Here is a 110,255-nt window from a genome sequence, read left to right on the forward strand (position 1 = left end):
GTCGTCGCGCGACAGGGGCTTGGCAAAGGCGTAGCCTTGCAGGAGGTCGCAGCCGAGCAGGCCGAGCATTTCGGCGTGGTCCATGGTCTCGACGCCTTCGGCGACGATCTCGATATTCAACGAGCGGCCGATCTCGATGATCGAGCGTACCAGCGCCTGTTCGTTGTGCGAATTGAGGATGGGGGCCACCAGCTGACGGTCGATCTTCAGGCGCTTGGGCTTCAGCTTCAGGAGGCTGACAATCGAGGTGTGGCCGGTGCCGAAATCGTCGATTTCGATATCGATGCCGAGCGCCTTGATGCGTTCGAGATTAGAGAGAACGATGTCGTCGCTCTCGTCGAGGAAGATCGATTCCACCAGTTCGAAGGAAATCTGGCCGGGCTGGATGGCAAGGCCGGTCAGGCTGTCGATCAGGCTTTCGTCGCGCAGGCGGCGCGCCGAGACGTTGACCGAGATTTTCGGCATGATCAGGCCGCGGGCGGCCCAGCGGGCGCAATCGACGAGCGCCTTTTCCAGAACGATCCGGTCGAGCGTCGCCATGACGTTGAGGTCTTCGGCGATCTTGAGGAAACGGTCGGGCGTCAGGAGACCGTCGCGCGGGTGGTTCCAGCGGATCAGCGCCTCGGCGCCGGCGAGCTTCAGCGTGCCAGCGTCGATCTGCGGCTGGTAATAGGGCACGAATTCGTTGTTCTCGATGCCGGCGAGGATATCGTCGGCGATGCGCTTGTTCGCGATGATCTCGGCCTGCAGCACCTCGGTGAAGAATTCGTGGCGGTTGCGGCCCATGGCCTTCGCCCGGTAGAGCGCGATATCGGCGTTGACGAGCAGCTTCGCCGTATTGATCGAATAGCCCTCGGCGAGCGCTACCCCGATGCTAACGCCGAAGCGGCAGAGATGGCCCTCATACTCGACCGGTTGCTGCATCAGCGTGATGATGCGGCGCGCCAGTGTGCTAAGATAGGTCTGGTCGGTGGTGTTGGTGACGACCACCACGAATTCGTCGCCGCCGATGCGCGCGACGATATCGCCTTTGCGGGTGGAGGCGCGCAGCACTTCCGAGGCGTGCACCAGCAGCGCGTCGCCGGCAGCATGGCCGAGCGTGTCGTTGATCTGCTTGAAGCGATCGAGGTCGATATGGAGGATGGCGACGCGCACCTCCATGGTCTCGCTGAGATCGGCAATGCCGGTCAGTTCGTCGTCCAGCATGCGCCGGTTGCCGAGGCCCGTCAGCGGGTCGTGCAACGCATTGTGCTCGATGCGGTCCTTCGCCTGTTCCAGTTCGACATTCTTGGCGTCCGCCTGTTCCTTCGCAGCCTTGAGATTCTGCTTGAGGATGACGTCCTCGGTGACGTCGAAGGCGAGGCCGACGAGCTTGCGCGTGCCGCCGTGACCGTAGTGGATCTTGCCAACGGAGCGCACATAGCGGATTTCTCCGCCCGGCAGCGCGACGCGCGCCTCGTGCACATAGGGCAGATCCTGTTCGATGCAGCGCGCGACATTCTCGACGATCGCCTCGCGGTCGTCGGCATGAATGGCCGCCAGCCACGCCTCTTGCGAAACGATGCCGTTGGTGAAGGTCAGCCCGTAGAGCTGGTGCATGCGCGGATCCCAGAAGGTGCGGCCGAGATCGAGATCGGCTTCCCAAAGGCCGCACTGATAGGAATCGAGCGCGAGGTCGAGGCGGCGGGTGGTCTGCTCCAGCTCGGCGTTCTGAAGTTCGGAGCGCTCCTTCGCCTCCTTGAGGCGCGCGGTGATCAGCACGTCCTCGGTCACGTCGAAGGCGAGGCCCACCAGCTTGCGTCGGCCGTCCTGCTCGACATGGAGCTTGCCGACGGACTGGACGTGGCGGATCGTGCCGTCCGGGTGGACGACCCGCGAGGTCCGCATATAGGGCACGCCTTCCTCGATGGTCGTGTCGGCCTTGCGTTGGGCTTCCTCGCGGTCGTCCGGGTGGATGGCGTTGACCCAAGTCTCGTGGGTGATGCGCTTGCCTGTGTTCTTCACGCCGTAGAGCTGGTGCATGCGGTCGTCCCACAGCGTCAGCCCATCTTCGATATCGGCCTCCCAGAGGCCGCACTGGTAGGCGTCGAGCGCCAGATCGAGACGCTGAGTGAGCTTGGCCAGCTCGGCGTTCTGGACTTCGGCGTGCTCCTTGGCGGTCTTCAGTGCCTCATTCAGCAGCACGTCCTCGGTGACATCCCAGCTGATGCCCGTCAGCTTTTCCTCGCCGTTCGGGCCGATCAGGCGCGAGCCGACATTGCGGATATGGTGCCAGCCGCCGTCGGGCATGCGAATTCGATATTGTGACCTGTAGTCGTTGCCGCCGGCGCGGATGAGGTCCATTTCGGCTTTGGCGCTGGCGATGTCGTCGGGGTGCAGTGAGGTGCGCCAGAGATCGTCGGTGGGCGTCTCGTTTTCCGGGAAGCCGTGCAACCGGTGCATCTGGGCATCCCAGTTGCGCCCGCCGGTCGAAAGCTCGACCTCCCAGATGCCGATTTTGGAGGCGTCGAGCGCAATATCCAACCGCTGTGAGAGCGACTGAACCTGTCGCTCGCGCGCCCGCAGCCGCGCGATATTGCGCTGGCGTTCGCTGACGAGGCTGCCGGTCAGCAGGATCGGAACGATGATGACCAGCGCGGCTGCGAGTATGAACATCCGCACCTGCGTCAGGTTCTCCGGCGGATGGTGCCAGCCCTTCTTGGGAACGGCGGCAAGCTCCCAGCGTCCGCCCGGAAAATCGAGCGTCTGCACGACGGGGTCGTTTTCGAAGATCTCCGCATCTCCGAAGAACGGATCGATGACATTGTCCGCGACGCTGATGTCTCGGATCGCAAGGTCGATATCGGTCTCGTGCTGGCCCATCGCCATCTGGGCATGGGTGTCAGGGCCGAGACCCGCATCGCTGAGCAACCTGCGCTCGTCGACCAGCCCGTCGATATAACCCCAGAAGTAATGCCGTGCGTCGACGGTTCCGAACACCGGCATGAAAAGATGGAAGCCGCGCCCGCCTTTGGCGAATTCGACTGGGCCGAGCATCAACGGGCGGCCGCGCGATCGGCCCGCTTGGGCGGCGTGGCGGAAGGAGGGGAAGCGATTGAAATCTGTGCCCAGATAATGCTGGTTGCCGTCGAGCGGAAAGGCCTGGGTGACCTTGCCGCCCGGCGCGATGCCGATACGGCGGAAATGGTTGTTCTGCAACAGCAGCTTGCGGGCGAAGACGTTGAACTGCAAAGACGCCTGCTGCGGCGCGACGGCGAACATGTTGGCGACGCTGCGCAACGCCGCGACATCGCTGTTAACCTCGCTTTGCAGCCGCGCGCCGACCAGTGCGAGATCGCCGGAGACATGGGCTTTAAGCTCGTTGCGGTAGATCCGCTCGTTCTGCTGTTCGTAGAACACGCCTGCCGTCAGGATCACGACACCGGCAATCGCCGCCGGCAGGAGCGAAGGCCGCGCCCATTCTGCGATGGACGCCAGATGGTGGCGAAAGGCGGCAGGCAAAGACAAGAAAGCGGTCCCCGATGACGGTAAAACGGTACGGGGGGCTTCCTTAAGATTGCATTTATAAGCAACTGAAATACTTGTATTTCTGCCTCGAAAGCCGGTGGCATTTCCCGATTTTAGACAGCCCTGCAGACGGTTCTGTCGGACAATCCGGGGGATGACTTGGCGGTGTGCCTTGATTCATATGATCTTTCCGGCCATCCATTTCGACATTGTCGGCGACGGTGGCGAATTTCGCCATATTTGGGGGGCATCTGACGTGACCAGCAAAAAGACTGATTCATTTCCAGGGGTTCGTACGATGCGGTTGTTGATCGCAGCTTTGATGGCCACGGCCTTCTTCCTTTCTCCACTCGTCGCCTCGGCCGAAAGCGCCGACGTGGAAGCGACGATCACCAATGTGGACACGGGCAATCTCTCGCTGTCGCTTGACGACGGCAAAAAGTATCAGGCGCCGGAAGAGTTCAACTTCGACGGCCTGGAGCCGGGCGTGAAGGTGCTGGTGTTCTACACCGAGGTCGATGGCAAGCGCGTCATCAACGACCTCGAAATCATCCAGTAACCAGGTCTTCGACCGTCAGAGCCAGCGCATGCCCGTCTCATCCAGCCTGAGCACACGGTCCTGGAAGATGGGGGTGTTGGCCGCTTCCTCCTCGGCCATGCCGTTCAGCCGGAAGGCCGCGCGAAAAACGCCGCCATGGCTGACGCAGACGGTCGGCCGGTCGATCTCGGCGAGAAACGAGCCGATGCGCCAGCAGAGGATTTCATAGCTTTCGGCTGCCTCGCCCGGCGGAATGAAGTTCCATTTCGAGCGCCGGCGCTCATCCACGCGGCCGGGTGTCGAGGCCTCCAGCTCTTCCAGCGTATGGCCCTCCCAGTCGCCGAAGGAGACTTCGACGAGGCGCTTGTCGGTGCGGTAGGCGAGGGGATCGAGGCCCATGGCGCGGCGCAGGATTTCCATCGTCTCGCGCGTGCGCCCGAGCGGGCTTGCCACAAAATCGAAATCCGAAACAGCCGTGCCGAGAAGTGCCTTAAGAGTGCGGCCGTTGCCGGCCGCCTGCGCGCGGCCGGTATCGTTGAGCGGAATGTCCTTTTGTCCCTGCAGCCTGCCCTCAGCATTCCACGCGGTCTGGCCGTGTCGGATCATGTAGATAAGCAAGATGCGGGGCTCCGGGTCAGTCCTTGATGACGGAGATGTCGGGCGCGTCGACGGCCTTCATGCCGACGACATGGTAGCCGCTGTCGGCGTGATGCGTCTCGCCGGTCACCGAGCGCGACAGGTCGGAGAGCATGTAGAGGCCGACATCGCCCACTTCCTCGATGGTGACGGTACGGCGCAGCGGCGCATTGTACTCGTTCCACTTGAGGATGTAGCGGAAGTCGCCGATGCCGGAGGCGGCCAGCGTCTTGATCGGGCCCGCCGAGATGGCGTTGACGCGGATATTCTTCGGGCCGAGATCGACGGCGAGATATTTTACGCTGGCTTCAAGAGCGGCCTTGGCAACGCCCATCACGTTGTAGTTCGGCATGACCTTTTCCGCGCCGTAGTAGGTCAGCGTCAGCATGGAGCCGCCATCGGTCATAAGCTTTTCCGCACGGCGCGCGACCGAGGTGAAGGAATAGACCGAGATCTGCATCGTCTTGGCGAAGTTGCCCGGCGTCGTGTCGACGTAGCGGCCGGTCAGTTCGTCCTTGTCGGAGAAGCCGATGGCGTGCACGAGGAAGTCGATCTTGCCCCAGATCTTCTCGATATTCTCGAAAACGGCGTCGATGGAGGCTTCGTCGGAGACGTCGCAGTCACCGGCCAGCACGGCGCCGATTTCAGCGGCCAGCGGCTCGACGCGCTTCTTCAGCGCATCACCCTGATAGGTCAGCGCGATTTCGCCGCCCTGTGCATGGATGGCCTTGGCGATGCCCCAGGCGATGGAACGGTTGTTGGCGACGCCCATGATGACGCCGCGCTTGCCCTTCATCAGACCAGATGCCTGAACCATGGTTTGCCCCTTTGAAATCTAGAGCAACCCCCGCAAATACGTGAAAAAGCTTTGCGTTCTTGGAGTTGCGTGAATAAGCCAAAATTGCCTATGGCATAGGCGGCAGTGCGGTTCAAGCGCGCGCCAGTTCAGGAACTGTTAGCATCCGTAACAATGGGTGCATCTTTCACTGAAAGTTCATAAATCGATTAAAGGTAGAGGCCTTCGCGCAGCGACCGCATGAGGTCGATCATCTTTGCGTCGGGTTTTTCCCAAAGCAGCAGGCGGACTTCAGCGATGAGATCGCCGCGTTCGCCGTTGTCCTTGACGAGGCCTTCGTCGGGAATGCGGATCGTCTGATCGGAACCGGACCAGGCGGGGACCGTGACGGAAAGCGGACCGGTCGGGCCGTCGATGGTCATTTCGCAGCCGAGAACGGCGTTCTCGATCGTCACCGGCAGATCGACCCTGAGGTCGAAGCCATCGACGCGGAAGCGGCCGGGCGCCACACGCACGGTGATAACGGCATCGCCGCGCTTGAGGTTTTCGATGCGGTGGCCGGCCTCCTTGAGGCGGATCACCTGTCCATCGGTCGTGCCGGCGCCGACGGGCACGCGGATGGTCTGCCCCTCCGGCGTCTCGATGGTCGGACGCACGCGGTTGAGGATGTCTTCCACGCTGACGGTGACGTCGGCAACGAGATCCGGCGCCTTTTCCACGGTGGCCCGCGCGCCGCGGATGCGGCGGATGATGGCGGAAATGATGGCGGCACCTGGTGCTGTGCCGCGGGCAGGCATCGGCGGTTGTTCGGTGGCCGGCTCCTCGGCAGCCTTGCGGCCCTCCTGGGCGGGCGCGGCCGCACTGGCTTGCGCCTGCGCCTGGGGTTGTGCCTGCGGCTGCGGGCGCGATTTCGGCTCGGCCGGCTGGCCGCGGGAATCGACGCCGAAGATGCGGGCGATCATGTCTTCGGCCGCCTCGCCGGAGACGCGCGGACCGTCCTGCGCACGGGGGCTTTCGGCCTTCGCCTTGCGGTCGGCCTGCTGCTGGCGCATCTGTTCCATACGGCGAAGCTCGGCCTCGCGCTGTTGGCGGTCGTAACGGCTGCGCTTGTCGGGATCGCGCAGAAGATCATAGGCGCGGCCGGCCTCGGTGAAGCGCACGGTCGCGTTGGGGTCGTCGTGATTCTGGTCGGGATGCACGGCTTTCGCCACCGAACGCCACGCCGCCTTGATTTCGTCCTGGCCGGCATTCCGCTTCACGCCAAGAACCGAATAGGGATCACGCATACCTACCACCCGTTTCGTTTTGCTGCTCATGGTAGCGGGCGACGTTCTAACCGGCGGTTACGCGTTAGGGTTTACGGATTGCTAAGACGAGAGTGGTCGGGTTCAACCCTGGCGGTCGAAGGCGAGCAGCAGCCATTCGCCCGATGTGCCCATGCAGGTGCGGCCGGAATAATTGGCGATGCCTTGATAGGAGTGTTTCGTCGTCACGAAATCGCGGCAGGTGCGGCCGGCACCGTCGCGGTTTTCCGCAATCGTGCTGATGACGCCCGCACTTCCCGAAGCGGAATTCGCCCAGGGAATGGGCTGGCCGGCGCCCTGCGCGAGATCGGCGGAGGAGACGGCATTGCGCACGGTCGTCTCGTCGGACAGCCGCTCGCCATTGGCAACCGTGCTGGTGCGAATGGTGCTGTCGACCTTGCTGTCTTCGAAGAGGTCGAGGCCGCTCATGCAGCCCGACAGGAACGCGGCCGAGGTCGTGACTGCTGCGAGGACGATGCAGCGCGTCCAGTATGGCTTTGTCTCCGGTCGCGACTTTGCTATGACGTTCACCCCAGCTGCCTCATGCAGTCGAAAAGCGTGGCCAAAATCGGCCCAAAAAGATCGGCATTGAATCGAATATGAGCGAAAATGCGTTAACAAGCGGTGACTTCACCGAGGAAAACGAACCCTATGCCCTGTTCGGACGCTGGCTGGCGGATGCTGGCAAGAGCGAGCCGAACGACGCCAACGCGCTGGCGCTCGCCACGGTCGATGAGACGGGCCTTCCCAATGTTCGCATGGTCCTCCTGAAGGGGTTCGACGAGCGGGGCTTCGTGTTCTACACGAATTTCGAGAGCCGCAAGGGCCAGGAAATCCTCTCGGCAGGCAAGGCCGCGATGTGTTTCCACTGGAAATCGCTGCGCCGCCAGATCCGCATCCGCGGCGAGATTGAGGTCGTCAGCGAGGCCGAGGCCGACGAATATTACGCCTCGCGCCCGCGCGGCAGCCGCATCGGCGCCTGGGCCTCGAAACAGTCGCGTCCGCTCGAAAGCCGCTTCGCGCTGGAGAAGGCCGTCGCCGAATACACCGCCCGCTACGCGATCGGCGACATTCCCCGCCCGCCGCACTGGTCCGGCTTCCGCCTGAAACCCGTCTCGATCGAATTCTGGCACGACCGCCCCTTCCGCCTGCACGACCGCGTGGAATTCCGCCGCGTGGACGACGGTAAGGGTTGGACGAAGGTCAGGATGTATCCTTGAGGATACGGGTCTAGCGCCGCATCAGCCGGAAGGGGATACCGGAGGCGAGTGCGCCGACATATTTCGGCTTCTGGTACAGCCCGTTCAGCGAAATGCGGGGTAGCGCCGTCGGCGTGTCGAAGGAGCGGGCTGAGAGCGTGCCGGGATCCGTGAGGACGGCCACGCGGAAGCCGAGATCCTTGGCGAGTTGGAGTTCGCGCGGCGAGACGGCGGCGCGGTCACCATAGGGATAGGCGAAGGTATCCGGACGGCGGCCGGTGATCGCGGCGATGCGCTCGGCGGATTCGTCCATCTCGCGGCGGGCTTCCGCATCCGAAAGCCGGGCCAGCGCCCGGTGGCTCACCGTATGCGCGCCGATCGTCGCGAGCGGGTTGAGCACGAGGCTTTTCAATTCCGGCTCGCGCATGACCAGCCGTTCGGTGATCATCAGCGGATCGATGCCATGGGCGCGGGCGGCTGCATCGAGCATCTCGATGGCGACGCTCTCCTCGGCATGTGCGTGAATGAACTGGGCGAAGCGCTCATAGGCCGCCTGTTTCTGGAAAGGTGTGGCGAGCGGCAGGGTGACGGAGCCGGAGCCGAAATCGAAGCCGAGATGCGGCGCGGCGCGCAACAGCTCCGTCAGCGTCTCCCACCAGATGCCATGGGTCTTGCAGGCGAAGCCGGGGGCGACGAACACCGTGAACGGCACCTTGTGGCGCGTGAAGACCGGCTGGGCATGCACCGCATTGTTGCGATAGCCGTCGTCGAGCGTGAAGGCGGCGAAGCGTTCGCCCGCGCGGGCAATGGCAAGACGCGCCGGCATGTCGGCAAGCGCCACGAACTGGTAACCTTCCTCCGTCAGATGGCTGATGGCGGCCTCGAGGAATTCGGGCGTGATCTCCAGATGGGCATTCGGATCGAAGACTTGCGACGTCTTCGGCCGCACATGATGGAGGGTGAAGATCGCGCCCATGCCGCGCGCCGAGGCCATCAGGCCGGCGCGTTCCGCCAGATGCGCGACTTCGAGCCCGCCGGTGATGACGGCGCGTTTGAGCCCCTGTCGCATGACGCTGCGGATCGGCATTCCCGCCTCCTGATCGTTGAACCAGCCGCCTTTATGGGGCTTGCATGGTATCCGAGGCGTTAACGTGGTCTATCCGCAATGCATTGTCGCTTGAACGGCGTTGTTTCCCAGCGTTTCAGCACCGTTCCGCCTGTGGAAGAAGCGGCGATCTCGCCGCCGTTTCGTCTCGGAAATCGGGCAGCCGCGCCGCAGCGGGGGCACAGCGTTCGACAGGTGGAAGGTCGTGTTCCACTTCGGGGCAGGGGTAAACGAATGGCATGCTTCCCTCGACCCTTGGCGGCTGGAAGGTTAACAGGCGGACGACGTCTGAGAAAACGGTGATGATCGGGATGAACATGTCATCTCCTCCGGGCAAACTTGAATTGCCGTTATTGTCCGCCCGCTTGCCTCTGTCGCTCAAACAAGTTTATCGTCGATTTCGAATGACTTGAGGTTATGCGATGAAGCGCGGACGGTTGCCCCTGACGGCATTGCGGAGTTTCGAGGCGGCGGGCCGGCTCGGCAGCTTCACGCTCGCGGCCGATGAGCTTGCGGTCTCGCAGGCGGCCGTCAGCCGGCAGGTGAAGGAACTGGAGGCCGAGCTCGGCAAGCCGCTCTTCGAACGCCGCCACCGGGCGGTGCGTCTCACGCCGTCGGGCCATGTGCTGCTCGGCGTGCTCTCGCGCAGCTTTGACGCGATGGATGCCAGCCTGTCGGAAATCCGAGGCCGGCGCGGCGGCGGGCTTCTCGAAATCAGCGCCGAGCCGTCCTTTGCCGCCGGCTGGCTCGTCTCGCATCTCGACGATTTCCGCACCGGACATCCTGAGGTGGACGTGGCCGTCGATTCCGACATGCGGCTTATCGAATTCCGCACGCACGAGGCCGAGATCGCCATTCGCCACGGCATGGACGCCAAGGCCTGGCCGCGCACGGAGGTCGATCACCTGGTGGACGTGGACATGGTGCCGGTCATCGCGCCCGGCCTGCTCTCAATTAACCCGCCGCTCGAAACGCCCGCCGATCTTCTGATGCATACGCTACTGCACGAGGAAACCCGCAGCGTCTGGGAGCGCTGGTTCGCTGCCGCCGGCCTGCCGGATGCGCCCCTCGGCCGCGCGCAGATTTTCGCCGAGGGCAATCTGGTGCTGCAGGCGGTGCTGCGCGGCCATGGCGTGGCGCTGGTCGATCGTTTCCTGGCCGCCGAGGACATCGCCGCCGGCCGCCTCGTCCAGCCATTCGATCTCTCGATCCGCCACGGCGCCTATTGGCTGGTGGCGCGCAGCTTCAAGCGCCTTTCGCCGGAAGCGCAGGCGTTCCGGCTGTGGCTGTTGCAGCGTCTCGATGTAGGGGCAGGGGGCGGCGCTTAGGTCTTCGTCCCGCCAACCGTGATCTGGTCCATGCGCAGATGCGGCTGGCCGACGCCGACGGGCACCCATTGGCCGGCCTTGCCGCAATTGCCGATGCCGGTGTCGAGCTTGGTGTCGTTGCCGACCATCGAGACGCGGCGCATGGCATCCGGGCCGTTGCCGATCAGCATGGCGCCCTTGACGGGGGCCGTCACCTTGCCGTTCTCGATGAGATAGGCTTCCGTGCAGCCGAAGACGAATTTGCCGGAGGTGATATCCACCTGCCCGCCGCCAAAGGAGACGGCGTAGATGCCGTTCTTCACCGAGGCGATGATCTCGTTCGGCGTCTTGTCGCCCGAGAGCATGTAGGTGTTGGTCATGCGCGGCATGGGGCGGTAGGCATAGCCCTGGCGGCGGCCGTTGCCGGTCGCCTTCATGCCCATCAGCCGGGCATTCTGCCGGTCCTGCATATAGCCGACCAGCTTGCCGTCCTCGATCAGCACATTGTAGGCCGAAGGCGTGCCCTCGTCATCGACGGTGATCGAGCCGCGGCGGTTGTCGATCGTGCCGTCGTCGACAACGGTGACGCCCTTGGCCGCCACCTGCTCGCCCATCAGGCCGGCAAAGGCCGAGGTCTTCTTGCGGTTGAAATCGCCTTCCAACCCGTGACCGACGGCCTCGTGCAGCATCACGCCCGGCCAGCCGTTGGAGAGCACGACATCCATCGTGCCTGCCGGGGCCTCGATCGCCTCGAGATTGACGAGTGCCTGACGCAGCGCCTCGTCGGCGCCGGCATGCCAGCTCTCTTCGGTCAGGAACGCATCGAAGGTCGTGCGCCCGCCGACGCCGTAGCTGCCGGTCTCCTGCCTGTCGCCCTGGCCGACGACGACGGAAATGTTGATGCGGGTCATCGGCCTGATATCGGTGACGCGGTGGCCATCGGCACGCAGGATGTTGACGACCTGCCAGCTGGCGGCAACCGAGGCCGTGACCTGCCGCACCTTCGGGTTCTTGCCGCGCAGATAGGCGTCGATCTCGGTCAAGAGCGCCACCTTCGCTTCGAATGTCGGGGAGCCGATCGGATTGTCGGGGCTGTAGAGCTGGCGGTTTGTGCCCTGCGGGGCGGCGGCATAGGTGCCGGAATAACCGCGCGTCACGGCGCCGGCCGAATCGGCCGCGCGCTTCAGCGCCGACAGCGTCATCTCGCCGGAATGCGCATAGCCGACAGCCTCACCGGCCACGGCGCGCAGGCCAAACCCCTGGTCGGTGTTGAAACTGCCGCCCTTGAGGCGGCCATTGTCGAAGGACAACGATTCCGCCTGCGCATGTTCAAGAAACAGTTCGCCGTCGTCGGCGCTTTTCAAGGTTTCCCGAAGCACCGCCTGCACGGATGCCTCGTCGGCATCGAAAAGGGAGAGGAGGTCGGTGTTCATGGCAGGCTCCGCAGCATTTAAATCACCGGGTTCATGTAAGTCCCCCGATGGCGGGCGGCAAGCCCGCCGGACGCCAGGTTTACGGCAGCGCGTCGTAGCCTTCGCCGAAGCCCTTGAGGTCGACGGGGATGCCGATGCCCTCTTCCGGCGACTGGAAGACGATGAAGGTGGCGGTCGCGCCGGAGCGGAAGGTCTTCAGGAGTTCGTCCTCGAGCACGACTTCCGCATAGCAGCCATCGGCAAAGCAGCGCACGAAATAGGCGCGGCCGATATCCTTGCCGTCGACATTGAGGCCGAGCCCGTTGGGCAGCAGCACGCCGAGCGGCGCGAGCACGCGGAGAATCTTTGCCTTGCGGTCGGCGGTCTTCAGCACGACGACGGAGAGGCCGAGTTCCGGGCGGTCTTCGGCCAGCACGTTCTGCATCAGCGCGCATTGTTCACCCGAGGCCCCGGCCGGCTGGTCGCAGACGATGGACCAGGCGCCATGGTTCGATTTCACGGTGCCGGGCTGCTGGGCCGCTGCGAGCGACGGAAGCGCCATGGCGCCGAGCGAGAAGACGGCAAGGCCGAATGCCGCCCGGGACAGCCGGGAAAGGGAAGAAAAACCCATGAAAACCTCGGAATCTCGAATCAGTCGGGGTATCTTTGAAGGGACGGCATGGAAATGAAAAGCCCCGAGCGCTCCTTTCCGATTGATTGAAGGCGGAAATTGGACGCTCGGGGCTGCACTTTATAATAGGGGGTGGGTAACGCCTCTCAGGCGGTGGGCCGGTAAAGCCGCACGGGACTGTTCGGCGCGCGCCGGATGACGCCCTTGGCTTCGAGGTCGAGCTGCACGGCCTTCAACCACCAGCCGGCCTTGTCGCCGCCGGGAAACAGCGCTTCCGAAAGGTACGGCAGAAGCGCATCGCGCGCGGCGGGCACGGTGAGGCCGGGAGCCTCCTCGGGCAGGATGGTCAGAAGGGCCGACCGCATCGCCTCGTATTTCGTACGATCGGCGCGATAGGTCTTGCCGGGCCGAAGCACGTTTTCGATGGATATCTTTTCGCTAGGCATCGATTGCTCCTCTCACATCGATCTTGGGGGCTCGGAAACCCATCGCGATCCAGGCTTTCAGAAGCTTGGCATAGAATGTCAGGTGATGGGTCTTCAGGTTGCGGATGTCGGCGGGAAGGTCGGAGGCGTCCTTCAGGTCGCCGACCATGGTGCGCAGCTCCGGCTTCGGCCGGGTCGCGGCGGGCCAGAGGTGCAGGTAGACGCTCAGCCAGTGTGCGCTTTTCATTTCCAGGAAAACCGGCGTGTTGCAGCAGGTCGCGACGATGCGCCGCGAGCCGGCGTCGGGCGGTGAGGCGAAATTCCCGGAGGTTTTCCGCGCCGGACAGGATTTTGATGCGATCCTTGCGGTATTCCGCGCTCGGCGTCGCCTGATAGGACGTCAGCATGGGTTTTGCGCCGGGCAGGCGTTCGAGACGGGCGGCAGCCGCCCGGCAGCTGTTGCACAGGCATTCCGAAACGAGGATCGGTTCGCCCGTCACCTCGAAATGCGTCTTGCCGCATTCGCATCCGATGATCGTGGTCTTCGTCATGCTGCATGCTCCCTCGTTAAATGAAACAAGTGCCGGATGTATCGATCGAGATGGTCGAGGCTTTCGCGGGCCAGCGCCGGGTCGTTGGCGGCCTTGGCGAGCACGAAGGCGCCCTGGATGACGGTCTGGGTGTGGCGGGCGAGGCTTTCGGCCGTCCAGTCCGCCTTGATGCCGCGTGCCTGCCGGGCAGCCTCGATATCGGCCTCCAGCGTTGCGGTATGGCCGAACATGCTGCGCGCGCAGGCATCGCGAATGCCGGGCGCGCTGGCATAGACCTCCTGCGCCAGCGTGCCGACGAGGCAGGTGAATTCGGCGATCTCGCCTTCAATGATCGCCTTGCGGAACGCGACATAGGCGAGCACGCGGTCGAGCGGGTCGGCCGGGCCGTGATAGGGCGCGGCCTCGAAGAAGGCGCTCGTCGTCTCCGCCCAGAAATCGGCTGCCGCGACGCCGAGCGCCTCCTTGCTGGCGAAATGGTGGAAGAAGGCGCCCTTCGTCACATCCGCCGCCTTGCAGAGATCATCCACGCTGGTGCCGGCGAAGCCCTTGGCGCGGATGAGGTCGCGGGCGGCTTCGAGAAGCCGAGTGCGGGCATTGCCCCGTTCGGGCGCATGTTTGGTCGGTCTGGACATAATCGCAACATACCAAACGGTCGGTATGTGTCAAGCTTCGCGGATCTCAATACCATCGACCGATGTCGCCGGCCTTTTCAGGCCTGTCTCGGAGGGCGGTTGCGGGATCTTCGGGCAGGGTGAGGGAAGGGGGCTGCGCACGATTGGGGCGACTGTGCGCCAAAATGTGTTCGGTCGGCGCAAAATGAGTCGCGTTTAGTGGGTCCCCTTGGCGCGCCGACCCGAGGGTCGCGGTGGGCAAACCTTTCATGCTATAGGGAATTGTGTGGAAACTGTGGGGATACGCGGGAGGCTTTTGCTTTTGCGCAAAAATGCCGCACAGACGCAGCCCCATGGCTGTTGCGGCGAGCATGAAACTGTGGTTTTAAGCACTCAGTATAGCAGGGATTCTGCGCGTCTGTTTGATCCCAATCAAACGCCTTGGGGAGATACGTTGTGAAAAACAAAGCTTTTGCAGTTCTGGCCGCCATCGGCTGTCTGCTCTTTGCTTCGACCGCTTTCGCTGATCAGCCGTTTCCGTGGCAGAAGGGCCTCCAGCCCGCTGCGACCTCGATCATGGAAGAGATCAGCTGGTTCGAGCATTACACACTCTGGTTCATCGTCCCGGTCACGCTGTTCGTCCTCCTCCTGCTCATCATCGTCGTCGTGAAGTTCCGCGAAAGCGCGAACCCGGTTCCGTCGAAGACCAGCCACAACACGCTGATCGAAGTCGTCTGGACGCTCGGTCCGGTCGTCATCTTGCTGTTCTTGGCCGTTCCCTCCTTCCAGCTTCTCACCAAGCAGCTCGCACCGACGGAAGAGCCGGAGCTGACGATCAAGGCCACCGGCTACCAGTGGTATTGGGGTTACGAATACCAGGTCGGCGATAAGCCGGTCTCTTTCGACAGTCTTCTGCTGGCTGATGCCGACCGCGCTGCTGCCGGCAAGGAAGACAAGTCCGTCTATCCGCGCCTGCTCGCCGTCGACAACGAAATCGTCATCCCGGTCGGCAAGCACGTCCGTCTGCTCGTCACGGGTGCGGACGTGATCCACGCCTTCGCGATGCCCTCCTTCGGCGTGAAGATCGACGCGGTGCCGGGCCGTCTCAACGAAACCTGGTTCAAGGCAGACCGCGAAGGCCTGTTCTATGGTCAGTGTTCCGAGCTCTGCGGCAAGGACCATGCGTTCATGCCGATCGCCATCCGCGTCGTCTCGCAAGAGAAATACGATACCTGGCTTGCTGCCGCCGCGACGAATGTCGGCGAGGCAAACAAGGCCCTGATGGCGTCTGTCGACGGTGCGGCGAAGGCCGTAGACGTCGCCCAGAACGCCGCGCAGTAATACTAGGGAGTCTGATCCATGGCCGGAACATCCGCTGCCCACGGCGATCACCACGATCACCACGAACACAAGCCGCTTACCTTCTTCCAGCGTTGGTTTCTTTCGACCAACCACAAGGATATCGGCACGCTTTACCTGATCTTCGCGATCTGTGCGGGCATCATCGGGGGTACGCTCTCGGTGGTGATGCGCATGGAGCTGCAGGAGCCTGGCATCCAGATCTTCCACGGCCTGGCCTCCATGGTCTACGGCTTCGAAGGTGATGCTGCCATCGACGGCGGCAAGCACATGTTCAACGTCTTCACGACGGCGCATGCGCTCATCATGATCTTCTTCATGGTCATGCCGGCCCTCATCGGCGGCTTCGCCAACTGGATGGTTCCGATCATGATCGGCGCGCCTGATATGGCGTTCCCGCGCATGAACAACATCTCGTTCTGGCTGATCATCCCCGCCTTCATCCTCGTCCTGCTTTCGATGTTCGTCGAAGGTCCGGCAGGTGCCTATGGCGCGGGTGGTGGCTGGACGATCTATCCGCCGTTCTCCACCTCGGGCCAGCCTGGTCCCGCGATGGACTTCGTGATCCTCGGTCTCCACATTGCCGGTGCATCGTCGATCCTCGGCGCGATCAACTTCATCACCACGATCCTGAACATGCGCGCTCCGGGCATGACGCTGCACAAGATGCCGCTGTTTGCCTGGTCGGTTCTGATCACTGCCTTCCTGCTCCTGCTCTCGCTGCCGGTTCTGGCAGGCGGCATCACCATGCTGCTGACGGACCGCAACTTCGGCACGGCCTTCTTCGCGCCGGAAAACGGCGGTGACCCGATCCTCTTCCAGCACCTGTTCTGGTTCTTCGGTCACCCGGAAGTGTACATCCTGATCCTGCCCGGCTTCGGCATCATCAGCCACATCGTGTCGACCTTCTCGCGCAAGCCGATCTTCGGCTATCTCGGCATGGCCTATGCCATGGTCGCCATCGGCGCCGTCGGCTTCATCGTGTGGGCGCACCACATGTACACGGTCGGCATGTCGCTCGACACGCAGCGCTACTTCGTCTTCGCCACGATGGTCATCGCGGTTCCGACGGGCGTGAAGATCTTCTCCTGGATCGCGACGATGTGGGGCGGTTCCATCCGCTTCACGACCCCGATGGTCTGGGCGATCGGCTTCATCTTCCTGTTCACCGTCGGCGGCGTCACGGGCGTCCAGCTCGCCAATGCCGGCCTCGACCGCGCCCTGCACGACACCTACTACGTGGTTGCCCACTTCCACTACGTTCTGTCGCTCGGCGCCGTCTTCGCGATCTTCGCAGCCTGGTACTACTGGTTCCCGAAGATGAGCGGCTACATGTATTCCGAGTTCCTCGGCAAGCTGCACTTCTGGGTCATGTTCATCGGCGTGAACCTGATCTTCTTCCCGCAGCACTTCCTCGGCCTCGCCGGCATGCCGCGCCGCTACATCGACTATCCGGATGCCTTCGCAGGCTGGAACGCGGTGTCGTCCTACGGCTCGTACATCTCGGCCTTCGCAGTGCTGATCTTCCTCTTCGGCGTCTTCGAAGCCTTCGCCAAGAAGCGCGTCGCCGGCGACAACCCGTGGGGTGAAGGTGCAAACACGCTGGAATGGCAGCTGTCTTCGCCGCCGCCGTTCCACCAGTGGGAACAGCTCCCGAAGATCAAGTAAGATCTCTGTAAACACGAGGCCGCCGGTTACGGCGGCCTCATAAATCAAAGACCGGATGAACCGGTCGAACGCGACGGAATGAACATGGCGGTCATCGAGCATCACGAAACGGTTCCGGGCGGCGGCGAGGTCTACCTCTCCGAAGCGTCTCCGCGTGATTTCTTCGAGCTGCTGAAGCCGCGCGTCATGTCGCTCGTCGTCTTCACGGCCTTTGCCGGCCTGGTCGTCGCCCCCGGCACGATCAACCCGTTCATCGGCGCCATCGCCATTCTCTGTATCGCCGTGGGCGCCGGAGCCTCCGGTGCCCTGAACATGTGGTACGATGCGGATATCGATGCGGTCATGACCCGCACCGCCAAGCGTCCGATCCCCTCGGGCCGCATCCGTCCGGAAGAAGCGCTCGCCTTCGGCCTGACGCTCTCGGCCTTCTCAGTCTGCATCCTTGGTCTTGTGGTCAACTGGCTGTCGGCCGGCCTGCTCGCCTTCACCATCTTCTTCTATGCCGTCATCTACACGATGTGGCTCAAGCGCTCGACGCCGCAGAACATCGTCATCGGCGGTGCGGCCGGCGCCTTTCCGCCGATGATCGGCTGGGCCTGCGTGACGGGCGGCGTCTCCATCGAGAGCGTCGTGCTCTTCCTCATCACCTTCCTGTGGACGCCGGCGCATTTCTGGGCGCTCGCGCTGTTCAAGATGCGCGACTATGAGGCCGTCGGCGTGCCGATGCTGCCGAACGTTTCGGGCGAAGCTACCACGAAGGTGCAGATCGTCATCTATGCGGTGCTGACCGCCGTCATCGCCGTCGTGCCCACCTGGCTCGGCCTTGCCAGCATCGGGTATGGTCTCTTTGCCGCAGCGCTCGGCCTGGGCTTCGTGTGGTATTCCATCGGCGTGTTGCGCATGCCGGAAGGCGACCGCGCGATGGTGCCGGCCAAGAAACTCTTCGCCTTCTCCATCGTCTATCTGTTCGCGGTCTTCTCCGGCCTGATGTTCGACCGACTGATCGCGTCATTCGGATGGGTGCTGTAATGGAAACCGTAAACCTCACTGAAAGCCAGAAGAAGGCCCGCCGCGGCCGCAACATCGCGCTCGGCGCGGTGCTTCTGGGTCTCGTCGTCGTGTTCTATGTCGTGACGCTGATCAAGTTCGGCGGCGGAATGGCAGGTTGATGGTGAGCGACATGAACAAGACCGAACCGAAGAAGAAGGGCAACGGCGCCGTCGTCGCCATGTGCTGTTCCTTCGTCATCGGCATGGGCGCGATGGCTTATGCCGCCGTGCCGCTCTACGAGATGTTCTGCAAGGCGACCGGCTATGGCGGCACGACGCAACGCGTCGAGCAGGCCTCCGACGTCATTCTCGACCAGACGATCAAGGTGCGCTTCGATGCCAATACCGGCCCTGGCCTGCCCTGGACCTTCGAGCCGGTTCAGCGCGAGGTCGAGCTGAAGATCGGCGAGACAGTGCAGATCCTCTACAAGGCGCGCAACAATTCGTCCAAGGCGACGACCGGCCAGGCGACGTTCAACGTCACCCCGGAACAGACCGGTGCCTATTTCAACAAGGTCCAGTGCTTCTGCTTCACCGAAACGACGCTGCAGCCTGGCGAAGAAATGGAAATGCCCGTCGTCTTCTTCGTCGACCCGGAGATCGTCAAGGCGGTCGAGACGAAGGGCATCCACACGATCACGCTGTCCTACACCTTCTATCCGCATGAGGCGTCGAAGCCGGTGGCTTCGGCTGCGGATAACAAGACGGACGACGTAAACAAGCTTTGAAAGACATGCGTTTCCGGCTATGCCGGGGACAGAACGCGATACATTCGGGGACAATCACATGGCCGATGCGCATCAGAAGAAACACGACTACCACATCATCGACCCCAGCCCATGGCCGCTTCTCGCCTCCATCGGCGCGTTCGTCATGGCGCTCGGCGGCATCGGCTACATGCGTTACGTCTCGGGTGGCGCCTTCCACCTGTTCGGCGTCAACCTCGCCACGCCGTGGATTTTCTTCATCGGCCTGCTGATTGTACTCTACACCATGTATGCCTGGTGGGCAGACACGGTGAAGGAAGCCCATGAGGGTCACCACACCCGCGTAGTTTCGCTGCACCTGCGCTACGGCATGATCATGTTCATCGCTTCGGAAGTGATGTTCTTCGTCGCTTGGTTCTGGGCCTTCTTCGACGCCAGCCTGTTTGCCGCCGAGCCCATCCAGGCCGCACGTGCCGCCTATACCGGCGGTGTCTGGCCGCCGAAGGGCATCGAGGTTCTCGATCCCTGGCACCTGCCGCTCTACAACACTGTCATCCTGCTGCTTTCCGGCACCTGCGTGACCTGGGCACACCACGCCCTCCTGCACAACGACCGCAAGGGCCTGATCAACGGCCTGACGCTGACCGTTCTGCTCGGCCTGCTGTTCTCCTTCGTGCAGGGCTACGAATACGCGCACGCTCCGTTCGCCTTCAAGGATTCGATCTACGGCGCGACCTTCTTCATGGCGACCGGCTTCCACGGCTTCCACGTTCTGGTCGGCACGATCTTCCTGATCGTCTGCCTCATCCGCGCACTGCGTGGCGATTTCACCCCCAAGCAGCACTTCGGTTTCGAAGCCGCCGCCTGGTACTGGCACTTCGTCGACGTCGTCTGGCTCTTCCTCTTCTTCTCCATCTACATCTGGGGTGGCTGGGGCGCGCCGATCGCGCACATGTAAGCCGATACGGAAAAACTGTTTCGAACGGCCGCAGCGATGCGGCCGTTTGTTTTTGGGGTATGGCCCGGCGCTTTGTCGCAGCTTTAATATTGGACGCGCGGGCAGGGCGGCGTTACCTATCGACATCAGGCCTGAGGGCCGACCACCTCTTTGACTGGAATGGCATCATGGACGAGGACAAGGCACTCTATCCCCCGGTCGATCCCATCAGCGCGGGCCTGCGCGGCTGCTGCCCGCGCTGCGGCCAGGGCAAGCTGTTCGACGGCCTTCTGACGGTAAAGCCGGCCTGCGCCAATTGCGGCCTCGACTATTCCTTCGCCGATTCCGGTGATGGTCCCGTCGTCTTCGTGATCCTGATCGTCGGCTTTATCGTCGTCGGCTCGGCGCTGTGGATGGAGGTGAACTACAACCCACCGCTCTGGGTGCATTTCATGCTGTGGATACCCCTCGTCATCGTGCTCGGCCTCGCGCTGACGCGTATCCTCAAGGGCCTGCTCATCACCCTGCAATACCGCAACAATGCCCGCCCCGGCGAGATCGACCGTGGCTGAGGTTCCGGCAAGCCATCGTCCGCGTACGCCCGCGGGCAAAGGAAAGCTGGTCCTGACGGGCATCGCCTGCTTCATCGCGCTCGCCGTCCTGCTGTCGCTCGGCACCTGGCAGGTCCAGCGCCTGCACTGGAAGGAAAAGCTGCTTGCCGACATCGCCGAGCGCCGGGTCGCGGCACCCGTAGGCCTTGCCGATATCGAGGCGATGGCCGCCAAGGGCGAGGATATCGAATATCGCCCGGTCACCGTCACGGGCGTCTTCGCCAACAACCGCGAGCGCCACTTCTTCGCCACCTGGAACGGTCAGACCGGCTACTACGTCTATACGCCGCTCCAGCTCGCCGATGGCCGCTTCGTCTTCATCAACCGCGGTTTCGTGCCCTTCGAGGCAAAGGAGCCGGAGATGCGCAAGCAGGGCCAGCTCACCGGTGAGCAGACCGTGACCGGCCTTGCCCGCGCCCGCCTCGCCGGAAAGCCGTCTTCCATCGTGCCGGACAACGACGTCGCCAAGAACATCTTCTACTGGAAGGACCTTGACGTGATGGCCACGAGCACCGGCATATCCGCCGACAGGCTGGTGCCGTTCTTCGTCGATGCCGGCGATGCCCCGAACCCGAAGGGCCTGCCGATCGGCGGCGTCACCCAGTTCGACCTGCCGAACAACCACCTGCAATATGCCGTCACCTGGTATGGCCTGGCGGCCGCGCTTGTCGGTGTCGGCCTCTATGCGCTGTTGCGCCGAAAAGGTGATCGCCCGACACCCTGAAATGCCCTAGGAAGAACGGAGGCAAACGGGAGACGGACATGCAGACGCTGGCAACCATCCTCGTGGCGCTCATCGCGCTCGAGCACGTCTATATCCTCATCCTCGAAGTGTTTCTCTGGGCAACACCGCGCGGCCAAAAAACCTTCGGCATGACACAGGCGCAGGCGGAGGCCACGAAGGTGCTCGCCGCCAACCAGGGACTCTATAACGGCTTCCTCGCCGCCGGTCTGTTCTGGTCGCTCGTCCACCCCGATCCGGCCTTCGCCTATCAGATCAAATTGTTTTTCCTTGGCTGTGTGCTGGTCGCCGGCCTATATGGGGGCGCAACGGCCGCGCGGAAAATTTTCGTCATTCAGGCGGTTCCCGCGGCCATCGCCCTTGTTGCCGTCCTCATTGCCGGATAACCGAGACGCATGAACGAGAACCGACCAGATTTGACCATCAGGCTGTGCGGCCCGCGCGGCTTCTGCGCCGGCGTCGACCGCGCCATCCAGATCGTCGTGCTGGCGTTGAAGGCCTATGGCGCGCCCGTCTATGTGCGCCACGAGATCGTGCACAACCGCTATGTCGTGGAAGGACTGGAGGCCAAGGGCGCGATCTTCGTCGAGGAGCTCGACGAGATCCCCGAGGAGCACCGCAAGCAGCCCGTCGTCTTCTCCGCCCATGGCGTGCCGAAGTCGGTTCCGGCCGATGCGGAAAGCCGCAACCTTTTTTATCTCGACGCGACCTGCCCGCTGGTCTCCAAGGTGCACAAGCAGGCGATGCGCCACCAGCGCCTCGGCCGCCATGTCGTGCTGATCGGCCATGCCGGCCATCCCGAAGTCATCGGCACGATGGGCCAGCTGCCGGAAGGCTCCGTCTCGCTGATCGAGACCGTCGAGGATGCCGACAACTATACGCCGCCGGACCCGGACAATCTCGGCTTCGTGACGCAGACGACGCTGTCGGTGGACGACACGGCCGGCGTCATCAAGCGCCTGCACGAGCGGTTCCCGAACCTCACCGCCCCCGCCGCCGATTCCATCTGCTACGCCACGACCAACCGCCAGGAAGCGGTCAAGCAGGCAGCACCCGGCTGCGATCTCTTCCTCATCGTCGGCGCGCCCAACTCGTCGAATTCCAAGCGCCTCGTCGAAGTGGCGCTGCGCGCCGGCGCCACCAAGTCGGTGCTCGTTCAGCGCGCGTCGGAAATCGACTGGGAGACGATCGGCGATATCAGGACTGTCGGCCTGTCGGCCGGCGCATCGGCGCCCGAGGTGATCGTCAACGAGATCATCGAGGCTTTCCGCATGCGCTATAACGCCGTCGTGGAACTGGCTGATACGGTCGAGGAAAACGAACACTTCCTCGTCAATCGCGAGCTGCGCTCCATCGAACTCACCTCCGCCGACATGGCCTTTGTCAATGGAGAGTAAGGCGCTCCAGCGCGCCCGTTCTCCCTTCTTCACCCTGCAAGCCTGAGACCCGCCGTGGCCGTCTATACCGATATCACCGAAGACGATCTTTCCCGCTTCCTGACCGCCTATGACGCGGGCACGCTTCTGTCCTACAAGGGCATTGCCGAAGGCGTGGAGAATTCTAACTTCCTGCTGCATACCACCAAGGGCGCCTTCATCCTGACGCTCTATGAGAAGCGCGTGGATCGGGGCGACCTGCCGTTCTTCCTCGGCCTGATGCACCACCTGGCGGAAAATGGCCTGTCCTGCCCGCTGCCGCTGCCGCGCAACGACGGCGCGCTTTTGGGCGAACTCTCCGGCCGTCCCGCCGCCATGATCTCTTTCCTCGAAGGCATGTGGCTGAGGAAGCCGGCGGCGAAACATTGCCGCGAGGTCGGTCGGGCGCTCGCCCAGATGCATGTGGCCGGCGAAGGCTTTGCCATCACCCGCAAGAACGCGCTCTCCGTCGGCGGTTGGCGGCCGCTTTGGGAGAAGTCGGTGGATCGCGTCGACGAGGTCGAGACGGGCCTGCGCGACGAGATTACCAAGGAGCTTGCGACCCTTGAGGCCAACTGGCCAGAAGGGCTGCCGTCCGGCGTGATCCACGCCGATCTCTTCCCCGACAACGTCTTCTTCCTCGGTGACGATCTTTCGGGCCTCATCGATTTCTACTTCGCCTGCAATGACCTGCTCGCCTATGACGTCGCCATCTGCCTCAATGCCTGGTGCTTCGAGAAGGACGGTTCGTTCAATCTCACCAAGGGCATGGCGCTACTGGAGGGTTACGAGAGCGTGCGCCCGCTTTCCGACGAGGAGGCGGCCGCCCTGCCGTTGCTTGCACGTGGCTCGGCCTTGCGCTTCTTCCTGACGCGCCTCTACGATTGGCTGATGACCCCGCCCGGCGCGCTGGTCGTCAAGAAGGATCCGCTGGAATATCTGCGTAAGCTGCGCTTCCACCGGCAGGTCCGGAGCCCCGCGGAATACGGTCTCTCGCGATGAAGCATGTCGATATCTTCACGGACGGCGCCTGTTCGGGCAACCCGGGTCCCGGCGGCTGGGGCGCGGTGCTGCGCTATGGCGAGGTCGAGAAGGAACTTTCCGGCGGCGAGGCTGAGACCACCAACAACCGTATGGAACTGACGGCGGCGATGAGCGCGCTGACGGCGCTGAAGACGCCCTGCGAGGTCGATCTCTACACGGACTCGAAATACGTCATGGACGGCATTTCGAAATGGATTTTCGGCTGGAAGAAGAACGGCTGGAAGACTGCCGACAAGAAGCCGGTGAAAAACGGCGATCTCTGGCAGGCGCTCGATGCCGCACGCCTGAAGCACAAGGTCGAATGGCACTGGGTCAAGGGCCATGCCGGCCATCCCGAAAACGAACGGGCAGACGAACTCGCCCGCAAGGGCATGGCGCCGTTCAAGAAGGGCGGTTGACGCCACCGCTCACGGATCGAGGAACACGTCCTTCAACCCCTCGGCCGCCATGGCGACCTGAAGCGGAATGATCTCCACCGTCGCAAGTCCGTGCTCTTGGAACGGATCGGTCTTCAGCAGCGCTTCGACCGCCTCGAGGCTCTCGCCGCGTGTCAGGATGACGCCGCCGGTGCGCGGCACGCGCCGGCCGGAAAGCAGCAACGTGCCCTCGGCATAGTGCTTGCGCAGCCACGCGATATGGGCGTCGACATGCTTGTCGATCTCCTCCAGCGGCCTGACATAGGTGAGGATGGCGACATAGATCGGCGGCACGGGGCAAGTTCTCCAGACGCGAAAACGGGCCACGGCGAGGCCGTGACCCGCAGGGATCAGTTCAGAGCTGCTCGATCATCGCAGCGGCACCCGAGACGGTCGCCTGACCGGGGCTTTCCTCGACATTCAGCGTCTTCACCACGCCGTCCTCGACGAGCATGGAGTAGCGCTTCGAGCGTACACCGAGTGTGCCGGCGGAGAGATCGACATCCATGCCGAGCGCCTTGGTGAAGGCGGCGTCCCAGTCGGCGAGGAAGCGCAGCTTGCCAGCACCACCGGTGGAATTGGCCCAGGCGCCCATGACGTGATGGTCGTTGACGGCGACGACGGCGATGTCGTCCACGCCCTTGCCGAGAATGGCATCGCGGTTTTCCAGATAGCCCGGCAGGTGGTTCAGCGAGCAGGTGGGCGTAAACGCGCCGGGCACGGCGAAGAGCACGACGCGCTTGCCCTTGAAGAGGTCCGCGGTCGAAACCTCGGCGGGACCATCCGGCGTGCGTTCCTTGATCTTGAGGTCGGGCAGCTTGTCTCCAACGGCAATGGTCACGGCGTCTCTCCTGTCAGGTCAATATCATTGAGGGCGGGCGGCCGAAAAAGGCCGGGGAGGGGACTATAGGCGACGATCACTCGATGGCAAGCGGGCTTTCCATCGTCTTGTCGCCGGCTCTGACGGTAAGCTTGATCGGGTTTTTGGCAAGGTCGAAGACCTTCGGCTTGTGCAGCACCGGCACCTCGGCGATGAAGACACCGCCATCGCGGCGCACGGGACCGGCCGCGCCGAATTCGAAGGTCGAGGTGCCCGACAGGAAAACATCCGGCATCGCGCCTTCCGCAGGCGCCTCGAAGCGCACGGAAATGCTCTTGCCGTCGGCTGCCCATCGCCCCGACAACGGCTTGAAGCCGTCGCCCGCGCCATGCGGCAGCGTCGCATCGGCGTCCGAGATCGCCATCGCCTCCAGCGGATTGGCAAAGCTCTCGGCGCTCGCATCTGCCGTCAGTTCCGCCTGTACGGGGATGCAGATGTCCTTGCAGACGCCGAGAAAGACGGTTGCGGTGATCGCGCCACCCGCGGGTTTGGCGAGCGTCAGCGGCAGGCGCACGGGCGCGTCATAGCCGATATAGTGGTTGGTCTGGTCGCCGAGGCGTTTTGGCGCAGGAAAGCCGACAGAGGTCAGCTCCGCCCCGCTGACGGCGACCGACGGCGGGATACCGCTGCCGCCGGGATCGCGCCAATAAGTCTTCCAGCCGTCATGCAGCCGGATGTCGAGCATGGCGCGCACCGTGCCGTCGGCATTGGCCGGCAGCGCGATGAGACGCACATCACCGCCCGGCGTCTCGACCCAGGGCGAAGTCGCGGCGACAGCGGGGGAACAGGCGAAAAGCAGCGCGAAAGCAGCGGTTTCCAAGCGTCTCATGCACAGATATCTAGCGCCGGCGGTCTTGGCTTTCCAGCGGCAAACACGGATGACGTCATCATAAATGCTTGATCAGGCGTGAACGAGCCATAGCTCTTCTGAGAGGGCTGGCATGCCGCGCCGACCAAAAAGAATGCTTTTCATTTGGCGGCGAATTGGTAGGCTGTTTCCCATCATGGCTATCTCGGTTCTGAAAAACAAACGAGAACGTGGCTTCCTTGACGGTCAGTTCCTGATCGCCATGCCGGGGATGGCCGATGCCAATTTTGCCCGCACCGTCGTCTATATCTGCGCGCATTCCGAAGACGGCGCCATGGGCTTCGTCATCAACCGGCCGCAGCAATTGAGCTTTTCCGACGTGCTTCTGCATCTCGATCTCGTCGGTGAGGACGAGGTGATCCGTCTGCCGGGCTCGACGCTGAATTTCCCCATCCGCTGCGGCGGCCCGGTCGAAAGCGGCCGCGGCTTCGTACTGCATTCGGATGACTATATGTCGGAATCGTCCATTCCCGTCAGTGACGATATTTCGCTCACGGCCACACTCGATATCGTGCGTGCCATTTCGCGTGGGCACGGGCCGCAGCGCGGCCTGATGATGCTCGGTTATGCTGGCTGGGGCGCGGGGCAGATCGAAAACGAGATTGGCGCCAATGGCTGGCTGACCTGCCCGGCGCAGGAAGAGTTGATCTTCGACACCAATCTCGACAACAAATACGAGCGGGCGCTTGGCCTGATGGGCATCACACCCGCCATGCTGTCGACGGAAGCCGGCCACGCCTGAGAGCGGCGGTATTCATTTTTCGTTGGAACTTGTGCGGCGCTTCGCCGTTGTCTTGCCGCGTGAAGGAACACGCCGCAACAACAGGAGTATGACGGTGGGTAGCACGAGCGACAAAATCAAGGGCACGGCAAACGAACTGGCTGGCAAGGCCAAGCAGGCAGCCGGCAAAGCGACGGACAATCAGAAGCTGCACGCCGAAGGCGCCGGCCAGGAAGCCAAGGGCAAGACCCAGAAGGCCGTTGGCAAGGCCAAGGATGCCGTCAAGGGCGCGGTCGATCGCCTGTGACAGGGCGCGGGGTTATCGCGACCCCAGACCTGATTTTCGATACCCGCATCGGCCCGGCCGGTGCGGGTATCGTGCTGAGAGCAGCTCCTCATCCGGATAGACCATGAAGCTCTTCACCTGCGAAACCTGCGGCCAGACCACCCATTTCGACAATCGCCTCTGCGTGCGCTGCGGCTCCTCGCTCGGCTTTCTCTCTGAGGATATGACCCTGCATGCGCTCGTTCCGGAAGGCGAGGGGTTGTGGCGGATATCTCCGCGGGAGGGGCTTTACCGTTTCTGCGACAACGCCGTGCAGGACGTCTGCAACTGGATCCTTCCGGCGGATAGCGCGCACGCCTTCTGCCCGGCCTGCCGGCACAACCGCATCGTGCCGACGACCGACCCCAAGGGCTTGGAGCGCTGGCGGCGCATCGGCGCTGCGCAACGCCATCTCTTCTACTCCATCCTGCGCTGGAACCTGCCGCATCCGACGCGCGAGGAGGATCCTGCCGGCGGCCTCGTCTTCGATTTCCTCGCCGACGAACTGGATGCAGGTGGCAATGTCGTGGCCGCCGCCATGACCGGCCACGAGGACGGCCTGATCAGCCTGCGCGCGGCCGAAGCCGATGACGAGGTGCGCGAAAGCGTTCGCGTCTCCATGCACGAGCCCTACCGCACATTGCTCGGCCATTTCCGCCACGAGATCGGTCATTTCTATTGGACGCAGCTCATCCGTGACGACGCGACCTTGGAGGAGGCGCGCCGCCTGTTCGGCGACGAGCGCGAGGACTATGCCGCCGCCCTGCAGCGTAATTACGAGCAGGGGCCGCCAGCTGACTGGCCGCTGCATTTCATAAGTACCTATGCGAGCTGCCACCCGTCAGAGGATTTCGCCGAGTGCTGGGCGCATTTCTTCCACATCGTCGATACATTGGAAACCGCGCGCGCCTTCGGTCTCAACACGGATCCGAAGGGTCACGAGGAGCTCGAAGCCGAAATCACCTTCGACCCCTACCGTGCGCCGAGTGCCGGACGTCTCGTCGAAAGCTGGATCCCGCTTTCCGTCGCCATGAACGCCATCCAGCGCTCCATGGGCCAGCCCGACAGCTACCCCTTCGTGCTGCCGCCGACAGTCGTCGAAAAACTCGATTTCATCAACCGGCTGGTGCGTCAATCGGCGGGGTAGCCGAGCGGGCGTCCTTACGCCCGCTTCATCAGCGGAAACCGTTCCTTGAGCAGCCGCTGCACCGAATCGTAGCCGATCGGCGGGCCGAAGAGGTAGCTCTGGCCGAATTCGCAGCCCATGTTGTCAAGCTCGATCGCGTCCTCCTCGGACTCGATGCCCTCAGCCACCACCTGCATTTCCAGTTCCCGCGCCATCGATATGACGGAGCGTAGCAGGACGCCGCGCTTGTCAGACCCGTCGCGCACCAGCGCCTTGTCGATCTTGATCGTATCGAAGGGGAAGCGGGTGAGGTAAGCGAGCGAGGAATGGCCCGTGCCGAAATCATCGAGCGCGAGGCCAAGCCCGATATCCTTCAGCTTGGCGAGGATGAGGCGGGCCTGCTCCGGGTTCTCCATGACGATGGATTCGGTAAGTTCCAGCTTGAGCTTCTGCGGCTCGCAACGGGTCTTGGCGAGGGCCGCGCGCACGTCGTTGTAGAGCTCGTTGTTGAGCAACTGGGCGCTCGACAGGTTGACCGAGACGAAGACGGGCAGGTCACCGGTCTGGAGCTGCCAGTCCATCAGGTCGCTCGCCGCCTTGTCGAAGGCGAAGAGGCCGAGCTGGTTGATGAGGTCGGAGGCTTCGGCGATCGGGATGAATTCTGCCGGCGAGATATTGCCGCGCTTGGGATGATCCCAGCGCATCAGGGCCTCGAAGCCGGCGATCTCGGCGTCCTTCAGCCGCACGATCGGCTGGTAGACCAGCGACAGTTCCTTGCGCTCGATGGCGCGGCGCAGGTCCGTCTCGATCTGCAGGCGGTCGGCGCCGAAGGTGCGGAAGGCGGGGCGGAACGGCTCGACGCGGTTGCCGCCGGCCTTTTTTGCCCGGTACATGGCAAGCTCGGCGTCGTTCAGCAGACCCGGGGCATCCTCCTGCTGGTCGACCCAGGAGACGAGGCCGATGGAGGCCGTCAGGATGATCTCACGGCCGCCGAAATTGATCGGCACCATGATCGCCTTGCTGACCGCATCGGCAAAATCGGCGACCTTAGCCGGATCGCGCTCCGACATCAGGATCAGGCCAAACTGGTCGCCCGAAAGGCGCGCCAGCGTATCCTGCGGCTTCAAGAGGCGGCGCAGGCGGCGGGTCAGCGCGATCAGGATATTGTCACCGGCGGCGATGCCGAGCGCATCGTTGACCTGCTTGTAACGGTCGATGTCGATGGTCAGCACGGTCGGGCGCACATTGTCGGAGCTGCCGGTCAAGGACAGGATCGACTGAAGACGGTCGAGGAAGACCTGGCGGTTCGGCAGGCCGGTCAGGTTGTCGTGCAGCGCATCCTGCAAGAGGCGGTCGACGGAATTGCGCTGCTCGGTGATGTCGATGATCGTGCCGACACAGCGGATGATTTCGCCATTGGCGCCGAGCACGGGCCGCGCGCGGATGGAGAGCCAGTGATAGTGGCCATCCTCGGCGCGCACGCGGAATTGATGGTTGAGCCGGCCCTTGCGGTGTTCCAAGAGCACGTCGAGCGTGGCGCGGAAACGGTCGCGGTCGTCGGGATGCAGGCGCGGCAGCCAGTTGCGCGCCGGGCCGTGCATGACGCCGGGGGCAAGGCCGAGCTGGATGGAGATGTCGGGAATGGTGACGACGCGGTCGCGCGCCACGTCCCAGTCCCAGACGGTATCGCCCGAGCCGGTCAGCGCCAGCGACTGGCGCTCCAGGTCGGAGAACAGGCCCTGGCTATAGGCGCCGCCGGCAAAGGCGTGCTGCATCACGGTGAAGCCTATGAGCAGCACGATGAGAACGAGGCCGCCGCCGAGCGCCGGCTGGATGATGTCGTTGTTGAGCTGGCCCGTCACCGTCAGCCAGGCGCCGAACAGCCAGACGAGGATCAGCGCCCAGGCAGGCACCAGCAGGATGGCGCGGTCGTAGCGGTTGAAGCCGAGATAGGCGATCAAGATGATGCCGACGGTTCCGGTCAGCGCGAAGGAGAGACGCGCGATGCCCGAGGCGATCGGCGGGTCGTAGATCGCGACGCCGAAGAGCAGGCCGAGGCCGAGGATCCAGGCGAGCGTCGCATAGGACAGATGCGCGTGCCAGCGGTTAAGGTTGAGATAGGTGAACAGGAAGACCACGAGGCCGGCCGCGAGGAACACCTCGGTTCCCGCGCGCCATATTCGCTCGTCGCCGGCCGTGATGCTGATGAGCTTCGACAGGAAGCCGAAATCCACGCAGATATAGCCCAACACCGCCCAGGCGAGTGCGGCCGTCGCCGGCAGCATGGAGGTGCCCTTCACCACGAAGAGGATGGTCAGGAACACCGCAAGCAGGCCGGCAATGCCGAGCACGATGCCGCGGTAGAGCGTGAAGGCGTTGACCGTGTCCTTGTAGGCGTCCGGTTCCCAGAGATAGATTTGCGGCAGGTCCGGGGTCGCAAGCTCGGCGACGAAAGTGACGACCGTGCCGGGGTTGAGCGTGATGCGGAAGACGTCCGCCTCCTCGCTCTGCTGGCGGTCGAGCGCGAAACCTTCGCTCGGGGTGATCGAGATGATGCGCTTGGCGCCGAGATCCGGCCAGAACAGCTTTGATTGCACGAGGCGGAAATGCGGCGCGACGATCAGACGGTCGATCTGCTCTTCCGAGACATTGGCGAGCGCGAAGACGGCCCAGTCGCCCTGGTGCTCGTCGGAGGTGGCGCGCACCTCGATGCGGCGCACGATGCCGTCGGTGCCCGGCGCGGTGGAGACCTGGAAGGCCTCGCCGCGGCCGGTATAGATCTCGGTGGTGGCCGTCAGATCGAGTGCTGTGTCGTCACGAGAAATCTTGACCGGTTCGACGGCGAAGGCGCGGCCGGTCAGCATGCCGGCGAAGAGCATCGTCGTCAGAAGGATGAGGGCGAGCAACCGGCTGGCACGCAGCGTTTGCGGCACGGATGAAGAACTCATTGAAAGCGCATTGTCCTTAGGTAACTGCCCAGTCCTGTCGCGCCCTTCATGTCGCTCACGACGGCCTGTCGGCTGCCAGAAGCGAAAACATCACGTGGTCGCGCCACTCCCCGTTTATCTTCAGATACTCCCGAAGGTAGCCTTCCTGCCGAAAGCCGGCCTTTTCAAGGAGACGGATGCTTCTTGTATTGTCTGGAATACAGGCTGCCTCGATACGGTGCAACTGAAGGCTCGAAAAGATATAGGGAATGACCAGCTTAAGGGCGCCGAACATGTGCCCCTGACCGGCATGGCGCTCGCCCATCCAGTAGCCGATCATGCAGCATTGCGCCGCACCACGCCTGATATAGCCGACGGTGAGGCCGCCGAGCAGCGTTTTCTCCGCCTGTTCGAAAACGAAGAGCGGCACGGCCTGGCCGGATGAAAATTCCTGTTCATTTCGGATGACGCGGGCCCGAAACGAACTTTCCGTCAGCTCGTCTCCCCGCCAGGTCGGTTCCCACGGCTCGAGAAAGCGCCGGCTTTCGGAGCGAAGCTGATACCATTGCCGGTAGTCATGGAAGCGCGGGAGGCGAAGCAGATGCCGGTCGTCGGCCAGTTCCACGGTGTCGGACTGCCGGGACAGAAACCGAAAAACCGATCGTGTCATGCAGCCCACTCCGCGCGCCGCCCCAGTGGCAAGCCTTTCAGAGATAAGATTATGCCGAGAGGCTTGCTGCCGTCAAATGGCCGGCATGGCTTGCGCGGCAAAGCCTGCCGCCTATGCTGCGCGCCGCGCCAGATATCGAAAGGAACCGCCATGCAGAAAACCGTCACCGTCCTCGATCGGGCGCAATGGGAAAAACGGCCCGACGTCTGGCATGGCGAATTCGAGGGTAAGCTCTTCGGCACTAGCGCCTCCGTGATGTTTTACACCACGGACGAGATCGGCCGCGGGCCACCGCTGCACCGCCATCCCTATGACGAGGTCTTCATCGTCAGAGAGGGGCGTGCGCTCTTCACGGTGGGCGATACGCAACTGGAGGCCGCGGCGGGGCAGATCGTCTTCGGGCCGGCCAATGTGCCGCACAAATTCGTCAATCTCGGCCCCGGCCGGCTGGAGACGACGGACATCCATCTGACCGATGTCTTCGTGCAGGAGGATTTGGAATAGGGGCGCGCCGGCCACCATCGCGGGAAAATGGTCTTGTTTTGGTGCTATGCAAAAGCCGCATGCCTGCGGTGTAAGCATATGCATTTTCTCTGAGCAGGGGATCGACTATCTATTGATCAACGCAAGAGACAAACACGAAACAAACCCAAAGGACCTGACAAATGAACATCTTCGCAAAGCTCAAGAAGAATGCCGCCGAACGCCGCGCCGTCCGTGAACTCGGTGCCCTCGATGACCGCGCCCTGCAGGACCTCGGCATCTCCCGCGCCAACATCCAGGCTGCCGTCAAGGGCATGGTCGTTTTCGGCTGATACGGCTTCGGGGCTGATGCCCCGCGCTACGAGGGATGACATCGGCGCGCCCGACACGGCAGCGCCAGCCCGGTCATCCCTGATACCCGATCGGGATTTTCCTCCCAAGTCCCGACCAAGCAACCCGCCGCAAGGCGGGTTTTGTTTTTTGAGCTGTTTTCGATCCGTCAGGATGGCGTGCGCCTAAGGCGCACGCATTGATTGATCAACTCGCCGCGCGGTCGATCGTTCCGCGCGACAGCGAGCGGGTGATGTCGCCGGTCGGGACGAGGTGTTCGAGCGGGCCGATGGCCGAGATCGTCGGGACGGTGTCGAAGAACAGGCGGCCGGCGAGGTCGGTCAGGCGCTCGACGGTGATGCCCTGCAGGCGTTCCATCAGCTCTTCATTCGGGATCGGGCGGCCGTAGAGCATCATCTGGCGGGCGATCTGGCCGGCGCGGGCGGCCGGGCTTTCCTGGCCCATCAGAAGCTGGGCGCGGATTTGCGCACGCGCGCGCTCGATTTCCTGCTGGTGGATGGTTTCCGACGACTTCTTCAGCTCGTCGAAGATGACGGGCATCAGTTCCGGCAGGTTCTCGCCGCCGGTCGCGGCATGGATGCCGAAGATGCCGGTATCGGAAAAGCCCCAGTGGAAGGCGTAGATCGAATAACACAGGCCGCGATGCTCACGCACTTCTTGGAAGAGGCGGGAGGACATGCCGCCGCCGAGGATGTTGGCGAGAATCTGCGAACAGTAGAAATCGCGGGCATGATAGGCCTTGCCCTCGAAGCCGAGCAGCACCTGCGCATCCATCAGGTCGCGCGTCTCGCGCACGTCGCCGCCGGTATAGCGGGCGGGTTCGAAGACCGGCGAGACTTTTGGCGCGGTGGGCAGGCTGGCGAAGCGCGTCTCGACCTGGCGGACGAAATCGTCATGATCGACGGCGCCGGCCGCGACGACGAACATGCGGTCCGTCGTGTAGTTGCGGTCGAGATAGCTGCGGATTTCGCCGGGCGAGAAGGAGAGCACGGTTTCCGGCGTGCCGAGAATGGCGCGGCCGATGATCTGGTCGCGATAGGCGACCTCGGAGAACTTGTCGAAGACCACGTCGTCGGGCGTGTCGTTCGCAGCACCGATCTCCTGCAGGATGACGTGTTTCTCGCGGCGCAGTTCCTCGTCGTCGAAGACGGATTCCGTCAGGATGTCGGCGAGGATATCGACCGCGAGCGGGACGTGGTCCTTCAGCACGCGGGCATAGTAGGAGGTGGTTTCCGTCGAGGTGGCGGCGTTGACTTCGCCGCCGACATTTTCGATTTCCTCGGCGATCTGGCGGGCGGAGCGGCGCTCGGTGCCCTTGAAGGCCATGTGTTCCAGGAGGTGGGCGATGCCGTGCTCGTCCGCGGTTTCGTTTCGCGACCCCGACTTGATCCATACGCCGAGAGCCACACTCTCGAGATGGGGCATGTTTTCGGTCACCACGGTCAACCCGGAAGCAAGCCGGGTGCACTCAACTTTCATCATGCGCACTTTCTGCGTTTTTAGCCTTTCCGCCGCCCGCGGGAAACCGGAAAGGCCCTCCCTGTAAACACGCAATGCCGGGTGCAGCCGCTCCCGGCCTCGCCCTAGCCCCGGATTCGCGAATGGTTGCCGATGAAGGCTTCCACGACGTCGAGCTCAGCGCTCAGCACGTCAAAACGCTCCTCCCTTTGCATCAGGTCAGCAAGCCACGATGGAAGCGCCGGGTCAATACCGCACGCCGATTTTACTGCGGCGGGGAATTTTGCCGGATGCGCGGTGGCGAGCGTCACCATCGGAGCGCCCGGTTTCTCGTGCCTTGCGGCGACGAAGACGCCGATCGCCGAATGCGGATCGAGCAGGTAGCCGGTGTCGGCGAGCGTCGTCTTGATGGTTTTCGCGACCTCCTTCTCCGAGGCACGGCCGGCGCGGAACTCCTTGCGGATCGCCTTCAGCGCCTTTTCCTCGATCTCGAAGGCACCGGATTGCTTGAGGCTGTCCATCGCGCGGCGCACCGCACCGGCATCGCGGCCATGGGCCTCGAACAGCAGGCGTTCGAAATTGGAGGAGATCTGGATGTCCATCGACGGCGAGGTGGTCGCCTTGACGCCCTTCATCTCGTAGCGGCCCGTCTTCATCGTGCGGGCGAGAATGTCGTTCTCGTTGGTGGCGATGACCAGCTTGTCGATCGGCAGGCCCATGCGCTTGGCGCCGTAGCCGGCGAAGATATCGCCGAAATTGCCGGTGGGAACGGTGAAGGAGACCTTCCGGTCCGGTGCGCCGAGGGCAACGGCCGTCGTGAAGTAATAGACGATCTGGGCCATGATGCGCGCCCAGTTGATCGAGTTGACGCCCGAAAGCTTCATGCCGTCGCGGAATTTCGTGTCGTTGAACATCGCCTTCACGAGATTCTGGCAGTCGTCGAAATTGCCCTTTATGGCGAGCGCGTGGACGTTCTTTTCTTTGGAGGTGGTCATCTGGCGCTGCTGCACCGGCGAGACCTTGCCCTCGGGGAAGAGGATGAAGATATCGGTGCGCTCGCGGCCGGCAAAGGCGTCGATGGCGGCACCACCGGTATCGCCCGAGGTCGCGCCGACGATGGTGGCGCGCTCGCCGCGCACGGAAAGCGCATGGTCCATCAGGCGGGCGAGCAGCTGCATCGCCACGTCCTTGAAGGCGAGCGTCGTGCCGTGGAACAGTTCCATGACGAAGGAATTCGGGCCGATCTGCACGAGCGGCGCGATCGCCGGATGGCGGAAGGTGGCATAGGCCTCGTCGATCATCGCCCGGAATTTTTCCGCCGGGATGTCACCCTCGACGAAGGGCGAGAGAACCGTAAACGCGATCTCCTGGTAGGACTTGCCGCGCAGCGCCCGGATCTCCTTCTTGGAGAAGGTCGGCCATTCGCGCGGCACATAGAGGCCGCCGTCGCGGGCAAGCCCGGCGAGAAGCGCATCGGAGAAGCCGAGGGAAGGGGCCTCGCCCCGCGTCGAAACATAATCCACGTTCACAGGTCCTTGGAATGGTTGGGGGGTGCGGACGGGATCGTCCACCGGTCGTTCGGTCGCTGTGCTGCCATCGTCCTTCCGACCTTACCCGAAAGGCCACGCCTGCTGCAGGTCTCTTTGCGGCAGATCGTGGCAATGCCGTTGCATGCGGCCCGTCGAAACGGGCCCTCCGAAATTCTGCGGGCGGTTTCATTCGAGCAATCGATTTTTCGCCGCGTCGCTGCTATAGACCATCGCCTAGGGTCGTGAAAAGGCCCGTAAAACGAGTTCCGAAAGGCTTGGTCGCCGGGGGCGGGGCCTGATCGCAGGGGTAAAAGTAACGTGTTTGCAATGACGATCCGCCGCTTTCTCGGCATCTCCCTTCTCGCCATCGTGGCCGGCTGCAACCAGACCGACAAGCCCGCTGATCTCGGCGTTTCCAGCGATACGGCAGGCGCCGGCACGCAGGCCACCGCCAATGCGCAGCAGACGCAGGGCGCCGCCGTGATCCAGGGTGCCTGCCCGCAGGTCTATCTGCGCGACGGCACCTCTGTGCTGCGCCGTTATGCCAAGGGCGCCAAGGACGATCCGTCCAAGCTGCTCTACCAGGTGACGCTCGCCGAAACGACGCGCCGCTGCGTGATCAATGAAAGCCAGCTCGTCATGACGGTCATGGTTCAGGGCCGCATCGTCACCGGCCCGGCCGGCAGCGCCGGCACCTCGGTAAACGTGCCGATCCGCGTCGCCGCCGCCGATGGCGACAACACGCTCTATTCCGATCTCGTGCAGTTCCCGGTCAACATTCCGGCCGAAGGCACGGCGCAGTTCGTCTTCACGAAGGACAATGTCACCATTCCCGGCGGCTCGGGCGGCTTCGTGCGCGCCTTCGTCGGCTTCGACGAAGGTCCGTACAACACGAAATAACGGCCTGAAGGCCATCCAGCAAAAAGGCCGCGGAAGATGCTTCCGCGGCCTTTTCGTTTTCAGCGTTTGAAAAAAGATCAGATCGCTTCCTGCCATTCGGCAAGGGCGGCGATCACTTCGGGCAGGTCGGTCATGCGCGAGATCACGGTCTCGGCGCCGGCCTCCGTCAGCCGGTCGGCATGCGAGGGATAGGTGTGCGAAGCGCCGGTGAAGCCGACGACACGCATGCCGGCCGCACGCGCACCGGCAATGCCATGCACCGAGTCCTCGACGACCAGCGTGCGGGCCGGATTGGCATTGAACTGCTTGGCGCCGTGCAGGAAGATATCCGGCTTCGGCTTGACGCGGTCCGGCCCGAGATCCTTGGCGGAATAGACATAGGGGCCGAAAACCTGCTTCAGGCCGACCTTCGTCAGCATCATGTCGAGGCGGTGCGAAGCCGAGTTCGAGCAGATGCAATAGGGCTTGCGGATGCGCGACAGCATCGACTTGACGCCCTCGATGACCTTCACCTCGGCGGCAAGACGCGCATCGAGCAGCTTTTCCGACTTGTCGAGCAGCGAGGCCGAGAGCGGAATGGCGGCCTCCCGCTCGATCGTCAGCAGGATGTTCTGCCAGGTCATGCCGGCGAAGCGCTCGCCCATTTCCTCTACGCCGATCGGATAGCCGGCCTCCGTCAGAAGCCGGGATTCGACCTCCGCCGCGATAATTTCCGAATCGACCAGAACACCGTCGCAGTCGAAAATGATGAGGTCGAAACCGTCCATGTCGTCGTCTTTCCTTTGGGAGCACCGATACGCCCGGCAAGCGCGGCTTCCCTACACCAAAGGGCCGAAGGCGACAATTGCCAGATTGGCAGGGCTGTCGTGCTGCGACCCTGTGTTGAGGTTCTGCCAGGGTGAGTTGTGTTTTTCCCCTGCCCGCTGTTACCGTGGGAACACGGATGGCGTGGACGCGCCCTATAGTGCAGCCATTGACAGCACCAGTTTTACCAGGAGATCGAAATGGCAAGAGATCCGAATGGCAAGATAACAGGCACCAGCGGCAATGACGTCCTGTGGGGCACCGCGCTCGTTCTGGGTGATGGAACATACGACAATGCCAGCGACATGGACAGCGCAAACCACAAGGGCGCGATCCGCGGCTACGGCGGCAACGACACCATCTTCGGCGATATCTACAAGACTGGAAATGACTATACCGAAGGCGACGTGGCCTATGGTGGTGATGGCGATGACCGCATCTTCGGCGATTGTGGAACCGACGAGCCGAACTGGCAGACCAGCGTTAACGGCGCGTCCGACACGCTTTACGGCGGCAACGGCAATGACAAGATCTACGGGCAGGCCGGCGCCGATCAGCTCTATGGAGACGCCGGCAACGACCTGCTCGTCGGCGGCATCGGTGGCGACACGCTGTATGGCGGTGCCGGCGACGATATTCTCTGGGCCGATATCGAGGGCAAGACCTACACTGCGCAATCGATGAATCGCCTTTTCGGCGGCACGGGCAACGATACGCTGCACGGCGGTGCCGGTGTCGATGAACTCTATGGCGAGGCCGGAACCGACAAGCTCTATGGCGGTGCCGGCAACGACGACATGGAAGGCGGCGACGGCAGCGATTTTCTGTACGGTGGCGCTGGCAACGACATCATGAACGGTGGTGATCTCTACGGTAAGGCCGACGGTGCCGACCGCCTTTACGGTGAGGCCGGCAACGACGACATGAAGGGCGGAGCCGGCAACGACTATCTCTTTGGCGGGGCTGGCAACGACTACTTGGACGGCGGTGTCGGCAACGACTACCTTGATGGCGGCACCGGTGCCGATACGTTCGTCTGCGGTTCCGGCAACGACACCTATGTCATCGACAGCAGGAGCGATGTCTTGCGTTTCGAATATGCCGATTCCGGCATCGATACGGTGAGGTCTTCGGTCAGCTGGACACTGGGCCAGTATCAGGAAAACCTGACGCTGACCGGCACCGCGGCGATTTCCGGTTCAGGCAATGACGTCCGCAACATCATGCGTGGCAACGATGCCGCGAATTCGCTGAGTGGCAAGGGCGGCAACGATAGCATTTACGGCGGGGCGGGCCAGGACAAGATTTATGGCGGATTGGGGGCGGACAGCCTGGCCGGTGGCTCGGGCAACGATACCTTCATTTTCAAGTCGATCAAGGAAACGACCGTTGCCGCCAGCGGCCGGGACACGATCTACGATTTCACGAAGGGCGATCGCATCGATCTCTCGGCCATCGACGCCAACACGAAGGTCGCGGACAACCAGGCCTTCACCTTCGTCGCGAACGAGGGCGGTTTCACCGGTAAGGCCGGGCAGCTGATCTACGACAAGCAGGCATCGGATACCTACATCTACGGCGATGTGAACGGCGACAGGACGGCAGATTTCGCGATCCGCCTCGACGATCCCGTGACTCTGCTGAAGGGCGATTTCATCCTGTAATCGGTCTCGCCTTGCAGGCAGATTTGAGGGGCGGCTTTCCGGCCGCCCTTTTCATTTACGGAAACAGCGCCGTGAACCGCTTTTCGCCCTCGGGCGTGAAGCGGATGGCGCGGCTGTCCTTCTCGCGCCTGGCCCAGCCGTCGGCGATGAAACGGGCAAGCAGCGCCTCGCCGAGCGAGCCGGCAAGATGCGAGCGCCGCTCGCTCCAGTCGAGGCAGGTGCGGCAGACCGGGCGGCGCTGGGTTTTCAGCGCGGGCACGTCGATACCGAGCGCCGCGATGCGGGCCTCGCCGTTCTGTGTCAGCCCCGCCTCGTCGCCATCGAGCGTCACGTCGCCATCGGCCACCAGCCGGTCCAGCATGCGCACGCCGAAATCGCCGGCGAGATGGTTGTAGCAGACGCGCGCCTTGCGCAGCGCCGGGTCCTTCGGGCCGGGACGGGTGCGCATGAGGCCGCGATTGGCGGCAAAGCCCATGATGTTTTCGAGAAGCTGGCCGACCTCGTCGTCGGCGAGCGCGAAATAGCGGTGCCGCCCCTGTTTGCGCTGGGCGACGAGACCGCCGGTCTCGAGCTTCGACAGGTGGGAACTGGCCGTCTGCAGCGTGATGCCGGCCGCGCCCGCAAGCTCGGTCGCCGTCAGCGCCTGGCCACCCATCAGGGCTGTCAGCATGTTGGCGCGGGCGGGGTCGCCGATCAGTGCGCCGATCTGGGAAATGTCCGGTCCTTCTTTCATACTTCGATGGTAACCGAAGCATTTGCGCATGACAATGTGGAAGAAGGCGGCATCGTGAAAACAAGGAGACGACGATGATCACCTGCTTCATCCGCTACGAAATCGACCCCTTCCGGAAGGACGCTTTCGCCGCCTATGCGCAGACCTGGGGCCAGGCGATCCCACACTGCGGCGCCGATCTCATAGGCTATTTCGGCCCACATGAGGGCTCGTCCACCACGGCCTACGGCGTCTACAACATCGAAAGCCTTGCCGCATATGAGGCCTATCGCGCCCGGCTCGCCGCCGATCCGTTCGGGCGGGAGAACTACGACTTCGCCCGCAGGGAGCGCTTCATCCTGAAGGAGGACCGTATCTTCCTGAAGAACGTCTCGCTGCCGCACGCGCCGAGGATTGCGCCATGATCGCCGTGATCTTCGAAGTGGTGCCCGCACCCGGCCGCATGGATCTCTATCTCGATACGGCCCGCGACCTGCGCCCGCTGCTCGACGGCATCGACGGTTTCCTGTCCATCGAGCGCTTCCGCAGCCTCACCGATCCCACCCGTCTTCTCTCGCTCTCCTTCTGGCGCGACGAGACGGCGGTGAAGGCCTGGCGCGCCACCGAAGAACACCGCGCCGCCCAGTCCCTCGGCCGCAACGGCGTATTCGACGCCTACCGACTGCGCATTGCGAGCGTGGTGAGGGATTACGGGCTGAACGACAGGGACGGGGCGCCGGAGGATAGCCGGAGCTTTCATGCGGCGTAGCTGTCCCGCCCCGACGGTATGATCCCGTTGGTTTCGGGAGAGGACGGCGCACTCTCTGCTTCAGGGAATGTGCCTCCTCCTCTCCACGTCATCCTCGGCTCAAGGCCGAGAATGACGGCAGAGGGGAGGAGGCTTTCCGCCTTCTATCGCATTACTGCACCGTGATCTCGGCCCGCTCCCCGGCCTTGACCGTCGCTTTGCCCTCCTTCGGCGCCGTGTCGCCCTCATACTTCACGCGCACCACATAGTCGCCGGGTGGCAGCGTGTCCTGCCATTCGGTGCCGTAATTGTAGGACATCGATTTCTGGTTGCCCTGGATGTCCTTGGTGGCGCTGAGGATTTCGATGAAGTTGCCGCCGGGCGCCGATATTGCCAGCACGCCGGCATTGAGATTGACGACGACCTCCTTCATCTCGCCAGCCTTGAGGCTGATCGGCACCTCGCCGGTTGCCGAGCCGAGCTTTGCCGTCAGCACGAGGTCGCCGGTCGGTACATCGATCTTGGTGCCGGTACCGTAATTGTAGGCGACGCTCTTGCGGGTCCCGTCGATAGCCTTCTTGGCCTCTACGACCTCGAAGAAGACTTCGCCGGAATCGACCGCCGGCCCGCCCTCGGCATAGACGGCCTTGTTGAGCACGGTGCCGGAGCCGATCACGAGGTCGTGCTGGAGCGTCTCGCCTGCCTTGACGGCAATGGTTTCGGAGACCTTGGTCGGGCCGATCGTGCCATTCAACGTCACTTCGCCGGCGGGAACGTACTGTTTCGTCGTGCCGTAGCCGGTCGTGGAATCGCTGCCGAAGACGATCTGGACCGCCGCTTCGCCGTCGCCTTCCGTGTCCTGCGGCGTGCGCTTCGGCGTGACGACGAGGAGGCCGGCGTCGAAATTGACGAAGGGTTTTGCGATCTCGCCATCCTTCACCTCGAAGGCCACCTCGCGCGTGATCGCGCTCTGTAAGGCGACCACGGCGATATATTTGCCCGGCGGATAGGTGCCCGAGTAGGCGCCCTTGTACATCGTGTCGATGCTGTCGCCCTCCGGCTTGCCGTCGGCCCCGGCCTTGTAGATCAGCCAGTGCACGTCGTTGTTGTCGCCGAGCGAGGGGCCGCCTTCGGAAAGCACGCTGTCCGTCTGCGTGTTGAATTCAGGCTGCGGCTCCGGCTCGGCGACCGCCACCTCTTCCTGCTTGGGTTTGGCCATCGGCGCCTCCGCCACCGTTTCCGTCAGGGCGGCGACGAGCTGGGCGGCGTCGGAGGCTTGGAAATATTTGCCGCCAGTGTTTTCGGCAAGGCAAGCCACCTGCTTGCCTTCCTCCTCCGTCAGGCCGAAGCCGACGACATGGGTGGTGAAATCGACTCCCTTCTTCTCCAGCGCGGAGGCGAGCGCGCAAGGGTCGGCCTCGCAGGTCTCCAGCCCGTCCGTCACCAGCACGACGGTCGCCTTTTCCTCGGTATATTTGAGGATGTCCGCCGCCTGCTCGACGGACTGGCTGAGCGGTGTCTTGCCCTTCGGGTTGATGCCGTTGACGAAGCTGGTGATCGCGCCTTCCGTGCCCGCACCCGGCGGCACCGCAAGCTCGATATCGCTGCACGAGCCTTTTTCCCGATGGCCATAGACCATCAAGCCAAGCTCGGTGCCCACGGGCACCGATTTCAGCACCGTGCCCAAAGTCTCGCGGGCGATGTCGATCTTCGTTCGCCCGTCAATCTGGCCCCACATGGAGCCTGAGGCGTCGAGCACGATCATCGTCTTGTCGGCGGCAATGGTCTCGGTGGCGGCAAGAAGCCCGGCCAGAAGCAGGAAGGCGGCTTTCAGTCGCAAGGCAAGTCCTCCCCGTTTTCCCGCAAACCGGCGGCACCCCGGCATGCTCGGCGCTGTCCTTTCAGAAACGTGCGGGCCGGGGCGGATATTCGCAACGGCTTGAATTCATCGGGAAAGTGCCGGGGCGAAACGGTTTTCGCTTTTTCTCCAAAGCCTTCAGCCTTTGGTAACCATCTTCGGTAACCATAAGCACCACCAAGTTCTGTTCCGAGTCAGCGTATCAGCGAGTATCACATGCCATCTGTTCTTTCGCTTGCAGACGTCTCCCGTTCGCCCCGCAAGAGCGGTTGGCTCGATACGATCATCAAGGGCGATTGCGTTGCGGCGCTCGACGCGCTGCCCGACCAGTCCGTCGACGTCATCTTCGCCGATCCGCCGTACAATCTTCAGCTCGGCGGTGCGCTGCACCGTCCCGACCAGAGCCTCGTCGATGCCTGCGACGACGAGTGGGACCAGTTCGCCTCCTTCCAGGCCTATGATGCCTTCACCCGCGCCTGGCTGCTCGCCTGCCGCCGCGTGCTGAAGCCGTCCGGCACCATCTGGGTCATCGGCTCCTACCACAACATTTTCCGCGTCGGCGCGACCTTGCAGGATCTCAATTTCTGGATCCTCAACGACATCGTCTGGCGCAAGACCAATCCGATGCCGAACTTCAAGGGCCGCCGGTTCCAGAACGCGCACGAGACGATGATCTGGGCGACGCGCGATCCCAAGGCCAAGGGCTACACGTTCAACTACGATGCCATGAAGGCGGCCAATGACGACGTGCAGATGCGCTCGGACTGGCTGTTCCCGATCTGCAGCGGCGGCGAGCGGCTGAAGGGCGACGACGGCAAGAAGGTGCATCCGACGCAGAAGCCCGAAGCGCTGCTCGCCCGCATCCTGATGGCCTCCTCCAAGCCGGGCGATGTGGTGCTTGACCCGTTCTTCGGTTCCGGCACGACGGGAGCGGTGGCCAAGCGCCTCGGCCGCCACTTCGTCGGCATCGAGCGCGAACAGGCCTATATCGATGCCGCCCGCGAGCGCATCGACGCGGTCGAACCGCTCGGCAGCGGCACGCTTTCGGTGATGAGCGGCAAGAAGGCCGAACCGCGCGTCGCCTTCAACACGCTGATCGAAAGCGGCCTGATCGCACCCGGCACGGTGCTGACGGACGCCCGCCGCCGCCACAGCGCCATCGTGCGCGCAGACGGCACGCTCGCTTCGGGCAATGATGCCGGCTCGATCCACCGTATCGGCGCCAAGGTGCAAGGGTTGGACGCCTGCAACGGCTGGACCTTCTGGCACTATGCCGACGGGGCACAGCTGAAGCCGATCGACGACCTGCGCGCCGTCGTGCGCGCCGGAATGGCCGGCATCGAATAGGCCGTCCGAACCTGAAATACCTGTTTCTCCAGCTGCGGCCTCCGGTGTTCCCTGCATCGGGGGCTGTGGCTGTTTTAGCGGCAGGCTGCTTTGTCTTTCGACAAGGTCCCAAACTTCCACGCAGCCGATTCAGGTGATGTTAACCATCAAGCGCTTACTGTGATCCAGCAAATACATCAGGCCAAGCAACGGAAATCGTTGTGAAAAGCCACAGCCGATCAACCGGCTCGGCAGGCAGGATATCGCTTTTCCGGTTTTTGTACCTTCAGTCCCGGAAATGCGAAAACGCCCGGAGCTCCAAAAGCTCCGGGCGTTTCGGTTTTAAGGCGTCCTGTTGAGGATCAGAGCGCGATGCCGTGCGCGGCGAGATCGCTCTTCAGCTTTTCCGGATCGGTGAACAGCACGGCATTCCAGCCGGCCAGCCGCGCGCCCTCGACATTGGCCGGCGCGTCGTCGATGAACAGCGTGTGGGCCGGCGAGAGGCCAAAATCGCGGCTGTGCTTCTCGTAGATCGCGAGATCCGGTTTGATCAGGCCGATCTCGCCCGAGACCGTCACACCGCGCGGCATGTCGAGGAAGGGAAACAGCTTGCGCGCTTCCTTGAACGTATCGGCGGCGAAATTCGTCAGCATGGTGACATCGCGGCCTTCCGCAATCAGCGCTTCCATGATCGCGACGCTCTCGACATAGGCGTGCGAGACCATTTCGTGCCAATATTTGCGGAAGGCGCGGATGTGCTCGACCCGGTCGGGATGCGCCTCGATCAACAGCGCCTCGGCATCCTCCCATTTGCGGCCGCGATCCTGCTCCAGGTTCCAATCGTGCGTGCAGACATTGGTGAAGAACCAGTTGCGCTGGGCATCGTCGGGAATGAGGCGGGTGAACGGGATATGCGGATCGTAATGGATCAGCACCTTGCCGATGTCGAAAACGATGTGGCGAATTTCGATGCTGGTCATGCGGTCCTCGTCTTTTCGAATGCGTCGGGTATGGCCTGTTTTATTGCCTTCTTCATGACGGTCGGCAGCGCCTCGCCGTCGAGCGTCGCCTTCGGCTGCCACCATCCGCCGTCCTTTGCCGTGCCGCGCGGCACGCGCGTGCGATAGACGGTGAGGCGCAGTTCGAAATGCGTGAAGACATGGGTGACGGTGCCGGTGGGGTGCCAGTCGGCCGGGAAGGGGGCGGCGTCGCTGCCGGTCGCGCCATCCACGCGCGCCGTCCAGGCGCTGCCGGGCACTTCCGTCATGCCGCCGAGCAGGCCGCTCTCGATGCGCTTGCGCAGAAACACCGCGCCGTCCTCATCTTGAGCCACGAAGGCAGCCCCCAGCCGCACCGGCTTTTCCTTCTTCGCCGCCTTGCGCGGAAAAAGCTCGGGATCGTCGCGGCCGAGCACGCGACAGTCCGCATTGAGCGGACAGAGCGCGCAGGCGGGCCGGCGCGGCGTGCAGATCGTGGCACCGAGATCCATCATCGCCTGGGCGAAATCGCCCGGCCGGTCCTCCGGCGTCATGGCGGCGACCAGTGCCCGCATTTCCGGCTTTGCCGCAGGAAGCGGCGTCTCGATGGCATGGAGGCGCGAGATGACGCGCTCGACATTGCCGTCGAGCACCGCGCTTTTGCGGTTGAAGGCGATGGAGGCGATGGCGGCGGCGGTATAGTCACCGATGCCGGGCAGGGCCTTCAGCCCATCTTCCGTATCGGGAAAGACGCCGCCATGCTCGAAGGCGACTGCCTCGGCGCATTTCTTGAGATTGCGCGCGCGGGCATAGTAGCCGAGTCCCGCCCAGGACTTCATCACATCCTCGTTGTCGGCCTCGGCAAGGTCCGTAACCGTTGGCCAGCGCGACGTGAACAGCGCGAAATAGGATTTGACCGCCTGTACCGTCGTCTGCTGCAGCATGACCTCCGACAGCCAGATACGATAGGGATCAGGTCTCACCCCGGCCGCCGCCATCGGCGGGCTGACGCGCCAGGGCAGGTCGCGATGGTGCTTGTCGTACCAGGCGAGGATAAGGTCGGCGGGCGCCATGGTCCGGTGAGCCTGAATCCGATGAACTTGGGTCATGATTTGCCTGAACGGGATCGAAGCGCCTATAACTGGCGGACTGATCCGCGATCTTCAAGTGCTTCGCGGACAAAACAGGAATATTTTCCCTGAGCAGTTTCGCAAAAGTGTGAAGCGGTTTTGCGATCGGAACTGCGTCTGAGAAGACAGGTAAGTCGTGAACAATAACGCCCAGCAAAAGCCGCGCCGCGGCATCGTGCAGATCAGCGAAGTGGCCAATGGCCTCATCGATCCGGTGCTCGCCAAGCGCGCCGGCATCAACACGATGCTGCTCGGCTCGTGGGACGAGATTGCCGGTGCGGAATTTGCCGAATGCACAAGGCCGGAGCGCATCGCCTGGCCGCGCCGCGCCTCCGAAATGGCGGGCGAGGGCGGCGGCTACCAGCCCGGCGTGCTGACCATCGCCTGCGAGGGCGCGCGGGCGCTCTTCCTCAGCCACCAGCAGGGCGAGATCATCCAGCGCATCAACGGCTTCTTCGGCTTTCCGGCGGTCAACCAGATCAAGATCGTGCAGAAACCGGTCAGCATCCAGAGCAACCGCCGCCCGAAGCCGCGCCCGCTGACGGGGGCGGCCGCCCAGCATCTCGATCATCTCGTCGAAGGCATCGAGGGGGACGCGCTGAAGGCGGCGCTGAAGCGGCTCGGCACGGCGGTGCTCGGCCGGCGCAAATGAAGCGTCAAAGCCCGCGCCCGCAACCATCGAACGGTCACAATTCTTTGAAGTTACTAGCCTTAACTCCGCTTGTTCCCGCCCCAAAGCAGGTATAACGGGAGAGCCGAGAGCAAATCCGGGCACGTGTCGGCATTTTCGCCCGGATTGCGTCAAGATATCTGAATTCCTATCCCTTCCCACAGGAGAGACCATGTCCCTTTCCGAAATGAGCCTGATGAAGCGCCTCTTCTCCGGCGTCGCCGTCGCCGCGCTTGCCGTGACGCTTGCTGCATGCAGCGACGAGAAGAAGGAGACCGCCAAGGCTCCCGAGACCAGCCAGACGACGACGGAAAGCGCAAGCTCGACGCCGGCCACGTCGACGGAAACGAAGACCGAGACCGCCACGACGCCGGCGACCACGACGACGGGCACGAGCACGGCAACCGGTACGGCTGCAACGACCACCACGACGACGACCGAAACCGCCCAGAAGCCCGCCGCCGAAGCCAAGGCTGCCGAAGTTCCGACGTCCGAAGGCGATGTCGACATGGCGGAAGTGCTGAAGCCCGGCGCGCTTCCGGACATGGCGCTCGGCGAGGCGAATGCCCCGGTGACGATCGTCGAATACATGTCGACGACCTGCCCGCACTGCGCGGCCTTCCACAACAACACCTTCGACGCCATCAAGGCGAAGTATGTCGATAGCGGCAAGGTTCGCTTCATCGTGCGCGAATTCCCCTTCGATCCGCGCGCTGCCGCCGCCTTCATGCTGGCGCGCTGCAACCCGCAGGACACGACGAAGCTGACGGAAGCCGCACAGTATTTCCCGATGCTGTCCATGCTGATGAAGCAGCAGGAAACCTGGGCTGCCGCGCAGGATGGCCGCGAAGCGCTGCTGCAGATGTCCAAACTCGCCGGTTTTACACAGGAGAGCTTCCAGGCCTGCTTGACGAACCAGAAGCTTCTGGATGATGTGAACGCGGTACGTGAACGCGGTGCCAAGGATTTCGGCGTCGCGGCGACCCCGACCTTCCTGATCAACGGCAAGCGCTACGCAGGGGACATGTCGGTTGACACCATGTCGGCCCTCATCGACAGCATGCTTTGATCCTTCGACCGGTTTTGAAGCGGGCGACGGCGGAAGCCGTGCGCCCGCTTTTTACTTTGAGGGGCAGGTGAACGCATGAAGTTCACCAAGCTCCGCCTTCTCGGCTTCAAGTCCTTCGTCGAACCCTCAGAATTCGTTATCGAGCGCGGCCTGACCGGCGTCGTCGGGCCGAACGGCTGCGGCAAGTCGAACCTCGTCGAGGCGCTGCGCTGGGTGATGGGGGAGAACTCCTACAAGAACATGCGCGCGTCCGGCATGGACGACGTCATCTTCTCCGGCTCCGGCAATCGCCCCGCCCGCAACACCGCCGAAGTCGGCCTCTATCTCGACAATTCCGACCGCACCGCGCCCGCCGCCTTCAACGATCAGGACGAGATCCAGGTCACGCGCCGCATCGAGCGCGAAAACGGCTCGGTCTATCGCATCAACGGCAAGGAGGCGCGCGCCAAGGATGTGCAGCTGCTCTTCGCCGATGCCTCCACCGGTGCGCGCTCGCCCTCCATGGTCGGGCAGGGCCGTATCGGCGAACTCATTCAGGCGAAACCCCAGGCGCGCCGCCAGCTGCTCGAAGAGGCGGCCGGCATTTCCGGCCTGCATTCGCGCCGCCACGAGGCGGAGCTGCGCCTGCGCGCCGCCGAAACCAATCTGGAGCGGCTGGAAGACGTCACCTCGCAGCTTGAAAGCCAGATCGAGAGCCTGAAGCGACAGTCGCGCCAGGCCAACCGCTTCAAGATGCTCTCGGCCGATATCCGCCGCCACGAGGCGATGCTTTTGCATATCCGCTGGGTGCAGGCCAAGGAGGCCGAGGGCGAGGCGGAAAGCCAGCTCAACCAGGCGACCTCCATTGTCGCCGAGCGGGCGAATGCCCAGATGCAAGCCGCCAAGGAACAGGCCGTCGCCAGCCTGAAACTGCCGGAACTGCGCGAGAACGAGGCGAAACTCGCCGCCGTGCTGCAACGCCTGCAGATCGCCCGCACGCAGCTGGAGGAGGACGCCGCCCGGCTGTTGCGCCGCCGCGATGAGCTCGGCCGCCGTTTGGCGCAGCTTGCCGAGGATATCGTCCGCGAAGAGCGCATGGTGGCGGATAATGCCGCCGTGCTGGATCGTCTGACGGCGGAAGAGGAGGAGATCGGCGAAATCCTCGCCGAGGCCGACGAACGCGCCGAAGCCGCCCGCGAGACGATGGACGAGGCCGCCGCAAAGCTCGCGGAAAGCGAAGCGGCTCTTGCCGCCGTCACCGCAGAACGGGCGGAAGCTGCAGCCGTGCGCAACCAGCTGGAAAAGGCGATCCGCGATCTCTCGGAGCGCCATTTCCGTCTCGGCCAGCAACTGGATGCGCAGACGCGCGACCTCGACGAGATGGATGCGCGCATCCATGCGCTGCCCGATCCAGAAGAGCGCCGCGCCGCCGTACAGCTTGCTGAAGAGGCCCTGGAGGCGGCCGGTGAGATGCTGGTCGCCGTGGAGGAGGCGCTGGAGGAGGCGCGCTTTGCCGAGAGCGCGCTCCGCGGCCCCGTCGATACCGCCCGCGCTCGCTTTGCCGGCATCGAGACGGAAGCCCGTACGATCCGGCGCATGCTGGAGGCCGGCGCTGCCGGCGGGGCTTTCGCGCCTGTCGTCGAGCATGTCGATGTCGACCGCGGCTATGAAACCGCACTCGGCGCCGCGCTTGGTGACGATCTCGATTCCCCCGCTGACAGCGATGCGCCCGTGCACTGGCGCCTTTCCGGCGACGCGTCCGGTGATCCCGCTTTGCCATCCGGCGTCACCGCCCTGATCACACGCGTCCGGGCACCAGAAGTCCTGCATCGCCGTTTGGCGCAGATCGGCATTGCCGGCAGTGTCGATGCGGCACTGGCTTTGCTGCCGCAGCTGAAGCCCGGCCAACGGCTCGTCACACGCGACGGCGCGGTCTTCCGCTGGGATGGCCATGTCACCGGTGCCGATGCGCCCAGTGCCGCCGCGCTGCGCCTCGAACAGAAGAACCGCCTCGCCGAACTCGAAACAGAGCTGGAAAACGCCCGCGCGGCTCTCTCCGACGCCGAAGCCGATCTCGCCCGCGCCGGCGAGACGATCCGTGCCGAGACGCAGCGCCAGCAGGCCGCCCGCGAAACGCAGCGTGCCGCCACCCGCACGCTTGCCGAGGCCCGCGACGCGCTGGAAGCCGCCGAGCGCGCCGCCGGCGATCTCATCCGCCGCCGCGCCGTGCTTGCGGAAACGCGCGCGCAGATCGAGGCGCAGGTGGACGAGGCTGCGACCTCGCTCGAGGATGCGCGCGGCGCGTTGGAGGACGCCCCCGATCTCGCCGATCTGGATCTTCGCCTGCGCACCCATACGATGGATGTCGCCACCGACCGCGCGACGCTTGCCGAGGCCCGCGCCGCCCATGACGGCCTCGCCCGCGAAATGGCCGACCGCAAGCGCCGCCTGATGGCGATTGCCGCCGAGCGCGAGACGTGGAAGACCCGCGCCATGAGCGCCGAAAACCACATCGCGACCCTGCGCGACCGCGAGGTGGAAGCGCGCGAGGAAATGGAGGAGCTGGCCGAAGCCCCCGACGAAATCGAGGACAAGCGCCGCGAGCTCCTGACCGGCCTTACCAACGCCGAGGCCGCGCGCCGCGAAGCCGCGGATGCCTTGCAGGAGGCCGAAAACCGCCAGCGCGAGGCCGACCGCATCGCCGCCACCGCGCTTTCGCAACTCGCCGAGTCCCGCGAGATCCGGGGCCGTGCGGAAGAGCGCCTTGTGTCCGCCCGCGAGCGCCGCGTCGAGGGCGAGGCGCGCATCCGCGAGGCCCTGTCCTGCGCGCCGCACGAGGCATTGCGCCTCACCGGCCATCCCGCCGATGCGCCGCTGCCCGATCCGCGCGAGCGCGAACGCGAACTCGACCGGCTGAAGATCGAGCGCGAGCGGCTGGGCGCGGTGAACCTGCGCGCCGAGGAGGAGCAGAAGGAACTGACGGAAAAGCTCGATGCCCTCGTCGCCGAACGCGAGGATATCATCGAGGCGATCCGCAAGCTGCGCTCGGCCATCCAGAGCCTCAATCGCGAGGGCCGCGAGCGGCTGCTCGCCGCCTTCGACGTGGTCAACGTGCAGTTCCAGCGCCTGTTCACCCACCTGTTCGGCGGCGGCACGGCGGAATTGCAGTTGATCGAGAGCGACGATCCGCTCGATGCCGGTCTCGAAATCCTCGCCCGCCCGCCCGGCAAGAAGCCGCAGACCATGACGCTGCTCTCGGGCGGCGAGCAGGCGCTGACCGCCATGGCGCTGATTTTCGCCGTCTTCCTCACCAACCCGGCGCCGATCTGCGTGCTGGACGAGGTGGACGCGCCGCTCGACGACCACAATGTCGAGCGCTACTGCAATCTGATGGACGAGATGGCCGCCTCCACCGAGACCCGCTTCGTCATCATCACCCATAATCCTATCACCATGGCGCGCATGAACCGCCTCTTCGGCGTCACAATGGCCGAGCAGGGCGTCTCGCAACTGGTATCGGTAGACCTCCAGACGGCCGAGCAGCTGCGCGAAGCCTCCTGACGGGAACAAAACCTCGCCCGATGCATTGATAAGCGCCCGCGCGGTCTTGCCGGCGGGACATTGCAATTGGGGAATTAATCGTGAGCAGAGACGCACTTTACATGGTCATCGGCGCCCTCATCGTCGTGGTGGCCGGGTTTTCCTATTATGCCTATCAGCAGGAAAAGAAGCCTGACGGGGTCGAGATTCGGGTGGATGAGAAGGGGCTTTCAATCGAGGGGAATTGACGGTGACGGCCGCCGTTGGCCGTCTACCTATATCGCCTTCCCATAATATTGCACCGCCGTCGCAATTTTGACGCAGTGCAGCAAAATTCCTATCGTGCCGCGTTTTCAACGGGATGGAGTTCCTGTAGATTGAAAAAACGCATTTGGGGAGGCGTCGATGGAGAAGTGGGTCTATACCTTTGGGGATGGTCGTGCCGAAGGCAGCGCTGCAGACAAGAATCTGCTGGGCGGCAAGGGCGCGAATCTTGCGGAAATGTGCAATCTCGGCCTGCCCGTGCCCCCCGGCCTCACCATCGTCACGACCGCCTGCAATCACTATTACGACAACGGCCGCGCCCTGCCGGCCGGGCTGAAGGAACAGGTTCGCGAGGCGCTGCGCCAGATGGAGGCGATCACCGGCCGCACCTTTGGCGATACCGCCAAGCCGCTGCTGCTGTCCGTGCGCTCCGGTGCGCGCGCCTCCATGCCGGGCATGATGGATACGGTCCTCAACCTCGGCCTCAACGACCGGACCGTCGAGGCGCTCGGCCACGATGCGGGTGATGCCCGCTTCGCCTGGGATAGCTACCGCCGCTTCATCCAGATGTATGGCGATGTCGTCATGGGCCTCGACCATGAGGTCTTCGAGGAAATCCTGGAAGACGAGAAGGGCCGGCTTGGCCATGAGCAGGACACCGAACTTTCCGCCGTCGAGTGGCAGCATGTCATCGCGCGCTACAAGGAGGTCATCCGCGAAGAGCTCGACGAAGAGTTTCCGCAGGATCCGGAAGTCCAGCTCTGGGGCGCCATCGGCGCGGTCTTCGCCAGCTGGATGAATGCGCGCGCCGTCACCTATCGCACGCTGCACAATATTCCCGCCGTCTGGGGCACCGCCGTCAATGTCCAGGCCATGGTCTTCGGCAATCTCGGCAATTCCTCGGCCACGGGCGTCGCCTTCACGCGCAACCCATCGACGGGCGAGAACAAGCTCTACGGCGAATTCCTCGTCAACGCGCAGGGCGAGGATGTCGTGGCCGGCATCCGCACGCCGCAGAACATCACCGAGGAGGCTCGCATCGCCTCGGGCTCCGACCGCCCCTCGCTGGAAAAGCTGATGCCGGAGGCCTTTGCCGAATTCCGCGGCATCTGCGACCGGCTGGAGCAGCACTACCGCGATATGCAGGATCTCGAATTCACCATCGAGCGCGGAAAACTCTGGATGTTGCAAACCCGCTCGGGCAAGCGCACCGCCAAGGCCGCGCTGAAGATCGCCGTCGAAATGGCCGAGGGCGGGCTGATCAGCGAGGGCGAAGCCGTCTCCCGCATCGATCCCGCCTCGCTCGACCAGCTGCTGCATCCGACCATCGATCCGCGCGCCCGCCGCGATGTCATCGGCTCCGGCCTGCCGGCCTCGCCGGGCGCGGCGACCGGCGCCATCGTCTTCACGTCGGAAGATGCCGTTCAAGCGCAGGAAGAGGGCCGCAAGGTCATTCTCGTGCGCATCGAGACGAGCCCGGAAGACATTCACGGCATGCACGCCGCCGAAGGCATCCTGACGACGCGCGGCGGCATGACCAGCCATGCGGCGGTCGTGGCGCGCGGCATGGGCACCCCATGCGTTTCTGGCGCTGGCACGCTGCGTGTCGATCTGCGCAACGAGATGCTGGTGGCGCAGGGCGTGACGCTGAGGAAAGGTGACGTCATCACCATCGACGGCTCGTCCGGCCAGGTGCTGAAGGGCGAAATCCCGATGTTGCAGCCTGAATTGTCTGGCGATTTCGGCCGCATCATGGAATGGGCCGACCGCACGCGCCGCATGAAGGTGCGCACCAATGCCGAAACGCCGGCGGATGCCCGCGCGGCGCGCTCCTTCGGTGCCGAGGGCATCGGCCTCTGCCGCACCGAGCACATGTTCTTCGAGGGCAACCGCATCAATGTGATGCGCGAGATGATCCTCGCCGAGGATGAGGCCGGCCGCCGGGCGTCGCTCGCCAAGCTCCTGCCCATGCAGCGCTCGGATTTCGTCGAGCTGTTCGAGATCATGCACGGCCTGCCGGTGACGATCCGCCTGCTCGACCCCCCGCTGCACGAATTCCTCCCGAAGACGGATGAGGAAATCGCCGAAGTCGCGACGGCGCTTTCCATCGATGAGGCCGTGCTGCGCCACCGTGTGGATACGCTGCATGAATTTAACCCCATGCTCGGCCATCGCGGCTGCCGCCTTGCCATCTCCTATCCCGAGATCGCCGAAATGCAGGCGCGCGCCATATTCGAGGCCGCCGTGGAGGCAGCGAAGACGACCGGGGCTGCCGTCGAGCCCGAGATCATGGTGCCGCTCGTCGGCCTCAAGGCGGAGCTGGATTACGTGAAGGCGCGCATCGAGGCGGTCGCCAAGGCCGTCATCGCCGAAAGCGGCGTGCCGATCACTTATCTCACCGGCACAATGATCGAGCTGCCGCGTGCTGCTCTGCGTGCCCATGTCATCGCCGAATCGGCCGAATTCTTCTCCTTCGGCACCAACGACTTGACGCAGACGACCTTTGGCATCTCGCGCGACGACGCCTCGGCGTTCCTGTCGACTTATATCCAGAAGGGCATCGTCGAGCAGGATCCGTTCGTGCAGCTCGATTTCGATGGCGTGGGCGAACTCATCCGCATCGCCGCCGAGCGCGGCCGCCGCACGCGCAACGACCTGAAGCTCGGCATCTGCGGCGAGCATGGCGGCGACCCGGCCTCGATCCATTTCTGCGAGGATGCAGGGCTCGATTACGTGTCCTGTTCGCCCTTCCGCGTGCCGATCGCAAGGCTGGCGGCCGCGCAGGCCGCGTTCAGCAGCAAGGGCTGATGTGACGGGAGATCAGTGGCGCCGGCCGTGAACATAGATCACGGTCGGCTGGTTCCATAGGAACGGATCCATGCGCGCGGCGCGGAAATCGGCGCGGCGGTCGAGATCGATACGTTGAAGGCATTCCGCGAAGGCATCGGTGTTGGGGCGGAAGCCATAGGCGCGGCACTTGTTTTCATCATTGGCGCGCACTTCCGCCGCCGTCTGGCAGCCGGCGAGGAAAAGCGCGGTCGTGGCAAGTGCGGCAAAGCGAATGAGGGGTTTCGACATGGGAACTCCGGAAACTGCTATGCGGCAGACATAACGCCTGCCGCCCGACAGTGTACAGCGCCCGTGCGATCATCGCATTTTCCTGAGGGGGCCGTCCGCAAGCCGGCCGTCATATCCGTTGCAGCACGTCGACGAAAGCGTCGGCGAAACGCTTGAGGTCCGCAGTCTTCTCGTCGGGATTTTCCACGCGGATGGCCGAACCCTCGGCATCGAGCAAGGCAAACACGACGTTCAAAGTGCCCGCGTCGCCCTTCGGCACGCGGAGCGCCGCAATGCGCACGCAGTCCTCCGCAAGGCCGGAAGCGGGAAGGTCGAAGAGATAATCGCCGCCGAGTTGACTTGCGGCGGTGCGCACGGCCTCGGCAAAACCCGTCTCGTCACCGGAAAAACCGTCGAGCGACAATTCGAGTTCGAGAAGCTCCAGGGGGAGGGCGGGTTCGCCAGCCGTGATGGCGAGCGGTGTGTCGGCGGCAGTCTGCGTCGGCAACATCGTCGTGCTCCTAAACCAAGTCCTGCAAACGGGCGAAACGCTGTTTTGTTCGCCCGCGCTTTTAGAAATTACCCCCGTTTATGAAAACTCGTTAACGAGCGTGGCAAATTTACGGCACGCAAGTTTTTTCGCGGTGCGCGGTCGAAGTGTCTACAGGAGAGCGCGCCGCGGCGGCGGTGGAAAAATCCGTTTTCCTGCGTTAGGGAAGGAAAGCGGCAGCGGTGCCGCGGGCAGAGCGGGTGCGCCATGGCGATCACGATCCAGTACGAACGGCCCGTTTCCCATGCGGCGCATTGGGCGCGGCGGCTTGCGCTGTTTTCCTGTGTGCTGTTCATCGCCATCGTGCTGTCGCATCGTTTTGGCCCGCTCACCACGCCACATTTCCTGGCGCTCGCCGGCTTTGCCGCTGTCATGGCGGGGCTGGCCGTGCTGCTGGCGGCCGTGGGTCTCGCGCGGCTCTGGATGGTCGGTGCGCGCGGCGGCAAGGCGGCCCTGACGGCGCTGCTCTTCTCGCTTTTGCCGCTCGGCATTTCCGGCGCGGCGGCCTATGCCTATTTCTATCGTCCGGCGCTCTATGATGTGACAACCGATACGATTGCCCCGCCGCCCTGGCTGTCGCAGCCAGCCGTCCAGCAGGATTGGCTGCCGCGTGCCGCCACGGTGACTGCGCGCGATCGCGAAGTGCAGCTCGAAGACTACCCCGCTTTGTCCGGGCGGCGCTATGAAGGGGCGCTCGACCGCGTTTACCAAGGCGCACGCAAGGTCGCGACCGCCTATGGCATCATCATCACCAGCGAAGCCGGCCTCGACAATATCCAGGCAGACCTCGAAGACCTCGTTGTAGATCCCAAAAAGGTGGCGAAGAGCCAGGAGGCGCTTGGTGACGTGCCGATCCCCGAGGCCCGCCCGGAGGCGGTTCCGGCCCTGCCGCATATCGGCGGCCCCGGCGATGTGCTGCTGCAGGGCGAATGGCGCTCGCCGATCTTCGGCTTCCGTTTCGATGTGGTTATCCGCCTGCGCGAAGAGGCCGAGACGACGCTGGTCGACATGCGCGCCGCCTCGCGTTACGGGCCGCACGATCTCGGCATCGGCGCCGACCTGGTCGAGGGCTATCTGAAGGCGCTCGACGCCGAACTGCTCGGCATCGCTGGGGATTAAGAGCCCGGCGCCGGGAAATAGAGTCCGTGCAGCGAGGGCGGCCCCTCGGTCACCACCTCGCCGCGGGCGACGAGATCCTCCAGATGCGCCAACACCGAAAGCGCCGCCGCACCGTGCAGCCGCGGATCGGTCTCGCGGTAGATGACCTTCACCATGTCGGCGATCAGCCGGTCGCCCGCCCGGATGCGCTCGCGCACCGCCCGCTCGCGCATGCGCCGATGGGTGCGCAAGCCGCGCAGGAACGAGGCCGGCTCGCTGACCGGTCCGCCATGACCGGGAAAATAAATGCGGTCGTCGCGTTCCAGCAGCCGTTCCAGCGAGGCCATGTAGTCCGCCATGGCGCCATCGGGCGGTGCGACGATGGTCGTCGCCCAGGCCATGACATGGTCGGCGGAAAACACGATGCCATCGGGACCGTCGAGCGCGAAGGCCGCATGGTTGGCCGTGTGGCCGGGCGTGAGCAGCGCCGTCAGCGCCCAGCCGTCGCCCTCCACGCGCTGACCGTGGCCAAGCGCGATATCGGGCACGAAGTCGATGTCGGAACTCTCGGCAAAGGGGTTGCTCTCGCCCTCATGCAGCGGACGCGCCGCCCGGTGCGGCCCCTCGGCGACGATGATCGCACCGGTTTCCGCCTTCAGCCGGCGGGCAAGCGGAGAATGGTCGCGGTGGGTGTGGCTGACGGCGATATGCGTCACCTCCCGGCCGGCAAGCGCGCGCATCAGCGCGGCGAAATGCGCCTCGTCCTCCGGCCCGGGGTCGAGGACGGCGACGGATTTGCCGCCGACGATATAGCTGTTCGTGCCGTGAAAGGTGAAGGGGCTTGGATTGTTGACGGTGAGGCGCTGCACGCCCGGCGCGACAGACACCGCCTCGCCATAGGCCGGCTTGAACTCAAGGTCGAAGCGCGGCGCGTCGTCTTGCGATATATTCGACACGGCGGTCACTTGTATTCGATTTCGATAAAGCTCATCGGCTTGTCGCCGCCATTGACGACATTGTGCGCCACGCCCGCCTCGCGCCGGTAAACCGCGCCGGTCTTCGTATGTACGCGCCGCTCGCCCGTCTCCTCCTCGATCAAGAAGTCGCAATCCGTCATCGGCACGACGACGTAGCCGAGTCCGTGCACGTGATGGCCGGTATCGGCGCCCGGCGCGAAATCCCAGCGCGTGACGCGCACGACGGTATCGTCGAGAAGAACGGTGGGCACGGCTGGTGGACGGGCACGAAACTGGGACATCATGGCTCCTCGTGAGAACGGCGGCGCGCAGGCCCATCGAATAGGCTCGGCCGCCCAGGACGGTCATCGCCCGACCCTACCCGCCGCCAACCCACCTGCCAAGCGCCAAGCGGCATGCATTCCAAGTCGGTGGGGGCGAGAATTATCGCGGAAGAGAGAACTTAACCATTGTCCACCCCCGCGCCCTTTGCTAATCAGGCACCCGCTGTGTTGGGGCGTCGCCAAGCGGTAAGGCACCGGTTTTTGGTACCGGCATTCCCAGGTTCGAATCCTGGCGCCCCAGCCACGCGGCTCGTTTCCAGAGACACAATCGATTTCGATCCGCTTCGCCCGTGCCATGCGGTTTGATGGGCTTCACCACAAATGAATGTCGCTAGGCTGCAAAAGTCGTCGAATCGCATTGATTTCAAGCGAATTCTCCTTCATTCCGGTTGACCATCACCGGCCCCATCCAAGGCCGGGATCACCCCGTCGTTTTTGACATGTCGGATGAAACGCATGACCTCATTGAACCGGCGCAAACAGGAAAGCAGGGACCCGTTCCTGGCGGGGCCGGCGGTTGCGGCGCGGGGGGGAAGCCGCTCTTGGGGCGGGCGACCGAGGGCGTTGCAGCATGTCATTGATGCGATGGGCAATGTGGTCGTATCGCCGGCCTCGCCGCTGATGGCGAATTTCACCGGCTGCAAGGTGATCCACAAGCTGCAGAAGCCGGGCGCCCATGTGACGGCCGCGGGCGATCCCGCCATCAAGGGCGCGCGTCCGGCAAGCTTCGACACGGCGCTGCGCCTTCTCTCCAAGCAGGGCGCCCAGGGGCGGGGGCTCTCCGAGGCGCTTGCCGAGCTGCGGGATGCCATGGTCTGGCATCAGGGACCGGCCGGGCCTTATGCCAGCGTGAATTTCGAGCGCGACCATGCGCATGCCGTGCTGATCGGCGAACATGGCCTGGAGCAGCGCAGCGACGTCCGCATCGGCCTGACCCTGCTTGCGCCCTATACGCGCTTTCCCGATTTCATCCAGCCTTACCCGTCCGTCGTTCTTCCACTGACGGACGGCGAGTTCACGCTTGAAGCCGGCGACTGGAGCCGGCGCCGTCTCGGCACGGCGCTGCACTATCCGGCGGGAGGCCATTTTGCCGTTCGCTCGACAGCCCGGCCGCTGATGATGCTGTGGGCGCATCTTCTGCAAAGCCGCTGACGGCGTTTAAACCAGGCTACCGAGCGGGATGAGCTCCTTCGCTCCCGCGCGCCATTCGTTCCCCTCCCAGTCGCCTAGCCAGCGGTCCACCCGCAGGCCGGCCTCGGCCATCAATGCTTCCAGCTCGGCTTTTTCCGGAAACGCGATGCGCGAGGCGGCCGAGAGGCGCTTGCCCGTCGCCTGGATTTCATAGTGGGTGCCGTAGGTGACGATGCCTGTGGCAGGGTCTTCGCTGACATCGTTCCAGGCAGAGACGGCGCCGAAGCGCGGATGCTCGACGGTGCGCAGCGATTCCTGCGGCCCCCATTCCTCCCATTCGCGGCAGGCGGGATTGCGGCTGTCGAAGAGGAAGCGGCCGCGGGGGGCGAGATGGGCGGCGATGGTGGCGAGCGCCGCGCGGCGGTCCTCCGGCGTCAGGAAGACCTGGAAGGCGTGGCCGGTGAGAAGCACGAGATCGAAGCGGCGGCCAAGCCGCAGCGTGCGTGCATCGCCCTCGATGAATTCCGCCGTGCCCGGTTTGGCCCGTGCGATCTCCAGCATGGCGGGAGCCGGATCGACGCCGACGACCGTGCGCCCCTCCGCCAGCGCCACGGCAAGTTCACCGGTGCCGCAGCCGAGATCGAGCACGCTTGCGGCATCCTTGGCCAGCGACAGGCAATAGGCGAAATCGGGCGAGCGCGACCAGCCGTTTTCGAGATCGTAGAAATCGGCGAGTTCGGGGTCGTGATAGAGACGGTCTTCCTGCATTGTGTCCTCCAAATGAAAAGGCCGCGCGTTTCCGCACGGCCTTGAAAGGGATCGATCGATGCGCCCGTTACTTGGCGGCGTCGAGAACCTTTTCGCAGTGCGATGGGCCGCCCTTCGGATCGGGACGATCGGCGACGGCGCGGATATTGTTGATCTTGTAGCTCTCGCTGACGGTCAGCTCGACCGTGCAGGACTTGCCCTTGGCAAAACCGCCGCGCCACTTGTAGACCGTCGAACCGCCCGAACCCGCGGCATCGGACTGCGGCGGGCCATAGGCCGCGAAGAAGGTGCCAGCGGCCTTGCCGTTCCAGCGGGCCTGCAGCGGATTGGACGCGACGGTGGCGGTGGTGCATCCGGCGAGGGCAAGCGCGACGCCTGCCAGAATTGCAATGCGGGAGTTCATAGTGCCAGTTCCTTGGACTTCGGTGCGGCCGTGTTGGGGCGACTCGAAAACGAGCCTCGATTCGCCATAGCGCAGCCCGTGCAAAAGGGGAATCGCTTGCCGTAAACTTTGTGATTGTCCCCGTCGAACGACTGGAAACCTTGCGGATTTGCAACAGTATGGCGAAAGGACGGCCCTTACGCCTGCTCGAACTCCACCAGCGCGCCGTGGAAATCCTTGGGATGGGCAAAAAGCACCGGCTTGCCGTGGGCGCCGATCTTCGGCGTGCCGTCGCCGAGAATGCGGGCGCCCGTCGCTCGCACCGTATCGGCGACAGCGGCGATGTCGGGCACCTCGAAGCAGAGATGATGGATGCCGCCGGCCGGGTTTTTCTCGAGGAAGGCGGCAATCGGCGAGGCTTCGCCGAGCGGGTGGAGCAGTTCGATCTTTGTGTTGGGCAGTTCGACGAAGACGACAGTGACGCCGTGCTCGGGCAGGTCCTGTGGGGCGGAGACCTTCGCGCCGAGTTCGGCGTAGCGGTTCGCCGCCGCCGCCAGATCGGGCACGGCGATGGCGACGTGGTTGAGCGCTCCGAGCATGGGCTTCTCCTTACTGGTTGCGGATCCGGCCTTCGACAAGGTCGAGCACGGCATTGGCCGCATCGAGCACATTGGTGCCGGGGCCGAAGACGGCGGCCACGCCGTTTTCGATGAGGAAATCGTAGTCCTGCCGCGGAATGACGCCGCCGACCACCACGACGACGTTCTCCGCCCCGCGCTCGCGCAGCGATGCGACCAGCGCCGGCGCCAGCGTCTTGTGGCCAGCGGCGAGCGAGGACATGCCGACGACCTGCACCTTCTCGGCGACGGCAAGCTCCGCCGCCTCGTCGGGCGTCTGGAAGAGTGGCCCCATCAGCACCTCGAAGCCAAGATCGCCGAAGGCTGAGGCGATCACCTTCGCCCCGCGGTCATGACCGTCCTGGCCGAGCTTGGCCACCATGATCTTCGGCCGCGCCTTGTGCGCAGCGATGCGGCCGGTGAGCGTCCTGAATTCCGGATCGTCGCCATAGGCGGGGCCGTAGATATCGCCCACCACCTCGGGCAGGGCCGCATGGTCGCCGAAGGCGCGGCGCATGGCATCGGAAATCTCGCCCACGGTGGCGCGCGCCCGTGCGGCGGCGACGGCGGCTTCGAGAAGATTGCCTTCGCCGGTCTTGGCGACGGTTTCCAGCGCGCCGAGCGCCGCGTCAACCGCCTTGCCGTCGCGGCGGCGGCGGATGTCCTCCAGCCGCTTGATTTGCGATGCGCGCACGGCGCTGTTGTCGATCTCCAGAATGTCGATCGGCTGCTCGTCCTCCAGCCGATATTTGTTGACCCCGACGACTACCTCGTCGCCGCGATCAACGGCGGCCTGCCGGCGGGTGGCGGCCTCCTCGATCAGGCGCTTCGGCAGTCCCTCGATGACGGCCTTCGTCATGCCGCCCAGCGCCTCGACTTCCTCGATCAGCGCCCAGGCCTTTTCCGCCAGCTCGCTGGTGAGGCTTTCGACATAGTAGGAGCCGGCGAGGGGATCGACGACCTTGGTCACGCCGGTCTCGTGCTGGAGGATCAGCTGCGTGTTGCGCGCGATCCGGGCGGAAAATTCCGTCGGCAGCGCGATCGCCTCGTCGAAGGAGTTGGTGTGCAGCGACTGCGTGCCACCGAGTGCGGCCGACATCGCCTCGAAGGCGGTGCGCACGATGTTGTTGTAGGGATCCTGTTCCTGCAGCGAGACGCCGGAGGTCTGGCAATGGGTGCGCAGCATGCGCGACGAGGCCTTCTTCGGCTGGAACTCGTCCATCACGCGGTCCCACAGCAGGCGGGCGGCGCGGAGCTTCGCCGCCTCCATGAAGAAGTTCATGCCGATCGCGAAGAAGAAAGAGAGGCGGCCGGCGAAATCGTCGACATTCAAACCCTTGTTTATGGCGGCGCGGACATATTCGCGCCCGTCGGCGATGGTGAAGGCGAGTTCCTGCACCAGCGTCGCGCCGGCCTCCTGCATGTGGTAGCCGGAGATCGAGATGGAGTTGAACTTCGGCATCTCGCGTGCCGTGTATTCGATGATGTCGGCGATGATCCGCATCGAGGGCTGCGGCGGGTAGATATAGGTGTTGCGGACCATGAACTCCTTGAGGATGTCGTTCTGGATGGTCCCGGACAGGTTTTCGCGCGCAACACCTTGCTCTTCGCCGGCGACGATGAAATTGGCGAGGATCGGGATGACCGCGCCGTTCATCGTCATGGAGACGGAGACCTTCTCCAGCGGAATGTTGGAGAACAGGATCTTCATGTCCTCGACGCTGTCGATGGCCACTCCCGCCTTGCCGACATCGCCGACGACGCGCGGATGATCGCTGTCATAGCCGCGATGGGTGGCAAGGTCGAAGGCGACGGAGACGCCCTGCTGGCCGGCGGCGAGCGCCTTGCGGTAAAAGGCGTTGGAGGCCTCGGCCGTCGAGAAGCCGGCATATTGCCGGATCGTCCAGGGGCGGCCGGCATACATGGTGGCGCGCGGTCCGCGCACGAAGGGGGCAAAGCCCGGCAGCGAGCCGAGATGGTCGATGCCGGCTACGTCGTCAGCAGTATAGACGGGCTTGACGGCGATGCCCTCAGGCGTCTGCCAGGTCAGCGTTTCCGGGCTGGCGCGCAGTTCCTTCTCGGCGAGCGCCTCCCAGTCCTTCAGCGTCTTGTCGGCCATCATTCGAACTCCAGGATCGTTTCATCCACCGCAAGACTTTGCCCGACCTTGACGGCGAGGCGCTTGACGGTGCCGCGGCGCTCGGCCCGCATCATGTTTTCCATCTTCATCGCCTCGATCGTCGCGAGCGCCTGACCCGCCTCGACGACATCGCCTTCGGCAACAAGAAGCGCGGTGACGACGCCGGGCATCGGGCAGAGCAGCAGTTTCGACGTATCCGGCGGCGCCTTCTTCGGCATGAGGCGGGCAAGGGCTGCGACACGCGGCGCACGCACATGCACCTTCACATCCATGCCATGCCAGCGCAGGCGGATCGCCGGGCCGGCAAGGTCCACCTTCACGCCCAGTCGTTCCCCCGCGACGGTGAAGACGGCATGGCGGCGGCCGGGCATCCAGTCGCTTTCCACGGAAAGCGTCTCGCCGGTCTCGAAATGGATGGAAACGCCGCCATCCCGGTTTTCCAGCGTCACCGCATGCTCGCCATCGGCAAGGCTTGCAACCCATTGTTTGCCGACGACGCGGCGGTGATTGCCGATCGTGCCGGAAATCTGCGCGGCGCGCTCCTGCACGGCCTGCTGCACGACGGCGGCGACGGCGGCAAGCTTAAGGGCCGACGCGGCATCCGGCGCGACGCCGTGGAAACCGTCCGGAAACTCCTCGGCGATGAAGGCGGTGGTGAGCCGTCCGGCCCTGAAGCGCTCATGGCCCATCACGGCGGAGAGGAAGGGCAGGTTGTGGCCGATGCCTTCGACCTCGAAATCGTCGAGCGCCGTCGCCATGGCATCGATGGCGGCAAGCCGCGCCGGTGCCCAGGTGCAGAGTTTGGCGACCATCGGGTCATAATACATCGAGATTTCGCCGCCCTCGAAGACGCCGGTATCGTTGCGCACGATGGTGCCGTCGGCCTGCGCGCCTTCCACCGGCGGACGGTAGCGGGCGAGGCGGCCGATCGACGGCAGGAAGTTGCGGTAGGGGTCTTCCGCATAGAGCCGGCTTTCGATCGCCCAGCCGTTGAGCTTTACGTCGCCCTGCCCGAAAGACAGGCGTTCACCGGCGGCGACGCGGATCATCTGCTCGACGAGGTCGATGCCGGTGATCAGCTCCGTCACCGGATGCTCCACCTGCAGGCGCGTGTTCATCTCGAGGAAGTAGAAATTCCTGTCGCCATCGACGATGAATTCCACCGTGCCGGCGGAATGGTAGCCGACCGCTTTGGAGAGCGCCACGGCCTGCTCGCCCATGGCCTTGCGCGTTGCGGGGTCGAGGAAGGGCGAGGGGGCCTCCTCGACGACCTTCTGGTTGCGCCGCTGGATCGAGCATTCCCGCTCGCCGAGATAGAGGGTCGTGCCGTGCTTGTCGCCCAGCACCTGGATTTCGATATGGCGCGGCTGCGTCACGAATTTTTCGATGAAGATGCGGTCGTCGCCGAAGGAGCTCTTCGCCTCGTTCTTTGAGGCCTGAAAGCCCTCGCGCGCCTCCGCATCGTTCCAGGCGATGCGCATGCCCTTGCCGCCGCCGCCGGCAGAGGCCTTGATCATCACGGGATAGCGGATCTGGCCGGCGATCTTCACCGCCTCGTCGGCATCCTCGATCAGGCCCATATGGCCAGGCACGGTGGAAACGCCGGCTTCGGCGGCGAGCTTCTTGGAGGTGATCTTGTCGCCCATCGCCTTGATGGCGCCGACCGGCGGGCCGATGAAGGCGACGCCTTCCTTCTCCAGCGCCTCGGCGAAGGCGGCGTTTTCCGAGAGGAAGCCGTAGCCGGGATGCACGGCATCCGCCCCCGTCTTGCGGATCGCCTCGATGATCTTCTCGATGACGATATAGGACTGCGCCGAGGGTGCCGGGCCGATATGCACGGCCTCGTCGGCCATCTCGACATGCAGCGCTCCGCGGTCGGCATCGGAATAGACGGCGACGGTGGCGATGCCGAGCTTCTTCGCCGTCTTGATGACCCGGCAGGCGATTTCGCCGCGATTGGCGATGAGGATTTTCTTGAACATTCTTTTAAGGCCTTTGTCGCGTCGCTCAGAGCGGGATCGTGTCGTGCTTCTTCCAGCGCGTTTCCACCTGCTTGCCGCGCAGCGAAGCGAAGGCGCGGGCGATGCGGCGGCGCGAGGAATGCGGCATGATCACCTCGTCGATGAAGCCGCGTTCGGCGGCGACGAAGGGATTGGCGAAGCGCTCTTCATATTCTTTCGTGCGGGCGGCGATCTTTTCCGGGTCGCCGAGTTCCGAGCGATAGAGGATTTCCGTGGCGCCTTTGGCGCCCATCACCGCGATCTCGGCGGTCGGCCAGGCATAGTTGATGTCGGCGCCGATATGCTTGGAGGCCATGACGTCGTAGGCGCCGCCATAGGCCTTGCGGGTGATCAGCGTCACCATCGGCACGGTGGCCTGGCTATAGGCGAAGAGCAGTTTTGCGCCGTGCTTGATGACGCCGCCATATTCCTGTGCTGTGCCCGGCAGGAAGCCCGGCACGTCGACCAGCGTCAGGATCGGGATCGAGAAGGCATCGCAGAACCGCACGAAGCGGGCGGCCTTGCGCGAGCTGTCGATGTCGAGGCAGCCGGCCAGCACCATCGGCTGGTTGGCGACGACGCCGACCGTCTCACCCTCGATGCGCACGAAACCGATGACGATGTTCTTGGCGAAGGCCTCCTGGATCTCGAAGAAATCGCCCTCGTCGGCAATCGCGGTGATCAGTTCCTTCATGTCGTAGGGCTTGTTGGAACTGTCGGGTATCAGCGTGTCGAGCCGTTCTTCCAGCCGCGCCGGGTCGTCGTGGAACGGCCGGAGCGGCGGCTTCTGGCGATTGTTGAGCGGCAGGAAATCGAACAGCGCGCGAACCTGCTCCAGCGCCTCGATGTCGTTTTCGTAGGCCCCGTCGGCGACGGAGGATTTTTGCGTGTGGGTGCGCGCGCCGCCCAGCTCTTCCGCCGTGACGATCTCGTTGGTCACGGTCTTCACCACGTCGGGACCGGTGACGAACATGTAGGATGAGTCACGCACCATGAAGATGAAGTCGGTCATGGCGGGCGAATAGACCGCGCCGCCCGCGCAGGGACCCATGATCACGGAAATCTGTGGCACGACGCCGGATGCCTCCGCATTGCGCTTGAAGACCTCGGCATAGCCGGCCAGCGAATCCACGCCCTCCTGGATGCGCGCGCCGCCCGAGTCGTTGAGGCCGATCACCGGCGCACCGTTGCGGACGGCCATGTCCATGATCTTGCAGATCTTCCTGGCATGGGTCTCGGAGAGCGAGCCGCCGAGCACGGTAAAATCCTGGCTGAACACATAGACCTGCCGGCCGTTGATCGTGCCCCAGCCGGTGACGACGCCGTCGCCCGCGACCTTCTGCTCGGCCATGCCGAACTCGGTTGCCCGGTGGGTGACGTACATGTCGTATTCCTCGAAGGAACCCTCGTCGAGCAGCACGTCGAGGCGTTCGCGCGCCGTCAGCTTGCCCTTGGCATGCTGGGCATCGATGCGGCGCTGGCCGCCGCCGATCCGGGCCGCCTCGCGGCGGGCTTCGAGTTGGTCGAGAATTGCGTGCATCGCTTCGTCCGTATCCGGTTCAACAGGGGGCGTGAAAAATGCCCCGATCGATCATGCTTAGGCCCAATGGCGGCAGAAATGAACACTTGATCGGGTGCACATGCAAGCGTTACACATTTTGCAAATTAATTTTGCAAAGTTGCAAACATGGCGGCGAACAAGCTCTATATCGGCAGACGGGTGCGCGACCTGCGCCAGGCAAACCGCGCTACACAGGCGCAATTCGCCGAACGCCTCGGCATTTCGGTCTCCTATCTCAACCAGATCGAAAACAACCAGCGCCCGGTTTCGGCCGGCGTGCTCGTGGCGCTCGCCGAGAAATTCCGCATCGATCTCGCCGAACTCTCGGGCGGGGAGGGCGATCGGCTGGTTTCGGCGCTCTCGGAAACGCTGACGGACACGCTTTTCGACGGCTATTCGCCAAGCTTGCAGGAATTGAAGCTCGTTACCCAGAATGCGCCGGGTTTTGCGCATGCGCTGATCGCTGCACACCGCGCCTATCGCCACACATCCGAACAGCTCGCCAGCATCAACGACACGCTGGGCCGCAGCGCCGCCGCCGTAGAGGCGACGCCCTATGAGGAGGTGCGCGACTTCTTCCACTTCGTCGACAACTATATCGGCGATCTGGACCTCCTGGCCGAAAAGCTGGCGGCGGAGATCGGCATCGGCGACGCCGATCCCGGGCCTGTCTTGTCCAGCTATCTCGAACGGCAATATGGCGTGCGGATCACGCGCGCCGCGCAAAAAGACGATCTCGTGCGTGCCTATGATCCCAAAGCGCGGCTGCTCACGCTGAATTCCTATCTGCCCGCGCCGACGCGCCATTTCCAGATCGCGCTGCAGATCGCCCAGCTCCATGCAGAAACCATCGTTGATCGGGTTGCCGGCAGTGCCGGTTTCCGGACGGCCGAAGCCTACGAGATTTGCCGCATCGGCCTGCACAATTACTTCGCCGGGGCGTTGCTCCTGCCGTATCGCAAGTTCATGGAGGCGGCGCGCGAGGTGCGCCACGATCTCGACCTGCTCTCCGCCCGTTTCGGCGCGAGCCTCGAACAGGTCTGTCACCGGCTCTCGACGCTGCAACGCCCCGGCCAAAAAGGCGTCCCGATCTTCTTCGCCCGCATCGACCGGGCCGGCAACATCACCAAGCGCCACAGCGCGACCCGCCTGCAATTCGCCCGCTTCGGCGCGGCCTGTCCGCTGTGGAATGCCCACCAGGCTTTCGAGAGCCCGGGCCGGATATCCCGGCAGCTCGCCGAGACGCCGGATGGTGCGCGTTATCTCTGTCTCTCCATGCAGGTCTCGCGCGGCGGCCGTGGCTTTCGCCAGCCGCAGCAGCACTATGCGCTGGCATTGGGTTGCGAGATCTCCTACGCCGAAAACTTCGTCTATGCTGACGACATGGATCTCAGCAATGCGGACGCCTACGACCCGATCGGCATTTCCTGCCGCATCTGCGAGCGCACCCAATGCGCCAGCCGCGCCGTGCCGCCGCTCAAGGGCCATCTGGTGATCGAACACAACATGCGCCGTACGATCCCCTACTCAATCCGGCCGATGGGGGATGAGTGAGCGGCTAAACCGGTTGCAAGCGAGCAAGAGACGGCACCGGTGGTATCGTGTCGTTCAAGCAAGGTACCGTAAGGGAGAGTTCGGGAAAGTGTCAAAGCCATGAAGAACGAGGCTTTTAAGCTGGTCGGAGTGGAGTGATTCGAACACTCGACCCCCACGTCCCGAACGTGGTGCGCTACCAGACTGCGCTACACTCCGTGACCAGCGGCGCCTCTATAGAACAGGGTTTTGCCTTCGACAAGCGCAAAATATCAAAAAAATTCGCGATCTTGGGGAAAGTGCTGGTGCGCCGGGAAATTTTTCGTGCCGGGTGGAACCGCTTTGACGTTTCGCCGTTTGCCAGCGCATGGAACAGATCACCGCCGAGCTCTTCGGAAAAACCGAAATTCCTTATCCGGTCATGCTCTTGCGCATGACCGGGGCCATCATCGTCGGGGCCATCATCGGCGCGGAGCGGGAGTATCGGGATCAGGCGGCGGGCCTGCGCACCCATATCCTCGTGGCGCTGGCGGCCTGCGTTTTCGCGCTGCTTTCCATCGAAAGCGTGCATATGGCCGGTTTTGCCGACGAGCAGGTGCGCATCGATCCCCTGCGTGTCATCGAAGCCGTGACCTCCGGTGTGGCGTTTCTCGCCGCCGGCATGATCGTGTTTTCGCGCGGCGAGGTGCGAGGGCTGACAACGGGCGCGGGCATGTGGCTTGCCGGCGCGGTCGGGCTTGCGGTCGGGCTCGGCTACTGGTTCGTCGCGGTGTTTGCGACGCTGGCCTGCTTTATCGTGTTGTTCATTCTCGGAAAAATCCGGTTTGCCAAGCCGAGTTGCCATGAAAAGCACGCGGATAAACCTGAGTGACCTGAGCCGGCCCCTGCATCGCTGATCGAAATTCTGTTGCTTTACGAATAAATCGCGCCCTATACCGTCTTTCATCAAAGCCGCGCGTTAAACGTGCGCGCGGCTCCGTTTTCTGCCGAGTGTGGCGGAGCGGTCGAGGGGCCATCGCCGTTCGGACAAAGGCCTGATACGGCCGAACCTCCGGCGTCGAACTTTAAAGAGATATTCCCATGCGATCATCGGGCAAGTCCGGTGTGGACGAACTCAGAGCCGTGCTGAAGGCGAGCGCCGCAGGCTTTCTCGCCATCGGTCTATTCAGCTTCTTCGTGAACCTGCTCGTCCTGACCGGGCCGCTCTTCATGTTGCAGATCTACGACCGGGTGCTCGCTTCCCGCTCGGAGGCGACGCTGGTGGCGCTGACCGGCCTCATCATCGGGCTCTATCTCATTATGGGCGTGCTCGACCATCTGCGCAGCCGCATCGCAGCCCGCATCGGCGCGCGTTTTCAGGCCCGCTTCGACAAGCGTGTTTTCAACGCCGTGCTCGATCGCACCGCGCTGCACGCGCAGGGTGTTTCGACCGTCACCGGCATGCGCGATCTCGACGCCATCCAAAAGGTGTTGTCTTCGCCCGCCGTCTTCACGGCCTTCGACATCCCGTGGACACCGCTCTTCATCTTCGTCATTTTCACCTTCCATCCTTGGATGGGCATGCTCGGCGTCGTCGGCGGCCTCATCCTCGTGGCGCTCACCTGGCTCAACCAGAACGGCACGAAGGAAGACCAGGAGCGGGCGATGATCGCCGGCCGCCAGTCCGACGAAATGACCCAGACTTTGCAGAAGGAAAGCGACACGGTTCGCGCGCTGGGCATGCGCCGCTCCGTCGCCAGCCGCTGGCAGCTTTTGCGCGACAAGGCGCTGGAAGCCAACATCCACTATTCCGACAGCAACGGCTTCTACTCGATCGCTTCGAAGACCTTCCGCGTCTTCCTTCAGTCGGCGATCCTGGCGCTCGGCGCCTGGCTGGTGCTGAAGAACGAGATCACTGCCGGTGCGATGATCGCAAGCTCCATCATCATCGGCCGCGCGCTGGCCCCCATCGAGGGTGCTATCGGTCAGTGGGCGCTCATCCAGCGCGCCGTGCAGGGCTGGCGCCAACTTTCGGAGCTTCTGGGCCGTGTGCCGGAAGAGGATGCGCGCACTGCGCTGCCCAAGCCGCGCGCCATTCTCGATGTCGAGCAGGTCACGGTCGTGCCGCCGGGTGAGAAGGTCGCGACGGTGCGCATGCTGAGCCTCGAACTTCGCCCCGGCCAGGCGCTCGGCGTCATCGGCCAGAGCGCGTCGGGCAAGTCGACGCTGGCGCGCGTGCTGACCGGCATCTGGCCGCCCGCCGGCGGCAAGGTGCGCCTCGACGGCGCCTCGCTGGAGCAATACGGCACGGACGGTCTTGCCGACCATGTCGGCTACCTGCCGCAGGATGTCGTGCTGTTCGAAGGCACGATTGCCGAAAACATCGCCCGGATGGCACTCGATCCCGATCCGATGAAGGTGGTGGAAGCGGCCAAGAAGGCCGGTGCGCATGACATGATCCTGCGCCTGCCCGATGGCTACGACACCAAGTTGCCAGCCATGGGCGGCCGTCTCTCGGGCGGCCAGAAGCAGCGCGTCGGCCTCGCCCGCGCGCTCTATGGCGATCCTGTTCTGTTGGTGCTCGACGAGCCGAACTCCAATCTCGACGCCGAGGGCTCGATGGCACTCAATCTCGCCATCCGCAACATGAAGGCCGAGGGCAAGTCGATCGTCATCATGGCGCATCGCCCGGCGGCCATCGAAGAGTGCGAACTCATCCTCATCATGGAAAACGGCCAGCGCCTGGCCTTCGGTCCGCGCGACGACGTTCTGCGCGCGCATCTGCGCAACCACACGCAGGTCGTGGCCGGCACGGGCACCGGCGGCAGCAACAAGTAAGGACAGGACCATGGTTCGGGAAACAGGCTCCAGGGATAAGAAATGGAGCAGCCGCCGCTATGCGATCGCGGGCTATACGACCGTCTTTGTGCTGCTTGGCGGCATGGGCGCCTGGGCGGCGCTGACGCGCATCAACGGCGCGGTGGTCGCCGCCGGCATCATCGAGGTGGCCAGCAACCGCCAGGTCGTGCAGCACCTGACGGGTGGCGTGGTGGGCGAGATCCGCGTCAAGGAAGGCGACACGGTCAAGGTCGGCGACGTGCTGATGCGCCTTGACGACACCTTCGACCGATCGGAACTGACCGTCATCGAAGGTCAGCTCTTCAGCCTGCTGGGTACGGCCGCGCGGCTCCAGGCCGAACAGGACGACAAGAGCGAGATCACCTTCGATCCCGATCTCCTGAAAGCGGCCGCGACCAACCCGGAAGCCGCCGAAATCATCACCGGCCAGAAGCGGCTGATGGCGGCGCGCGCGGAAACCCGCGACAAGCAGGCCGCGCAGTTGCAGGAAAAGAAGGCGCAGATCGCCAAGCAGAACGAAGGTCTGCAAAGTCGCATCAAGGCGCTGGAAACGCAGGTCAGCCTCATCGGCAAGGAACTGGAGGCGCAAAACAAGCTGCTCGCCCAGTCGCTGACCAATGCCAGCCGCGTACTCGCCCTTCAGCGCGAAGAGGCGGAAATCCGCGGGACGATCAGCCAGGCGACGTCCAACATCGCCGAAAACACCGGCCGCGTCGCAGAAATCGAGATTGCCATCCTCAACATCCACTCGACGGTGCGCGAGGAAGCGACGACGTCGTTGCGCGAGATCGAGGCGAAGATCGCCGAGCTCAAGGAACGCCGCAACGCCAAGCTGGAAACGCTCGGCCGCATGGATATCACCGCGCCGATGTCGGGCGTCGTGCTCGGTATGCAGGTCCATGCGCTGCGCTCGGTCATTCGGCCGGCTGATCCGTTGCTCTACATCATCCCGCAGGAGCAGGACCTCGTCATCTCCACGCAGATCTCGCCGACGCAGATCGACCAGGTCCATGTCGGCCAGATGGCGCATATCCGCTTCGGCGCCTTCGACCACCGCTCGACGCCGGAAATCTTTGGCCATGTGACGAAGGTCGCCGCTGACGTACTCTCCGACCAGCGCACCGGCGCCACCTTCTACAAGGCGGAAATCAAGCCGGAGGCTGGGGAAATGGCCAAGCTCGGCGACAAGCACGTCATACCCGGCATGCCGGTCGAGACCTTCATCCAGACCTCGGAGCGCTCGCCGCTCGAATATCTGGTGAAGCCGCTCGCCGATTACTTCGCCAAGGCATTCCGCGAACGGTAAGCCACGCGGCAGCGCCAATATCGAAGAACAAAGGGCGCTGAGGCGCCCTTTGTCATGACTTGCTCATGGAACAAAACCACCCTTCGAGCATTCCTTTTCCAACAGTCAAAGGGAAAGGAAACTTCAATGGCTCGGGCTTTGATTCTCTGGTTGATGGGCGTTCCGCTCTTCGTCGTTCTGGCTCTGTGGTATTTCTTCTTCTGAGCAGCGTTCGACTTACCTGCCTGGTGCAGGACTATAGGAATTCGGTGAGGTGGCAGTGCCTGAGGCGCTGCCACTTTCGTTTGGGGAGAGGTCGACGAATTCGAGTCGGGCATTCCCGCCCTCGATGGAATAGCCCGTCACGCGGCAGGCACCCTTCTCTCGAATGGGGGCGGCACCGCTCAGCACGTAGCCGGGCAGGCTTGCCTCATAGCGGCCGGTGACAGCGTAGGGCGCCGGTTCGCAATTTTTCCGGAAGATATACGCGGTGCCTTTGACTGCGCCGCCCTTTTCGATTTCGCCGGCAAAGACGACAAAGCCGGGCTTTATGAATCCGCGAAGGCTCGGCTTCACCGAGCGATAGGTTATCGCGCCGCGCTCGTAGTCGACATCCATGCGGGAGCCGTTGTGGTCGAAATCCGCAGCCCGCGCGGCACCCACGCTGAAAAAGCAGAGCGCCATCGCTGCCATCGCATTCTTGCCGTTGCCCATCACCCTCTGTCAGCCCCCTGCTGTTCGGGCAAGGTGCGGCGACAGGCGTCGCCTGTCAATTCGAAACATGAAAAAGGATGCCGATCGGACGGCATCCTTTTGTTTACATGATATTTTCGAAGATTACTCGTCCAGATCCGCAAGAATCTCCGCTGCGCGGCCGGCGCTGGTATGGCGCACGTCCACGTCCTGGCGGCGGTTGGCGAAGAGTTCGGTCGCCATGATCTTTTCGGCGAGATCTGCCGGCAGAGAGAGCAACACGCGCTGGTCGTCCTTGTGGATGCCACCCAGTTCCGAGCGGCGGCCCGAGATCATGCCGCCGGCCACCGTGTTGTTGGTGTCGGGATCGATCAGGATGAAGGCACCTGTCGTGCGGTTCTGCTCGTAGGTGTCGAAGATCGCCTGTTCGTCGAAGGTGAGGTGCACCTTGCCGATGGCGTTCATGCCGAGCTTTTCCACCGAATTCCACTTGGAGGTTTTCAAGTCGAGCTGGCTGATCGGATCGACGGTGACGCGCTGACGGCGCGAGCCGCTCTTCAGCCAGTAGCGCTTGCCCGGCTCGATGCCCTCGGCCTGAAGAGCCACGAGCTGCGCGTCGAAGCCGCGGCCGGTCATCGGCTGGCTGTCGATGGCGACGATCATGTCGCCGCGCGACACGTCGACCTGGCGGTCGAGCACGAGCGTAATGGCATCGCCCGCGACGGCGGCGTTGCGCACGAGATCGAAGGTGACGATCTTGGTGACATTGGCGACCATGCCCGAGGGCAGGATGACGACCGAGTCACCTGGCTTCACCGAGCCGCCGGCAACCGTGCCCTGATAGCCGCGGAAGCTCTCACCCGGACGCGAGACGCGCTGCACGGGCAGGCGGAAGCCGACCGTCTGGTTGGAGCGAGTGGTGGCCTTTTCCAGCGTCTCGACCAGCGTCGGACCGTCATACCAGGGCATGGAGGCGCGGCCATCATAGACGACGTTTTCGCCCTTGAGCGCCGACATCGGGATGGCTGTGATCTGCTTGACGCCGAGCGTCAGTGCGAATTCCTTGAATTCGTGGACGATCTGCTCGAAGCCTGCGCGATCGTAATTCGTCAGGTCGATTTTGTTGACGGCCAGCACGAACTGGCGAATGCCCATCAGCGAAGCAATGGTGGCGTGGCGGCGGGTCTGTTCCAGAATGCCGGCGCGCGCATCGACGAGCAGCACGGCCAGATCGGCCGTTGAGGCGCCGGTCGCCATGTTACGGGTGTACTGCTCGTGGCCGGGCGTGTCGGCGACGATGAAGGAGCGGCGGTCCGTTGCGAAATAGCGATAGGCGACGTCGATGGTGATGCCCTGTTCGCGCTCGGCCTGGAGACCGTCGAGCAGCAGTGCGAAATCGGGCAGGCCGAGATCGTTCTGCTTGCCGGAACTGTCGCGCTGGAGGGTGGCGGCCTGGTCTTCCTTGACCGCCTTGGTGTCCCAGAGCAGGCGGCCGATCAGCGTCGACTTGCCGTCGTCGACCGAGCCGCAGGTGATGAGGCGAAGCGGGCGGGAGTCACGGATCGCTTTAGCCGTTTCGAGGGCCGGTTCTTCCACGGTGAAAACCTCGGCGGTTGCGGTGGCGGAAACGGTCATCTCAGAAATACCCTTCGCGTTTCTTCTTTTCCATGGAGCCTGACTGATCGCGGTCGATCGCGCGGCCCTGGCGTTCGGAGACGGTGGCCGTCTCCAGCTCGGCGATGATGTCGTCGAGTGTCGTGGCATTGGAGCGGATGGCGCCGGTCAGCGGGAAGCAGCCGAGCGTGCGGAAGCGGATGACGCCTTCCTGCTTGACTTCGCCGGGCAAGAGCTCGAGGCGAGGGTCCTCGGCCAGGATCATCATGCCGTCGCGTTCCACATAGGGGCGCTTCTCCGCGAAATAGAGCGGCACGATCGGAATGTCTTCGGCCTGGATGTAGCGCCAGATATCGACCTCGGTCCAGTTGGACAGCGGGAAGGCGCGAACGCTTTCGCCCTGGCGGATCATGCCGTTATAGACGTTCCACAGTTCCGGGCGCTGGTTGCGCGGATCCCAGCGATGGTCCGGCGTGCGGAAGGAGTAGATGCGCTCCTTGGCACGCGAGGCTTCCTCGTCGCGCCGCGCGCCACCGAAGGCCGCGTCATATTTGCCGGCGTCGAGCGCCTGGCGCAGCGCCTCGGTCTTCATGATGTCGGTATAGCGCGAGGAGCCGTGCGTGAACGGCGTGATGTTTTCCGCTTCGCCGCGCGGGTTCTTGTGCTCGATCAGGTCGAGATCGTAGTCCGCGACCATCTTGTCGCGGAAGGCGATCATCTCGGCGAACTTCCAGCCCGTGTTGACGTGCAGCAGCGGGAAGGGCACGCGGCCGGGATAGAAGGCCTTGCGCGCAAGGTGCAGCAGGACAGACGAGTCCTTGCCCACGGAGTAGAGCATCACCGGACGCTCGAATTCGGCCGCGACCTCGCGAAAAATGTGGATCGCTTCGTTTTCCAGCGCCTTCAGATGCGGATCGAGCGGCGGCTTGTGCGGTGCGTTCTGCTTCGCTTCCGCTTCGGGACGGGTATCGGACATGAAAACTCTTACTCCGGATGGGGTGCCTTGGGAGGGCTTGTTCTGGTCAGGCCGCGCTCGGGGCCGGGATGGTTGTGGCTTCAGCGACATGCAGGCCGCATTCGCGTTTCTCGTCGTTTTCCCACCACCAACGGCCGGCCCGTTCGGGCTCGCCCGGCTTGATGGCGCGCGTACAGGGCTCGCAGCCGATCGAGGGGTAGCCGCGATTGTGCATCGGATTCACCGGCACGGCGTTGTCGGCGACATAGGCCTTGATGCGCTCGATGTCCCAATCCGCCAGCGGATTGATCTTGATCAGGTTGCGATCGGCATCGAATTCGGCGAAGGGCGTGTCGGCGCGATTGCCGGACTGGCCACGGCGCAGGCCGGTGATCCAGAAGGATGCACCTTCGAGTGCGCGGGCAAGCGGCTTCAGCTTGCGCACGCCGCAACAGGCGTGGCGTGCTTCTACACTCTCATAGAAGCCGTTGAGGCCGTACTTCGCGGCATAAGCGTCGATATCGTCCTGTGCCGGCACATAGCGAGTGATGGTGATGCCGTATTGGCTCTCGGTCTCGTCGATGAGATCGACGGTCTCTTTGAAAAGGCGGCCGGTCTCCAGCGTCACGACGTCGACATCCAGGCGGTTCGTGCCGATTGCGGCGGTGATCACCTGATCCTCAATACCGAGGCTGGTCGTGAACACCGCGCGCCCGCCGAGCTCGGCCACGAGCGAAAGACGCTCTGCGAGGTCGAGATTGGCGAGCTTGTCATTGAGGGCCTGCGCGGTGCCGTTTCCGGTGAGAGCAGTCATTCTAATCCATAGCCTTTGCGAGAAGTTGCCGGATTATCGCAGCCTCGTCTTCGGGAAGACAGCAAAACGGATTTCCAAAGTTTCAGCGCAGGAGCAAATATCTCTCCTTCCGGCGCTTCCGGAAGAAATCCTGACGCCTGGGCGTGGCCGCAAAACTTCCCGAAAAACTCAGCAAATAAACTTGACAAAAAAATTCAGATTTAATAGCTGAGTTTTGCATTCAAGTTTATAGCGGGCGTTGGGCCCGCAGGGAAGGACTGGGACCATGGCCATCACTATTACCGCCAATGACGCCAACAAGGACGGCAAGGGCATCGACTTTTCCGCCTATCTTTCGAATTTCAACAAGACCTTTACGCGCGCGGGTTACGGCGGCTTCAACAGCTCCGATCCGATGGCGATGAGCGGCACGCAGTATTATTCGAACGATGCCAACAAGTACGGCGTGGTTCTGACGTCGGGCAAGACGGCATGGAACTACAACATGTCGACGCACAAGATCACCGGTTCGCTGAACACTGTGGAATTCGGTAATTCGATCGCCCTCGACAGCAAGACCAACACGTTCAAGATGACCTCAGACGTGAAGATCACGGGCCTCGGCGTGACCGACACGACGCTCGGTGGCCAGCTCCTGAGCGACATCATGGGCGGCAAGTCGACGACTACGGGTGCGACCGCCGGCCTCGTCAAGATTCTGAACGCAAATTCGGTCGTCTTCAACGGCAGCACGGGGGCGGATGTCTTCTCGGGCTATGCCAAGGACGACACGCTGAATGGCGGCAACGGCAATGACAAGCTCTACGGCAATGGCGGGCACGACACGCTGCGCGGCGGTGCAGGCAACGACACGCTGTATGGTGATGCCGGTAACGACAAGCTCTACGGCGATGCAGGCAACGACAAGCTCTACGGCGGCGCCGGCGACGACACGCTCTGGGGCGGTGACGGCAACGACACGCTCAACGGCGGTGCCGGCATCGACACGCTGCGCGGCGGCAATGGCGACGACTTCCTGTTCGGCTACGCCGGCAACGACAAGCTCTACGGTGACGCTGGCAACGACACGCTTTCGGGCGGCGCCGGCAATGACACGCTCGACGGTGGTCTCGGCAACGACATCCTGTCCGGTGGCGTCGGGGCGGACACCTTCATCATCAAGTCGGGCCAAGGCCTCGACCGCATCACCGATTTCGAAGCTGGCAAGGCCGGCCTTGATGTCATCCGGCTCGACAAGGCCGTGCTGAAGAACTTCGCCGATGTTCTCAGCCACGCGACGGAAACCCGTGCGGGTGACCTCGTCATCAAGTATGGCGCCGGCTCGATCACCCTCGAAGGCATCGCCAAGGCCGACCTGCACACGAGCGACTTCCTGTTCGCATAAGCTCCCGGACCTCCGGATGCTCCAGAAGCCGGGTGCAAACCCGGCTTTTTGCTGTCAGGCGCTGCGGCCGGGCAGCAGGATGAGATCGCCCCACCGCCTGTGCCACAGGTTATCCTCATCGACGACGACAAGCTTACGCCGGTCGATATCGCTCGCAACTATCTGCCGGGCGCTGGCAAGCGCCTCTTCGACGGGCAAAGGAATGGTGTCCCGCGCCTGCACGGGATCCGTAATAAAGGCGCAGGGACCGGCAATGCCGTCGATCAGCGTGAGGACGAGATCGGTTTCCGCGCGGACATGGTAGCGTGAAACCTTGTGGTAGACGGGCATGGGCTTCCTCCGGAAATGCCGGCCTAAACCCATGCCAATCCCAATCGTTCCAGAGATTTAGCGGTCGCTGACCGCCGCGCGCGGGTTGACCCACGGCTCCTGGTTGGAACGGGCGAGCGGTTGCCTGCCCAGGATGTGGTCCGCTGCCTTCTCGCCGGTCATGATCGATGGCGCGTTGAGATTGCCATAGGTCACATGCGGGAAGATCGAACTGTCGGCGACGCGCAGGCCATCGACGCCGATGACGCGGGTTTCCGGATCGACCACCGCCATGGGGTCGCTTGCCGCACCCATGCGGCAGGTGCCGGAGGGGTGATAGGCGCTTTCCAGATGCTCGCGCAGGAAGGCGTCGATCTCGTCGTCCGTCTGCACCTTCTCGCCCGGCTGGATTTCCGGTCCGCGGAAATCGTCGAAAGCCTTCTGGCCGAAGATTTCGCGGGTGAGGCGCACGCAGTGGCGGAATTTGATCCAGTCTTCCTCGTGGCTCATATAGTTGAACTTGATGACCGGATCGGCCATCGGATCGGAAGACCTGAGCGTCACGTTGCCACGCGATTTCGACAGATTGTAGCCGACATGCACCTGGAAACCATGGCTCTTCGCCGCCGCCTTGCCGTCATAGGAGATGGCGACGGGCAGGAAGTGATACTGGATATCCGGCTGCTTCAGCCCCGGTGCGGAGCGCAGGAAGGCGCAGGCCTCGAACTGGTTGGAAGCGCCGAGCCCGCCCTTGGAGAGCAGCCATTGCGCACCCGCCACGCCCTGCCAGAACCACGGCAGCCAGGAATAGAGCGAGACCGGCTTGGTGGAGACCTGCTGGAAATAGAATTCCATATGGTCCTGCAGGTTGGCGCCGACGCCGGGACGGTCGACCTTCACCTCGATCCCCATGTCCTTCAGATGCTGCGCCGGGCCGATGCCGGAGAGCATCAGCAGTTTCGGCGAGTTGAAGGAGGAGGCCGAGACGATGACCTCCTTGTTGGCCCTGACCACCTCGATCTTGCCGCCGCGCGCGATCTCGACGCCGACGGCCCGGCCGTTCTCGATGACGATTTTTCGCGCAAAGCAGCGCACCAGCGAGACGTTCGGCCGCTTCATGGCGGGGCGCAGATAGGCGTTCGCCGCCGACCAGCGCCGGCCGTTGTAGATCGTCTGCTCCATCAGGCCGAAGCCCTCCTGCTTGGAGCCGTTGTAATCCTCCGTCGTCTCGAAACCGGCCTGCTGGCCGGCCTGGATGAAGGCATGGAAGAGCGGGTTCGTCACCGGACCACGACGCACATGCAGCGGCCCGTTGGTGCCGCGCCAGCCGGGTTCGCCCCCCAGCGAGGTTTCCAGCCGCTTGTAGTAGGGCAGCACGTCCGCATAGGCCCAGCCGCGCGCGCCAAGCTCTTCCCAGCGGTTGAAGTCCTCCGCATGGCCGCGCACATAGACGAGACCGTTGATGGAGGACGACCCGCCGATCACCTTGCCACGCGGCGCCGTGATGCGCCGGTTGTTGAGATGCGGCTCGGGCTCGGAAAGATAGCCCCAGTTGTAGCGCTTCATGCTCATCGGCCAGGCGAGCGCTGCCGGCATCTGGATGAACGGCCCGATATCCGAGCCGCCATATTCCAGCACCATGACCCTATGCTTGCCGTCTTCCGAGAGCCGATAGGCGATTGCCGAGCCGGCCGAGCCGGAGCCGATGATGATGTAGTCTGCGTTCTGCATGGCGGTCCCCAGCCAATGTTCCTTCAAACGCCCTTTACGGGGCGAAATCTCAATACGGCGCCTCTACCTTGCCCATCGACACGTAGACCGTCTTCAGCTCCGAATAGTGCTCCAGCGCCGCCAGCGAGTTTTCGCGGCCGAAGCCGGATTGCTTGGAACCGCCGAAGGGGATCTCCACGGGGCAGAGGTTGTAGGTGTTGATCCAGAGCGTGCCGGCTTCCAGCTGGTCGACGACGCGATGGGCGCGGGTGATGTCGGCCGTGAAGACGCCACCGGAGAGGCCGAATTCGGTGGCGTTGCCGCGTTCGATGACCTCGTCCTCATGATCGAAATCGAGCACGCACATGACCGGGCCGAAGATTTCCTCGCGCGCGATGGTCATGTCGTCGGTGACATCGGCGAAGACGGTCGGCTGGATATAGGTGCCCTCAGCCGAAACGGCGTTCGGAATGCCGCCGCCGGTCAGAAGCGTCGCGCCCTCGGCCTTGCCCTTCTCGATGTAGTCCATGACCTTGTCGCGCTGCGCCTTGGAAACCATCGGGCCGAGCTGGGTCGCCTCGTCCATCGGGTCGCCGATGACGATTTTTTCCGTGCGCTCCTTCAGACGCGCCAGGAACTTCTGCTTGATGCCCTTCTGCACGAAGACGCGGGTGCCGTTCGAGCAGACCTGGCCGGTCGAATAGAAATTGCCGAGCATCGCACCGCCGATGGCGCTTTCGAGATCGGCGTCGTCGAAGACGATGAGTGGCGACTTGCCGCCGAGTTCCATCGTGACGTGCTTGAGGTCGGAGGCGGCGGCACCCGCCACCTTCTTGCCCGTCGGCACGGAGCCCGTCAGCGAGACCTTGGCGACGTCCTTGTGGTTGACGAGCAGTGGGCCGGTCGAGCGGTCGCCCTGGATGACGTTGTAAAGACCCTTCGGCAGGCCGGCCTCGATGAGGATTTCCGCGATCTTCAGCGCGCCGAGCGGTGTGTTTTCCGAGGGCTTGAAGACCATGGCATTGCCGCAGACCAGTGCCGGCGCGCCCTTCCAGCAGGCGATCTGCTGCGGATAGTTCCACGCGCCAATGCCCACGCAGACGCCGAGCGGCACGCGCTTGGTGAAGGCGAAATCCTGGCCGAGCGGGATATAATCGCCGTTGAGGCCGGCTGCCGCGATGCCGCCGAAGAATTCGAAGGCGTCGGCGCCCGAGGTCGGGTCGGCGACGATGGTTTCCTGGATCGGCTTGCCGGTATCGAGCGTTTCGAGTTCCGAAAGCTCGCGGTTCCTCTCGCGCATGATCTCTGCGGCGCGTTTCAGGATACGGCCGCGCGCCGTCGGGCTCATCGCGGCCCATTCCTTTTGGGCACGCTTGGCGGACGCGATCGCCTTCTCGACGATGGCGGGCGTTGCCGCATGGAGCTTGGCGATCACCTCGCCGGTGGCGGGGTAGATGCTCTCGAAGGGCGTGCCGGCTGTGTCTTCGACATACGCGCCATCGATGAAATGCGAGGCTTTGGGTTGGGCTCTCATCTTATTCTCCCCGCGGATAGCGTTTGGATTCCTCGAGATTGTCGAGGTTCATGTGGTTGCGCATGTAGCGTTCGGATGCCTTCTGCAGCGGCTGGTGGTCCCAGGGGTAATAGGCGCCGTTCCTCAGCGCCTCGTAGACCACCCAGCGCCGTGCCTGGCTTTCGCGCACGGCGGCGTCGAATTCGGCCATGTCCCAGCGCGCCTCGCGCATCTGCTGGAAGGCGGCGAGTGTCGCCTGAACGACCGTATCCTCCGAGAAGGCAAGGTTGTTGAGTTCGTGCGGATCGGCCTCGAGGTCGTAAAGCTGCTCGGGGTCGAGTTCGCAGTGAATGTATTTCCACTTGCCCTCGCGGATGCCGACGAGCGGCGCATACGAGGCTTCCGCCGCATATTCCATCAGGACGGGCGAGATGCGCTCCGCGCCGTTGATGATGGGCGCAAGGCTTTCGCCATCCGTCCAGGGCATCACCTCGTCCATGGAAATGCCGGCGAGATCGCAGAGCGTCGGCGTCACGTCGAGATTGGAGGAGGGGGCGAGGTGCAGGCCGGGCGTTACGCCGGGACCGGCGATCATCAAAGGCACACGGGCGGAGCCCTCGAAGAAGTTCATCTTGAACCACAGGCCGCGCTCGCCGAGCATGTCGCCATGGTCGGAGCAGAAGAAGATCAGCGTCTCATCCAGCATGCGCGTGCGCGTCAGCGTATCGACAAGCTCGCCGACCTTTTCGTCGAGATAGGAAATGTTGGCGAAATAGGCCTGGCGCGAACGGCGCACATGCTCGCCGCTGATGGCGAATTTGGCGTAGTCGCAGGAATGCAGGATGCGGGCGGAATGCGGATCCTGCTCCTCCAGCATGCCGACGTCGGGCAAGAGGTGCTCGCAATCCTCGTAGAGGTCCCAGAACTTGCGGCGGGCCACGTAGGGATCGTGCGGGTGGGTGAAGGAGACGGTCACGCACCAGGGGCGGCGGTATTGGTCGTCGTTCTCGCGCGAAAGCTGGTAGAGCTTCTGGTTGGCGAGGAAGGCGACCTCGTCGTCATATTCCATCTGGTTGGTGATCTCGGCGACACCCGCGCCCGTCACCGAGCCCATATTGTGATACCACCAGTCGATGCGCTCGCCCGGCTTGCGATAATCCGGCGTCCAGCCGAAATCGGCCGGGTAGATATCGGTGGTCAGTCGTTCCTCGAAGCCGTGCAACTGGTCCGGCCCGACAAAGTGCATTTTCCCTGACAGCGCCGTGTAATAGCCGGCGCGGCGCAGGTGGTGTGCAAAGGTCGGGATGGAGGAGACATATTCCGCCGCATTGTCATAGACCCGCGTGCGGCTTGGCAATTGCCCGGCCATGAAGGACGCGCGGGCCGGCGCGCAGAGCGGCGAGGACGTGTAGTTGTTGCGGAAACGCGCCGAGCGGGCGGCGAGCGCCTTCATATGCGGCGCATGCAGCCAGTCCGCCGGCCCATCGGGGAAAAACGTCCCGTTGAGCTGGTCGACCATGATGATCAGGATATTCGGCTTGCTGGCGGTCACGGACAGGTCCTTGAAAAAGAAATTCGGATTTAACGTTTCTCTGTGACGGGTGCTCGCCGGCCCGCGTCGGGTAAAGCAGCACCCGCGACAGCGGCAAGCTGCGCATCCACATAACTCTCGGTCAGCGCAATCGACGATTCGATGCTGACGGGCGCCGAGCGCAACCCTTGCCGCAGATAGAGCCCGTCGATCATGGCGGCGGCGCCATCGGCGATCTGCGCGGCGTTCTCGGCCGGGCAAAGCTGCTTGAGACTGGAGAGCAGGCTGGAATTCAGCCGTCGCGCATAGACGACGAGCAGCCGGCGCACCGACTCGGAGCGCTGCGCCTCGGAATAGAAGGCAAGCCAGGCCGCCACTGTCTCGGGCGCGAACTGATGCGCCTGGAAATTCACGCGGATCACTGCTGAAAGCCGCTCCCGCGGCGTCGTCGCTTCCCGGAGTGCTGCGACCGCATCGGCCCGCAGCTGGCGCAGCAGGCTGCGGATCGTCTCGATGACGAGCTGTTCCTTGGAGCCGAAATAATGATGGGCAAGCGCCGGAGATACGCCGGCATGCCGGGCGATCTCCGACATGGTCACGGTCAGCGAGCCGTGATCGCCGACCGCCCTCAGCGTCGCGTCTACCAGCGCCTTGCGGCGCACCGGCTCCATCCCAACCTTCGGCATACTGTTCCCCTTATTATCGTCAAAGGTATTTTTAATTGATCGATCAATCAATAAAAATTTTCGATGCCGGCAATGGTTCAATCAGATGTCGCAATGGCGTGTTCTTTCGTGTTAGGCTGGTTTTGTTTTCATTCAATTTTCGAGGTGCGTCATGGTCCTCTCTCCCGGAATGAACCCACTCTCCGACGTCCGCGCCAAATGGGGCTGGTTTGTTGCCCTTGGTGTCGTGCTGCTCCTGTTCGGCGGCATCGCGGCAGCCAATCTCTTCATCGCGACGGTCGCCTCGGTCTATTATGTCGGCATGCTGATGATCGTTGGCGGGGCCGTGCATCTCGCCCATGCCTTCCAGGTCAAGGCCTGGCGGGAGACGATCGCCTGGGCGCTGAGCGCGCTGCTTTATCTGGCAGCCGGCGTGCTCGCCTTCGTCAATCCGGTGTTGACCTCCGCCGTTCTGACCCTGCTGATGGCCGCAGCCTTGCTCGTCGCCGGCATCTTCCGCATTTTCGCGGCCTGGCGTGTCCGCCCGGAAAAGGGTTGGGGCTGGCTGATGGCGGGCGGCATCGTCACCGCGCTTGCGGGTCTCGTCTTCCTGCTCGGCTGGCCGGTCAACAGCCTCTGGCTGCTCGGCCTTTTCCTTGCCTTCGATCTCGCGATGCAGGGCTGGGCGCTCATCGGCTTTGGCCTCGCGCTGCGAAAATAGCCTCTGCTCTTTACCTCCCGCCGCCATCGGCCCATCATGCCGACGGGAGGATTGTTCATGGACGTTTCCATCATCGGCTGGGCGCATACACGCTTCGGCAAGCTTGAAGGCGAGACGGTCGAGAGCCTGATCGTGACCGTCGCGCGCGAGGCGATCGCCCATGCGGGGCTGTCGGCCGGCGATATCGACGAGATCGTGCTCGGCCATTTCAACGCCGGTTTCTCGCCGCAGGATTTTACCGCAAGCCTCGTGCTGCAGGCCGATGACGCCTTGCGCTTCAAGCCGGCGACGCGGGTGGAAAATGCCTGCGCCACCGGTTCGGCCGCCGTGCACCAGGGCATCCGTGCTATCAGGGCCGGTGCCGCGCGCCATGTGCTGGTCGTCGGCATCGAGCAGATGACGAAAACGCCCGCCGCCGAGATCGGCGCGAACCTGTTGAAAGCCTCCTACCTTCCGGAAGACGGCGACACGCAGGCCGGTTTTGCCGGTGTCTTCGGGCGTATTGCGTGGGCCTATTTCCAGCGCCATGGCGACCAATCCGATGCGCTCGCGGCCATCGCCGCCAAGAACCATAGGAACGGGGTCGCCAATCCCTATGCCCAGATGCAGAAGGATCTCGGCTTCGATTTCTGCCGCACCGAAAGCGAGAAAAACCCTTTCGTCGCCGGGCCGCTGAAACGCACCGATTGCTCGCTGGTCTCCGACGGCGCCGCCGCTCTCGTGCTCGCCTCATCCGATGCCGCCGCCAGCGCCCCGCGGGCCATAGGCTTCCGCGCGGCCGCCCATGTGCAGGATTTCCTGCCGATGTCGAAGCGCGATATCCTGATGTTCGACGGCTGCGCGCAAGCCTGGCGGCAGGCGCTGGCGCAGGCCGGGGCGACGCTCCGTGATCTTTCCTTCGTCGAAACCCATGACTGCTTCACCATTGCCGAGATGATCGAATACGAGGCGATGGGCCTTGCCAGGCCGGGCGAGGGTGGCCGTCTGGCGCTCTCGGGTGAAACTGCGAAAGACGGCCGCCTGCCCATCAATCCCTCTGGTGGCCTGAAATCGAAAGGGCATCCGATCGGCGCGACGGGGGTCTCCATGCATGTGCTGACGGCCATGCAGCTTGCCGGCGAGGCGGGTGGCATCCAGGTGCCGGGTGCCACGCTCGGCGGCCTGTTCAACATGGGCGGGGCGGCTGTCGCGAACTATGTCTCCATCCTCGAACGCAAGCACTGAGCGGTTTGACAGCCACGGCGTCTGGGCCTAGAAATTCGCCTGTGGGATGGGGATGGAGCTCCCCGATATCAGCCGTTGACCGGCTGATAGCTCGTGCCAGGCCGGCCAGCGATGGCCGTCGACGGCGGGAGCGTGTTCTGCGACCGCCCGTGGGCGGTTTTTTGTTGTCCGGATGTCGCAACAACGGACTGTGAGGCACGGACATGACCTATCTGATCGTCTTTCTCGGTGCAGGCATCGGCGGTGCCGGCCGGCATGGGGTGAATGTGCTGGCGGCAAAGCTGTTCGGCACGCATTTTCCCGCCGGCACTCTGATCATCAATGTGCTCGGCTGCCTGCTGATGGGCCTGATCGCCGGCGTCTTCGCCTTCAAGGTGAGTCTGCCGCAGGAGGCACGGCTGTTCCTGACCACCGGCATACTTGGTGGCTTCACCACCTTCTCCGCCTTTTCGCTTGATGCGGCGCTGCTCTGGGAGCGTGGCGAGATGGGGCTGGCGGCGCTTTATGTCGGCGCATCGGTTTTTGTTTCACTGCTGGCGGTCGCCGCAGGACTGGCGCTGACGCGGGTCATGCTCGCGGGAGGTGCAGTGTGAAGACCTTTCTGACCTCCTGGCAAGTCTGGGCGCTTGGCTCGGCAATCTTCGCCGCGCTGACGGCGATCTTCGCCAAGATAGGCATATCGGAGGTCAATTCCGACTTCGCCACCTTCGTGCGAACCGTGGTCATCCTGCTGGCCATCGCCTTGATGCTTACGCTTGCCGGCAACTGGCAGGCACCCGGCACGGTGCCGGTGAAGAGCTGGATCTTCCTCATTCTCTCGGGTCTGGCGACCGGCGCCTCCTGGCTCTGCTATTTCCGCGCGCTGCAGATCGGCAAGGCCGCGCAGGTCGCTCCGGTCGACAAGCTCTCCGTCGTGCTCGTCGCCGTCTTCGCCGTGCTTTTCCTTAGCGAGCAGCTTTCGACAACGCACTGGATCGCGGTTGCCATGATCGGCGGCGGCGCGCTGCTGCTTGCCTTGCCCATATGAGGGGTTTCTTTTTCAACTCCTTGTAGTCGTTGCAGTTTCATCGAATTGTCACACTACGGAAACGGATTTTTCAGGGATCGGAAGAGAGACTTCGCGGCAGTGTAAAAGCCCCGGAGCGTCCCATGTCCGCCGCCGAACTGCTCGCCCTTCGTCGCTTCGGCGATGGTGAGATCGTCACGCTCGCCAAGCTGGTTATCGAAACGGCGTTCCAGCCGATCGTCGAGGCCGCCACCGGTGCCGTCTTCGGCTACGAGTCGCTGATGCGCGGTTTCGACCGGCTGGGCTTCCGCTCGCCGCTCGATCTCCTCGACCGGGCGCACGAGGCCGGCCAGCTTCTGGCGCTCGAGCACATGGTCAACAGTCGGGCGATCGCCGCTTTCGCGGCGCTGCCGGATTTCCGCTCGCGCACGCTGTTCGTCAATCTCGATTCCCGACTGGTGGCCGAGGGCTCTGACCTCGTCGAGCGCCTGGCCGGCCATCTCAGCCGCGCCGGCATCCCGGCCTCGTCGATCTGCTTCGAGATTTCCGAGCGGTTTAACAATGATCAACTGCCGGATTTCGCCATGCTGGTGCGCAAGCTGCGGCTCGCCGGCTTCAAGCTCGCCATCGACGATTTCGGCGTCGGGCACAACGGCCTGAAGCTGCTCTGCGACCATCCGGTTGATTATCTCAAGATCGACCGCCACTTCATTTCCGGCATGGAAAGCGATGCGCGAAAGCGCCATCTCGTGCGCAACACGGTCAATGCAGCCCATGTTCTCGGCATTCGCGTCATTGCGGAAGGCGTGGAGAGCGAGGCGGAGTTCATCGCCTGCCGAGAGGCGGGCTGCGATCTCGTGCAAGGCTGGTTTGTCTCGCACCCCGTCACGGATTTTTCGGCGCTGAGCCCCGTCTATGCGCAGGTGGCGCGGGCGGGCGGCACGCGCCGCTCTTCGCGCACGCTGGACAGTATCCTCATCCGCCGCGAGATCGAGCAGGTCGCGGTGCTCCGGGAAAACGAGAGCCTGGAATCGGTCTTCGAATTCTTCCGCCGCGATCCCAAGCGCACCTTCTTCCCGGTGCTGAACGCCAATGACGAGCCGCGTGGCATCCTCCACGAATATCACGTCAAGGAGTTGAGCTATCACCCGTTCGGCCGCGACCTCTTGAAGAACAGGCTATACCAGAAGAGCCTGTCGCATTTCGTCACCATGGCGCCGATTGCCGATCTCGATACGCCGGCCGAACAGCTGCTCGATGTCTTCACCGGCATGGGCGGCAATGAATGCGTGATCCTCACCGAGAACCTGCGCTATGCCGGCATCCTCTCGGCCTCGTCGCTCTTGAAGATCATCAACGAGAAGCGGCTGAAGACGGCGGAGGACCAGAACCCGCTGACCGGCCTGCCGGGCAACCGCTCGATCCGCGATTACCTGCAGGACAAGGCGCTCGACGGCGACCAGCTGCGCTGCCTGTGCTACTTCGATTTCGACAATTTCAAGCCGTTCAACGATCACTACGGCTTCCACAAGGGCGATCTCGCGCTGTCGCTCTTCGCCTCGCTGCTGCGGCGCGAATTCGTCGGCGAGGATGTCTTCGTCGGCCATGTCGGCGGGGATGACTTTTTTGCCGGCGTTTCCGGTCGGCCGGTGGAGGTCGTGCAGGATATCCTGGAACGGCTGCTTGCCGATTTCGCCCGCGAGGTGCGCGCGCTCTATTCGCCGGAGGATCGGCTGGCCGGGGAAATCCGTGGCCGCGACCGGGCGGGCCATCAGACGAAATTTCCGCTGATGCGCTGTTCGGCCGTCGTGCTGGTGGTGCCGGAAGGTGAGGTGATCGGCGAGGCGGGGCAGATCAGCAGCCGAATCGCCGCCCTGAAGGCGGATGCCAAGGAGAGCGACGGGGGGCTCGTGCTCTCCTCGGTCTCGGGCGACATGCAGCCTGCGGCAGCGGCACGTCGTTCATAATAGGGCGGGCCCTCGCGGACCCGCCCCGTGCCACGTCAGCGGAGAATCTTCACCGTCTTCGCTTCGTGGTTCTTGCCGGACATGTCGAAGGAGATAGCCACCTTCTCGCCAGCCTTCAGTCCGGGATCGTGAAACCCCTTGGGAAGGTGGTAGACGGTGCCATCGGCAAGCGTCAGAGACATCGACGCCTTGTTGTACTCCTTGACCGTACCGGTCGCCGACTTGGCGGCGAGGGCAAGACCTGGGGTGGCAAGAATGGAAACGATGGCGAGATTGGAAAGAAGAACACGCATCTGGGTCGTCCATAAGGGCCCCGGGCGGGGCTGAGAAGCCGTCCGGGAGGCGTCGCGTCGCAGCCGTCAAGGGAAGGGCTGCCGGCGCTCCCCGGCTTCGGAAGAGAGGCTAGGCCTGGAAAAATCCGTTTTCAAATTAACAAGATTTAATTTTCACGGCCGCGAAACAGCCGAAATTTCAGGGTTTCGCGGCCAAATCTTGACGATGTTCAAGCGCCACGTGATGTCGCAGCAAACGCATCCAAGCGATTCAAAAGATTCGTACTTTGGGCTAGAATCACCAAAGAGATGCGGTCGCAACATGCGGGGAGGGTCTATCCATGCCAGTTCCATCATCCATGTCCTATATCGGGCTGAGCGAACACGGCGGCCCCGACGTGCTGGTGCCGACCGAGGGGCGCACGCCGCAGCCGCGCAGCGGCGAGATTCTCGTGCGCGTCGCGGCAGCCGGCATCAACCGGCCGGACGTGCTTCAGCGCAAGGGTGATTACCCGCCGCCGCCGGATGCGAGCCCCATCCTCGGCCTGGAGATCGCGGGCGAGGTGGTGGCGATCGGCGAGGACGTGATCGGCTATCATCTTGGCGACAAGGTCTGCGCGCTGGCCAATGGCGGCGGCTATGCGCAATATTGCGCGGTGCCCGCCACCCAGGCGCTGCCCTTCCCGAAAGACTATGATGCGGTGAAGGCAGCGGCGCTGCCGGAAACCTTCTTCACCGTCTGGGCGAACCTCTTCATGATGGCCGATCTGAAGCCAGGCGAGAGCGTGCTCATCCACGGCGGATCGAGCGGCATCGGCACGACGGCGATCCAGCTTGCCGCCGCGCTGGGCTCGCGCGTCTTCACGACGGCCGGCACGGCGGACAAATGCGAGGCCTGCCTTGATCTCGGCGCCAGCCGCGCCATCAACTACCGCAACGAGGATTTCTGCACCGTCATCGCGGAAGAAACGGGCAAGGCCGGCGTCGACGTCATCCTCGACATGATCGGCGCCGCCTACTTCGAGCGTAACCTCAAGTCGCTCGCCCGCGACGGGCGCCTGTCGATCATCGCCTTCCTCGGCGGCACCTTCGCCGAAAAAGTCAGCCTCGCGCCGATCCTGCAAAAGCGCCTGCGCCTGATGGGCTCGGCCATGCGCCCGCGCACCGCGGCGGAAAAGCAGGCGATCCGCGATGCCCTGCTGGAGAAGGTCTGGCCGCTGCTGGAGGAGGGGCGCATCGCCCCGGTCATCCACGCCGTTCTGCCTTACAAGGAGGCCGCCGCCGGCCACCGCATGATGGAGCATGGCGATCACATCGGAAAGATCGTGCTGACCTTCGATTAAGATCTATTCGGCGCAGGTGATGCGGTCGCGGCCGAGATGTTTGGCGCGGTAGAGCGCCCGGTCGGCGCGCTCGAAAAGGTCTTCCGCCGCCGTGCCGCAGAATTCGGCGATACCGGCCGACATGGTGTAGCTGCAGCACAGGTCGGCCCGGTTCTCCGCCCGCGCCATGTGGCTGCGCAGCCGCTCGATGGCGTCTGTCGCCTGGCGCAGGCCGGTGCCCGGCATCAGCACCAGAAACTCCTCCCCGCCGATGCGCGCGAAGAAGTCGCCGCCGCGCAGTTCCTGCCGGCCGGCGGCGGCAAAGTGCTTCAGCACCCGGTCGCCATTGGCATGGCCGTAGCGGTCGTTGATGCTCTTGAAATTATCGAGGTCTATCAGCACCAGCGAGAGCGGCGTGCCGTCGCGCAACGCCGCCTGCATGTCCGCCTCCAGCCGCTCCATGGCGGCCCGGCGGTTGAAGAGGCTGGTCAGCGGGTCCGTATCGGCGGCGAGGCGGGCGGCATCGCGGGCAAGCTGCAGCACGCGCTCGTTGGATTTGAGCATGGTGATGTCGGTGAAGACATGCCACAGCCAGCCGCCCGGCAGCAGCGTCTCGTTGACGAGGAACCACCTGTCGTCGCTGATATCGATCTCGAAGGTGCGCTGCGGGCTGCTGCGCCGCCTCTTGCAGGCCATGTCGAGGAATTCCTCAATCGGCAGGCTGATCTTCGGTCCGACGCGCTTGCCGTGGCAATTGCGCATGATGTCGGCAAAGGTGCTGGCGCCGGACTGCACGTCGAAGAGCAGACGGAAAGCTGCGGAACCGTAGGCAAGCTCATCATCGGGCGAAAACAGCGCGAAGGCGACGCCGGACGCGTCGAGGCCGGACAGGATAAGGTCCGTGGTGGCGCGGTCGCGGAGAAGGGCGAGCGGCAGGATCGTATCGATCTTCGCCATGCCGCTTTCTTCCAGCCAGCCATGTCCATCGCTCAGCCGCAACCGTTCGTCCTTTCCGGGGCAGAATCGCCGGCCAGACCGACGATAGGTGCCCTTTGTGGCAGAAGGCGGCAGTGTCGCAATCGCGACCGCAGGACGACGTTAACAAATCCTCAATCGCCGAGCCCGGTCGCTTTGTGCGGCAGGCCGATGGTAAGCAGGATGGCGAGGGCCGCCGGCAACGCGAGCAGCGCATAGAGCCAGCGCGCCGCCGTCACCGCACCCTCGACGCCGCCCGGCTGCAACAGCCCGGTGGAGTTGACGATGATGCCGGCGAGCGCCGCCCCGAAGGCAGCACCGAGCGCCTGCATGGTGGTGATGGCCGCCGACGCCTTGTCCGTTTCGCCTGCGGGGGCAAGCCACATGACATGGGTCACGAGATGCGCCCAGCCCATGCCGATGCCGAAACCCATCAGGTAGGTGAAAACAGTCGAGAGCACGAGCAGGACAAGGCCGCTGTCGGGATTGTGCCGGGCGAGCGTGAAGACGAGCAGCGCGGTGGCCAGCGTCTCGATTGCCCCGCCGATGAGAATGACGCGGTTGGCCAGCCTTCCCTTGAGGCTTGCGGTCATGAAGGCCGCCGTCGTCCAGCCGAGCGCCAGAAGCGCCACGAGATAGCCCGAGATCAGCGGCGTGACGCCGTGCAGCACCTGCAGAAAATAGGGGATGTAGACATCCGAGCAGATCGTCACCAGCAACAGCAGCATGATGAGATAGACGCGGGCAAGCGGCGAGCCGAGGCTGATCGTGCCGGCCGGCAGCAGCCGCGCCTCGGCATGGCGCTCGATGGTGATGGTGGCGATGATGCCGATGACGGCGGCCGCCGCGAGAACGCCGCGCAGCGCCGGCGCATCCACCGAGCTTGCGAAGGAGAGCAGCACGACGGCCGTCACCAGAAGTACGATCTGCACGAAGGGCGTCTTGGTCGTCACGCGCTCGCCTTCGCCCGAGGGCAACAGCCGGGGCGCGACGAAGGCCATGATGGCGGAGAGCGGCACGAGCAGCGCGAAAGCCTCGCGCCAGGCGCTGCCGGCCGCGAAGATGCCGCCGATGGTCGGCCCGAGGAAGGTGGCGATGCCCCAGACGGCGGCGTAGAGCGTGGAGGCCGTGCTCCACAGCGCCTCGGGATAGACATAGCGGATGAAGGCATAGCCGAGCGCCACGAGGAAGCCGGCGCCGAGCCCCTGGATCGCACGGCCTGCCAGCACGATCTCCATGGTGGGGGCGATGGCGCAGACCAGGCTGCCGATGCCGAACAGCACCGCGCCGAAGACGTAGCAGCGGTTGAGCGTCACATTTTCCGGCCTGACGGCCACGAAGGTCGAGCCCAGAACGGAGGCCGCGACATAGATCGTCGTCGCCCAGGCGAAGAGCTCGAGACCACCGATATCGCGCACGATCGAGGGCATCAGCGTCGCGGTGATATAGGTCTCCACCGCATGCAGCATGATCCCGCCGCCGAGCATCAGCGTCCCGAACAGGGTGCCGCGATGAAACAGGCTGGACAGCCGCGGCGCGGCTTCCTTCGGGGTGATGACGCTATCGGACATGGGAACGGACCTCGGAGTGCAAAAGTGCGGGAGAGACGTCGCACGGCCCTATCGGGAGTTCAAGCCGTGACTTTTGGTTGAAAAGGCGAGCGGAATGAAGGGTGGGCGGGAGTGAGCGGCGGCGACGCCAGATAATCGGCCGCGGGATCGCGTGGTGCGTAATCGTCCCAGGTATCTATCTCCCGGCACGGAGAGGAGGTGAGAGGCGGCGGAAGGGAGGAGACGAAGGGTAAGAAAGGAAGCGAAGGTAGGGGTCTGCGCCTGCAAGCCCCGCCCCCAAGCCTCCCGCCAGCCGCGTCTTATGGGTTCCACTCGCCGGCAACCTGCCGGGTTGCCACGTTGAAGCGGTTCCAGACATTGATCGCCGCGATCTCCACGACGAGGGCGGCCAGCGTCTTCTCGTCGTAGTGGCGGGTGGCCTCGTTCCAGACCGTGTCCGGAACCGGCTCCTCGCGGTCGGCGATGCGGGTGAGCGCCTCGGTCAGGGCAAGGGCGGCGCGCTCGGCATCCGTATAGAACGGCGCCTCGCGCCAGGCGGCGACGGAGAGGATGCGCCGGTCGCTCTCGCCGGCCTTCTTCATCATGCGCGGGTGCAGATCGACGCAGAAGCCGCAGCCATTGATCTGGCTGGCGCGCAGATGCACGAGATGAGCGGTCTTTTCCGGCAACTCCGTCGTCTGGGCCGCACCTTGCAGCGCCTGCATGGCCTTCATGACTTCGGGGAGGATGGTAACGATATTGGTCATACGGGATTGCATTTTGATGCTCCTTGCACTGTTTTCGCTTCGACGGTTGCGAGCCCTGTCACACCGGTGCGGCTTCGTTCGTCATGGCCATGACGCCACGAACCGAGGGAGTGTGACCGATGAGCGAAAAAAAGTTTTGGACCGAGCGTTTCGAGGCCGAGCGCGGCCGTCTGCGCAGCGTGGCCTTCCGCATGCTGGGCTCGCATACGGAGGCGGATGACGCCGTCCAGGAGGCGTGGCTCCGGCTGGAGCGCGCCGGTGATGGTATCGAAAACCCTGCGGGCTGGCTGACGACCGTCGTCGGTCGCATCTGCCTTGACATGCTGCGTGCCCGCACCAGGCGCCGCGAGGACCCGATCGACGGCGATGAAGGCGAAGTCCAGCACGCCGACCCGGCAGCCGGCGCCGATGAACAGGCCGCCCTTGCCGATTCCGTCGGCCTGGCGATGCTCGTCGTGCTGGAGCGCCTCGCGCCCGTCGAACGCCTCGCCTTCGTGCTGCACGATATGTTCGACGTGCCCTTCGAGGAGATCGGCCGCATCGTCGATCGCTCGCCGGACGCTGCCCGCCAGCTGGCGAGCCGCGCCCGCCGCCGGGTGCAGGGCCTGCCGGAAACCCCATCCGCCGATTACGACCGCCGCAAGAACGTCGTCGCCGCCTTCCTCGCCGCCTCGCGTGACGGCGATTTCTCCGGCCTGCTAGCCGTGCTCGATCCCGACGTCGTCTTCCACGCGGATGCGGATGCCGTCAGGCTCGGTTCGCTCGCCGAGATGCACGGCGCCCAGGCCGTGGCGACCAATTTTAAGGGCAAGGCGACGGCGGCGAAGCTCGCCCTCATCGACGGCCAGCTCGGCTTCGCCGTCATTCTCGGCGGCCAGCTCAAGCTCGTCGTGCTCATGGAGGTGGAGGGCGATCAGATCATCGCGATCAACTCCATCGCCGATCCCGCGCGCATCGCGGCCTGCGAGGTGGAATATCTGTAAGAGGCGGCCACGAGAAGATACCTTGAAGCCCCGACATTTCCCACCCACCGACGTCATCCTCGGCCGAGGATCCATGCCACGGGCAAGACGGTGCGGATGGGTGGATCCTCGGGTCAAGCCCGAGGATGACGGAGGGGGGAGCGGCCGGTGGGCGGCTGCGGGCTAAATCCCGATCCGCCCGATCGCCGGGATCTTGATCGCCGGCCGCATCACATCGATGCCGGCGACGAGGCCCATGATGTGCAGCTCCAGCCCGCTGCGCAGGCCGGCGGAGACGCCGAGCAGGCCGTAGAGCGTCGCATGCACGTCCCTGCCATCCGCATCCACGGCAAACAGCTTGCCTTCCGGCAGGTAATCGCGCCCCACGGCATCCGGCGGCAGCACGACCCCGAGTTCCGGCACGCTGCGCAGTACATGGGCGACGAAGGTGTTGGAGTTCGGCCCGGGCCAGATGCGGTAGGCGCCGGGCGTCGAATAGGGATAGGCCGCAATCGCCTTCTCGATTTTCGGGATCAGCCGCGCCGCCTCCTTGCCGCTGACGGAGGCGACAATGCGCGGGGTGTTGGAATACCAGAAGGCATCGGGCGCATAGGCATTCTTGCGCACTGGCGTGCCCCAGCCGACCTTGTCGTAGCGATTGTAGCTTGCGGCATTCGCCTCTTTCGTGACGATCCAGGCATGGCTCGCCACCGCGCCCTTCATGCCGCCTGTCGCGGCGGAGAAGATGTGGATCGTCGCCTGCGGCGTCGTCTTCGCGTCCGGCAGGATGCCGGCGGAAGTCCAGTTCGCCTCACGCCAGTTGGCCGGACGGTCCTTGATGTACCAGTAGCCGGCGGCGCCCAAGGCGGGCATCAGATAGATCACCAGAAAGAGGACAAGGACGTTCCTCAGCAATTTCATGCGGGCGCTCCGAAACCGAGTGGGCAGTTCGATCGATTTCGGATAATACCGCAGCGGAAATCGGAAATTTGAGGGCACGATCATGGCAAATCCGGTACTTGTCGAAGTCACGCGCGGCAATCTCGTCGAAAGCCGCCATCGCGGCATGGTCGTGGTGGTCGATGGCGATGGATCGGTGGTGTTTTCGCAGGGCGATATCGATGGCGGCGTCTTCCCCCGTTCGGCCTGCAAGGCCATGCAGGCGCTGCCGCTGATCGAAAGCGGTGCCGCCGATGCCCATGCCTTCGGCAACCAGGAACTGGCGCTCGCCTGCTCCTCGCACAGCGGCGAAGCGGCGCATGCCCGTCTGGCCGGCTCCATGCTCGCCGCCGCCGGCGTCGATGAGAGCGTGCTGGAATGTGGCGCGCACTGGTCCTTCGAACAGCCCGTGCTGATCGGCCAGGCCCGTCTGCTCGATCGCCCGACGGCCCTGCACAACAATTGCTCCGGCAAACATGCCGGCTTCGTCTGCGCCGCCTGCCACACCGGCAAGGACCTCAAGGGTTATGTGCGCTATGAGCATCCCGTGCAGGCCGAAATCCGCGGCATCATGGAAAGCCTGACGGGCGCCGCACTTGCCGTCGACAATTGCGGCGTCGACGGCTGCTCGATCCCGACCTATGCCGTGCCGATGAAGGGTCTCGCCCACGGCTTCGCAAAGATGGCGACCGGCGTCGGCCTCGGTGCCGAGCGCGCAAAAGCCTCGCGCCGCCTGATAGAGGCCTGCATGGCCGAGCCCTTCTTCGTCGCCGGCACCGGCCGCGCCTGCACCCGCCTGATGGAAACCGCTCCCGGCCGCATCTTCGCGAAGACCGGCGCCGAAGGTGTCTTCTGTGCCGCCATTCCGGAGAAGGGCCTCGCCATTGCGCTGAAATGCGAGGACGGCACGACCCGCGCCGCCGAAAGCATGGTCGCCGCCACGCTTGCCCGTTTCTTCACGGAAGAGCCGGACATCCACGCCGCCCTGATGGCCCAGGCCAACCGCTCCATGAAGAACTGGAACGGCATTCATGTCGGCGATATCAGGGTGACGGACGCGTTCGCGGCCTGATCAGGCTTCCCGTATCTCCACATCCAGTTCCCGATAGGGCGCCAGCATTTCCGGTGCGAGGCTATCAGGCACGATAAGGCCGGTGGCTGAGCCTGTTGGCATGATTTTCCAGGGGGATGCACGGCCGAGTTTTTCGGCGGTGAGCAGGACCCAGGTGGCGGCGGCGTTTTCGGCGATGATGCGCTTGGTGGCGGCTTCCTCCATGTCGCCGGTCGTCAGGCCCTGCGTCGGGTGGGCAGCCGTGACGCCCATGAAATAGAGGTCAGCCTTCAGGCCGCGGATCGCCCCCAGCGCCACGGCGCCCGTCGTCACCATCGAATGTTTGTAGAGCCGGCCGCCGATCAGCACGACCTCGGCGGTCGGGTGGCGTTCGAGTTCGCAGGCGATCGTCGGGCTGTGCGTCACCACCGTGAAGGCGAAGCTGCGCGGCAGCGCGCGGGCAAGGGCGGCCGTCGTCGTACCGCCGTCGAGGAAGATCACCTGTCCCGGTTCGATCATCGCCGCCGCACGGGCACCGAGTGCCGCCTTTTCGTCGGCTGCCAGCGTCTGGCGCGCGGCAAGATCCGGTAGGGCCGGGGCAAGCGGCAGTGCCCCGCCATGCACGCGTTTCAACAGCCCCTCCGCTGCCATTTCCCGCAGATCCCGGCGGATCGTGTCCTCGGACAGGTCGAGTTCCGCCGCGAGCGTCTTGGCGACGATTTCCCCGTCGCGGCTCAGGCGCTGGGCGATGAGTGCCTTTCTCTGGCTGGTCAGCATATGCGAACTCCATCTTGACTCTGCACGAAATTACACGAATAATCGTGAAATATCCAGAATAATCCGGATATTTCGTGCAAAATGTAAGGAGTAAGACATGTTGATCCTGGTTGCCGGCCCGTATCGCTCGGGCACCGGGGATGACCCGCAGAAGATGGCGGAGAACCTGAAGCGGCTGGAGGCACCGTCCTATGCGCTGTTCAAGGCCGGCCATGTACCCATGATCGGCGAATGGGTGGCGCTGCCCGTCTGGCATGCGGCCGGTGGCCAGGAGATCGGCGATGCCCTGCACGAGGAGATCTTTTATCCGACGGCGCATCGCCTGCTCGAACTCTGCGAGGGCGTGCTGCGCCTGCCCGGCGACAGCAAGGGTGCGGACAATGACGTGCGCATCGCCCGCGAACGCGGCATTCCGGTCTGGCATCGGCTGGAGGATGTACCGGGCTGCGCTGCGGCGGCGGCGTAATTTTTTCGAAAACCTTGTCGGGAAGGGGCGTCGTGTTACGTCCTTGTGGCATGATGGGGGAAAACGCCCCGCATCGCCAACAATCGAGGAGGATTTCCATGCGCATGATTTTCGTCAACCTGCCCGTCAAGGACCTGCCAGCGACCCGCCGCTTTTTCGGCGCGCTCGGCTTTACCTTCAACGAGCAGTTCTCCGACGACACCGCCGCCTGCATGGTGGTGGACGAGAACATTTTCGTCATGCACCTGACCGAGGAGAAGTTTGCCCAGTTCGTCAACGGCAAGGTCGGCGATCCCGAGCAGCAAACGCAGGCGCTGACCTGTTTCTCTGCGGTGAGCCGCCAGGAAGTCGATGACTTCAAGGCCAAGGCGCTGGCCGCCGGCGGCCGCGAATGGAAGCCGAACATCGAATTCGGCCCGATGTACGGCTGCTCCTTCCAAGACATCAACGGCAATGTCTGGGAGTTCATGCATATGGACCAGTCGGGCGGCTGATCGCCGATCCGCAACCCTCTCCCGGCCGCGGGAGAGGGTTGCACATCGCGTTGCCGGTCTTCGGCAGGGTTTTATCGGGAAGGCGCTATCTCTTCCATCGCAATCGCCGTGCATGCACGACGGGCGAGCCCATATAGGTGATGAAGCAACTTCGCAGTCGTTCGCGCCTTATCATGGCGCGAGGATTGCCAAACCATTGCTCGCCTTCCGCCATGAAAACCCAGTCTATGAAATCATCGACGGTGACATACCCCCTTTCGGGAATGTAGCGCGTCACATGACGCCATCCGTCATCCTGCAAGCTGCCGCAATAGCCATAGCCGACGCAGATCGCTCTGATCAGCGCGTGGAAATCCTTGTTTTCGGACATTGGAATGCCCGCCGATGCGGGCCAGAAGTGAGGAACTGACCGTAATGAAGCCGGAAAATGTCGGGGCTGTCAATCACGGCCAGTGCCTCTGATATGCCTATGCCTCGGTCTGGCGCCTAGTCGTCGTGGCTATGCGCCTCCGCGACGAAGCTGAGCGTTGCGGTGTAGCCGATCTGGTCCGCCTTCGGGTCGTTTTCCAGCGGCACGCTGTGATCGACGGCCAGCACGTTCAGTCCGTCATTGCGGATCGCCACGACCACTTCGCCGTCGGCGTCGGTCGGGTCGCTCTTGAGGGAAGCCTGGTTGACGTAGTCGAGCGTCACCACCGCGCCGGCGAGCGGTTTGCCGTCGTGCAGCACGCGCAGCCGGATCGGATCTCCGGCCTTCCGGCCGATAGGGTTGTCGAGCGGCAGGATCTGCAGATTCTGCTTCGGGAAAGCGGGCAGGGCGCCGTGGGCGTGGAGAAGCGACAGGCTGTTCTTGATGTAATGGCCGGCGGCCTTGGCGTCCGCCACCTTGTCTTTCGCCTCGTTCACCCATTTGCCATCCGTCTTCTCCGTCCAGTAACCGTTGTCGAAGGTGAGCAGGATGGCTGCGGGCTCGCTCTCCGGCTTCAGGATCGCGTGCTTCTCACGTTTGTCGACCTCCACCGGCGTTGCAGTCCCGTCTTCGGAGATCGCCAGCGCCTGGGTAATGCGTGCGGGATCGTAGGGATCGTCACCCGCGCCATGGCCATAGACGACGCCGAGATTGCCCCAGCGCTCCGCCACCCACGCGCCATGCGCCCCGGCGGTGAGGGGGTGCGAGAGGACGAGCGCGAGCGCGCCCGAAACAGCGAGAATCTGCTTCAGCATTCTGGTCTCCAGATTGGTAATGTTATTACGTTACCAAGATCGTGTAACGTTCAGCGCTGCGGCCTGTCAAGCATGGCCGCCATTATTGTTTGGGCGGCCGCCGATTAGCCTCCAGCTCCTTCAGAGGGGGGAAATGCAAAGGGTGAGGACTGCGACGTCCAAGATTGTTATGTTTGAAAAATCGACTGCATTCAGCACAAGTTGCGAGCCGCAAACGGCAAGAGGGCCATTCAGCTCTCTCACCGAGAGAGGCCGCGTTGGTGCGGCGACCCTTTCGTAGCTGCCGACGTAGTCACCGACTTTATGAACATCCGTCCAGTCGAACGCATAAAGTCCCCGTTCCGCAAATTTGTCGAAGGCTTTATGGCCGGGTGCGTCGCGCCGGCTATTGACGTTCGATGTGATTGGGAGGGCCTGTATCCAATCCTCGACGTCCAGAATTTGCCCATAGGCCTCACACAGGGCAATGGCGGGGACGGGGCCAATTCCGGCCGTGATGAACGCGCCAACATTCCCCGCGCTGTCGATCGCCAGCCAGGCGCAGTCTATTTGGTTGGGATATTCATGCGGCGTGATGCTTTCTTTCATACCTAGTATGAATGAGCATTGGCCAGAAAACATCAAGAGATATGGGGCAAATGGATTCAGTCAATTTCTACAGTGAACATGCCCTGCGTGTGGATATGCGAATGTCAGCGTCGGTGTGCCCGACCTGTGCGCGGAAGAGGCCGAAGGGCAGGTCGCCCAGCGCGCGGGCGTCCATCGTCTCGATTTCGGGATGGGCAAGCGGGTCGCGCATCCAGACGGGCGTCTCCGCCGGCTCGGCCTCCGCCTTCAGGGCTGCCGCGATCATGGAGAAAATCTTGAACATTGTCTTCTCCTTTCGGTTTGTTATCTTTGGCAATGATTGATAATCGCGCCAAAAGGGCGTTTCTTCAATCGAGCACTTCGTGATCTGGATATAGAAAACCTATATGCGAAATCTCAACCTCGTGCATCTGAATGGTCTTCGTGCGCTGGAGGCGGTGGGGCGGCTCGGCTCCTTGCAGGCGGCGGCCGAGGAGCTGGGCGTCACAGTCGGCGCCGTCAGCCAGCAGGTCATTCGCGCCGAAGAGCAATTGGGGCGGGCGATCTTCGACCGCACCAACCGCGGCCTCACCCAGACCGCCTTCGGCACACCCTTTCTGGCTCGCCTCTCGGCGGGCTTCGGGCAGATTTCCGAGGCGGTCGCGACGACCCGGCGCCGCGACGATGCGATCCTGACGATCTCGGTCGCGCCGATCTTCGCATCGCGCTGGCTCATCCATCGCATCGATCGCTTCGCCGCCGCTCATCCGGATATCAGCCTGCGCATCGAGGCGACGACGACGCTGGTTGATCTCGCCCGCTCGGATGTCGATCTCGGCATCCGCGTCGGGCCGGGCACCTGGCCGGATGTGCGGGCGGAGTTTCTGATCCCGCAGGTGATGTTTCCGGTCTGCGCGCCGGCGCTGGCGGAAAAAATCAGGACGCCCGCGGATCTCGCCACGCAGCCGGCCGTGATCGATGGTAATGACCAATTCACCTGGGGGCGCTGGCTGAAGGCGGCGGGGCTCGACATTCCCGCACCGAAGGCGCGCCACGTCTTTTCCGATGCCTCGCTCTGCCTCGATGCGGCGCTGGCCGGGCAGGGGGTGCTGCTCGCCTGGCCGGTGCTCGCCTCCTGGGCGCTGAAGGAGGGGCGGCTCGTCGCGCCGTTCCCGCTGCGGGTCGAGACCGGCAACGGCTATTATTTCGTGACGGCCCCGGGCGTACCGGAGCCGCGCAAAGTATCGCTCTTCAAGCGATGGTTGCGGGCCGCCATCGTTGAGGACGAGGATGGCTTTGCCGGTGCCGTCATTCCAGCTCTTTTGCCCGCGTCTCCATCATCGCCCTGAAGGCCGGGCGTGCCTGGCAGCGCTCCAGCCAGGCCTTGACGTTCGGCGCGGCGTCGAAGAGCTGCGGCTGGCTCATCGCATAGCGGAAGACCTCCGCGACATTGAGATCGGCGACGGTGAAGCGGTCGCTGACGACATGACCGGTTGCGGCGAGATGCTGGTCGAGCCGCTGGAAACATTTTTTCAGCGCCTTGGCCGCGGCGCGAATGGTCAGGCGCCCCGCCTCGCTTTCGGCCGCATTGGTGTCGAGCGTCAGGATGATCTTCACGGCATGCGGCTCCACCTCGGTCGCCGCCCACATCGTCCATTGCAGCATTTCGGCCTCTTCCGTCACCGTCTGGCCGGAAAGCGGGCCGCCATGCTTGCGGGCAAGATAGAGGTTGATCGCCAGCGATTCGGTCATCACGAAGCCGCTGTCATCGATGCAGGGGATGAGGCCGGTCGGGTTGACGGCCAGGAAGTCCGGCGACTGCGTGTTGAGGGGCGCGTCGGCCGCATGCGGATCGTCCACCCGACGGGCCTGCACGACCGGCACGGAAACGAAGGGCAGGCCGAGTTCGCCCGCCAGCCAGTAGTTGCGCGAGGCGCGGGAGCGATAGACGCCGTAGATGCTGAGCATGGATCCTCCTTATGCAAGCGGTTTGGCGATGCGTTTGCAATAGAACAAAGTGCCCCCGCGTTTCCTGCCCAGAAAGGCATGAACCGCAGAGGATTTGCCGGCACCATAGGCGGCGGGCCATGCCTGCGGTAGGCTAATCGTCTGATTGATCGATGAATTGTCGTGATGGCGCGCCAATCTTATGACTGCAAAGAGATTGGAAGCGTCGAAGCGGGGGATCTGCACATGAATGATACCGCTCCACCGCGCCAGCTCCGCAGCCGCCCGAACCGCGTCACGCCTTTCGGACGATTGGAGGCGTCGGTTTCCCGAGGGGCATTCCTCGGCAACCGCGGCGACCTGCATGCTGCCGATGGTGCCATCCGCAAGTCCTATGCGGTGAAGTTCTGGATTTGCTGCACGCTTGAGGAGACCAACGGCCAGCGGGTGACGTTTGACAAGCGGGGACACTATACGCCGCTCTTCTTCTGGGACGAGGCCGTTGCTATGGCCGCCGGTCACCGTCCCTGCGGGCAATGCCGAAAGCCAGCATTTCACGCCTTCAAACACGCCTTCAACAGGGCCAAAGGCCTTCCTGACGGCCATTTCGTGTCGGTCAAGGAGATCGACGCCGAGCTGCATGCAGGCAGGCTCGACGAGAATAAGCGCCAGCGCCGATACAGGGCATCGGCAATCGCGTTGCCTTCCGGGACGTTCGTCACCTTCGACAGCGCGCCGGAAACCGCGGTTTTAATTTGGCATGGATTGGCATATTCATGGAGCCATGCCGGATATGCGGAGCCGGTCGTCATCGATAGCCTCGCCCAAGTTCACGTGCTGACACCGCGGATACTCGTAGAGGTCCTGAGAGCGGGCTATGTCCCCTCGGTCCGTCTCCCGTCAATGCAACAGGAAAATCCGAGTAGCCGATGGTAAGCGGTCCGGCCGTCTGCTTTGCCGCATTGACCTCTCGCCGGCATGGAGCTATGGGCGAAGGGGTCCGCGCGATCGTGGATGGGGACGAAGAATGAGACGAGGGATGACACATTGGGGCCTTTGCCTGCGCATGCTGTGCGCGGTCGCCCTGCTGTTCGTCGGTCTCGCCCATCGCCCGGCCATGGCTGCAATGCCCGCCGGCGTCTCGCTTGCGGATTATGTGCTGCCCGATGGCACCTTCGCCGATCTCTGCCTGAACAATGTCGTCGACGGCAAGACGAAGCAGGCCATGCCTGGAAAGTGCGAGGCCTGCCGTATCGGCGGCGCCATGCTGATGCCCGAACCGGCAACGTTTGCCGCGGCCGTTCTCACCTTCCGCCAGGTCGCCGCCCTTCCGCTTGTCGAGGAGGCGCTGCACTCCCGGCGTGAGCGGCCCGGTGCGCCGCCGCGCGCGCCTCCCTTCCTGTCCGTCTGATTTTTTGCAGTCCGCGCGGCGAAAAAAGCCGCCGTGCGCCCGAAATTCAGCCTGACAGGACCATCTCATGTCCGTAATCTCCGACGCGCCGGCCGTTGCCGCCGCCGAACCCGCAGCACTTGCGCAGCGCCTCTATCGCGCGATCTGGCGCTGGCACTTCTTCGCCGGCCTCATCGCCGTGCCCTTCATGATCAGCCTTGCCATTACCGGTGGCCTCTATCTGTTCAATGACGAGATCGATGCCAGCCTGTTCCGCTACCGCAACTATGTCGCGGTGGGCGATGCGGTGCTGCCACCATCGAAGATCGTCGAAAAGGCGATCGAGGCCGTGCCAGGCGGCACGCTTTCCTCCTACCGCACGCCGGCCGGTGCCGACCGCTCCGCCCGCGTGACGCTGTCGACCGATGCCGGCCGCGAGCTGGTCTTCGTCGATCCCTATAACGGCGCCGTGCTCGATACGGTGGGCGCCAAGGAGGAGTTCAACGAGGTCGTGCAGGACCTGCACAGCCTCGATTACTTCGGTACCTCGTGGGAGCGGATCATCGAGGTGGTCGCGGGCTTCGCCATCGTGCTGACGCTGACGGGCATCTATCTCTGGTGGCCGCGCAACCAGACAGGTGGCGTTCTGAGCGTGCGCGGCACACCGAAGAAGCGCGTCTTCTGGCGCGACCTGCATGCCGTCACCGGCATTTTCGCCAGCGTCGTCATCCTGTTCCTCGCCTTCAGCGGCCTGCTCTGGTCGGGTTTCTGGGGCGCCAAGCTCAATGCCAGTCTCACGGCAAACGGTATGGGCTATCCCGTCCAGCTCTGGGACAACGTGCCCCATTCCATGCTGATCACCACCGATGTGCAGCCCAACGCCTCCTGGCTGATGGAAAACGCGCCCGTGCCGGAATCAAGCCTGCCCGCATCCGGCCAGACGGCGCTGCCGCCCATCGGCCTCGACAATGCGGTGACCATCGCCGATGCTGCCGGCATGCTGCCAGGCTATGAGATGTCGCCGCCTTCGAGCGAAACCGGTGTCTATACCGCCGCCATCTACCCGGCCGATCTTCAACATGAGCGAACCATCCATCTCGACCAATATACCGGCGAACGCCTCGTCGACATCGCCTATGGCGACTATCCCGCGACGGGCAAGGCGATCGAATGGAGCATCAACCTGCACAAGGGGCAGGAGTGGGGCCTGTTCAACCAGCTCCTGATGCTCGCGACCTGCATCGTCGTCATCGCCATGAGCGTGTCGGCGGTTGTCATGTGGTGGAAGCGCCGTCCCGCCGGCCGTATCGGCGTGCCGCCGGCACCGCGCGAAAAGCGTATCTACATCGGTCTCTGGGCGATTGCCGGCGTGTTCGGCGTGCTCTTCCCGCTGACGGGCATCACCATTCTCGCCATGATCCTGTTCGACCAGATCGTCATCCGCTCCGTGCCGCCGCTGCGGCGCCTGTTCTCCTGATTCAGAGCATTTCCGGTGAACTCCGGTTCACCGGAAATGCTCGGAATTTTTGTTTTTTACCGCATTGTCCGACGCCGAAGCGAACTCGCTTCGGCTGGAAATGCTCCAGACAAGGAAACGACCATGAAACGCCTTCTCGCAACCATTGCCGCACTGGCGCTCTCGGCCACCGCCGCGCTGGCCCACGACTTCACCATCGGCACGCTGGAAGTCCATCACCCAGCCTCCAAGGCCACCTTGCCCGGCCAGCCCGTGGGCGGCGGGTTCATGACCATCGCCAACAAGGGCACCGAGGCCGACCGCCTCGTCTCCATCACCGCGCCCGACGTCTCCGACGACGTGCAGATCCACGAAATGGCAATCGAGAATGACGTCATGAAGATGCGCCAGCTGCCCGACGGCGTGGAGATCCCGGCCGGCGGCACGGTCGAGCTGAAGTCCGGCGGTCTGCACGTCATGTTCATGAAGATCAAGCATCCCCTCAAGGAAGGCGAGAGCTTCAAGGCGACGCTGAACTTTGAAAAGGCCGGCGCCCTTGACGTCACCTTCAAGATCGAATCCGCCAAGCCCGGCAATGCCGCAGGCGGCGAGGGCGGCGCCAACCACGAGGGCCATGGCGGCTGAAGAAAAGCGGATGAGGGGGCAATGCGGATATGCCCCCTCATCCGCCTTGGCGTCCCTCCGTTCGGGCAAAAGGGAGAGGCGCTTTGCGGGGGCGGGCTCAGCCCGTCCGGTTCCGTTCGATCGTCAGATGCGCATAGCTCGACGATTCGGTGGCGAGATCGCCGGTGGTGCGTTCGTTCCAGCGGTAGCCGACGATGGCGCCATCAGGCGTGTCGTCGAAGATGTTGCCGGAAATGAGCGCCGAGCCGGCCTCCTCGACCACGCTGACGGCGCAGCCGACCGGGCTTTTGCGCACGAGATTGCCTGACACGACGAGCCCGCGCATATAGGGGCCCCAGCCGAGCACAAGGCCCCATTTCGGTGCGTTTTCCACCGTGTTGCCGGAGACGACCGTGTCGGCTTCCACGGCAATGCCGAAGCCGAAGCCCGCGCCGTCATGGATATAGGGGCCATCGAGCTTGAGATTGCGCACGACATTGCCGGTGACGGTAGCGAGCCGGCCGCCCTCGTTGAAATTGACGATCAGGATGCCGTTCGCCGCGCCGTCGACGAGGTTGCCGTTGACGATGGCGCCCTCGAAGCCGAATTCCGAATAGATCGCCGTCTCGCCGCTCTCGAGGCAGGTATTGCCTGCGATCTGAACGTTCGAGCCGGCATTGGAGCGGATGGCGGAGAAGGCACAAGCCGAGACGTGATTGTTCGTCACCATCACATCGTCGGCGCGAAAAATGTTGATGCCGTTGCCATATTCGCCGGTGCCGCCGCGCGTCGCGGAGATGCGGGCGATACGGTTGCCCGAGACGATGGTGCCGTCGCGACCCTTCTGCCAGCGGTGGATGAGGATGCCGCCATTGCCGCAATCGAAGACCTGGTTGCCGGTGACGGAGAGGTCGTGGCTCTCGACGGCATAGAGCGCATAGTCGGCGGCACCGGACAGCCTGTTGCGCTCGATGCGCCCGCCGGAACGCTCCAGACTGACGGCGGTCTTGGACGAACCCTGGATCTCGCAATTCTCGATCACGACATTGGCGACGTTGCTGAGATGAACGAGGCCTTCCACGGTATCGCCGAGCCAGCGGTTCGCCCCGTCGATGACGAGATTGGCAAGCTCGATGCGGGAGACGCCATCGGCCGCGAAGAGATGCCCACCACCGCCATAGACGATGCGCGTGGCGCCCGGCACCCCGGTCAGCCGGGTGTTGTCGGGCAGGGTGATGTTGGAGATCGCATAGTCGCCGGGCGGCAGGAAGACCGGCATGTTCTTGGCGGCGGCGTCCTCCAGGAGTTTTTCGAAGGCCTTGCTCTTGCGGTCATCAGCGCCGGGGCGAATCCCATGCGCCGAGGCATCGATGCTGCCGCGCAGATCGACATCGACGATCGGCAGGCGTGTACCGCCGGCCGCTGCCGCGGGAGCGGCAAAACCGGCTGCGCCAAGACCGAGACCTGAAAGAAATAACCGTCTGGTAACCATGGAAGCTCCTTGCCGAAAACAAGAGCAGGAACCGTGCCAGTTGCTTTCGTGCCGAAACGGAACAGTTTGGGTGATGCTCGCCCGAGTTGTTGAAAACGTCCCGAGAACGGCCGGATTGGCAGCATTTCTCCGGTTTCCTTTAGGTTTGGATAACGACTCTAGGTGTAGCGTCAGTTGTTCCGGGAAGAGCGGCGGCAGGCCGAGGGCTTCCTTGCGTTTGGGCTTTGCAGGGAACCATGTCGACTCAACTGTCCCACCTTGGCAATGATGACGCCGATGCGACCGCGCGTCTGATGTCCGCCAGTCAGCGCCTCATCGCCGAGGCGGCACGGCTTTTCCCGCTTGCCGCCGCGCAGAACGAGCGCACGATGTGGCTGGAAGCCATGATCGACGAGGTGCCGGACTATCTCTATTTCAAGGACCGCAACAGCCGCTTTGTCGTGGCCAACCGCGCCATCGTCAAGGACAACATGCGTGAGGGGCTGGAGAGCCTCGAAGGCCTGTCGGATTTCGACATCCACCCCGAACATGTCGCGCGTGGCTTCTTCGAGACCGAGCAGGAGATCATCCGCACCGGCCGGCCGATGCTCGACATGGAAGAGCTCATCCGTGATGTCAGGGGCAAGCTGAAATGGCTGCTCACCTCCAAGCTGCCGGTGCGCGACAGCAAGGGCGAGGTGATCGGCATCGTCGGCATCGCCCGCGACATCACCGAGCGAAAGCGCTCCGAAAGCCTTCATGTCGGCCAGGCGCATCTTCTGAAGATGATCGCGCTCGGCTCGCCGCTGGCGGATGTGTTCTCTTCGCTCATCCTGCTGATCGAGGCGCATGTCGCCGATGTCACCGGCTCGATCCTGATGCTGGCGCAGGATGGCAAGCATATTGTCAACGGTGCCGCACCCAATCTCGACCCGGCCTATTGCCAGATGATAGAGGGTGCCGAAATCGGCCCGGCCATGGGCTCCTGCGGTACGGCGATGTGGCGCGGCGAGCAGGTCATTGTTTCCGATATCGAGACCGACCCGCTCTGGGCCGATTACAAGGCACTGGTCGCGCCCTACGGTTTCCGTGCCTGCTGGTCGGCGCCCATTCGCTCCTACCAGGGCAAGGTGCTCGGCACCTTCGCGCTCTATTCGCGCACGCCCGGCGAGCCAACGGCCGAGTGCATGAAGCTCGTCGGCATGGCGACGCACATTGCCGGTATCGCCATCGAGCGCAAGGAGGCCGAGGACAGCATCCAGTTCATGGCGCATCACGATACGCTGACGGGCCTGCCGAACCGCAGCATGCTCGACGAGCGCGTTGCCTCGGCCATCGAGGCGGCGGACGATTGTGGTGGCACGATGACGCTCGCCTTCATCGACCTCGACAATTTCAAACTGGTCAATGACAGCCTCGGTCATCATGCTGGCGACGAACTGCTGAAGATCGTCGCCAACAGGATGCTGCGCTGCGTACGTGCCAGCGACAGCATCGTGCGCCTCGGCGGCGATGAATTCGTCATCCTCATCAACGGTGCGATGCGCCGTGGCGAAAGCGTGGATGACAGGCTGCGCGCCGTGCGTGAGGCGATCGCCGAGCCCGTCGTCATCGAGGGACGCTCCTTCCAGGTCACCTGTTCGATGGGTGTCGCCGCCTATCCCGAGCACGGCCGCAATGTCACCGAACTGCTCGCCCGTGCGGACGTTGCCATGTATCGCGCCAAGGAAATCGGCCGCGATGCCATGCAGGTCTTCACCGCCGAGCTTGCCAACCGGGCGCATGAAAAGCTGGAGCGGCAGGAGGAGCTGCGCCGCGCGCTGGCGCAGGGCGAACTCTTCCTGCAATACCAGCCGCAGATGGACCTTGCGAGCGGCCGCATCTTCGCCGTCGAGGCGCTGATCCGCTGGCGCCATCCCGAGCGCGGCCTTATCGGCCCCGGCGATTTCATCCCGCTTGCCGAAGAGACGGGCCTCATCGGCCCGATCGGTGACTGGACGCTGCGCGCCGCCTGCCGGCAGAACAAGGCCTGGCAGGTCTCCGGCCTGCCGCCCATCGTCGTCAGCGTCAACGTCTCGGCCCGTCAGTTCCAGGAGAAGGATTGGGTGGAGCGCGTGGCGGCGGCGCTGGAGGAGAGTGGGCTGGAAGCGCGCTATCTCGAACTGGAGCTTACCGAAAGCCTCATCATGCAGGACGTGCAGCAGGCGGTGGAAACCATGCATCGGCTGGAAAAGCTTGGCGTGCATCTCGCCATCGACGATTTCGGCACGGGCTATTCCAGCCTTGCTTCATTGAAGAGCTTCCCGGTCGGACGCCTGAAAATTGACCGCTCCTTCGTCAAGGACCTGCCGGAGGACGGCGACGACGCGGCGATCGCCCGTGCCATCATTTCGCTGGCGCGCACGCTGCAGCTGCGCGTTATCGCGGAGGGCGTGGAGACCCGGGAGCAGATGGATTTTCTGCGCGAAGCGGGCTGCGATGAGATCCAGGGCTACTATCTCAGCCGTCCCATCGATGCGCGCGGTCTTCAGGCCATTCTCTGCATTCCCAACCTCTGACGCCTTCGTCTCTGCCTGCAGCTGAACAGGCCCATGTGCCGGCTGCGCAAGAGGCCTCCCGGCCATTGTTGGCATGTCGGCTCTTGACATTGTTATGTTGATATCAACAGTAAGAAACATGTCCGATGACGCGCTGATTCCCTACGAGACGACGCTTTTCGTGCGTGACCATTGCCTGTGCCTGCATGCGCAGCGCGCGGCGCGCGCACTCGCTCGCCGGTTCGACGATGCGCTGCGCCCGCTGTCGTTGACCAATGGCCAGTTCTCTTTGCTAATGGCGCTGAACCGACCCGAGCCGCCGCCGATGGGGCCGGTCGCCGCCGTGCTCGCCATGGATCGTACGACGCTGACCGCTGCCCTGAAGCCGCTCGAACGCCGCGGTCTCGTGCGCGTCGAGGCCGATCCGCGCGACCGCCGCGGCCGCCTGCTGCGCCTGACCGAAGAGGGACGTCGCCTGCTGACGCTAGCTTTTCCGATCTGGAAGGAAACCCATGAAAAGATCGACCGGCAGCTTTCCACCGTCGATATGGGCGTGCTCAGGGCCGGTATGATGGCGATTGCCTAGACTGCGTCGTAGACGTTTTGGGAGGTTGAAACATGGCAATCAAGCGGATGGACAATGTCGGCATCGTCGTCGAAAACCTCGATGCGACGATCGATTTCTTTCTCGATCTCGGCCTTGAACTTGAAGGGCGAGCCATGATCGAGGGCGAATGGGCCGGGCGTGTGACGGGACTGGGCGACCAGCATGTCGAGATCGCCATGATGCGCACACCCGATGGCCACAGCCGGCTCGAACTTTCCCGGTTCCTCCGCCCAGCCGTCGTCGCCGATCACCGCAATGCTCCCGTCAATGCGCTCGGCTATCTGCGTGTGATGTTCGCCGTGGACGATCTCGACGCGACGCTGGAGCGTCTTGGGCCGCGGGGTGTCGTCCTTGTCGGCGAGGTTATCGACTACGAAGGCGTCTATCGTCTCTGCTATATCCGCGGCCCCGACGGGCTTCTGATCGGGCTCGCGCAGGAACTCCGCTGAGGCGGTGCGGCAAACGCCGTCCTCCCTCTGGCAGAGTGCCGCAAAGCCGCTATCTTCTCAATCATGAAGCCCGATCAGCTCCTCAAACCGGCGCCCGCCGGTCTCTATTGCCCTGCCGGCGACTTTTATATCGATCCCGTCCGCCCCGTGGCGCGGGCGTTGATTACCCATGGCCATTCCGACCATGCCCGCGCCGGCCATGGCGCGGTGCTGGCGACGCGCGAAACGCTCGACATCATGGCGATCCGGTATGGTGAAGATTTTTGCGGCACCAGCCAGGCCGCGGCCTTCGGCGAGCGCATCGATCTTTCTGGCGTCACGGTCTCCTTCCATCCCGCCGGCCATGTGCTCGGCTCGGCCCAGATCGCGGTGGAGAAGGATGGGCTGCGCATCGTCGCCTCGGGCGATTACAAGCGCGGCGCCGACCCGACCTGCGCGGCTTACGAGCCGGTGCCCTGCGACGTCTTCATCACCGAGGCGACCTTCGGCCTGCCGGTCTTCCATCATCCGGATCCCAAGGCCGAGATGGGCAAATTGCTCACCTCGCTCCGGCAGTTTCCCGAACGCAGCCACCTCGTCGGCGCCTATTCGCTCGGCAAGTCGCAGCGCGTGCTGCGGCTTCTGCGCGACTGCGGCTATGACGCGCCGATCTATATCCACGGCTCGCTCGCCCGGCTCTGCGACTACTATGTCAGCCGCGGCATCGATCTCGGCGACCTTCGCCCCGCCACGACGGAAAAGAGCAGTCCCGCCGATTTCCGCGGCGCCGTCATCGTCGGCCCGCCCTCGGCCTTCGCCGATCGCTGGGCGCGCCGCTTCAACGAACCGCTCGTCGCCTTCGCCTCCGGCTGGATGATGGTACGCCAGCGCGCCAAACAGGGCGGCGTCGAGCTGCCGCTTGTTATCTCCGACCATTGCGACTGGCCGGAACTCACCGAAACGATCCGCGACCTCGCTCCCCAGGAGGTCTGGGTAACCCACGGCCGCGAAGAAGCGCTTGTCCGCTGGTGCGAACTGTCCGGCGTACCGGCCAAGCCGTTGCATCTGGTGGGCTATGAGGATGAGGGGGACTGATGCGCGCGATGATGCACCA

112 protein-coding genes and 2 tRNA genes (1 of these 114 only partly in view) are annotated in these 110,255 nt (G+C 63.7%); 58 read left to right on the forward strand and 56 right to left on the reverse strand.

Annotated features, from left to right (window positions below; translation table 11 throughout):
* Positions 1–3,507, reverse strand: the 5' portion of a protein-coding gene (locus D0Y60_RS08460) for an EAL domain-containing protein (protein ID WP_147324510.1). It extends 45 nt beyond the left edge of the window; only the first 3,507 of its 3,552 coding nucleotides appear in the window; the start codon lies at positions 3,505–3,507; the stop codon falls past the left edge of the window.
* Between the two features lie 298 nt (positions 3,508–3,805).
* Between D0Y60_RS08460 and D0Y60_RS08465 the strand changes: the two genes are divergently transcribed.
* The gene (locus tag D0Y60_RS08465; RefSeq protein ID WP_117369673.1) at positions 3,806–4,066 is read left to right on the forward strand and encodes a DUF1344 domain-containing protein; all 261 of its coding nucleotides are present in this window, start codon (positions 3,806–3,808) and stop codon (positions 4,064–4,066) included.
* A gap of 15 nt (positions 4,067–4,081) precedes the next feature.
* On the opposite strand, the gene D0Y60_RS08470 is transcribed toward D0Y60_RS08465, so the two are convergent.
* The 4 genes from D0Y60_RS08470 to D0Y60_RS08485 all read right to left on the reverse strand — a co-directional run bounded on the left by D0Y60_RS08470 (position 4,082) and on the right by D0Y60_RS08485 (position 7,312).
* Positions 4,082–4,663, reverse strand: a complete 582-nt coding sequence (locus D0Y60_RS08470; RefSeq protein ID WP_117368777.1) for a histidine phosphatase family protein — start codon at positions 4,661–4,663, stop codon at positions 4,082–4,084.
* Between the two features lie 16 nt (positions 4,664–4,679).
* Positions 4,680–5,498, reverse strand: coding sequence for an enoyl-ACP reductase FabI (fabI, locus tag D0Y60_RS08475; RefSeq protein ID WP_117368780.1), 819 nt, complete (start codon positions 5,496–5,498; stop codon positions 4,680–4,682).
* A 188-nt stretch (positions 5,499–5,686) separates the two neighbouring features.
* Complete coding sequence (locus tag D0Y60_RS08480) at positions 5,687–6,763, reverse strand: DnaJ C-terminal domain-containing protein (protein WP_117368782.1); 1,077 nt, start codon at positions 6,761–6,763, stop codon at positions 5,687–5,689.
* 102 nt (positions 6,764–6,865) lie between these two features.
* Complete coding sequence (locus tag D0Y60_RS08485) at positions 6,866–7,312, reverse strand: RT0821/Lpp0805 family surface protein (RefSeq protein WP_245409128.1); 447 nt, start codon at positions 7,310–7,312, stop codon at positions 6,866–6,868.
* Between the two features lie 68 nt (positions 7,313–7,380).
* Between D0Y60_RS08485 and pdxH the strand changes: the two genes are divergently transcribed.
* Positions 7,381–8,001, forward strand: coding sequence for a pyridoxamine 5'-phosphate oxidase (pdxH, locus tag D0Y60_RS08490; RefSeq protein WP_117368784.1), 621 nt, complete (start codon positions 7,381–7,383; stop codon positions 7,999–8,001).
* Between the two features lie 10 nt (positions 8,002–8,011).
* Here pdxH and D0Y60_RS08495 read toward each other — a convergent pair whose 3' ends face one another.
* Positions 8,012–9,067 carry a polysaccharide deacetylase family protein gene (locus D0Y60_RS08495; RefSeq protein ID WP_117368786.1) on the reverse strand — a complete coding sequence of 352 codons (1,056 nt, stop codon included), beginning with the start codon at positions 9,065–9,067 and terminating at the stop codon, positions 8,012–8,014.
* Positions 9,068–9,182: 115 nt separating this feature from the next.
* Positions 9,183–9,404: a hypothetical protein gene (locus D0Y60_RS08500; RefSeq protein ID WP_117368788.1), complete on the reverse strand. Its 222-nt coding sequence runs from the start codon at positions 9,402–9,404 to the stop codon at positions 9,183–9,185.
* Positions 9,405–9,507: 103 nt separating this feature from the next.
* Here D0Y60_RS08500 and D0Y60_RS08505 point away from each other — a divergent pair, with 103 nt between their 5' ends.
* Positions 9,508–10,413: a LysR substrate-binding domain-containing protein gene (locus D0Y60_RS08505; protein ID WP_117368790.1), complete on the forward strand. Its 906-nt coding sequence runs from the start codon at positions 9,508–9,510 to the stop codon at positions 10,411–10,413.
* On the opposite strand, the gene tldD is transcribed toward D0Y60_RS08505, so the two are convergent.
* The 4 genes from tldD to D0Y60_RS25010 all read right to left on the reverse strand — a co-directional run bounded on the left by tldD (position 10,410) and on the right by D0Y60_RS25010 (position 13,107).
* Entirely contained in the window at positions 10,410–11,825 is a 1,416-nt protein-coding gene (gene tldD / locus D0Y60_RS08510; RefSeq protein WP_117368792.1) for a metalloprotease TldD, read from the reverse strand. The two genes, D0Y60_RS08505 and tldD, sit on opposite strands and share 4 nt — an antisense overlap.
* A gap of 79 nt (positions 11,826–11,904) precedes the next feature.
* The gene (locus D0Y60_RS08515; protein ID WP_117368794.1) at positions 11,905–12,435 is read right to left on the reverse strand and encodes an invasion associated locus B family protein; all 531 of its coding nucleotides are present in this window, start codon (positions 12,433–12,435) and stop codon (positions 11,905–11,907) included.
* A gap of 146 nt (positions 12,436–12,581) precedes the next feature.
* On the reverse strand, positions 12,582–12,881 hold the full coding sequence (locus D0Y60_RS08520; protein ID WP_117368795.1) for a hypothetical protein: 300 nt from the start codon (positions 12,879–12,881) through the stop codon (positions 12,582–12,584).
* Complete coding sequence (locus tag D0Y60_RS25010) at positions 12,874–13,107, reverse strand: hypothetical protein (protein WP_245409129.1); 234 nt, start codon at positions 13,105–13,107, stop codon at positions 12,874–12,876. The genes D0Y60_RS08520 and D0Y60_RS25010 overlap by 8 nt, the downstream gene beginning before the upstream one ends.
* Positions 13,108–13,123: 16 nt before the next feature.
* On the opposite strand from D0Y60_RS25010, the gene D0Y60_RS25015 reads away from it, so the two are divergent.
* On the forward strand, positions 13,124–13,435 hold the full coding sequence (locus D0Y60_RS25015) for a hypothetical protein (protein ID WP_245409130.1): 312 nt from the start codon (positions 13,124–13,126) through the stop codon (positions 13,433–13,435).
* Here D0Y60_RS25015 and D0Y60_RS08530 read toward each other — a convergent pair.
* Entirely contained in the window at positions 13,408–14,043 is a 636-nt protein-coding gene (locus D0Y60_RS08530; RefSeq protein ID WP_117368796.1) for a TetR/AcrR family transcriptional regulator, read from the reverse strand. The genes D0Y60_RS25015 and D0Y60_RS08530 overlap by 28 nt on opposite strands.
* Before the next feature lie 435 nt (positions 14,044–14,478).
* Between D0Y60_RS08530 and coxB the strand changes: the two genes are divergently transcribed.
* The 12 genes from coxB to rnhA all read left to right on the forward strand — a co-directional run bounded on the left by coxB (position 14,479) and on the right by rnhA (position 23,952).
* On the forward strand, positions 14,479–15,363 hold the full coding sequence (gene coxB, locus D0Y60_RS08535; protein ID WP_117368797.1) for a cytochrome c oxidase subunit II: 885 nt from the start codon (positions 14,479–14,481) through the stop codon (positions 15,361–15,363).
* A gap of 18 nt (positions 15,364–15,381) precedes the next feature.
* A complete protein-coding gene (ctaD, locus tag D0Y60_RS08540) occupies positions 15,382–17,049 on the forward strand; it encodes a cytochrome c oxidase subunit I (protein WP_117368798.1) in 1,668 nt (555 codons plus the stop codon).
* A gap of 84 nt (positions 17,050–17,133) precedes the next feature.
* Positions 17,134–18,078 (forward strand): heme o synthase, encoded by a 945-nt coding sequence (locus D0Y60_RS08545; RefSeq protein WP_117369677.1) that lies wholly within the window; start codon positions 17,134–17,136, stop codon positions 18,076–18,078.
* Positions 18,078–18,218 (forward strand): hypothetical protein, encoded by a 141-nt coding sequence (locus tag D0Y60_RS08550; protein ID WP_117368799.1) that lies wholly within the window; start codon positions 18,078–18,080, stop codon positions 18,216–18,218. The genes D0Y60_RS08545 and D0Y60_RS08550 overlap by 1 nt, the downstream gene beginning before the upstream one ends.
* Positions 18,219–18,220: 2 nt before the next feature.
* Positions 18,221–18,826: a cytochrome c oxidase assembly protein gene (locus tag D0Y60_RS08555; RefSeq protein WP_117369679.1), complete on the forward strand. Its 606-nt coding sequence runs from the start codon at positions 18,221–18,223 to the stop codon at positions 18,824–18,826.
* Between the two features lie 58 nt (positions 18,827–18,884).
* Complete coding sequence (locus tag D0Y60_RS08560; protein ID WP_117368801.1) at positions 18,885–19,763, forward strand: cytochrome c oxidase subunit 3; 879 nt, start codon at positions 18,885–18,887, stop codon at positions 19,761–19,763.
* Between the two features lie 167 nt (positions 19,764–19,930).
* On the forward strand, positions 19,931–20,314 hold the full coding sequence (locus D0Y60_RS08565) for a DUF983 domain-containing protein (protein WP_117368803.1): 384 nt from the start codon (positions 19,931–19,933) through the stop codon (positions 20,312–20,314).
* Positions 20,283–21,077, forward strand: coding sequence for an SURF1 family protein (locus tag D0Y60_RS08570; RefSeq protein WP_117368805.1), 795 nt, complete (start codon positions 20,283–20,285; stop codon positions 21,075–21,077). Before D0Y60_RS08565 ends, D0Y60_RS08570 begins: the two co-directional genes overlap by 32 nt.
* A gap of 38 nt (positions 21,078–21,115) precedes the next feature.
* On the forward strand, positions 21,116–21,481 hold the full coding sequence (locus D0Y60_RS08575) for a DUF1304 domain-containing protein (protein WP_117368807.1): 366 nt from the start codon (positions 21,116–21,118) through the stop codon (positions 21,479–21,481).
* Positions 21,482–21,490: 9 nt separating this feature from the next.
* The gene (gene ispH / locus D0Y60_RS08580; protein WP_117368809.1) at positions 21,491–22,492 is read left to right on the forward strand and encodes a 4-hydroxy-3-methylbut-2-enyl diphosphate reductase; all 1,002 of its coding nucleotides are present in this window, start codon (positions 21,491–21,493) and stop codon (positions 22,490–22,492) included.
* 54 nt (positions 22,493–22,546) lie between these two features.
* Positions 22,547–23,512, forward strand: a complete 966-nt coding sequence (locus D0Y60_RS08585) for a homoserine kinase (protein ID WP_117368811.1) — start codon at positions 22,547–22,549, stop codon at positions 23,510–23,512.
* Positions 23,509–23,952 carry a ribonuclease HI gene (gene rnhA, locus D0Y60_RS08590; RefSeq protein WP_117368813.1) on the forward strand — a complete coding sequence of 148 codons (444 nt, stop codon included), beginning with the start codon at positions 23,509–23,511 and terminating at the stop codon, positions 23,950–23,952. Before D0Y60_RS08585 ends, rnhA begins: the two co-directional genes overlap by 4 nt.
* Before the next feature lie 9 nt (positions 23,953–23,961).
* Here the strand turns inward: rnhA and D0Y60_RS08595 are convergent, their stop codons facing one another.
* The 3 genes from D0Y60_RS08595 to D0Y60_RS08605 form a co-directional block, all read right to left on the reverse strand.
* On the reverse strand, positions 23,962–24,255 hold the full coding sequence (locus D0Y60_RS08595; RefSeq protein ID WP_199564149.1) for a YciI family protein: 294 nt from the start codon (positions 24,253–24,255) through the stop codon (positions 23,962–23,964).
* Positions 24,256–24,325: 70 nt separating this feature from the next.
* The gene (locus D0Y60_RS08600) at positions 24,326–24,811 is read right to left on the reverse strand and encodes a peroxiredoxin (protein WP_117368817.1); all 486 of its coding nucleotides are present in this window, start codon (positions 24,809–24,811) and stop codon (positions 24,326–24,328) included.
* 76 nt (positions 24,812–24,887) lie between these two features.
* Entirely contained in the window at positions 24,888–25,679 is a 792-nt protein-coding gene (locus D0Y60_RS08605; RefSeq protein ID WP_117368819.1) for a protein-disulfide reductase DsbD domain-containing protein, read from the reverse strand.
* A gap of 175 nt (positions 25,680–25,854) precedes the next feature.
* On the opposite strand from D0Y60_RS08605, the gene D0Y60_RS08610 reads away from it, so the two are divergent.
* From D0Y60_RS08610 to D0Y60_RS08620, 3 genes are all read left to right on the forward strand, one after another.
* Positions 25,855–26,460, forward strand: a complete 606-nt coding sequence (locus D0Y60_RS08610) for a YqgE/AlgH family protein (RefSeq protein ID WP_117368821.1) — start codon at positions 25,855–25,857, stop codon at positions 26,458–26,460.
* Positions 26,461–26,554: 94 nt separating this feature from the next.
* Complete coding sequence (locus D0Y60_RS08615; protein WP_117369681.1) at positions 26,555–26,746, forward strand: CsbD family protein; 192 nt, start codon at positions 26,555–26,557, stop codon at positions 26,744–26,746.
* Positions 26,747–26,849: 103 nt separating this feature from the next.
* The gene (locus D0Y60_RS08620; protein WP_117368823.1) at positions 26,850–27,911 is read left to right on the forward strand and encodes a putative zinc-binding metallopeptidase; all 1,062 of its coding nucleotides are present in this window, start codon (positions 26,850–26,852) and stop codon (positions 27,909–27,911) included.
* A gap of 14 nt (positions 27,912–27,925) precedes the next feature.
* Here the strand turns inward: D0Y60_RS08620 and D0Y60_RS08625 are convergent, their stop codons facing one another.
* Both D0Y60_RS08625 and D0Y60_RS08630 read right to left on the reverse strand, forming a co-directional pair.
* Positions 27,926–30,838, reverse strand: coding sequence for an EAL domain-containing protein (locus D0Y60_RS08625; RefSeq protein WP_117368825.1), 2,913 nt, complete (start codon positions 30,836–30,838; stop codon positions 27,926–27,928).
* Positions 30,839–30,893: 55 nt separating this feature from the next.
* Positions 30,894–31,487: a GNAT family protein gene (locus tag D0Y60_RS08630; RefSeq protein ID WP_117368827.1), complete on the reverse strand. Its 594-nt coding sequence runs from the start codon at positions 31,485–31,487 to the stop codon at positions 30,894–30,896.
* A 150-nt stretch (positions 31,488–31,637) separates the two neighbouring features.
* Between D0Y60_RS08630 and D0Y60_RS08635 the strand changes: the two genes are divergently transcribed.
* Positions 31,638–31,991: a cupin domain-containing protein gene (locus tag D0Y60_RS08635; RefSeq protein WP_199564128.1), complete on the forward strand. Its 354-nt coding sequence runs from the start codon at positions 31,638–31,640 to the stop codon at positions 31,989–31,991.
* Between the two features lie 161 nt (positions 31,992–32,152).
* On the forward strand, positions 32,153–32,302 hold the full coding sequence (locus tag D0Y60_RS08640; protein ID WP_117368829.1) for a DUF1127 domain-containing protein: 150 nt from the start codon (positions 32,153–32,155) through the stop codon (positions 32,300–32,302).
* Positions 32,303–32,507: 205 nt separating this feature from the next.
* Here the strand turns inward: D0Y60_RS08640 and D0Y60_RS08645 are convergent, their stop codons facing one another.
* Together D0Y60_RS08645 and thrC are read right to left on the reverse strand one after the other, a co-directional pair.
* A complete protein-coding gene (locus D0Y60_RS08645) occupies positions 32,508–33,803 on the reverse strand; it encodes a pitrilysin family protein (RefSeq protein ID WP_117368831.1) in 1,296 nt (431 codons plus the stop codon).
* 101 nt (positions 33,804–33,904) lie between these two features.
* Positions 33,905–35,302 (reverse strand): threonine synthase, encoded by a 1,398-nt coding sequence (gene thrC, locus D0Y60_RS08650; RefSeq protein ID WP_117369685.1) that lies wholly within the window; start codon positions 35,300–35,302, stop codon positions 33,905–33,907.
* Between the two features lie 333 nt (positions 35,303–35,635).
* On the opposite strand from thrC, the gene D0Y60_RS08655 reads away from it, so the two are divergent.
* Entirely contained in the window at positions 35,636–36,208 is a 573-nt protein-coding gene (locus tag D0Y60_RS08655; RefSeq protein ID WP_117368833.1) for a hypothetical protein, read from the forward strand.
* A 77-nt stretch (positions 36,209–36,285) separates the two neighbouring features.
* On the opposite strand, the gene D0Y60_RS08660 is transcribed toward D0Y60_RS08655, so the two are convergent.
* Complete coding sequence (locus D0Y60_RS08660) at positions 36,286–36,975, reverse strand: HAD family hydrolase (protein ID WP_117368835.1); 690 nt, start codon at positions 36,973–36,975, stop codon at positions 36,286–36,288.
* A gap of 237 nt (positions 36,976–37,212) precedes the next feature.
* On the opposite strand from D0Y60_RS08660, the gene D0Y60_RS08665 reads away from it, so the two are divergent.
* A complete protein-coding gene (locus tag D0Y60_RS08665; protein ID WP_117368837.1) occupies positions 37,213–38,676 on the forward strand; it encodes a calcium-binding protein in 1,464 nt (487 codons plus the stop codon).
* A gap of 55 nt (positions 38,677–38,731) precedes the next feature.
* Here D0Y60_RS08665 and D0Y60_RS08670 read toward each other — a convergent pair whose 3' ends face one another.
* The gene (locus D0Y60_RS08670; protein WP_117368839.1) at positions 38,732–39,409 is read right to left on the reverse strand and encodes a winged helix-turn-helix domain-containing protein; all 678 of its coding nucleotides are present in this window, start codon (positions 39,407–39,409) and stop codon (positions 38,732–38,734) included.
* Between the two features lie 74 nt (positions 39,410–39,483).
* Between D0Y60_RS08670 and D0Y60_RS08675 the strand changes: the two genes are divergently transcribed.
* Positions 39,484–39,813, forward strand: coding sequence for an NIPSNAP family protein (locus D0Y60_RS08675; protein ID WP_117368842.1), 330 nt, complete (start codon positions 39,484–39,486; stop codon positions 39,811–39,813).
* Positions 39,810–40,157, forward strand: coding sequence for an antibiotic biosynthesis monooxygenase (locus D0Y60_RS08680; protein WP_117368844.1), 348 nt, complete (start codon positions 39,810–39,812; stop codon positions 40,155–40,157). The genes D0Y60_RS08675 and D0Y60_RS08680 overlap by 4 nt, the downstream gene beginning before the upstream one ends.
* 151 nt (positions 40,158–40,308) lie before the next feature.
* Here the strand turns inward: D0Y60_RS08680 and D0Y60_RS08685 are convergent, their stop codons facing one another.
* Complete coding sequence (locus tag D0Y60_RS08685; RefSeq protein WP_245409131.1) at positions 40,309–41,976, reverse strand: VWA domain-containing protein; 1,668 nt, start codon at positions 41,974–41,976, stop codon at positions 40,309–40,311.
* Positions 41,977–42,210: 234 nt separating this feature from the next.
* On the opposite strand from D0Y60_RS08685, the gene D0Y60_RS08690 reads away from it, so the two are divergent.
* Entirely contained in the window at positions 42,211–43,341 is a 1,131-nt protein-coding gene (locus D0Y60_RS08690; protein WP_117368848.1) for a site-specific DNA-methyltransferase, read from the forward strand.
* A gap of 341 nt (positions 43,342–43,682) precedes the next feature.
* On the opposite strand, the gene D0Y60_RS08695 is transcribed toward D0Y60_RS08690, so the two are convergent.
* Together D0Y60_RS08695 and mutY are read right to left on the reverse strand one after the other, a co-directional pair.
* A complete protein-coding gene (locus D0Y60_RS08695; RefSeq protein ID WP_117368850.1) occupies positions 43,683–44,300 on the reverse strand; it encodes an HAD family phosphatase in 618 nt (205 codons plus the stop codon).
* Positions 44,297–45,406 carry an A/G-specific adenine glycosylase gene (gene mutY / locus D0Y60_RS08700; RefSeq protein ID WP_245409132.1) on the reverse strand — a complete coding sequence of 370 codons (1,110 nt, stop codon included), beginning with the start codon at positions 45,404–45,406 and terminating at the stop codon, positions 44,297–44,299. Before mutY ends, D0Y60_RS08695 begins: the two co-directional genes overlap by 4 nt.
* 157 nt (positions 45,407–45,563) lie before the next feature.
* Between mutY and D0Y60_RS08705 the strand changes: the two genes are divergently transcribed.
* The 5 genes from D0Y60_RS08705 (at position 45,564) to ppdK (ending at position 53,757) form a co-directional block, all read left to right on the forward strand.
* Positions 45,564–46,079, forward strand: coding sequence for a DUF721 domain-containing protein (locus D0Y60_RS08705; RefSeq protein ID WP_117368854.1), 516 nt, complete (start codon positions 45,564–45,566; stop codon positions 46,077–46,079).
* A 190-nt stretch (positions 46,080–46,269) separates the two neighbouring features.
* Positions 46,270–47,166, forward strand: coding sequence for a DsbA family protein (locus D0Y60_RS08710; protein WP_117368855.1), 897 nt, complete (start codon positions 46,270–46,272; stop codon positions 47,164–47,166).
* A 75-nt stretch (positions 47,167–47,241) separates the two neighbouring features.
* Positions 47,242–50,706 (forward strand): chromosome segregation SMC family protein, encoded by a 3,465-nt coding sequence (locus D0Y60_RS08715; RefSeq protein WP_117368857.1) that lies wholly within the window; start codon positions 47,242–47,244, stop codon positions 50,704–50,706.
* Between the two features lie 80 nt (positions 50,707–50,786).
* Positions 50,787–50,933, forward strand: coding sequence for a hypothetical protein (locus D0Y60_RS24840; protein ID WP_199564129.1), 147 nt, complete (start codon positions 50,787–50,789; stop codon positions 50,931–50,933).
* A gap of 157 nt (positions 50,934–51,090) precedes the next feature.
* Complete coding sequence (gene ppdK, locus D0Y60_RS08720; RefSeq protein ID WP_117368859.1) at positions 51,091–53,757, forward strand: pyruvate, phosphate dikinase; 2,667 nt, start codon at positions 51,091–51,093, stop codon at positions 53,755–53,757.
* A gap of 12 nt (positions 53,758–53,769) precedes the next feature.
* Here the strand turns inward: ppdK and D0Y60_RS08725 are convergent, their stop codons facing one another.
* On the reverse strand, positions 53,770–54,027 hold the full coding sequence (locus D0Y60_RS08725; RefSeq protein ID WP_117368861.1) for a hypothetical protein: 258 nt from the start codon (positions 54,025–54,027) through the stop codon (positions 53,770–53,772).
* A 109-nt stretch (positions 54,028–54,136) separates the two neighbouring features.
* Positions 54,137–54,517 (reverse strand): hypothetical protein, encoded by a 381-nt coding sequence (locus D0Y60_RS08730; RefSeq protein ID WP_117368863.1) that lies wholly within the window; start codon positions 54,515–54,517, stop codon positions 54,137–54,139.
* A 252-nt stretch (positions 54,518–54,769) separates the two neighbouring features.
* On the opposite strand from D0Y60_RS08730, the gene D0Y60_RS08735 reads away from it, so the two are divergent.
* Positions 54,770–55,675: a DUF1499 domain-containing protein gene (locus tag D0Y60_RS08735; protein ID WP_117369687.1), complete on the forward strand. Its 906-nt coding sequence runs from the start codon at positions 54,770–54,772 to the stop codon at positions 55,673–55,675.
* On the opposite strand, the gene D0Y60_RS08740 is transcribed toward D0Y60_RS08735, so the two are convergent.
* Together D0Y60_RS08740 and D0Y60_RS08745 are read right to left on the reverse strand one after the other, a co-directional pair.
* Positions 55,672–56,601 carry an MBL fold metallo-hydrolase gene (locus tag D0Y60_RS08740; protein ID WP_117369689.1) on the reverse strand — a complete coding sequence of 310 codons (930 nt, stop codon included), beginning with the start codon at positions 56,599–56,601 and terminating at the stop codon, positions 55,672–55,674. The genes D0Y60_RS08735 and D0Y60_RS08740 overlap by 4 nt on opposite strands.
* 14 nt (positions 56,602–56,615) lie before the next feature.
* Positions 56,616–56,912, reverse strand: a complete 297-nt coding sequence (locus D0Y60_RS08745) for a cupin (protein WP_117369691.1) — start codon at positions 56,910–56,912, stop codon at positions 56,616–56,618.
* A gap of 211 nt (positions 56,913–57,123) precedes the next feature.
* Here D0Y60_RS08745 and D0Y60_RS08750 point away from each other — a divergent pair.
* A tRNA-Gln gene (locus D0Y60_RS08750) sits at positions 57,124–57,198 on the forward strand.
* A gap of 212 nt (positions 57,199–57,410) precedes the next feature.
* On the forward strand, positions 57,411–58,106 hold the full coding sequence (locus D0Y60_RS08755; protein WP_158565436.1) for a dimethylsulfonioproprionate lyase family protein: 696 nt from the start codon (positions 57,411–57,413) through the stop codon (positions 58,104–58,106).
* A 6-nt stretch (positions 58,107–58,112) separates the two neighbouring features.
* On the opposite strand, the gene D0Y60_RS08760 is transcribed toward D0Y60_RS08755, so the two are convergent.
* From D0Y60_RS08760 to D0Y60_RS08785, 6 genes are all read right to left on the reverse strand, one after another.
* Positions 58,113–58,853, reverse strand: coding sequence for a class I SAM-dependent methyltransferase (locus D0Y60_RS08760; RefSeq protein ID WP_117368867.1), 741 nt, complete (start codon positions 58,851–58,853; stop codon positions 58,113–58,115).
* A gap of 67 nt (positions 58,854–58,920) precedes the next feature.
* Entirely contained in the window at positions 58,921–59,256 is a 336-nt protein-coding gene (locus D0Y60_RS08765; protein WP_117368869.1) for a hypothetical protein, read from the reverse strand.
* A gap of 176 nt (positions 59,257–59,432) precedes the next feature.
* A complete protein-coding gene (gene mce, locus D0Y60_RS08770; RefSeq protein ID WP_117368871.1) occupies positions 59,433–59,834 on the reverse strand; it encodes a methylmalonyl-CoA epimerase in 402 nt (133 codons plus the stop codon).
* A 10-nt stretch (positions 59,835–59,844) separates the two neighbouring features.
* Positions 59,845–61,971, reverse strand: a complete 2,127-nt coding sequence (scpA, locus tag D0Y60_RS08775) for a methylmalonyl-CoA mutase (RefSeq protein ID WP_199564150.1) — start codon at positions 61,969–61,971, stop codon at positions 59,845–59,847.
* Positions 61,971–63,974: an acetyl/propionyl/methylcrotonyl-CoA carboxylase subunit alpha gene (locus D0Y60_RS08780; protein WP_117368875.1), complete on the reverse strand. Its 2,004-nt coding sequence runs from the start codon at positions 63,972–63,974 to the stop codon at positions 61,971–61,973. Before D0Y60_RS08780 ends, scpA begins: the two co-directional genes overlap by 1 nt.
* 25 nt (positions 63,975–63,999) lie before the next feature.
* Positions 64,000–65,532 carry an acyl-CoA carboxylase subunit beta gene (locus D0Y60_RS08785; protein WP_117368877.1) on the reverse strand — a complete coding sequence of 511 codons (1,533 nt, stop codon included), beginning with the start codon at positions 65,530–65,532 and terminating at the stop codon, positions 64,000–64,002.
* A 147-nt stretch (positions 65,533–65,679) separates the two neighbouring features.
* On the opposite strand from D0Y60_RS08785, the gene D0Y60_RS08790 reads away from it, so the two are divergent.
* On the forward strand, positions 65,680–67,107 hold the full coding sequence (locus tag D0Y60_RS08790) for a helix-turn-helix transcriptional regulator (RefSeq protein WP_117368879.1): 1,428 nt from the start codon (positions 65,680–65,682) through the stop codon (positions 67,105–67,107).
* 121 nt (positions 67,108–67,228) lie between these two features.
* On the opposite strand, the gene D0Y60_RS08795 is transcribed toward D0Y60_RS08790, so the two are convergent.
* Positions 67,229–67,305: transfer RNA gene (locus tag D0Y60_RS08795), tRNA-Pro, on the reverse strand.
* 148 nt (positions 67,306–67,453) lie between these two features.
* On the opposite strand from D0Y60_RS08795, the gene D0Y60_RS08800 reads away from it, so the two are divergent.
* From D0Y60_RS08800 to D0Y60_RS08810, 3 genes are all read left to right on the forward strand, one after another.
* Positions 67,454–67,957 (forward strand): MgtC/SapB family protein, encoded by a 504-nt coding sequence (locus D0Y60_RS08800; RefSeq protein ID WP_117368881.1) that lies wholly within the window; start codon positions 67,454–67,456, stop codon positions 67,955–67,957.
* Positions 67,958–68,166: 209 nt separating this feature from the next.
* Entirely contained in the window at positions 68,167–69,903 is a 1,737-nt protein-coding gene (locus tag D0Y60_RS08805) for a type I secretion system permease/ATPase (protein ID WP_117368883.1), read from the forward strand.
* Between the two features lie 10 nt (positions 69,904–69,913).
* Positions 69,914–71,230: an HlyD family type I secretion periplasmic adaptor subunit gene (locus tag D0Y60_RS08810; protein WP_117368885.1), complete on the forward strand. Its 1,317-nt coding sequence runs from the start codon at positions 69,914–69,916 to the stop codon at positions 71,228–71,230.
* 216 nt (positions 71,231–71,446) lie between these two features.
* On the opposite strand, the gene D0Y60_RS08815 is transcribed toward D0Y60_RS08810, so the two are convergent.
* The 4 genes from D0Y60_RS08815 to D0Y60_RS08830 all read right to left on the reverse strand — a co-directional run bounded on the left by D0Y60_RS08815 (position 71,447) and on the right by D0Y60_RS08830 (position 75,285).
* Positions 71,447–71,923, reverse strand: a complete 477-nt coding sequence (locus tag D0Y60_RS08815; RefSeq protein ID WP_117368887.1) for a hypothetical protein — start codon at positions 71,921–71,923, stop codon at positions 71,447–71,449.
* Between the two features lie 123 nt (positions 71,924–72,046).
* Entirely contained in the window at positions 72,047–73,537 is a 1,491-nt protein-coding gene (gene cysN / locus D0Y60_RS08820) for a sulfate adenylyltransferase subunit CysN (protein WP_117368889.1), read from the reverse strand.
* Between the two features lies 1 nt (position 73,538).
* On the reverse strand, positions 73,539–74,492 hold the full coding sequence (gene cysD, locus D0Y60_RS08825) for a sulfate adenylyltransferase subunit CysD (RefSeq protein ID WP_117368891.1): 954 nt from the start codon (positions 74,490–74,492) through the stop codon (positions 73,539–73,541).
* A 46-nt stretch (positions 74,493–74,538) separates the two neighbouring features.
* On the reverse strand, positions 74,539–75,285 hold the full coding sequence (locus D0Y60_RS08830) for a phosphoadenylyl-sulfate reductase (RefSeq protein WP_117368893.1): 747 nt from the start codon (positions 75,283–75,285) through the stop codon (positions 74,539–74,541).
* Between the two features lie 265 nt (positions 75,286–75,550).
* Between D0Y60_RS08830 and D0Y60_RS08835 the strand changes: the two genes are divergently transcribed.
* Entirely contained in the window at positions 75,551–76,669 is a 1,119-nt protein-coding gene (locus D0Y60_RS08835) for a calcium-binding protein (protein ID WP_199564130.1), read from the forward strand.
* Positions 76,670–76,723: 54 nt separating this feature from the next.
* On the opposite strand, the gene D0Y60_RS08840 is transcribed toward D0Y60_RS08835, so the two are convergent.
* From D0Y60_RS08840 to betI, 5 genes are read right to left on the reverse strand one after another with little or no spacing between them, the layout of a single operon-like run.
* Complete coding sequence (locus tag D0Y60_RS08840) at positions 76,724–76,999, reverse strand: hypothetical protein (RefSeq protein WP_117368895.1); 276 nt, start codon at positions 76,997–76,999, stop codon at positions 76,724–76,726.
* Between the two features lie 57 nt (positions 77,000–77,056).
* Positions 77,057–78,709, reverse strand: a complete 1,653-nt coding sequence (gene betA / locus D0Y60_RS08845) for a choline dehydrogenase (protein ID WP_117368897.1) — start codon at positions 78,707–78,709, stop codon at positions 77,057–77,059.
* A 49-nt stretch (positions 78,710–78,758) separates the two neighbouring features.
* Positions 78,759–80,222: a betaine-aldehyde dehydrogenase gene (betB, locus tag D0Y60_RS08850; protein WP_117368899.1), complete on the reverse strand. Its 1,464-nt coding sequence runs from the start codon at positions 80,220–80,222 to the stop codon at positions 78,759–78,761.
* A 1-nt stretch (position 80,223) separates the two neighbouring features.
* Positions 80,224–81,753 carry a choline-sulfatase gene (gene betC, locus D0Y60_RS08855; protein WP_117368901.1) on the reverse strand — a complete coding sequence of 510 codons (1,530 nt, stop codon included), beginning with the start codon at positions 81,751–81,753 and terminating at the stop codon, positions 80,224–80,226.
* A 29-nt stretch (positions 81,754–81,782) separates the two neighbouring features.
* On the reverse strand, positions 81,783–82,418 hold the full coding sequence (gene betI, locus D0Y60_RS08860) for a transcriptional regulator BetI (protein ID WP_117368903.1): 636 nt from the start codon (positions 82,416–82,418) through the stop codon (positions 81,783–81,785).
* A 151-nt stretch (positions 82,419–82,569) separates the two neighbouring features.
* Between betI and D0Y60_RS08865 the strand changes: the two genes are divergently transcribed.
* The 5 genes from D0Y60_RS08865 to D0Y60_RS08885 all read left to right on the forward strand — a co-directional run bounded on the left by D0Y60_RS08865 (position 82,570) and on the right by D0Y60_RS08885 (position 87,315).
* The gene (locus tag D0Y60_RS08865; protein ID WP_117368905.1) at positions 82,570–83,118 is read left to right on the forward strand and encodes an HdeD family acid-resistance protein; all 549 of its coding nucleotides are present in this window, start codon (positions 82,570–82,572) and stop codon (positions 83,116–83,118) included.
* A 57-nt stretch (positions 83,119–83,175) separates the two neighbouring features.
* Positions 83,176–84,342, forward strand: coding sequence for an acetyl-CoA acetyltransferase (locus D0Y60_RS08870; protein ID WP_117368907.1), 1,167 nt, complete (start codon positions 83,176–83,178; stop codon positions 84,340–84,342).
* A 203-nt stretch (positions 84,343–84,545) separates the two neighbouring features.
* Positions 84,546–84,935: a fluoride efflux transporter CrcB gene (gene crcB / locus D0Y60_RS08875; RefSeq protein ID WP_117368909.1), complete on the forward strand. Its 390-nt coding sequence runs from the start codon at positions 84,546–84,548 to the stop codon at positions 84,933–84,935.
* Positions 84,932–85,369, forward strand: a complete 438-nt coding sequence (locus D0Y60_RS08880; protein ID WP_117368911.1) for an EamA family transporter — start codon at positions 84,932–84,934, stop codon at positions 85,367–85,369. The genes crcB and D0Y60_RS08880 overlap by 4 nt, the downstream gene beginning before the upstream one ends.
* Positions 85,370–85,491: 122 nt before the next feature.
* Positions 85,492–87,315 (forward strand): GGDEF domain-containing protein, encoded by a 1,824-nt coding sequence (locus D0Y60_RS08885; protein WP_117368913.1) that lies wholly within the window; start codon positions 85,492–85,494, stop codon positions 87,313–87,315.
* Between the two features lie 35 nt (positions 87,316–87,350).
* Here the strand turns inward: D0Y60_RS08885 and D0Y60_RS08890 are convergent, their stop codons facing one another.
* On the reverse strand, positions 87,351–87,608 hold the full coding sequence (locus tag D0Y60_RS08890) for a DUF1344 domain-containing protein (RefSeq protein ID WP_117368915.1): 258 nt from the start codon (positions 87,606–87,608) through the stop codon (positions 87,351–87,353).
* Positions 87,609–87,928: 320 nt separating this feature from the next.
* Here D0Y60_RS08890 and D0Y60_RS08895 point away from each other — a divergent pair, with 320 nt between their 5' ends.
* Complete coding sequence (locus D0Y60_RS08895; RefSeq protein ID WP_117368917.1) at positions 87,929–88,930, forward strand: NAD(P)H-quinone oxidoreductase; 1,002 nt, start codon at positions 87,929–87,931, stop codon at positions 88,928–88,930.
* Between the two features lie 3 nt (positions 88,931–88,933).
* On the opposite strand, the gene D0Y60_RS08900 is transcribed toward D0Y60_RS08895, so the two are convergent.
* From D0Y60_RS08900 to D0Y60_RS08910, 3 genes are all read right to left on the reverse strand, one after another.
* Positions 88,934–89,866, reverse strand: coding sequence for a GGDEF domain-containing protein (locus D0Y60_RS08900; protein WP_147324511.1), 933 nt, complete (start codon positions 89,864–89,866; stop codon positions 88,934–88,936).
* A 152-nt stretch (positions 89,867–90,018) separates the two neighbouring features.
* Entirely contained in the window at positions 90,019–91,455 is a 1,437-nt protein-coding gene (locus tag D0Y60_RS08905) for an MFS transporter (protein ID WP_199564131.1), read from the reverse strand.
* Positions 91,456–91,754: 299 nt separating this feature from the next.
* Positions 91,755–92,213: a carboxymuconolactone decarboxylase family protein gene (locus D0Y60_RS08910; protein WP_117368921.1), complete on the reverse strand. Its 459-nt coding sequence runs from the start codon at positions 92,211–92,213 to the stop codon at positions 91,755–91,757.
* 107 nt (positions 92,214–92,320) lie between these two features.
* Between D0Y60_RS08910 and D0Y60_RS08915 the strand changes: the two genes are divergently transcribed.
* Positions 92,321–93,184, forward strand: coding sequence for a sigma-70 family RNA polymerase sigma factor (locus tag D0Y60_RS08915; protein WP_117368923.1), 864 nt, complete (start codon positions 92,321–92,323; stop codon positions 93,182–93,184).
* A gap of 162 nt (positions 93,185–93,346) precedes the next feature.
* Here the strand turns inward: D0Y60_RS08915 and D0Y60_RS08920 are convergent, their stop codons facing one another.
* Positions 93,347–94,084: a DUF3750 domain-containing protein gene (locus D0Y60_RS08920; protein ID WP_117368925.1), complete on the reverse strand. Its 738-nt coding sequence runs from the start codon at positions 94,082–94,084 to the stop codon at positions 93,347–93,349.
* Between the two features lie 82 nt (positions 94,085–94,166).
* On the opposite strand from D0Y60_RS08920, the gene D0Y60_RS08925 reads away from it, so the two are divergent.
* Complete coding sequence (locus D0Y60_RS08925; RefSeq protein ID WP_117368927.1) at positions 94,167–95,174, forward strand: asparaginase; 1,008 nt, start codon at positions 94,167–94,169, stop codon at positions 95,172–95,174.
* Here the strand turns inward: D0Y60_RS08925 and D0Y60_RS08930 are convergent, their stop codons facing one another.
* Positions 95,175–95,930, reverse strand: a complete 756-nt coding sequence (locus D0Y60_RS08930; protein ID WP_117368929.1) for a DeoR/GlpR family DNA-binding transcription regulator — start codon at positions 95,928–95,930, stop codon at positions 95,175–95,177. It lies immediately after the preceding gene.
* A 97-nt stretch (positions 95,931–96,027) separates the two neighbouring features.
* Here D0Y60_RS08930 and D0Y60_RS08935 point away from each other — a divergent pair, with 97 nt between their 5' ends.
* Both D0Y60_RS08935 and D0Y60_RS08940 read left to right on the forward strand, forming a co-directional pair.
* Complete coding sequence (locus tag D0Y60_RS08935) at positions 96,028–96,396, forward strand: DUF4406 domain-containing protein (protein ID WP_117368931.1); 369 nt, start codon at positions 96,028–96,030, stop codon at positions 96,394–96,396.
* 98 nt (positions 96,397–96,494) lie between these two features.
* A complete protein-coding gene (locus D0Y60_RS08940) occupies positions 96,495–96,890 on the forward strand; it encodes a VOC family protein (protein WP_117368933.1) in 396 nt (131 codons plus the stop codon).
* Between the two features lie 85 nt (positions 96,891–96,975).
* Here the strand turns inward: D0Y60_RS08940 and D0Y60_RS08945 are convergent, their stop codons facing one another.
* The 4 genes from D0Y60_RS08945 to D0Y60_RS08960 all read right to left on the reverse strand — a co-directional run bounded on the left by D0Y60_RS08945 (position 96,976) and on the right by D0Y60_RS08960 (position 98,985).
* Positions 96,976–97,260, reverse strand: a complete 285-nt coding sequence (locus D0Y60_RS08945) for a hypothetical protein (RefSeq protein ID WP_117368935.1) — start codon at positions 97,258–97,260, stop codon at positions 96,976–96,978.
* A 116-nt stretch (positions 97,261–97,376) separates the two neighbouring features.
* Positions 97,377–98,114 (reverse strand): DUF4198 domain-containing protein, encoded by a 738-nt coding sequence (locus tag D0Y60_RS08950; protein WP_245409133.1) that lies wholly within the window; start codon positions 98,112–98,114, stop codon positions 97,377–97,379.
* 120 nt (positions 98,115–98,234) lie between these two features.
* Positions 98,235–98,702, reverse strand: coding sequence for a hypothetical protein (locus tag D0Y60_RS08955; protein WP_117368937.1), 468 nt, complete (start codon positions 98,700–98,702; stop codon positions 98,235–98,237).
* Between the two features lie 67 nt (positions 98,703–98,769).
* A complete protein-coding gene (locus D0Y60_RS08960) occupies positions 98,770–98,985 on the reverse strand; it encodes a hypothetical protein (RefSeq protein WP_117368939.1) in 216 nt (71 codons plus the stop codon).
* A 103-nt stretch (positions 98,986–99,088) separates the two neighbouring features.
* Between D0Y60_RS08960 and D0Y60_RS08965 the strand changes: the two genes are divergently transcribed.
* Entirely contained in the window at positions 99,089–100,030 is a 942-nt protein-coding gene (locus D0Y60_RS08965) for a LysR substrate-binding domain-containing protein (RefSeq protein WP_117368941.1), read from the forward strand.
* Here D0Y60_RS08965 and D0Y60_RS08970 read toward each other — a convergent pair.
* A complete protein-coding gene (locus D0Y60_RS08970) occupies positions 99,990–100,649 on the reverse strand; it encodes a glutathione S-transferase family protein (RefSeq protein WP_117368943.1) in 660 nt (219 codons plus the stop codon). The two genes, D0Y60_RS08965 and D0Y60_RS08970, sit on opposite strands and share 41 nt — an antisense overlap.
* A gap of 225 nt (positions 100,650–100,874) precedes the next feature.
* Between D0Y60_RS08970 and D0Y60_RS08975 the strand changes: the two genes are divergently transcribed.
* The 4 genes from D0Y60_RS08975 to D0Y60_RS08990 all read left to right on the forward strand — a co-directional run bounded on the left by D0Y60_RS08975 (position 100,875) and on the right by D0Y60_RS08990 (position 104,119).
* Positions 100,875–101,564 (forward strand): hypothetical protein, encoded by a 690-nt coding sequence (locus D0Y60_RS08975; protein ID WP_147324512.1) that lies wholly within the window; start codon positions 100,875–100,877, stop codon positions 101,562–101,564.
* 103 nt (positions 101,565–101,667) lie between these two features.
* Entirely contained in the window at positions 101,668–102,039 is a 372-nt protein-coding gene (locus D0Y60_RS08980; protein WP_117368947.1) for a hypothetical protein, read from the forward strand.
* A gap of 67 nt (positions 102,040–102,106) precedes the next feature.
* Positions 102,107–103,495, forward strand: a complete 1,389-nt coding sequence (locus D0Y60_RS08985; protein WP_117368949.1) for a PepSY domain-containing protein — start codon at positions 102,107–102,109, stop codon at positions 103,493–103,495.
* A 123-nt stretch (positions 103,496–103,618) separates the two neighbouring features.
* A complete protein-coding gene (locus D0Y60_RS08990) occupies positions 103,619–104,119 on the forward strand; it encodes a copper chaperone PCu(A)C (protein ID WP_199564132.1) in 501 nt (166 codons plus the stop codon).
* Positions 104,120–104,216: 97 nt separating this feature from the next.
* Here the strand turns inward: D0Y60_RS08990 and D0Y60_RS08995 are convergent, their stop codons facing one another.
* A complete protein-coding gene (locus D0Y60_RS08995; RefSeq protein ID WP_117368953.1) occupies positions 104,217–105,590 on the reverse strand; it encodes a TIGR03808 family TAT-translocated repetitive protein in 1,374 nt (457 codons plus the stop codon).
* Positions 105,591–105,826: 236 nt separating this feature from the next.
* On the opposite strand from D0Y60_RS08995, the gene D0Y60_RS09000 reads away from it, so the two are divergent.
* From D0Y60_RS09000 to D0Y60_RS09015, 4 genes are all read left to right on the forward strand, one after another.
* On the forward strand, positions 105,827–108,127 hold the full coding sequence (locus D0Y60_RS09000; protein ID WP_117368956.1) for an EAL domain-containing protein: 2,301 nt from the start codon (positions 105,827–105,829) through the stop codon (positions 108,125–108,127).
* A gap of 118 nt (positions 108,128–108,245) precedes the next feature.
* On the forward strand, positions 108,246–108,692 hold the full coding sequence (locus D0Y60_RS09005; RefSeq protein WP_117368959.1) for a MarR family winged helix-turn-helix transcriptional regulator: 447 nt from the start codon (positions 108,246–108,248) through the stop codon (positions 108,690–108,692).
* Positions 108,693–108,724: 32 nt separating this feature from the next.
* Complete coding sequence (locus D0Y60_RS09010) at positions 108,725–109,162, forward strand: VOC family protein (RefSeq protein ID WP_117368961.1); 438 nt, start codon at positions 108,725–108,727, stop codon at positions 109,160–109,162.
* Positions 109,163–109,225: 63 nt separating this feature from the next.
* Positions 109,226–110,236: a ligase-associated DNA damage response exonuclease gene (locus D0Y60_RS09015; RefSeq protein WP_117368963.1), complete on the forward strand. Its 1,011-nt coding sequence runs from the start codon at positions 109,226–109,228 to the stop codon at positions 110,234–110,236.
* Positions 110,237–110,255: the final 19 nt, after the last annotated feature.

It is taken from the genome of Shinella sp. WSJ-2, from assembly GCF_003432075.1.
Classification (GTDB): domain Bacteria; phylum Pseudomonadota; class Alphaproteobacteria; order Rhizobiales; family Rhizobiaceae; genus Shinella.

Bases quoted from the DNA above. Each gene is read 5' to 3' on its own strand.
- D0Y60_RS08465 (WP_117369673.1), top strand. From the start codon at position 3,806: ATGCGGTTGTTGATCGCAGCTTTGATGGCCACGGCCTTCTTCCTTTCT.
- fabI (WP_117368780.1), bottom strand. From the start codon at position 5,498: ATGGTTCAGGCATCTGGTCTGATGAAGGGCAAGCGCGGCGTCATCATG.
- D0Y60_RS08480 (WP_117368782.1), bottom strand. From the start codon at position 6,763: ATGCGTGATCCCTATTCGGTTCTTGGCGTGAAGCGGAATGCCGGCCAG.
- pdxH (WP_117368784.1), top strand. From the start codon at position 7,381: ATGAGCGAAAATGCGTTAACAAGCGGTGACTTCACCGAGGAAAACGAA.
- D0Y60_RS08495 (WP_117368786.1), bottom strand. From the start codon at position 9,067: ATGCCGATCCGCAGCGTCATGCGACAGGGGCTCAAACGCGCCGTCATC.
- D0Y60_RS08500 (WP_117368788.1), bottom strand. From the start codon at position 9,404: ATGTTCATCCCGATCATCACCGTTTTCTCAGACGTCGTCCGCCTGTTA.
- D0Y60_RS08505 (WP_117368790.1), top strand. From the start codon at position 9,508: ATGAAGCGCGGACGGTTGCCCCTGACGGCATTGCGGAGTTTCGAGGCG.
- tldD (WP_117368792.1), bottom strand. From the start codon at position 11,825: ATGAACACCGACCTCCTCTCCCTTTTCGATGCCGACGAGGCATCCGTG.
- D0Y60_RS08515 (WP_117368794.1), bottom strand. From the start codon at position 12,435: ATGGGTTTTTCTTCCCTTTCCCGGCTGTCCCGGGCGGCATTCGGCCTT.
- D0Y60_RS08520 (WP_117368795.1), bottom strand. From the start codon at position 12,881: ATGCCTAGCGAAAAGATATCCATCGAAAACGTGCTTCGGCCCGGCAAG.
- D0Y60_RS25010 (WP_245409129.1), bottom strand. From the start codon at position 13,107: ATGAAAAGCGCACACTGGCTGAGCGTCTACCTGCACCTCTGGCCCGCC.
- D0Y60_RS08530 (WP_117368796.1), bottom strand. From the start codon at position 14,043: ATGTCCAGACCGACCAAACATGCGCCCGAACGGGGCAATGCCCGCACT.
- ctaD (WP_117368798.1), top strand. From the start codon at position 15,382: ATGGCCGGAACATCCGCTGCCCACGGCGATCACCACGATCACCACGAA.
- D0Y60_RS08545 (WP_117369677.1), top strand. From the start codon at position 17,134: ATGGCGGTCATCGAGCATCACGAAACGGTTCCGGGCGGCGGCGAGGTC.
- D0Y60_RS08550 (WP_117368799.1), top strand. From the start codon at position 18,078: ATGGAAACCGTAAACCTCACTGAAAGCCAGAAGAAGGCCCGCCGCGGC.
- D0Y60_RS08560 (WP_117368801.1), top strand. From the start codon at position 18,885: ATGGCCGATGCGCATCAGAAGAAACACGACTACCACATCATCGACCCC.
- D0Y60_RS08565 (WP_117368803.1), top strand. From the start codon at position 19,931: ATGGACGAGGACAAGGCACTCTATCCCCCGGTCGATCCCATCAGCGCG.
- D0Y60_RS08570 (WP_117368805.1), top strand. From the start codon at position 20,283: ATGCCCGCCCCGGCGAGATCGACCGTGGCTGAGGTTCCGGCAAGCCAT.
- D0Y60_RS08575 (WP_117368807.1), top strand. From the start codon at position 21,116: ATGCAGACGCTGGCAACCATCCTCGTGGCGCTCATCGCGCTCGAGCAC.
- ispH (WP_117368809.1), top strand. From the start codon at position 21,491: ATGAACGAGAACCGACCAGATTTGACCATCAGGCTGTGCGGCCCGCGC.
- rnhA (WP_117368813.1), top strand. From the start codon at position 23,509: ATGAAGCATGTCGATATCTTCACGGACGGCGCCTGTTCGGGCAACCCG.
- D0Y60_RS08605 (WP_117368819.1), bottom strand. From the start codon at position 25,679: ATGAGACGCTTGGAAACCGCTGCTTTCGCGCTGCTTTTCGCCTGTTCC.
- D0Y60_RS08610 (WP_117368821.1), top strand. From the start codon at position 25,855: ATGGCTATCTCGGTTCTGAAAAACAAACGAGAACGTGGCTTCCTTGAC.
- D0Y60_RS08620 (WP_117368823.1), top strand. From the start codon at position 26,850: ATGAAGCTCTTCACCTGCGAAACCTGCGGCCAGACCACCCATTTCGAC.
- D0Y60_RS08625 (WP_117368825.1), bottom strand. From the start codon at position 30,838: ATGAGTTCTTCATCCGTGCCGCAAACGCTGCGTGCCAGCCGGTTGCTC.
- D0Y60_RS08630 (WP_117368827.1), bottom strand. From the start codon at position 31,487: ATGACACGATCGGTTTTTCGGTTTCTGTCCCGGCAGTCCGACACCGTG.
- D0Y60_RS08635 (WP_199564128.1), top strand. From the start codon at position 31,638: ATGCAGAAAACCGTCACCGTCCTCGATCGGGCGCAATGGGAAAAACGG.
- D0Y60_RS08640 (WP_117368829.1), top strand. From the start codon at position 32,153: ATGAACATCTTCGCAAAGCTCAAGAAGAATGCCGCCGAACGCCGCGCC.
- D0Y60_RS08645 (WP_117368831.1), bottom strand. From the start codon at position 33,803: ATGATGAAAGTTGAGTGCACCCGGCTTGCTTCCGGGTTGACCGTGGTG.
- D0Y60_RS08655 (WP_117368833.1), top strand. From the start codon at position 35,636: ATGACGATCCGCCGCTTTCTCGGCATCTCCCTTCTCGCCATCGTGGCC.
- D0Y60_RS08660 (WP_117368835.1), bottom strand. From the start codon at position 36,975: ATGGACGGTTTCGACCTCATCATTTTCGACTGCGACGGTGTTCTGGTC.
- D0Y60_RS08665 (WP_117368837.1), top strand. From the start codon at position 37,213: ATGGCAAGAGATCCGAATGGCAAGATAACAGGCACCAGCGGCAATGAC.
- D0Y60_RS08670 (WP_117368839.1), bottom strand. From the start codon at position 39,409: ATGAAAGAAGGACCGGACATTTCCCAGATCGGCGCACTGATCGGCGAC.
- D0Y60_RS08675 (WP_117368842.1), top strand. From the start codon at position 39,484: ATGATCACCTGCTTCATCCGCTACGAAATCGACCCCTTCCGGAAGGAC.
- D0Y60_RS08680 (WP_117368844.1), top strand. From the start codon at position 39,810: ATGATCGCCGTGATCTTCGAAGTGGTGCCCGCACCCGGCCGCATGGAT.
- D0Y60_RS08690 (WP_117368848.1), top strand. From the start codon at position 42,211: ATGCCATCTGTTCTTTCGCTTGCAGACGTCTCCCGTTCGCCCCGCAAG.
- D0Y60_RS08695 (WP_117368850.1), bottom strand. From the start codon at position 44,300: ATGACCAGCATCGAAATTCGCCACATCGTTTTCGACATCGGCAAGGTG.
- mutY (WP_245409132.1), bottom strand. From the start codon at position 45,406: ATGACCCAAGTTCATCGGATTCAGGCTCACCGGACCATGGCGCCCGCC.
- D0Y60_RS08710 (WP_117368855.1), top strand. From the start codon at position 46,270: ATGTCCCTTTCCGAAATGAGCCTGATGAAGCGCCTCTTCTCCGGCGTC.
- D0Y60_RS08715 (WP_117368857.1), top strand. From the start codon at position 47,242: ATGAAGTTCACCAAGCTCCGCCTTCTCGGCTTCAAGTCCTTCGTCGAA.
- ppdK (WP_117368859.1), top strand. From the start codon at position 51,091: ATGGAGAAGTGGGTCTATACCTTTGGGGATGGTCGTGCCGAAGGCAGC.
- D0Y60_RS08725 (WP_117368861.1), bottom strand. From the start codon at position 54,027: ATGTCGAAACCCCTCATTCGCTTTGCCGCACTTGCCACGACCGCGCTT.
- D0Y60_RS08730 (WP_117368863.1), bottom strand. From the start codon at position 54,517: ATGTTGCCGACGCAGACTGCCGCCGACACACCGCTCGCCATCACGGCT.
- D0Y60_RS08745 (WP_117369691.1), bottom strand. From the start codon at position 56,912: ATGTCCCAGTTTCGTGCCCGTCCACCAGCCGTGCCCACCGTTCTTCTC.
- D0Y60_RS08755 (WP_158565436.1), top strand. From the start codon at position 57,411: ATGACCTCATTGAACCGGCGCAAACAGGAAAGCAGGGACCCGTTCCTG.
- D0Y60_RS08760 (WP_117368867.1), bottom strand. From the start codon at position 58,853: ATGCAGGAAGACCGTCTCTATCACGACCCCGAACTCGCCGATTTCTAC.
- D0Y60_RS08765 (WP_117368869.1), bottom strand. From the start codon at position 59,256: ATGAACTCCCGCATTGCAATTCTGGCAGGCGTCGCGCTTGCCCTCGCC.
- mce (WP_117368871.1), bottom strand. From the start codon at position 59,834: ATGCTCGGAGCGCTCAACCACGTCGCCATCGCCGTGCCCGATCTGGCG.
- scpA (WP_199564150.1), bottom strand. From the start codon at position 61,971: ATGGCCGACAAGACGCTGAAGGACTGGGAGGCGCTCGCCGAGAAGGAA.
- D0Y60_RS08780 (WP_117368875.1), bottom strand. From the start codon at position 63,974: ATGTTCAAGAAAATCCTCATCGCCAATCGCGGCGAAATCGCCTGCCGG.
- D0Y60_RS08785 (WP_117368877.1), bottom strand. From the start codon at position 65,532: ATGCACGCAATTCTCGACCAACTCGAAGCCCGCCGCGAGGCGGCCCGG.
- D0Y60_RS08790 (WP_117368879.1), top strand. From the start codon at position 65,680: ATGGCGGCGAACAAGCTCTATATCGGCAGACGGGTGCGCGACCTGCGC.
- D0Y60_RS08800 (WP_117368881.1), top strand. From the start codon at position 67,454: ATGGAACAGATCACCGCCGAGCTCTTCGGAAAAACCGAAATTCCTTAT.
- D0Y60_RS08805 (WP_117368883.1), top strand. From the start codon at position 68,167: ATGCGATCATCGGGCAAGTCCGGTGTGGACGAACTCAGAGCCGTGCTG.
- D0Y60_RS08810 (WP_117368885.1), top strand. From the start codon at position 69,914: ATGGTTCGGGAAACAGGCTCCAGGGATAAGAAATGGAGCAGCCGCCGC.
- D0Y60_RS08815 (WP_117368887.1), bottom strand. From the start codon at position 71,923: ATGGGCAACGGCAAGAATGCGATGGCAGCGATGGCGCTCTGCTTTTTC.
- cysN (WP_117368889.1), bottom strand. From the start codon at position 73,537: ATGACCGTTTCCGCCACCGCAACCGCCGAGGTTTTCACCGTGGAAGAA.
- cysD (WP_117368891.1), bottom strand. From the start codon at position 74,492: ATGTCCGATACCCGTCCCGAAGCGGAAGCGAAGCAGAACGCACCGCAC.
- D0Y60_RS08830 (WP_117368893.1), bottom strand. From the start codon at position 75,285: ATGACTGCTCTCACCGGAAACGGCACCGCGCAGGCCCTCAATGACAAG.
- D0Y60_RS08835 (WP_199564130.1), top strand. From the start codon at position 75,551: ATGGCCATCACTATTACCGCCAATGACGCCAACAAGGACGGCAAGGGC.
- D0Y60_RS08840 (WP_117368895.1), bottom strand. From the start codon at position 76,999: ATGCCCGTCTACCACAAGGTTTCACGCTACCATGTCCGCGCGGAAACC.
- betA (WP_117368897.1), bottom strand. From the start codon at position 78,709: ATGCAGAACGCAGACTACATCATCATCGGCTCCGGCTCGGCCGGCTCG.
- betB (WP_117368899.1), bottom strand. From the start codon at position 80,222: ATGAGAGCCCAACCCAAAGCCTCGCATTTCATCGATGGCGCGTATGTC.
- betI (WP_117368903.1), bottom strand. From the start codon at position 82,418: ATGCCGAAGGTTGGGATGGAGCCGGTGCGCCGCAAGGCGCTGGTAGAC.
- D0Y60_RS08865 (WP_117368905.1), top strand. From the start codon at position 82,570: ATGGTCCTCTCTCCCGGAATGAACCCACTCTCCGACGTCCGCGCCAAA.
- D0Y60_RS08870 (WP_117368907.1), top strand. From the start codon at position 83,176: ATGGACGTTTCCATCATCGGCTGGGCGCATACACGCTTCGGCAAGCTT.
- crcB (WP_117368909.1), top strand. From the start codon at position 84,546: ATGACCTATCTGATCGTCTTTCTCGGTGCAGGCATCGGCGGTGCCGGC.
- D0Y60_RS08885 (WP_117368913.1), top strand. From the start codon at position 85,492: ATGTCCGCCGCCGAACTGCTCGCCCTTCGTCGCTTCGGCGATGGTGAG.
- D0Y60_RS08890 (WP_117368915.1), bottom strand. From the start codon at position 87,608: ATGCGTGTTCTTCTTTCCAATCTCGCCATCGTTTCCATTCTTGCCACC.
- D0Y60_RS08895 (WP_117368917.1), top strand. From the start codon at position 87,929: ATGCCAGTTCCATCATCCATGTCCTATATCGGGCTGAGCGAACACGGC.
- D0Y60_RS08900 (WP_147324511.1), bottom strand. From the start codon at position 89,866: ATGGCGAAGATCGATACGATCCTGCCGCTCGCCCTTCTCCGCGACCGC.
- D0Y60_RS08905 (WP_199564131.1), bottom strand. From the start codon at position 91,455: ATGTCCGATAGCGTCATCACCCCGAAGGAAGCCGCGCCGCGGCTGTCC.
- D0Y60_RS08910 (WP_117368921.1), bottom strand. From the start codon at position 92,213: ATGCAATCCCGTATGACCAATATCGTTACCATCCTCCCCGAAGTCATG.
- D0Y60_RS08915 (WP_117368923.1), top strand. From the start codon at position 92,321: ATGAGCGAAAAAAAGTTTTGGACCGAGCGTTTCGAGGCCGAGCGCGGC.
- D0Y60_RS08920 (WP_117368925.1), bottom strand. From the start codon at position 94,084: ATGAAATTGCTGAGGAACGTCCTTGTCCTCTTTCTGGTGATCTATCTG.
- D0Y60_RS08925 (WP_117368927.1), top strand. From the start codon at position 94,167: ATGGCAAATCCGGTACTTGTCGAAGTCACGCGCGGCAATCTCGTCGAA.
- D0Y60_RS08930 (WP_117368929.1), bottom strand. From the start codon at position 95,930: ATGCTGACCAGCCAGAGAAAGGCACTCATCGCCCAGCGCCTGAGCCGC.
- D0Y60_RS08935 (WP_117368931.1), top strand. From the start codon at position 96,028: ATGTTGATCCTGGTTGCCGGCCCGTATCGCTCGGGCACCGGGGATGAC.
- D0Y60_RS08940 (WP_117368933.1), top strand. From the start codon at position 96,495: ATGCGCATGATTTTCGTCAACCTGCCCGTCAAGGACCTGCCAGCGACC.
- D0Y60_RS08945 (WP_117368935.1), bottom strand. From the start codon at position 97,260: ATGTCCGAAAACAAGGATTTCCACGCGCTGATCAGAGCGATCTGCGTC.
- D0Y60_RS08950 (WP_245409133.1), bottom strand. From the start codon at position 98,114: ATGCTGAAGCAGATTCTCGCTGTTTCGGGCGCGCTCGCGCTCGTCCTC.
- D0Y60_RS08955 (WP_117368937.1), bottom strand. From the start codon at position 98,702: ATGAAAGAAAGCATCACGCCGCATGAATATCCCAACCAAATAGACTGC.
- D0Y60_RS08960 (WP_117368939.1), bottom strand. From the start codon at position 98,985: ATGTTCAAGATTTTCTCCATGATCGCGGCAGCCCTGAAGGCGGAGGCC.
- D0Y60_RS08965 (WP_117368941.1), top strand. From the start codon at position 99,089: ATGCGAAATCTCAACCTCGTGCATCTGAATGGTCTTCGTGCGCTGGAG.
- D0Y60_RS08970 (WP_117368943.1), bottom strand. From the start codon at position 100,649: ATGCTCAGCATCTACGGCGTCTATCGCTCCCGCGCCTCGCGCAACTAC.
- D0Y60_RS08975 (WP_147324512.1), top strand. From the start codon at position 100,875: ATGAATGATACCGCTCCACCGCGCCAGCTCCGCAGCCGCCCGAACCGC.
- D0Y60_RS08980 (WP_117368947.1), top strand. From the start codon at position 101,668: ATGACACATTGGGGCCTTTGCCTGCGCATGCTGTGCGCGGTCGCCCTG.
- D0Y60_RS08985 (WP_117368949.1), top strand. From the start codon at position 102,107: ATGTCCGTAATCTCCGACGCGCCGGCCGTTGCCGCCGCCGAACCCGCA.
- D0Y60_RS08990 (WP_199564132.1), top strand. From the start codon at position 103,619: ATGAAACGCCTTCTCGCAACCATTGCCGCACTGGCGCTCTCGGCCACC.
- D0Y60_RS08995 (WP_117368953.1), bottom strand. From the start codon at position 105,590: ATGGTTACCAGACGGTTATTTCTTTCAGGTCTCGGTCTTGGCGCAGCC.
- D0Y60_RS09000 (WP_117368956.1), top strand. From the start codon at position 105,827: ATGTCGACTCAACTGTCCCACCTTGGCAATGATGACGCCGATGCGACC.
- D0Y60_RS09005 (WP_117368959.1), top strand. From the start codon at position 108,246: ATGTCCGATGACGCGCTGATTCCCTACGAGACGACGCTTTTCGTGCGT.
- D0Y60_RS09010 (WP_117368961.1), top strand. From the start codon at position 108,725: ATGGCAATCAAGCGGATGGACAATGTCGGCATCGTCGTCGAAAACCTC.
- D0Y60_RS09015 (WP_117368963.1), top strand. From the start codon at position 109,226: ATGAAGCCCGATCAGCTCCTCAAACCGGCGCCCGCCGGTCTCTATTGC.